The following is a 103,369-nucleotide window of genomic DNA, read 5'->3' as shown; positions in this document are numbered from 1 at the left end:
TGTCTGAGGCTCATGGTGTCTCTTGCGTTCCAGGGCATGGTCGGGACCGGGCGTTTTCGTACCCGGAAGTGTCAACCATGTCCTCGCACACCTGTCAGCTATGTCCCCGGTCTGTACACAGCGCCACAAGACAGGGGCAGGCAAGGCAGGCGGCGGTGCGGTTCGAGCGCGGCCGCCGCATCGGGTCAGCGATTGATGGTGATGCAGTCGGAGATCATGGGCGGCGCGTTCTCGCCGTCCATCGCGTCGTACAGGTCCGCGCGCGGACCCTTGGTCCACCAGGTGTAGCTGCCGGCCTGATACTTCGCGCCGGAAGCCGATAACGTGTTGACGAAAAGCAGTTGCTGGCCCTTCACGGGGACCAGCGCGAAACTCTGGCCGTTCGCCGTGTTCCAGTACGTGACTTGCAGAATCTTGCCGGTGGCGCAGGTGTATTTATGCGTCTGTCGGTTCTTGGTCCGAGTCTCGGCGAGAGGCAACGGCGCCGCCCATGCATTGCCGCACAGCGCCGCGAGAACCGCTGCCGTGCTTACCGCAACCAGCCATTTCTTCATTGGGTACCTCGATTGGTTTTTTGCTTATCGTGCCAGGCGGCACGCCGTCTGTCGCGGCGCGAGGCGCGGGCCTGACGATTGCCAATGAACCGCTTATGGATCGATCACCTCGGCGCACGCGTCGGTCGGCACCGCGGCGACATGCCCGACGAGCGGCACGATCTTCAAGCCGGCCGATGCCACGCGGCACGGCGCAGCCGCGAGACCGCACCCCGTCATGCCGAAGGACAACGCGAGCAGCACGCCGAATGCGCCGACCCGGCCGACGATGCCGCGTCGTGCGTCGTTACCCGGAATGCGGGGAATGCGGGGAATGCGGGGAATGCGGGGAATGCGGGGAATGCGGGATTCCGGGGTCATACTTGCCTCTGCTCCATGAACTGCGCTGGGCTGCAATGATTCAGGTTGCGCGGCGAGCCGGCCATGACGGCATGCACGCCGCGGCCTACTTCGCCGACACCGGCCGCACCGCCGCCGCGGCCTGCTTCGCGCGCGAGCGCGCTTCGTCCGTGTTCTCGCCGGTGGCGAGCGCCACGCCCATGCGGCGCTTGACGAAGCTCTCCGGCTTGCCGAAGAGCCGCAGATCGGCATTCGGCACGGCCAACGCCGCGGCGACGCCTTCGAAGGCGATGCCCGCTTCGTCGAGACCGCCGTAAATCACCGCCGACGCACCCGGCGCCCGCAGCGACGTATCCACCGGCAAACCGAGGATCGCACGCGCGTGCAGCTCGAACTCCGAGAAGCGCTGCGAGCACAGCGTGACGAGCCCCGTGTCGTGCGGACGCGGGCTCACTTCCGAGAACCATACGTCGTCGCCGCGCACGAAAAGTTCCACGCCGAACAGGCCCCGCCCGCCCAACGCGGCCGTCACCTTGTGCGCCACTTCGCGCGAACGTTCGAGCGCGAGCGCGCTCATCGGCTGCGGCTGCCACGATTCGACGTAATCGCCCGCGACCTGCACGTGGCCGATCGGGTCGCAGAAATACGTGCTGACTTCGCCGCTCGCCGGATCGATCGCGCGCACAGTGAGTTGCGTGATTTCATAGTCGAAGTCGATGAAGCCCTCGACGATCACGCGGCCATGATTCACGCGGCCGCCCGCCAGCGCGTATTGCCATGCGGGTTCGACGTCGGCGTCGCTTCTCAGCACCGACTGCCCCTTGCCCGACGACGACATCACCGGCTTTACCACGCACGGATAGCCGACCTTGGCGATGCCCGCGCGCAGTTCGTCGAGCGAATCGGCGAATGCGTAGGGCGAGGTCGGCAGGCCGAGTTCCTCGGCGGCGAGACGGCGGATGCCTTCGCGGTTCATCGTGAGCTGCGTGGCGCGCGCGGTCGGGATCACTTCGGCGAGACCGTCGGCTTCGATCGCGGCGAGCGCGTCGGTGGCGATCGCCTCGATCTCGGGGACGATCAGGTGCGGGCGCTCCTGCTCGACCAGCGCGCGCAGCGCGGCGCGATCGGTCATGTCGATCACGTGCGAGCGGTGCGCGACCTGGTGACCCGGCGCATTCGGATAACGGTCGACGGCGATCACCTCGACGCCCAGCCGTTGCAGCGCGATGATCACTTCCTTGCCGAGCTCGCCGGCGCCGAGCAGCATCACGCGCGTGGCGGAACCAGAAAGGGGCGTGCCGATCCGTTGGCCGATCTGCATGGGGTCTCCAGATAAAAGTCGGATGAGGGTGGGAATGGGGAGAACACGATGTTAACATGCGCACCCCGATGCACACCCCGATGCGCACCCCGATGCACACCCCCATGCGCGACCCCGCCCCGAACGCCCGAACACACGCGGCTCGCCCGCGCGTTCGTTCGCGCAGGGGTCGAGCAAACGCATCGGATGCGCTCGATCAGCATTGCGCACGCCGGCGCGCTCGCGCGCGGCGAGCCGAGTGCGTTACCCTTACGCCTTCGCCAGTTTGAAGAGGAACGACGCCATGCTCCAAAGCTCCTCCGCGCGACGTGCCGCGCGCTTCGCGCCGTATGCGCGCACCGCCATCGCCGCGTTGAGCGTCGCCGCGCTATTGAGCGCCTGTGCGATCCCGAAACACCCCGACTCGGAAGCGCCGGCGCCCGATCCGTTCAACCCCGCCGCCACGCAGCTACTCGACGACACGAGCTGGGTGCTAGCCGGCTGGAAACAGGCCGACGGCACGGCGCGCGCGGTGCCGTCCGCGGATCGGGGCGGGCCGATCACGCTCGCGCTCTCGACCGCCACCGGTCAGCGCCACGTCAGCGGCTTTTCCGGCTGCAACCGCTACATGGGCTCGTATGCGCTGAAGGATGGCAAGCTGAGCTTCGGCACGCTGGGCGGCACGCGCATGGCATGCGCGACGCCGGGCGGCCAGATCGAAAGCGCGTATCTGAACGCGCTCACGCACATCGAGCGCACTGGCGTTCAAATGCGCGCGCCGCAGCAGATGCAACTCGTGCTCGACAACGGCGACACGCTGACGTTCGAGCGCGCAGCCAAATGACCGGCCGCGCGCGAAGCGCGGTGGTCCGGCAGATGGCTGCCAGGGTGGCTCGATGGTCAAACTGTTAAGCGCATGGGACCGCGCCGGCAAGGCTGTAATCGGAGCGGTCCGCCAAAGTCGCGCGGGCTGCCGCGGCAGCCGTTATTTTTCACCGACGGCGGGCCGCTCGGCGGCCCGCTTTCCCACTGGACGCAAACATAGTTGCGTCTGCCTTCGAAGCATCGTGCTTCGCCGGTTTAAACTCGACGGATTGCGTTTTCGCGCGTCCGTCATTCGTTGATGTCTAGCATGCACACGGTAGTTTTCGGCTGGTTCGGCGGGTCGGCCGTCTGGTTCATTCCTCTTTTGTGGCGGCTCGTGAAGTCGATGCTGCCGGGCGGCGCGGGTTTGCGCGGCCCCGGCACGATCCGCCTGTGGCTCGGCTTCGTCTGCGTGATCGTGGCGAGCTGCACGCTGGAGGCCTCGCTGATCGCCGCGACCGGCATGAATGGCTTCGGCCATGCGCTGGCGGCGGGCATCGGCCGTCTGCTCGGGCAGATCGGCACGCCGCTCGCGGCGCTTGCGCTGCTCGCGATCAGCCTGCCCTGGCTGATCGATTTCCGCTGGCGCGACGTGGCGGTGTGGGCCGACGGCGCATTCGGCCTCGGCCTGTCGCGCGGCCTCGCCAAACGCGACGAGGAGGCGCGCCGGCATCGCAGCGTCGTCGACGATGGTTTGACGTCGCATGTCTCGCCGGCCACCAATACGATGGCGCCCAAAAGCAATGGACGTTATGCGCGCCCGACGGTGTGGCGGCCGCCGGCGAGCGGACGCGGCGCGGGGCCTGGCTCGGCTGGCGCGATCGCATCGCCCGGCTCGGCGGCGGGCAAGGATGCGGCGACGCGTGGCGCCGGTGCGAATTGGCGCGCGGGTGCGAGCACGAGCACGCGCGCAGGTAGGCAAGCCGAGCCGGTCTTGCGCACGGGCACCGCCACGCCGCCGCGGCATGTGCAGACGCAGACGCAACCGCTAAACGCGGACAAGGCTGCATGGATGCCGACGGAACCTGTCGCGCCGGCTGGATGGTTGCGCGAGCAGACGTCGCGCGCGGTCGGGGCTGCGGCGGGGGGAGTTGGGTCGGTTGGCCAAAGTAGCTCACTTGGCGTCAATGGGTCGGCTGGCTCGCTTAGCTCGGCTAACTCGACTGGCTCGGCTGGCTCGGCTGGCTCGGCTGGCTCGACTAACTCGGCTGGCTCGGCTGGCTCGGCGGCTCGCGACAGCGCATCACAGCCTGGCCGCCGCCTGGCCGACGAGCAACGGCCAGCGGGATCGCCGGGTGCGGGCACGGGACTAGCCGGTGTGGCAGCGGGCTTGGCGGGTTCATCAGTCGCTGCCGCCGCGCTAGCTAAGACGGCGCAGGCGGCAACGGGCACGGCTGCGAACCTGGCTGGGAATTCGATCGCCCATTCCGCCACCCGCGTTGGCCATCAGTCGGCGACGCAGGGCGCCACAAGCGCCGACGCTCCAACAAACCGCTCGACTATCTCCAGGCAACCGTTCCCGCCTGGCGAGCGCGCAAACGACAGCGCGTCGACGCCGGCCACGCATCGCTCGGCCTCGACGGCGCCCAGCTACACGCGGCCGATGCCGACAGCGCAGAAGGTCACGCCGCCCGCCAGCGTCCAGGAAACGCTGCGCAGCATCGCGGAAAACGCCGCGCGCTGGACGGACATCGCCGGCGTGAGCCTCGCGCGCAACAGCGGTGCCGACAGCGCGAAAACTGCGACGGCTTCGGCGAACGCCGTGCCGTCTATTGAAGAAGCCGGGCAATCGAGCGTGGGCTCGCCGCTTGACGGTGAGGTCGCCACAAGTCCGGCATCGGCGCCCCGCGCGCACGCAACTTCGCTGAACCTGGCCGACGACGCCGCCCCGGACTATCCGTCGATGCCAGAGCCGGCCGCCACGCCGCGAGCCGAAGCCGGGGCCGAGGCGTCGTCCGCGACGAGCCACGAGCCGGTCGTGCAATGGCCGATCGAAGCGCCGGCGATTCGGCCGCCGCTGTCGAGCGAACCCATCGCCGCGCACGCATCGGTGCAAACATCGCAGCAAGCGGCGCGGACCATCACGCCTACGCCGTTCCAGGTCTTCGCAGCGCAGTCGCACGCGAGCGGCGCGTCAACCGACGCGGCAACGTTCGAGAACGACTCGACGCCAATTGCCGCTACCGCCGGCAGCCATTCGAATCCGCACGCCGAACCGGCGCAGCCCGTCGACCAACCGGCAAACCCTTCGCAAGTCACAGCGCCGAAGCTTGCTGCCGCCGCCACGGCGACGGCGGATGAAGAGAACCTCAGCGAATTGCATCGGGAAGGCGCGCGGCAATTCGCTGCGCCGGCTGTGCCTTTGGACGCCCCAACACCGCAAGTCGCAGTCGACGCGACACGGCCGTTCGGTCCATCCTCAGCCCTTTCGCAGACTTCGACGCCAGATGCTCTCGCCGTCGGCGATTCGGCAGGAACCGCCACGGCCGGGACGCAACCAGCCGACTCTCCTGCCCTCCCCGATGGAGCAGCCCGCAACGGAGCGATTCTTGCCGCCGCGCGCCAGCCGGAGAGCGTCGCGTCGCAGCCGTCAAACGTGGTTCGCTTCCCCGGCTTCGCTGTTCGGGCGGAGCCGTCGGCGTCCGCGACAATGGAAGACGAACCCGCCGTTGAGCCGGTTGACGCGCTGGCCGCTTCGGCAACTCCGGCTGTCACGGCAGCGCCGGCAGCATTGGCCGCTTCGAGTGCATTTAGCGTGCGTGAGACGCCTGCCCAGCATGAAGCACCAGAAACCCCGACCCTGCCATCACGAGCCCACCTCGCAGCCGAGCCATCCACGGAAACGGCCGAACCCGCGGAACCCGCCGAGGTCACCATCCCGCGCGTTCCGCTGCGCGGCCACGTCCCGGCCAACGGCTTCGAATTCCGCGCGCCCGCGGCGTCGATGGTCGAGTTGCCGACGCTCGATCTGCTCGCGCGCGCGGATACCGACGTCGAACCCGTCTCCGAGGAAAAGCTCATCGAAACCGGCCTGCTGATCGAGCAGCGGCTACAGGAATTCAAGGTGCCGGTCACCGTGGTCGGCCATTCGGCCGGTCCGGTCATCACGCGCTTCGAGGTCGAACCGGCGCTCGGCGTGCGCGGCAGCCAGATCGTCGGGCTCATGAAGGACCTGTCGCGCGGCCTCGGCCTCACCTCGATCCGCGTGGTCGAGACGATTCCCGGCAAGACCTGCATGGGCCTCGAACTGCCGAACGCCAAGCGTCAAACGATCCGCCTGTCGGAAATTCTCGAAGCCAGCGTCTATCAGAACTCGCATTCGCAGTTGACGCTGGCGATGGGCAAGGACATCACCGGCCATCCGGTGGTCGCCGATCTGGCGAAGGCGCCGCACATGCTCGTCGCGGGCACCACGGGTTCGGGCAAGTCGGTGGCGATCAACGCGATGATCTGCTCGCTGCTCTACAAGGCGACGCCCGAGGAAGTGCGCCTCATCATGATCGATCCGAAGATGCTCGAACTCTCGGTGTATGAAGGCATTCCGCATCTGCTCGCGCCGGTCGTCACCGATATGAAGCTCGCGGCCAACGCGCTGAACTGGTGTGTGGGCGAAATGGAAAAGCGCTACCGGTTGATGTCGGCGGTCGGCGTGCGCAATCTGCCCGGTTTCAATCAGAAAATCCGCGATACGGAAGCGAAAGGCAAGAAGCTCGGCAACCCGTTCTCGCTGACGCCGGAAGCGCCCGAGCCGCTCGCGCCGCTGCCGCTGATCGTGGTGGTGATCGACGAACTGGCCGACCTGATGATGGTCGCCGGCAAGAAGATCGAAGAGCTGATCGCGCGGCTCGCGCAGAAGGCGCGCGCCGCCGGCATCCACCTGATTCTGGCGACGCAGCGGCCCTCGGTGGATGTGATCACCGGGCTCATCAAGGCGAACATTCCGACGCGCGTGGCGTTCCAGGTGTCGTCGAAGATCGACTCGCGCACGATTCTCGATCAGATGGGCGCGGAATCGCTGCTCGGCCAGGGCGACATGCTGTTCCTGCCGCCGGGCACCGGCTACCCGCAGCGCGTGCATGGCGCGTTCGTCGCCGACGAGGAAGTGCATCGGATCGTCGAGTATCTGAAGCAGTTCGGCGAGCCGCAATACGAGGAAGGCATTCTCGACGGCCCGGCCACCGAAGGCGGCGCGGCGCAGGACCTGTTCGGCGATTCGCCGGATGCGGAAGCCGATCCGCTCTACGACGAAGCCGTCGCTTTCGTGGTGCGCACGCGGCGCGCGTCGATCTCGTCGGTGCAGCGGCAGTTGCGCATCGGCTATAACCGAGCGGCGCGTCTCGTCGAGCAGATGGAAACCGCGGGGCTGGTGTCGGCGATGGGCATCAACGGCAGCCGCGAGGTGCTCGCGCCGGGGCCGGCGGAATGATCCCGCGAGGCGGGCGATCGTGACCGGCGACGGTTAGCCGTCACCTTCGCCGCTAGAACAACGGGCCGCTTGCAAAGCGGCCCGTTGTTCATTCGACGCGTGTTCCAGACACACGCGTCATCAACACTCACGACGGCGAAACCAGCTTGAAGTCCACCGGCGAGCCGACGTCGAAGCGCTTCGGATTCGCTTCGAGCAAACCGCTCTGCTGATTGCGCCTGAACACGTACACGGTGTCGCTGTTCTGATTGCCGACGATCAGCCACTTGCCGGTCGGGTCGATCGCGAACTCGCGCGGCGACTTGCCGAGACTCGATTGATGTCCGACCTTCTTCAGATGACCGTTGGCGGGATCGACCGAGAAGATCACGATCTCGTTCGCGTCGCCGCGATTCGTGGCGTACAGAAAGCGCCCGTCCGGCGAGAGGTGGATCGCCGCGGCGCCCACCGCGCCCTTGAAGCCCGGCTCGGTCAGCGAAAGCGTCTGCACTTGCGTGAGCTTGCCGTCGTCATGATTGAAGACGCTGACCGTGGCGTTCAGTTCGCTCGTCAGATACGCTTGCTTGCCGTCCGCGCCGAACACTAGATGACGCGGACCCGTGCCCGCCTTCGCCTGGGTGTAGCGCCAGTCGGTCGGGCCGAGCAGGCCGCGGCTGCCGTCGGGCGTGTAGCGGTACGAGTAGAGCTTGTCCGCGCCCAGGTCCTGAGCGAGCAGATAGCGGCCGTCCGGCGAGAACACGGTGGAGTGCACATGCGAGTTGTCCTGGCGTCCCTTCACCGGACCGCTGCCCTCGTGGTGCACCGTGAGCACCGACGCGCCGACCTGGCCGTCGGCCTGTACAGGGAACACCGCGAAACTGCCGCCGGGGTCGGCCGCTACCGAGTAGTTCGCGCTCAGCAAGTACTTGCCGTCCGGCGACAGGCTCAGATAACACGGGTCGTTGCCGTCCGCCGAGACCTTGTTGAGGAACGTGAGCTGACCGCTCGCGGCGTCGAAGCGAAACGCGCTGATGCCGCCGCGCTGCGTGGCGGGGCCGTTGTCGCCAGGCAATTCGTTGACCGCGTAGACGAAGCGGCGATCGCGGCTCACCACCAGGTAAGAGGGGTTGACCGTCTGCGCGACCGACACGCGGGTCGCCTCGCCCGTCTTCGTGTCGAAGCGGTAGACGTACAAGCCCTCGCTCTTGCCGCCGGTATAGGTGCCGATCAGCATGTTGTAGACGCCGTCCGCGGGAGCCGCGCCGGACTCTTGTGCAAACGCATGCGAAGCGGCGATCGAGACCATGAGCACGAAACCTTTTATGATCGAGCGGGCGGACAGGCGAGACGCGGATTCAGCAGCACGAGGCGGGCGGGGACCGGCGACGGCGGGCGCCGCGGCCCGGTGACGACGAAGCATATGAGACCTCCTCAACATGGGTTATTCGGTTGTAATGGTGTCCATGGTCTGCCGCGCGTACAGTCGAGCGTTGTTTTTATCGAGGCAAGTATAAAAGCGTTGCGCCGGATCATGCAGCGAATCCGGCTATCGCTAAGCGGCTGCACGGTACTTGGTTGCATGTGCAGCAATTGTCCCGCCTCGCGGGGTGTTTTTTCCAATCGCCTTTCACGCGTTCACACCATCACGCGTTCACACCAGGGAGTCTTCATGAACGTCACACTCAGCCTCGGCCCGCTCGTTTCGCTGATCGCCGGTATTTTGATTCTCGTCATGCCGCGGCTCTTGAACTACATCGTCGCGCTTTATCTGATCATCATCGGGATCATTGGAATCTTCGGCGTGGGGGCGTCGCACTTCTGAGCGGCGGCGGACGGTCACCGCGTTCAGTTGTTCAAGGCAACGCGGCAAGAGGCGCTAAACCGGGCGGCGGCGCCGGCCGGTTTAGCGTCCGAGTGGCATGGCTGACGCGCGCAAGCGCACGCGCGGCGGCGAGGCTTGGCGCGAGTTGGTGAAAGCGGACGAGAACGGCAAAACTGAAGAGGAAACCAGGCAACAAGGCGAGGCGGCGTGGCGGCGGGTGCGGCCGGACCGGCGCGTCTCGCCCGCGCGAGCGTGCGCTGAGCGCCGCCCGCTCATCGGGTGAGCCAGCACGGGTTCAGCCCGATCTCAACCGATACTTAGCCGTTGCACAGTTGTTCGAGCCGCAAGCGACCCTGCAACGACAGCGCGCCGACGGCATAATGACCGTCACCTTCCTGATAGCGCCGGAAGCAGGCCCGCTCGGTCAGAAAGGCGGCGGCGGTCAGCATGCCGTTGCGGCTCAAACCGAGACGGCTGGGATCGAGCGGCAACATGGAATCGTCGGCAAGTTCGCTGGCGGCCGAGAGAATTGTGATGCAATCGGATTTCGACGGATTCAGCATAGCTTTGGTCCCCGGAAACAGTGTTGCACGCTCCATGAGCCAGGACGACGAGCGCTTTGACAAGCCCCCGCGCACCGGTTTGAAATCAGATTGTAGGCAGGGATTTGACAGTTTACCAAGCCGCGTTTTGCCGCATTGCGTGCTGAACCCAACGCGCATGACTCGGGTCCCACACCACAATGACTGACAACGAACCCAAGCGACGCGCCCGTCGCGCGCGCATTACGGACACGCCCTCCATGCCCGCACCCATCGAAGACTATGCGCTCATCGGCGACGGCCATACCGCCGCGCTCGTCTCCCGCGAAGGTTCCGTCGACTGGCTCTGCTGGCCGCGCTTCGATTCGGGCGCCTGCTTCGCCGCCTTGCTCGGCACGCCCGACAACGGCCGCTGGCAGATCTGCCCCGCTTCCGACACGCCGTTCACGGTCACGCGCCGCTATCGCGGCGAGACCCTGGTCCTCGAGACGGATTTCGAAACGCCCGAGGGCGCGGTCACGCTGATCGACTTCATGCCGCCCGGCAACGGCTGGTCGGAAATGGTGCGCATCGTGGTCGGCAAACGCGGCACGGTCCGTATGAAGATGGAACTGGTGCTGCGCTTCGACTACGGCTTTTCGATTCCATGGGTCGACCGCCTGAAATGCGACAACGGCATCAAGGCGATCGTCGGTCCCGATACCGCCGTGCTGCGCACGTCGGCGGACCTGCGCGGCGAGAACATGAAAACGCTCGCCGAATTCACGGTGAGCGAAGGCGAGCGCGTGCCGTTTTCGCTCGCGTATGCGGCGTCGCATCTGCGGATTCCGCCGGCCCGCGATCCGCATTCGTCGCTCGCGCGCACCGAGAATCACTGGCTCGAATGGTCGGCGCGCTGCACCATCGAAGGTCGATGGGCCGAGCCGATCCGCCGTTCGCTGATCACGCTGAAAGCGTTGGCATACGAACCGACCGGCGGCATCGTCGCGGCACCCACGACCTCGCTGCCGGAACAGCTCGGCGGCACGCGCAACTGGGACTACCGCTATTGCTGGCTGCGCGACGCGACCATCACGCTGCTCGCCATGATGCGCGGCGGCTATTACGACGAAGCACGCGCGTGGCGCAGCTGGCTCGGCCGCGTGATGGCGGGCGCGCCGGACCAGTTGCAGATCATGTACGGGCTCGCCGGCGAACGGCGCCTGCCCGAGTTCGAGATCGACTGGCTCCCCGGCTATCAGGGTGCGAAGCCGGTGCGGATCGGCAACAACGCGGTCGGCCAGCGCCAGCTCGACGTCTACGGCGAAGTGATGAACGCGCTGCATCTGGCGCGCGTTGGCGGCCTGCAGGCGGACGACACCGCGTGGAACGTGCAGCGCGCGTTGCTGCGCCACCTGGAGACCATCTGGGAAGAGCCGGACGAGGGTATCTGGGAAACGCGCGGCGGCCGTCAGCATTTCACTTTCTCGAAGGTGATGGCGTGGGTCGCTTTCGACCGCGCGATCCAGTCGGCTGAAATGTTCAAGCTCGACGGCCCGCTCGACGAATGGCGCGCCACCCGCGCCAAAATCCACGCGCAAGTTTGCGAAAAGGCGTGGAATCCCGCGCTCAACGCGTTTTCCCAGTACTACGGCAGCGATCAGCTCGATGCGAGCGTGCTGCTGCTGCCGCTGCTCGGCTTCCTGCCGCCGCACGACCCGCGCGTCAAGGGCACGGTGGCGGCGATCGAGCGGGACCTGATGCGCGACGGCTTCGTGATGCGCTACCGCACCACCGAATACGACGACGGCCTGCCGCCCGGCGAAGGCACGTTTCTCGCTTGCTCGTTCTGGATGGTGGACAATCTCGCGTTGCAAGGCCGCATGACTGAAGCGGTCGCGATGTACGAAAGACTGCTCGGGCTGTGCAACGACGTCGGCTTGCTGGCGGAAGAGTATGATCCGATCGCTGGGCGGCTGGTGGGCAACTTCCCGCAGGCGTTTTCCCACGTGGCGCTGGTGCATACCGGCCTGAACCTGACGAAGCACGAACAGGAGATGGCGCGGGCCACCGGGCAACCGTCCCATAACGGCACAGGTGGGGAGGAACTTAAGTCTGCGGCAAGCCCCGATAGCGGCGCGGCAACATCGCCAGTAGCATGATTTAATGGCAATTTGCGGGTCGCCGCACGTAAATTGCTGCTTTGCACAAGCACGCTTTGTTCGATATGATCAAACAGACTGTCGGCCAAAAAACAAAGTGCCTTCAACCTAATGGCCCGCTGCAACGCCACACGCGTGTTTGCGAAGCCCCCATGCGAACCGCTTAGAAACCGGAGCACCCATGCTCTACCAATTTCACGAATTCCAGCGGGCGATGTTGAGCCCCCTTACCGCCTGGGCTCAGGCTGCGTCGAAATCGTTCGCGAATCCGGCCAGTCCATTGGCCTATGTGCCTGGCGCCACGCGCCTCTCGGCCGGTTACGAACTGCTCTACCGGCTCGGCAAGGACTACGAGAAGCCCGAGTTCAACCTCCATCAGATCGTCAAGGACGGGCATAACATCCCGATCATCGAACAGACGATCATCGAGAAGCCGTTTTGCCGGCTGATGCGCTTCAAGCGTTTCGCGGACGACAGCGACGCCGTCACCCAACTAAAGGACGAGCCGGTCGTGCTGGTCTGCGCGCCACTGTCGGGGCACCACGCCACGTTGCTGCGCGACACCGTGCGCACGTTGCTGCAAGACCACAAGGTCTACCTGACCGACTGGATCGACGCCCGCATGGTGCCGCTCGAAGCCGGCGAGTTTCATCTGGACGACTACGTCGCCTATATTCAGGAGTTCATCCGCCACATCGGCGCGAAGAACCTGCACGTCATCTCGGTGTGTCAGCCTACCGTGCCGGTGCTCGCCGCCATTTCGCTGCTCGCGAGCCGCGGTGAGGACACGCCGCGCACCATGACGATGATGGGCGGCCCGATCGACGCGCGCAAGAGTCCGACCTCGGTCAACTCGCTCGCCACCCAGCACTCGTATGAATGGTTCGAGAACAACGTGATCTTCACCGTGCCGCCGAACTATCCGGGCGTGGGGCGCAAGGTCTACCCAGGCTTCCTGCAGCACACCGGCTTCGTCGCGATGAATCCGGAACGTCACGCGGCCTCGCATTGGGACTTCTATCAGAGCCTCTTGCGCGGTGACGAGGACGACGCGGAAGCGCATCGCCGCTTCTACGACGAATACAACGCCGTGCTCGACATGGACGCGAACTATTACCTCGACACGATCCGCGTGGTGTTCCAGGAGTTCCGTCTTGCCGAGGGCACGTGGGACGTGGCCGGGCAACGGGTGCGTCCGCAAGACATCACCAGGACCGCGCTCTTCACGATCGAGGGCGAGCTGGACGACATTTCCGGCGACGGTCAAACCTATGCCGCGCACCATCTGTGCACCGGCATTCCGGAGAAGAACAAGCAGCACTTCACCGCGGAAAAGTGCGGACACTACGGCATTTTCTCGGGCCGCCGCTGGCGCACCATCATCTATCCGCAGTTGCGCGACTTCATTCTCGAGCACAACAAGGCGCCGAACGTAGCGAAGGAAAAAGTCGAAGCCTGAGCACCGCAGGCATGATGCAGAACAACGGCCCCTCTCACGGGGCCGTTGTCGTTTCTGACGCTGGGGCTGGGCTCGACAGCTTGGTCCCTGACGTTCTTACGCGGTCCGCGGGTAACCGGCGGCCTATTTCCGCAACAGATACGCGAGCAGCAACTCGGTGTTCATCTGCACGACTTCGCTGCGTTCGCTCGCGCTGCTGAAATCGCGGCCGAGCGTTGCCTCGAGCGTGAAGCGGTTCGACACGATGTAGTAGCCCATGCCCGAGAGCGTCACGTAAAAGCGCAGCGGGTCGACGTTGCTGCGAAACAGCCCCGCGCGCTGGCCCCGTTCCAGAATGGCGCCGAGCGTGGCGACGATCGGCGAGATCATTTCGCAGATGCGCGTGGACTTCTGCATATACCGCGCCTCATGCAAATTCTCGTTGTTCACGAGACGCAGCAACTCGGGATGGTCACGGTAGTAATCCCAAACGAAATGCGCGAGACGCGTGATGGCCTCGACCGGCGCCACGCCGTTCAGTTCGAGCGTTCGTTCGGCTTCATTGAGCGCGCTGAACGCGTGCTCCAGTACCGCGGTGAATAGCTGCTCCTTGCTACCGAAGTAGTAGTACAGCATGCGTTCATTCGTTTCCGCCCGGCGGGCGATCTGATCGACGCGTGCGCCGAACAACCCACCATTTGCAAACTCTTCGGCCGCCGCAAGCAGAATGCGGCGCCGCGTGCCTTCAGGATCTCTTTTGATTTTCGGCTGATTCATGGTGGCATCGTCTTCGTGAGCCGCGTTATCCGGATCGCGCCGCCGGCCTCTCTCGGGCCTTGCACCGACAGCGTTGAACGGGCGCGCCATGGTTGGGGGTCACCCTCGTGCGGTCTTTCGAAAAAGCGCTTCGATTATGGCACATCGATTGCGGATGGCAATTGGGGAAATCGGCGATAATGTGCTATTTAGTTCAAGCTGTGCGGCCGCAAGGCAAGCCCCAACGTCGTGACCGTGACAGAGATCAAAACACTCGCAGATCGCATCGAAGATCTGCTGCCCCAAACGCAATGCACGAAGTGCGGCTACCCCGCGTGCCGTCCTTATGCCGAAGCCGTTGCGAGCGGCGAGGCCAATTACAACCAGTGTCCTCCCGGCGGCGCCGAGGGCGTCGCGCGCCTCGCCGCACTGCTCGGCAAACCGGTGATCCCGCTCAATTCCGCCAATGGCGTCGAACGGCCGCGTCCGCTGGCGGTTATCGACGAACAGGTTTGCATCGGCTGCACGCTGTGCATGCAGGCCTGTCCGGTGGACGCGATAGTTGGCGCACCGAAGCAGATGCATACGGTGATCGCGGAACTCTGCACCGGTTGCGACCTGTGTGTGCCGCCCTGTCCGGTCGATTGCATTTCGATGCTGCCGGTCACCGCTGAGGCAACCGGCTGGAACGCATGGAGCCAGGCTCAGGCCGACGCCGCGCGCGAGCGCCACACCCGGCGCGAAGCCCGCCTTGCGCACGAACGCGAAGCGGCCGAAGCACGTGCGGCGGCGCGGCGCGCCGGCAGCGGCGCCAGCGCCCAAGCGCCGCAAGCCGGCGCCGAACAAGCATCCACCGCGCCCGCCACACCCGCCGCGGACGACGCCGAAGCGAAAAAACGCGCGATCATCCAGGCCGCGCTCGAACGCGCGCGCAAGAAGAAGGAAGAACTGGCCGCCAAAGGCCAGGGCCCGCAGAACACCGAACGCGTCAGCGCCGACGTGCAGGCGCAGATCGACGCCGCCGAAGCACGCCGCCGCCGTCTAGGACTCGCCGCGGGCGACAGCGACACGCCGTCCACGAAGCGCTAACCTCACCTCCACGCACCTGCCCGCTCCGCATGAACGCGAACAAACGCCGCGCCATCTACGAGACGTTTCAGAGTCTCAATCCGCATCCCACGACCGAACTCGAGTACACCACGCCGTTCGAATTGCTGATTGCGGTGCTGCTGTCGGCGCAGGCCACCGATGTCTCGGTCAACAAGGCAATGCGCAAGATGTTCCCGGTCGCGAATACGCCGCAAAAGATTCTCGATCTCGGCGAGGAAGGCGTGGCCGACTACATCAAGACCATCGGTCTTTATCGGACCAAGGCCAAGAACGTCATTGCGACCTGCCGCATTCTGCTCGACCGGTATGGCGGCGAGGTGCCGGAGAATCGCGAAGCGCTCGAAAGCCTGCCGGGGGTTGGCCGGAAGACGGCCAACGTGATCCTGAACACGGCGTTCGGCCATCCGACCATGGCGGTCGACACGCACATCTTTCGGGTTGCCAATCGAACCGGGCTCGCGCCCGGCAAGGACGTGCGCGCGGTGGAAACGGCGCTGGAGAAATTCACGCCCGCGGAATTCAAGCAGGATGCGCACCACTGGTTGATCCTGCATGGCCGCTACGTCTGCAAGGCGCGCCGGCCCGAGTGCTGGCATTGCGTGATCGAGCCGCTGTGCGAATTCCGGCCGAAGACGCCGCCGCCGGATCTCTGAGGGCGGGAATGCCACGGCGCCAGGCATCGCCAGCAGGCCGCCTGGCCCCGGCGTAAAATGGCGCCCTGCACTCGCGCTTCATGCACGTCGCAAGCTTCACGCGCCGTGCACGCGTCAAACCAACCGCACCGGTCCCACGATGTTCAATCCCAGCCGTGACGAAGTCCGCCTCTTTTTCACCGACACCTGGCGCAAACAGCGTCAAGGCGAGATCCTGACGCCGCTCGAAGCGATCGCCGCCGACTGGATCGTCGAACATCCCGAATACCACGCCGATCTGACCGACGGCGAAGCCGCACAGGCCCAGGACTACTCGCCCGAACGCGGCCAGACCAATCCGTTCCTGCATCTGTCGATGCACCTGGCGATTACGGAGCAGTTGTCGATCGACCAGCCGCCCGGCATCCGCGCGGCGCACGAGCGGCTCGCCGCACGCCTCGGTTCGACGCACGAGGCGCAGCACGCGATCATGGATTGCCTCGGCGAAACCATCTGGGAAGCGCAGCGCACCGGCACGCCGCCGGACACCGACGCGTATTTGCAGCGCATCGAGCAGCGCGCCACGCGCGACTGAGGCCGGCGCGCGAATCACGAGCCCCAAAGCACGACACCCCGCAAAAGCGGGGTGTCGTTCAATCTGGAACCAGCGCGCGAGCAGCGCGCACGCCGTTACTTCTTCTGCACCAGATCGCCGTCCAGCGATTCGACATACGCGGCGATGTCCTTCATGTCGCTCAACGAGAGACTTTGCACCTGGGCCTGCATGATCGCGTTATTGCGGCCGAGATGCGGGTTGCCGTTGCCCATCTGGTATTGACGCAGCGCCCAGTAGACGTAGTCGGCGTGCTGACCGGCGAGCTTCGGATACTCCGGGCTCACCGGCTTGTTCAGGTTGACGCCGTGGCAAGCCGCGCAGTTGTGGCTGTCGGACAGCACCTTGCCGTTGCCTGCGTCAGCGGCATGGGCGACGTTCGCTGCAATCAGACCGATCACTGCCGCCGACGCGCATGCAGCCTTGAACACCGTGTGGAGTGCCTGTTGGGGCTTATTCATGAATTCTCCTATCCCGCGAATATAAATAACCGAGTGACTGGACGGATGACCGACGCCGATCACTTGTCGGGATTGTTCTTCGAAGAGGAATTTTGCGCCGCGTAGTAGGCGGCGATGTCGGCGATGTCCTGATCCGATAGCGACGCGGTGATCGCGCGCATCGTTTCGAAATGGCGATCGCCCTTCTTGTAGCCGTGCAGCGCGTTCGCGAGGTACGCCTGATTCTGGCCGCCGAGCATGGGCACGCGGTAGACCTCAGGGTAAGCCGTGCGGTATTCAGGGATGCCGTGGCAGCCAATACACATCGCGACCTTGCCTTGGCCCGCCTTCGCGTTGCCGACGACATCCGCTGCCTGCGCACTGGCCGCATAGCCCGCGAGCACCGACAGCGCTGCGATCACGACGTGTTTGCCGACGAATTTATTCATAGCATGTAACCTGGCTTGAGGGGAAACGGGCGCCCAAAAAGGCAACGGCCCGCGCCGTTCTTCTTGTAGGGTAGCCACGCAGGCCAAAAAAATCGGGCTAATTGTACCGCGACGCCGCGCCGAACGTCCACCGCGCGGGGCCGCGGCGGGTCCGGCTGCCGCAAAGCCACGGCTAGCGCCATTTTGCCGCGCCGCGCCGGGCTTGCACCGGGCTCGCGCGCGGCGCCCGTCGGCATCGTATTGGCGTTGCATCGGCCTTGCATGACTTCGCGCCCGCCATCGGCTGCCGCCGCTCTTGCTCGCGAGCCCGGAACACCCGCCCATCGGCGCCACGGACACGCCTCCGGTCCGTTCGGCAACGCCGCCCGGACGCCCGCATCGCGTACAACAACGCGTACGACATCGCGGCTGCCACCCTACGCGAGCCGCTTCCAAGCCAACAGGCCTTCTGACTTATACTGGGTTTTTTCACCGAAAAGAGCATCTCGCCATGCGTTTCGAAGGCTCATCGCAGTACGTCGCCACCGACGATCTCAAGCTCGCGGTCAACGCCGCGATGACGCTCAAGCGTCCGTTGCTGATCAAGGGCGAACCCGGCACCGGCAAAACCATGCTCGCCGAGGAGGTCGCCGCCGCGCTCGGCATGCCGCTCCTGCAATGGCACATCAAGTCCACCACCAAGGCCCAGCAAGGTCTGTACGAATACGATGCGGTGTCGCGCCTGCGTGATTCGCAACTGGGCGACGAGCGCGTCAAGGACATCGCCAACTACATCGTCAAGGGCGTGCTGTGGCAGGCGTTCGAGTCGGAGCAGCAAACCGTGTTGCTGATCGACGAAGTCGACAAGGCCGACATCGAATTCCCGAACGATCTGCTGCGCGAGCTCGACCGCATGGAGTTCTACGTGTACGAGACGCGTGAGCTGATCCGCGCGAAGCAGCGCCCGCTCGTGATCATCACGTCCAACAACGAGAAAGAGCTGCCCGACGCGTTTTTGCGCCGCTGCTTTTTCCACTACATCAAGTTCCCCGATCCGGCCACGATGCAGCAGATCGTCGAGGTGCATTACCCCGGCATCAAGCAGGAACTGCTTGCCGCCGCGATGCAGAGCTTCTTCGAGTTGCGCAACGTCTCGGGGCTGAAGAAAAAGCCGTCCACGTCGGAACTGCTCGACTGGCTGAAGCTGCTGCTCGCGGAAGACATTCCGCCCGAAGCGCTGCGCTCGTCCGACCAGAAGCAGATCATCCCGCCGCTGCACGGCGCGCTGCTGAAGAACGAGCAGGACGTGAGCCTGTTCGAGCGGCTGATTTTCATGAACCGCAACAATCGTTGAACCACCGTTGAACCGTTGATCGGGCGCCAGCGCCGCGTCGAAGAGCGCATCGCGCCATACACACGCAGCAACCGCCGCCGCACAGGACCCAGCATGCTGATCGACTTTTTCTACTCGCTGCGCGCCGCCAAACTGCCGGTGTCGGTGAAGGAATATCTGACGCTGCTCGAGGCGCTCAAAGCCAACGTGATCGCGCCGTCGATCGACGAGTTCTACTATCTCGCGCGCATCACGCTGGTCAAGGACGAACAGTATTTCGACAAGTTCGACCAGGCGTTCGGCGCGTATTTCAACGGCGTCGCGCTGGCCTCCGAACTCGCCTTCGACATTCCGCTCGACTGGCTGAAGAAGAAGCTGCAACGCGATCTGTCGCCGGAGGAAAAGGCGCAGATCGAGGCAATGGGCGGCCTCGACAAGCTGATGGAGCGTCTCAAGCAACTGTTCGACGAACAGAAAGAGCGTCATGAAGGCGGCAGCAAATGGATCGGCACCGGCGGCACGTCGCCGTTCGGCAATGGCGGCTACAACCCCGAAGGCGTGCGCATCGGCGGCGACGCGGCGGGCAACCGCACGGCCGTCAAGGTGTGGGAAGCGCGCGCCTATCGCGATTACGACGACCAGGTCGAAATCGGCACGCGCAACATCAAGATCGCGCTGCGCCGCTTGCGCCGGTTCGCCCGCGAAGGCGCCGCCGACGAGCTCGATCTGCCCGACACGATCCGCAGCACGGCCGCGAACGCCGGCTGGCTCGACCTGAAGATGGTGCCCGAGCGGCACAACAAGGTGAAGGTGCTGATGCTGCTCGACGTGGGCGGCTCGATGGACGATCACATCAAGCGCACGGAAGAGCTTTTCTCCGCCGCCAAGGCCGAGTTCAAGCACCTCGAGTTCTATTACTTCCACAACTGCGTGTACGACTTCCTGTGGAAGAACAACCGCCGCCGCCACGCCGAGCGCATGCCGACGTGGGACGTGCTGCACAAGTTCACGCCCGACTACAAGCTGATCTTCGTCGGCGACGCGACCATGAGCCCGTACGAAGTGCTGCAACCGGGCGGCTCGGTGGAGTACAACAACGCCGAAGCCGGCGCGGTGTGGCTGCGCCGCCTCGCGGACCATTTCCCGCAGCACGCGTGGCTCAATCCCGAGCCGGAAGGCTTGTGGGCGTACCGGCAGTCCGTCGGCGCGATTCGCGAGGTGCTCGGTCACCGCATGTATCCGCTCACGCTCGCCGGCCTCGAAACCGCGATGCGGATGTTGAGCAAATAGCAGACGCTGAACGGATCGTCCGTGGCAAGTGTCAACACTGCATCAGCCGATCCGCCATAAAATAGAAGCATCCGGCGGCGTTTCCCGGCAACATGGGGCGAACGCCGCAGCGTGACTCGCGGCCACCGGAACCCGTTCGTTTTGATCCGGTGGCGACCTCATTTCTCCTGAACCACGGCGCGCCTGCGCCCTGAAGGCCCGAACATGACAACCGCACTCGACCAACTCAAGCAATACACCACCGTCGTCGCCGATACGGGCGACTTCCAGCAGCTTGCCCAGTACAAGCCGCAAGACGCGACCACCAATCCGTCGCTGATTCTGAAGGCGGTGCAGAAAGACGACTACCGGCCGCTGCTCGAAAAGACCGTGAAAGATCACGCGTCGAAGCCGGTCGGCGCGATCATCGACCAGTTGCTGATCGCGTTCGGCACCGAAATCCTCAAGATCATTCCGGGCCGCGTCTCGACCGAAGTGGACGCGCGCCTGTCGTTCGACGTCGAAGGCTCGATCGCCAAGGGCCGTGAACTCATCGCGCTGTACAAGGACCACGGCATCGAACGCGAACGCGTGCTGATCAAACTGGCTTCCACGTGGGAAGGCATCCGCGCGGCCGAAGTGCTGCAGAAGGAAGGCATCCGCTGCAACATGACGCTGCTGTTCTCGCTCGCGCAGGCCGCGGCCTGTGCCGAAGCCGGCGCGCAACTGATCTCGCCGTTCGTCGGCCGCATTTACGACTGGTACAAGAAGAACGCCGGCAGCGCGTGGGACGAAGCGAAAGACGGCGGCGCGAACGATCCGGGCGTGAAGTCGGTGCAGCGCATCTACGCGTACTACAAGAAGTTCGGCTACAAGACCGAGGTGATGGGCGCGAGCTTCCGCACCACCAGCCAGATTCTGGAACTGGCCGGCTGCGATCTGCTGACCATCAGCCCGGACCTGCTGCAAAAGTTGCACGAGAGCACCGACAAGGTGGAGCGCAAGCTGTCGGCGGACATCGCCAGGGACACGGACATCGAACGCGTGCCGGTCGACGAATCGTCGTTCCGTTTCCTCGTCAACGACGAAGCGATGGCGACCGAAAAGCTCGCCGAAGGCATCCGCGCGTTCGCGGCGGACGCCGTGAAACTGGAAAAGCTGATCGAAGCGCTGCGTTAAAAATCACTGCGTTAAGGTCGTCCGAAGCATGCGGCCCTGAGCCTTGCGGTTCAGGGCCGCATGCCGTTTACGAACGACTTTTCGCACGCGCCGGGGAACCCCGCTTCCTACGACTTAAAGTCACAACTGCCCCCGCAACGGGCGACTACAATCGTCTGCACGCCCGCTCGCTCGCCGCTCGTGGGCGGGGAACGCGGCGCCGCTCATTTCACGTTCACGGAGACGATCATGCAAGTTCAACCCTATGTGTTTTTCAACGGCCGCTGCGAGGAAGCGCTCACCTATTACGGCAAGCATCTCGGCGCGGAAGTGACGTTCATGATGCGCTTCAAGGACGCGCCGCCCGACCCGCAGAATCCGCCGCGCGCTGGTCTCGAAGACAAGATCATGCACGCCAACGTCAAGCTCGGCGCGAGCCAGTGGATGGCGTCGGACGGTCATTGCGATCCCGATGCGCCCCCCATGAGCGGCTTCAGCCTGTCGCTGACCGTCGAGGATCCCGCATCCGCCCAGCAATATTTCAATGCGCTCGCCGACGGCGGCCAGGTGCTGATGCCCTGGGGCGCGACGTTCTGGAGCAAGGGCTTCGGGATGACGGTGGACCGCTTCGGTTTGACGTGGATGGTGACGCTGCCGCCGCAGGTTTGAGCGCCGTGCCGGTTACCCCGGCAAGTCAAGCGTTCAGCAACGCCCGCGGTTGCCGCTCGATATTCCAGTTCGGCTCGGTTTCCAGCAATAGCGCGCGCAACCGGTCCACCTGCTCGGCGAGCCGCTGCCCGAGCCAGTAGGGCCCCTGCAAATCGGGCGGCAACCCGAGCGCCGCGCCGCCGTGCGTCTGCGCGAGCGGCGACGCGGCCGGAATGCCGGGGCGCGTCGCGCGGCCAAAGCGCAAGCCGCGCGCCGTTGCCAGCAGAATCGTCCGCACGGCGCGCACCTCCGCGCCGGATTGCCCGGCATACGCGGCACGCGCCACCGCATCGGCGTGCATCAGCGGACCGGTCGCGAGCAACTCCAGCGAACTGAGCACCGAGCGGTGCAGCCGCTGAATCTCCTCGAGCCGCGCCTGCGGCACGTCGACCTCCTTCGCCACCGAAGGCATCAACGAGCGCAACTGCACGAGCCGCCGATTGATTTGCAGAAAGCGCTTGACCTGCTCCTCCTCGCCGATCGGCGCGCCCTCAAGCAAACGCGTGTAGATGCGCGCGCATTCGCGCAGATTGGTGGCGATCCCGTAACGCCACGAATACGTCGCATACAGCGGCAGCGCGAACGAAAACGCCAATGCGATCACGATGCCGATCAGCACGTTCAGCGTGCGCCACAGCCCGACGTCGATCTGGTTGTCGCCGTGGCCCGCGACGATGCACATCGTGATCGCCGTCAATAGCCCGATATAGCCGGACGAACCGACCGCGAACCACGCGCAGATCGCCGCGAAGACCGACATCAACAGGTACGTGAGCGGCAGCGAGCCGAGCAGATTCTGCTGCACGATCAGCAGGAGCCCGATCGACGCTCCGAGCAACGTCCCCGCGGCCCGCTCGGCCGCCTTCTTGCGGATGTTGCCGTGATGCTGCAAGCCGCCGATCACCACCAGCAGCGTCACCGACGCCCAGACGCCGTGCGGGATATCGATCCCCGTGGTGGCGAGAATCGACACGATCATCGCGAGGCCGACGCGCAGACTGTGCAGCACCTTGGCATGGCGATAGCGGTAGTACGGGGACGTGATCGCGCGCAGCGCGCGGCTGATAGCCGAGCGGCGTCGAATCGCGGTAGGGGAATCGGCAGAAGCCATGAGCCCGGCGGAGTGTGTTGAAGGACGGTCCCGCTATCGTGCCCTGGAGTGCGCCCAGAAGACAAACGCCCGCAAACTTTCGTCCGCGGGCGTTGCGCCTTCCACTTGCCGGACAGGCGCGCGGCTTAGTTTTCCACCACGTCCAGATAATCCTCGGGACGCGTGCGATCTTCGGCGCGCTGCATGCCCAATGCGCGCACCAGCAGGCTCACCAGCACCGACACCACCAGATTCACGACCAGCGACCACACCGCCGCATAGCCCGGAATCGCCATGCCGAACAGGTGGATCGTGAAGATCGAACTCGCCAGCTTCAGCGAAATCGCCATCCACGTACCGGTTGCGATGCCGGCCGCCCAACCGGCCAGCAGGCCGCGATAGTCGAGCACGCGCGTGTACAGACCCAGCACGATCGCCGGCAGCGTCTGGATGATCCAGATGCCGCCCAGCAGTTGCAACTGGATCGCGTAGGTGAGCGGCAGGCCGAGAATGAACGCCACCGCGCCGACCTTGACGATCAGCGAGACCAGCTTCGCGACATTGGTCTCCTGGTCGTGCGTCATGTTGCGGTTGACGAACTCCTTATGGATGTTGCGCGTGTACAGGTTGGCTGCCGCGATCGACATGATCGCCGCCGGCACCAGCGCGCCGATGCCGATCGCCGCGAACGCCACGCCGACGAACCACGACGGGAAGAAGTGCAGGAACAACGCCGGCACCGCGAAGTTCGGGCCGAACGCCTTGAAGTACGGCGCGAATTCCGGCGTGTCCTTCACGCCCGAGGCGAGCGCCATGAAGCCGAGCAGCGCGAGCAGGCCGAGCACCAGCGAGTAGGCCGGCAGCATCGCCATGTTGCGGCGGATCGTGTTGCCCGAATTCGACGACAGCACCGCGGTGATCGAGTGCGGGTACAGGAACAGCGCGAGCGCCGAGCCCACCGCGAGCGTCGCGTAGGCGCTGTAGCCGTTCAGGCTCGATACGTCCGGCGCCTTCAGCAGCAGCTTGGCCGGCGGCACCGTGCTGAAGATATGGCCGAAGCCGCCCAGTTGCGGCGGAATCACGATGACCGCGGCAAAGATCGTGACGTAGATCAGGATGTCCTTGACCACCGCGATCATGGCGGGCGCGCGCAAGCCCGAGGTGTACGTGTACGCCGCGAGGATCGCGAATGCGATGATGAGCGGCAGATCGCCGACGAAGCCCTGCGTGTCGAAGCCGAGCGCGCCGATCACCACTTCGATACCGACCAGTTGCAGCGCGATGTACGGCATGGTCGCGAGAATGCCCGTGACCGCGACCGCCAGCGCGAGCATGCGGCTGCCGTAGCGCGCCGAGACGAAGTCCGCCGATGTCACATAGCCCTGGCGCTTGGCGATGCTCCACAGTTTCGGGAACACGACGAACGCGAACGGATAGATCAGGATCGTGTAGGGCAGCGCGAAGAAGCCGGTCGCGCCCGCGCCGAACACCAGTGCCGGCACCGCGATGAAGGTGTAGGCCGTGTACAGGTCGCCACCCAGCAGAAACCACGTGACGATGGTGCCGAAGCGCCGCCCGCCGAGGCCCCACTCTTCCAGATGGGCGAGATCGCCGCGCCGCCAGTGAGCCGCGACAAAACCGAGGATCGTGACGCCGATGAAAAACAGCACGAAGACGAAAGTTGCAATCGCGTTCATTAGCGTGCGCCTCCTTGCGAGCCGCCCGTCGAACGGGTCTTGGTCTTGAAGTACACGAGCGCCGTGATGACCGCGCTGATCAGCACCCACAGGAGCTGATACCAGTAGAAGAACGGAAACTCGAACAGTTGCGGTTCGACCTTGTTGTATGACGGCACCCAGATCATCGCGAGCCAGGGCAACAGCAGCAACCAGAGCCAGTGCTTGCTGGCCTTGTTCGCGTCGGCGTCGTGAGCCATGACGTCTCCTCTTCCCTATTATTGAAATGTTGGTCCGTGTTTGACGGGTGGCGGTTCTCCCGCGGAGGGTCGCCCCGCGGATGGCCACGGGCACCCCGAAAGCCTCGAAAGAGTATAGGAGCCGCAAAGGTGTGGTCAAGCAGGGGCGACCCGAGGCGGGATCGGGGTTTCGGCGAGGGTGAAAAGCGTTGATGCGCCGAGGGCGCAGACGGTTGATGCGTGCAGGGCGGCCGTCTCAGGCGACCGCCGTAACGAGGACCGCGGGTGCAGCGAGGGCCGCGATGGCCCCGATAGGCCCGACAGCGAGCGCCGCCGACGACCCGCCGTGCGGCACGCCGGTTGCTCGATGCGCGCCACCGGATGGCGGCGACCGTCGCGCGGGCGCAACGGGCGGATTGCGATTCGCCGCTGCCGCTGCGCCTGCCGATCAGATCGAGAACGAGGCGCCTGTCTGCCCGGACGATTCCTGTAGACCCTTGATCCACTTGCGCGCCGGCAAACCGAGTTCCGCTTCGATCAGTCTCGCGCGCGCCTGCAGCGCCGCGAACGGCACCTCCAGCGCCGGGCCCGAAAACGCGATCGCGATGCGATTGCCGTCATGCACTTCCGGCAGCGCGACCACGCGGCCGTCGAAGGCTTCGTTCAGGCGCTTCATGTTGCGCACGAAGCTCGGGTGGTCGCCGAACAGGTTCACCGTCACCACGCCGGCCTCGGTCAGACACGCGCGCACCGCACGATAGAAGCCGACGCTATCCAGCACCGGACCCCGCGCGGTCGCATCGTAGACGTCGATTTGCAACGCGCCGATCGTGCCGTGATTGGCGCCGTCGTTGACGAAGTCCCACGCGTCCGCTTCGTGCACGGTGAGGCGCGCATCGTCGTGCGGCAACTCGAACATCGTGCGCGCGGCCACCACCACAGCGGGGTTCAATTCGACTGCCTCGACCTTCGCGCGCTTCAGAAAGCGGTACGCGAACTTGGTCAGCGCCGCGGCGCCGAGCCCGAGCTGGACGATGCGCTTCGGCGTTTCGATGAACAGCAGCCAGGCCATCATCTGCTGCGCGTATTCGAGTTCGATGTGATCCGGCTTGCGCAGACGCATCGCGCCTTGCACCCATTCCGTGCCGAAATGCAGGAAGCGCACGCCGCCTTCTTCCGAGAACGTGACCGGCGCGAAACGCGGCTTGCGCGGCGCTTCGATTTGCGGCGCGTCGCGTAGGTCGTCGTCGCGTGACGCGCGTTTTCTGTTGTTGCGCACTGCGTGGTGTTGATGGTGTTTATCGCCGGCGGCGTCCGCGTCCCGATTGCGGAAGGCACGCGCTTCAGCGGAAGCGCGCTTGATCAATTTCGTCATGTAAGGATGTCGCGCCAAAGACGCAATTTTTGGTCGAACGAGAGCATAGCATTCGCCGGACTCGACGAAGGCAACATCACAGTGGCATAGCCCGCCGCGCCGATCACCGGCGCAAAGCGGCCCGCCGTCTTGCCGTTGAAGCACACCTTCTTCAACAGCGGCGCGTGCTCGCGCAGCGAAGCGAAGTCGTTCGGTAGCGCGTTGCGAATCGCCGCATCCAGACTGCCCTCGCGATGGCACGCGGCCAGCACGTCCCACACGCCGATGCCGTGGGCGAGCACGCGTCGCAGCCGCTCTTCGTAGGCGAGTTCGGCGAGCGGTTCCTCGAGTACGGTGCCAAGGAGCCGCCAGAACTGATTGCGCGGATGCGCGTAATACTGCGTCGCCGCGAGCGACGCTTCACCGGGAAAGCTGCCGAGAATCAGCGTATGCGTGTCCGCCGCGACGACGGGAGGAAAGCCTTGCAGCATCAGCGGCTCCGTTCGTCGGACGCGCGCGCCGCCGGATGCGCGAGCGAAGCGGTGTGTTCGAGCGAACGGCCATGTTCGCGCACGCGCGGATGCGCCGCGCGCGGAACGGCTGCGGACCGCTCGCCCACCTCGGCAGAATCGGACAACGCAGACGACGCGGCCAACGCGGCCAGATGCGCCCACAGCGCGGGCAACATGCATTCGGTCACCATCAGCGGCGCGCCCTGACGCTCGAACACCGAGCGGCGCGCGACCAGCGCATGCGGCGGGCGGCCTGCAACTTCACGCACCGCCAACCGGTACAACGGATGACGCGCGGTCAATCTGCGGCTCACCAGCGACGAACGCGCGACGCTGCTATCGCTATAGAGCAACTCCGCGAGCGGCCGCGTGCGCAAGCGCCGCGTCGCCTGCCACACGCCGACGCTCGCGGCGAGCGGCGCGACGCTATGCGCCGCGACGAACGGCACGCCGTCGACCGACAGCGCCACTTCCCGCACCCACACCGGCGCACGCGGCGCGAGACCGAGCGCGGCATGCTCGTCGGCCCACGGCAAGGCGACGCCTTCGCGCGTGACGCGCACCGCGACCGCGCCGAGCGCGCGCAGATGCGCGGTCAGTGAACCGCCACGGGTCAGCCAGTCTTTCTGATCGGCACTCAGGCCGGCTAAGGGAGCGACGCGCCAGTGGGCGTCGGCGGCATCGAAACGGATGGACATGGTGTCGGATTATAGCGGCGCGACTGTACGGGGATTGCTTGGCCTCGCCGATCTTCCTGCAGCAAGTTTCATCGACGACTACGCGTGCGGTGACGCGCCTCGACGAGATCGCCGGTTTCGGACAGTTCCGATTCTCGGTCAGCAACGACGCGCGATAAAACCGTCGTGCTTGACAAGCTCGGCGGTTCGCCCGAGATCGAAGGGCACGCCATGTGACCGGATCATGAAGAGGAGATGAGATGAAAAAGATGAAACCATTCCTGAGCGCAACGGCTTGCGCGATGTCGGTTCTGCTCGTAACGGGTTGCGCATCCCGGTTGGACCGCGATCACGAAACCTCGCTGAACAAGGCGGTCGGCATCGAGGTGGCGCCGGTCGCGAGCGGCGTCGCGGTCAAGCTGCCCGAAACCGCGCTGTTCGAGTTCGGCAAGTCGGAAGTGCGCGGCGATGCCCAGGCGGTCGTCGATCGCTCGGCTGTTCTGCTCAAGCGCAGCAAGAAGCCGATCATCGTCGAGGGATACACCGATAACGTCGGCACCCTCGAATACAACCAGCGGCTTTCCGAAGCGCGGGCGACCGCCGTGGGTCATGAACTGGTGGAGCGCGGCGTGCCGATCGACCGCATCCGTACCAAGGGCAACGCCTACAACGATCCGGTGGCGAGCAACGATACGGTCGAAGGACGCGCGCTGAACCGTCGCACCGAGATCATCGTGCGGGGCGAGACGATGGATACGTTGATGGGCAAGAAGTAAATCGCGGCCGCGGTCGCGGCCAAAAATCGCGGCCAAAAAAAATGCGCTGCCGCGGCAGCGCATTTCTTCAACCCATTTTCAACCACGAAGCGTCAAATACGACGCCCCCGGCGCACCCTCAACTCGCGCGCGCCAGCAACAACGCATTGGTGCGCTTCACGAAGCTCGCCGGATCTTCCAGCGCACCGCCTTCGGCCAGCAAGGCCTGGTCGAACAGCAGATGACACCAGTCGTCGAAATTCGCGCCGTCCGCCTGCAAGCCCTTCACCAGCGCATGCTCCGGATTCACTTCGAGAATCGGATGGAACGACGGCGCTTGCTGCCCCGCGGCCTTCAGCATGCGTTGCAGGTAACCGCTCATTTCGCCGTCGTCGGCGACGAGGCATGAGGGCGAATCGGTCAGGCGGAACGTCAGGCGCACGTCCTTGGCCTTGTCCTTGAGCGCTTCCTTCATCTTCTCGACGAGCGGCTTGAACTCCTCGCCGACTTTCTCCTGCGCCTGCTTTTCCTCGTCGTTCAACGCGCCCAGATCGAGATCGCCGCGCGCGACGCTTTGCAGCGGCTTGCCGTCGAATTCGTTGAGGAACGACAGCATCCACTCGTCCACGCGATCGGTCAGCAGCAAGACTTCCACGCCCTTCTTGCGGAACACTTCGAGATGCGGGCTATGGGTCGCGGCCTGCCAGGTGTCGGCGGTCACGTAGTAGATCTTCGTTTGCTCGGGCTTCATGCGCGCGACGTAATCGGCGAGCGACACGGTCTGCTCCGGCGATTCGGTATGCGTCGACGCGAAGCGCAGGAGCTTCGCAACGCGCTCGCGGTTGGCGAAGTCCTCGCCGACGCCTTCCTTCAGCACCTGGCCGAATTCCTTCCAGAAGCCGGCGTATTTTTCCTTATCGGCGTCGTTATCCGAATGGGCCAGATCCTCGAGCATCGACAGCGCGCGCTTGGTCACGCCCTCGCGGATCGCCTTCACGTCACGGCTTTCCTGCAGGATTTCGCGCGACACGTTGAGCGGCAGATCGCTCGAATCGACCACGCCCTTCACGAACCGCAGATAGGCGGGCAGCAGTTGCTCCGCGTCGTCCATGATGAACACGCGCTTCACGTACAGCTTCAGACCGCCGCGATGATCGCGGTTCCACATGTCGAACGGCGCGTGGCTCGGCACGTACAGCAATTGCGTGTACTCGCTGCGGCCCTCGACGCGGTTATGCGTCCACGTGAGCGGGTCCTGATGATCGTGCGAGAGGTGCTGATAGAACAGCTTGTACTGCTCGTCGGTGATGTCGTTCTTCGAACGGGTCCAGAGCGCGCTCGCCTGATTGACGGTCTCGTCCTCGTCCTTCGTGACCATCTCGCTCTTTTCCGCGTCCCATTCTTCCTTCTTCATCAGGATCGGCAGCGCGACGTGGTCCGAATACCGCTGAATGATCGACTTCAGACGATGCGACGACAGCAGTTCATCTTCATCGGCACGCAGATGCAGCGTGATGGTCGTGCCGCGCGCCGCCCGTTCGATCTGCTCGACGGCGAAATCGCCCTCGCCCGCGCTTTGCCAGCGCACGCCCTCGGCGGCCGGCAAACCGGCGCGGCGCGTTTCCACCGTGATCTTGTCCGCGACGATGAAGCCCGAATAGAAGCCCACGCCGAACTGGCCGATCAGCGCCGCGTCTTTCTGCTGGTCGCCGGAGAGCTTGCCGAAGAATTCCTTGGTGCCCGAGCGCGCGATCGTGCCGAGGTGCGCGATCGCTTCATCGCGGCTCATGCCGACGCCGTTGTCGTCGATCGTGACGGTGCGCGCGGCCTTGTCGTACGAGACGCGAATGCGCAGATTCGGATCGTTCTCGTACAGCGCGTTGTTTTCGATCGCTTCGAAGCGCAGCTTGTCGGCCGCGTCGGACGCGTTCGAAATCAGCTCGCGCAGAAAGATCTCCTTGTTGCTGTACAGCGAATGGATCATCAGGTGCAGAAGCTGTTTCACTTCTGCCTGAAAGCTCATGGTTTCTTGTGCCATGGTCGGACTTCCTCTCTGTTGCGAATGGGGTTCGGGTCGGGCGTGGCGCGAAACCAGGGACGCCTGGGGGCGCCGGCCGCCGGATCGTCCGTCTAGCTGGGGGCGCCCCGGCGCGGTTTCAAGAGGCGCGGCGCGCGACGCCGTCGAGATAGCGGCACAGGAAGGTCGCCAGTTCGGGATCGCCGCAGTTGGCGATATTGAAGCGCATCCAAGTGGTGGGCGACTGCTGCGGCGAAAAAAGGCTCCCCGGCGTCAGCAGAAAGCCGGCTTCGTGGCCGGCGGCGGCCAGCGCGCCGGCGTCCACGCCGGTGTCGGCCCACAAAAACATGCCCGCGGTGGGCGTGAGGAATAGCTTCAGGCCGGTCTTCTCCAGCATCCGCACCGACTTTTCGCGCACCCCGTCGAGCCGCGCGCGCAAGCGCTCCACATGCCGGCGGTAATGGCCTTCGGTGAGGATCTTGTAGAGCACACGCTCGTTCAGCTCGGGGCTCGTCATGCCGACCAGCATCTTCTGATCGCTGACCGCCCGTGCCACCTCCGGCGCGCACGCGATGAAACCGACGCGCAGATTCGGCGCGAGCGTCTTCGAAAAGCTGCCGAGATAGATCACGCGCTTGAGCTGATCGAGGCTCGCGAGGCGCGTGCCCGGATAGCTCGGCGGGCAGAGATCGCCGTAAATATCGTCCTCGACGACGATGAAGTCATAGGCTTCGGCGAGGCGCAGGATGCGAAACGCCTGCGCCGCCGTGAGCGACGTGCCGGTCGGGTTCTGCAGCACCGAATTGATCACCAGCATCTTCGGCCGCCAGGTTTGCACCAGCGATTCGAGCGCGTCGAGGTCGGGGCCGTCCGGCGTATACGGCATGCCGACGAGCCGCGCGCCCTGCGACGCGAAGCGCCCGAACATCTGGAACCAGGCCGGATCGCCGACGATCACCGCATCGCCCGCCTTCACGTAGATGCGCGAAATCAGGTCGATCGCCTGCGTGATGCCGGACACCATCACGATCTGGTCGGGCGACGCGCCGATCTCCAGCTCCTCCAGCCGCGTCTGCAACTGCTGGCGCAACGGCAAAAACCCCTGCGGCGTGCCGATGCCGAGCATCTGCGCGCCGCTCTGCCGGCCCAGCGTGCGCAGCGCGTTGGTGATCAGGTCGCCGTCGAGCCAGCGTGCCGGCAGATAGCCCAGCCCCGGACTGCGCTCGGGGCGCGCGCCGGTATGCAGCATATTGCGCAGCAGCCACACGACGTCGATCGTGGCCGGCGCGGGCGCGGCTTCGGCGATCCGGTGAATCTCGGCGGATGCCGCGCCGGCGAGCCGCTCGCGCACGTAGAAGCCCGAACCGCGCCGCGACTCCAGAAACCCTTGCGCCACCAGCCGCTCGTAGGCCTCCACCACGGTGAAGCGCGACACGCCTTTGTCGAGCGCGAGCTTGCGGATCGACGGCATGCGCATGCCGGGGCGGAACACGCGCTCCTCGATGCGGCGGCGGGCCCACTGCACGAGCTGCTCGACCAGCGTCAGCGAGGCGGTGTCGTGCGGGGCGGGAATCTGGGCAAGCGGGACGGACATGACGAGCTCCAACTGTACCGAATAGTATCGAAGCGATTGTACCGTTACTGTGCAGGTCAGCGCCGCTACATTCGAGATGAAAGAAGGATGACCGGAGCGGCTGCAACGACACTTCGCGGCACACCACCGCTCGCGGGCCGATCAGGTCCGGGCGGCTCCGAACCCCATCCGCATGGCCCGCCGATCCGGCAAACGGTTATGCTTACGACCCCGGCAGCGCCACCGCCACACCCGGCCCGCTCCGGCTCACCGCAGAAAACCGTTGCTCGATCCGTCATGACTGCTCATCCGCTCCAGCTCGACCATCTCGTGATTTCCGCCCGTACCCTCGACGAGGGCACGCAGTACGTCGCCGACACGCTCGGCATCGCACCGTCCGGCGGCGGCGCGCATCCGCTGATGCGCACGCACAACCGCCTGTTGAACCTGTGGGGCGGCGTGTACCTGGAGGTGATCGCAGCCGATCCGCAGGCCGCCGAACCCGCCGACGGCGCCGCGCCGCGCGCCCGTCTGTTCGCCCTCGACGACCCGGCGACGCACGCGCGGCTCGAAAAAGGGCCGTACCTGTCGCACTGGGTCGCTCGGGTCGATCGGCCGAAACGCCTTTCGACGTGGCAAGCGCAGTATCCGCAGCGCATTCCGCCGATCGTGCCGATGACGCGCGGCGATTTCACATGGGGCCTGTCCGTGCCCGACGACGGTGCGTTTCCCGGCTGGCAAGGCGCGGGCGACGGCGTGCTGCCCTCGCTGATCCAATGGGATACGCCGCGGCATCCGTCGGCGGTCTTGCCGGAAACCGGCATTGCGTTGAAGGCCCTGAAAGCCGCGCATCCCCAGGCCGACACGGTGGCGGCGCAGTTGCGTTGGCTGGGCGCGGCGCATCTGATCGAACTGCGGCCGACCGACGGCGCGCCCGCGTTGAGCGCGGAATTCGAAACGCCCGACGGTCCGCGGACCCTTGCATAAGCAGCGCGCGCGGGTCGTCGACTCGCGCGATAATCGAAGTTTTTGAACGGTTCCAGAGACACCAGCAGAGGAAACCATGGACCAAAGCGACTTGAAAGCCCCCACGTGGCAACTGTCCGAGCGCGCACGCAAGCTCACGAGCTCGGCGATCCGCGAGATCCTGAAGGTCACGGAACGGCCCGAAGTCATTTCGTTCGCGGGCGGCCTGCCCTCGCCAGCCACCTTCCCGGCCGAACGCATGCGCGAAGCGTCCGACCGCATTCTGCGCGACGCGCCCGCCGCGGCGCTGCAATACAGCGCGACGGAGGGCTATCTGCCGTTGCGTGAATGGGTCGCGCGGCGCTATTCGGTGAACGGCGCGCAGATTCGTCCCACGCAGGTGCTGATCACGACCGGCTCGCAGCAAGCGCTCGATCTGCTCGGCAAAGTGCTGGTGTGCCCGGACAGCCCGGTGCTGGTCGAAACGCCGACCTACCTCGGCGCGCTGCAATCGTTCTCGATGTACGAGCCGCGCTACGTGCAGGTGCCGACGGACGAACAAGGCCTGATCCCCGAAACGCTCACGCCCGAACTGACCGCCGGAGCGCGCCTGTTGTACGCGCAGCCGAACTTCCAGAATCCGACGGGCCGCCGCCTGCCGGTGGAACGCCGCCGCGCGCTCGCCGAGTTCGCGAAGACCGCGCCGTTCCCGGTGATCGAAGACGATCCCTACGGCGCGCTCGACTACGCGGGCGAGCCGCTGCCCACCATGCTGTCGATGGCGCCCGACCATATCGTCCACCTCGGTTCGTTCTCGAAGGTGCTGGCGCCGGGTCTGCGGGTCGGCTACATCATCGCGCCCGAAGAGTTGATCTTCAAACTCGTGCAGGCCAAGCAGGCCACCGATCTTCACACGCCGAGCTTCACGCAGCGCATCGTGTACGAAGTGATCAAGGACGGCTTCCTCGACACGCATGTGCCCACCATTCGCGAGCTGTATCGCGCTCAATGCGCGGCCATGCTCGCGTCGCTCGAACGCTATATGCCCGAGGGCGTGAGCTGGAACCGTCCGGAAGGCGGCATGTTCATCTGGGTGAATCTGCCCGCGCAAATCGACAGCATGAAGCTGCTGGCGGAAGCCGTCGCGCAGAACGTCGCGTTCGTGCCGGGTGGTCCGTTCTTTGCAAACGAGGCGCAGCACAATACGCTACGTCTGTCCTTCGTCACGGTGCCGCCGGCACGAATCGACGAAGGCGTGTCGCGTCTCGCCGCGCTGATCCGCGCGAAGATCTAAGCAACCTAGGCGGCCTCGTCCGCCGGGTTACCCGATTCCACTACCGAACAAGGACACGACATGGCTCAAACGAATGTGTACGACAAGCTCAAGGAACTGGGCATTGAATTGCCGAGCGCGGGCGCGCCGGCAGCGGCCTATGTGATGAGCGCGCAAAGCGGCAACACGGTGTACCTGTCCGGGCACATCGCGAAGAAAGACGGCAAGGTATGGGCCGGCAAGCTCGGCGCCACGCTCACCACCGAGGAAGGCAAGGCCGCGGCACGCTCGATCGCCGTCGACCTGCTCGCCACCCTGCACGCGCACGTCGGCGATCTGAATCGCGTCACGCGCATCGTCAAGCTAATGAGCCTCGTCAACTCGACGCTGGAATTCACCGAGCAGCATCTCGTCACCAACGGCGCGTCCGAATTGATCGCCGACGTGTTCGGCGAGCGCGGCAAGCATGCGCGCTCGGCATTCGGCGTGGCGCAGATTCCGCTTGGCGCATGCGTCGAGATCGAGATGATCGCTGAAGTCGAATAAACGCTCGACCGGCCGGACGGCATAAGAAAACCGGCTCAGGCCGGTAGCCGGCCCATCAGGCAAGCTGTAAAAAACGCGTCGTGAGGTGGTGGCCACCCGCGGCGCGTTCCGCATTTGTGGCGAGGTGGATCGTTCCTTCATCAACGGATAGAATCCGCGAACCATAGCCATCTGCCGGCTTCGCCGGATCGCGCCCGATGCTCCTCAACACCGTTCGCTTCAAACAGGTCGACGTGTTCACGTCGGTGCCGTTCAAAGGCAATCCGCTCGCCGTCGTGTTCGATGCCGATGCGCTCGACGCGGACCAGATGCAAGCCATCGCGCACTGGACCAACCTCTCCGAAACGACGTTCCTGTTGAAACCGACAGACCCGGCCGCCGACTATCGCGTGCGGATCTTCACCACGCAGGGCGAACTGCCGTTCGCCGGCCATCCCACGCTCGGCACCGCGCATGCGCTGCTCGAAAGCGGCTATCAGCCGAAGCAGGCCGGCAAGCTGGTGCAGCAATGCGGCGTGGGGCTCGTCGAATTGAAGGCGCTAGCCGGATCGGGCGGCGAGGACAACAGCGCCTGGGCCTTCGCCGCGCCGCCCGCGCGCGTCACGCCGCTTGCCGAGGCGCGCTACGCCGCGTTGTCCGCGGCCTTGCGTAGCAATGCGATCGACTTCAGCGCACCGCCCTGCGCGGTCGACAATGGTGCGCCGTGGCTCGTGGTGCGCCTCAAATCGGCGCGCGATTGCCTCGCGCTCGAACCCGACGCCGCCGCGCTCGCCGAGATCGTGCATTCGGTCGATACCCACGGCGTCGCCGTCTACGGCCCGCACGAGGTAGGCGATCCGGCCACCTTCGAGGTGCGCTGCCTGATGGCAGGCGGCAGCTTCGGCGTCGGCGAGGATCCGGTGACAGGCAGCGCCAATGCCGCGCTCGCCGGCTTGCTGAGCGCCCAGCAGTTGCGCCCTGGCACGCGCTATACCGCTCGCCAGGGCACCGTGCTGGGCCGCGCGGGCAAGGTGTCGGTGCACTACGACGACGCAAACGGCAAGACATGGATCGGCGGCTCCTCCGCCACGATCGTCGATGGCACGTGCCGCCTGGGATGAACGGCGCGGGCCGCGACGCTCCTGGACTGCGCGCAAGGCGCGAGGCTTCCACCACCCAGGTTCGGCGCGCCGCCGCCGCGCCCTGACCACAAACGCCACATCGTTTGCACGACTAATGCGCTTCGCATCATGAAAGGCTTGCCAGATGCGTGCCAATACCCTGAATATCTGAAACGCCGGAACACCCGATCCGATGAAATGCTCGAACATGACCGCTGGGCGGCTGCCCTTGAGCCGAGCAAGCCGGCCAGGCGTCCAGCCGGGGAAAACGACCTGCCCGGCGCGCGTATACCCGATGCGAGGAAGCTTCCTTAATCCAGTGGCATTAAGTAATATCGAAACGTTCCCGACGACCTGCGGATGGTCCGGCACGACGCCACGCCCCTTCTTCCTGCGCAGCAGTCCCGGCGCCTTGGTGACCATGCAGCCAACCATGAAATCAGCGCAGTCGATGTCCGCGCGTTCGCAAACGGCCGGCAGCCTTGCACGGGCCGCGCAATGAGCAAATCCCGCTTCTCCGACCACACCGAAACCAAACCTCGGCGCGACCCCGCGGTGTCGCGCCGCCGCGCGCTGCTCGCCATTCCCGCGCTAGGCGTGCTGGTGCTGATTTTGCTGTGGACCGTGATCTTCGCGCGCCTGTCGGTCGAAAAAGAAGCCACGTATCGCGAGGCGATGGCCTCCGCCGCGATTCTCTCGGCGGCGCTCGAACAGCACACCGTGAAGGCGATTCACCAGGTCGATCAGATCACCCGCTTCGTCAAATACGAGTTCGAGAAAACCCCACATAGCTTCGATCTCGCGAGCACGGTCGAAAAAGGCGTGGTGCAAAGCGAGACCCTGGTGCAGGTGTCGCTGATCGATGAACACGGCACGTTGATTGCAAACACGGCCGAGCTCAACCCCAAGCGCATCGACCTGTCGGACCGCGAACACTTCAAGGTCCACGAACACGAAAACGACGACCAGTTGTTCATCAGCAAACCGGTGCTCGGCCGCGTGTCCGGCCATTGGACCTTGCAGATGACCCGGCGTCTGAATCACCCGGATGGCTCGTTCGCGGGCGTGGTGGTGGTGTCGGAGGACCCGAGCTATTTCACCAGCGACTTCTACAATAACGCGGCCATTGGGCGCGAAGGCGTGATCGCCGTGATCTCGGACAACGGCGCGGTGCTCGCGCGGCGCACCGGCAGCGTCGTCTCCGCCAACGGCGCGTTCTCGGCGAGCGGCTCGTATCCGACCTCGGAGCATGTGTCGGGCACCTACGTCGACTCGATCGACAACGTCACGCGCATCGTGTCGTACCGGCATATCGACGGCTATCCGCTCGGCGTGCTGGTCGGCCTTTCGCAAGCCGAGGAATTCGCCGACTACAACCACACGCGCAACGTCTATCTGTTGATGGCGGGCTTCATCTCGCTCGCCATGCTGAGCTTCTTCGCGGTGGCCACGGGTCTGATCGGCAAGCTGCTCGGCCGCGAGCGCGAGATGACGCATCTGGTCGAATACGATCTGCTGACCGGCTTGCGCAACCGCTATGCCACGCTGCAAACGCTGCGGCACGACGTGGCGCAGCCCGCCAATCTCGGCCGCCTCGCGATTCTCTTCATCGACCTCGACAACTTCAAGACCGTCAACGACACGCTCGGCCACAACGCCGGCGACATCGTGCTGCAAATGACAGCCTCGCGCCTCGCCACCGCGGTCGGCGACGGCGGCGCTTCGGGCGGCGCGTTGAGCCGCATCGGCGGCGACGAGTTCGTCGTCGTGATCAAGGGCGACGATGTCGAGAAGCGCGCGGTGGCGCTCGCCGAGGCCGCCGCCGAAGCGTTCGCCAAGCCGTTCGAGGTGCGCGGCAGTTCGTTCGTGCTGCATGCGAGCATCGGCATCGCGCTTTATTCGGTCGCCAATGAAAGCGAGATCGACCTGCTGAAAAAGGCCGACCTCGCGATGTACAGCGCGAAGGACGCAGGCAAGAACTGCTACCAGTTCTATTCGCCGCAACTGTCGCACCGCGCGGACCATCTGATGAAGTGGGAACAGCAACTGCGCGTCGCGCTCGCCGAAGGGCAACTGTTTCTCGCCTATCAGCCGAAGATCGATCTCACGCGCCGCTGTATCACGGGCTTCGAGGCGCTGGTGCGCTGGAATCATCCGCAGCATGGTTTGATTCCGGCCAACGAGTTCATTCCGGTTGCCGAATCGACCGGCCTGATCGTGCCGATCGGCGACTTCGTGATCGAGACCGCGTGCCGTCAACTCGCGCAGTGGCAGCAACAGGGCTACGACACGCTGTCGCTCGCGGTGAACATTTCGGCGGTGCAATTCTGGCGCGGCGATCTGTACGAGACCATCTCGCATGCCATCGAGGAAAGCGGCATCTCCGCGCGCCGCCTCGAACTCGAGATCACCGAAACGGCGATGATGGAATACCCCGAACTCGTCTCCGAGAAAATCTTCGCGTTGAAGCGCCTCGGCGTGCGAATCGCGCTCGACGATTTCGGCACCGGCTATTCGTCGCTCTCGTACCTGAACCGCTTCTCCGTGGACACGCTGAAAGTGGATCGCTCGTTTATCCAGGCCATTCCGGGCGACCGCAGCGTCTGCGTGATGGTGACCGCGATCGTCAATCTGGCGCGCTCGCTCGGGCTGACGGTGGTGGTCGAAGGCACGGAGACCGAAGAGCAGATTGCATGGCTCGCCGCGCTCGGCCATATCGAGGCGCAGGGCTTCCTGTTCTCGCGCCCGGTGCCGGTGGACGCCATTGCGGCGCTGCTCGAACGCTTCGGCGTATGCGGCCAGACGGTACGCCGCCCCGCGCATGCAACCGACAGCGCGAGCAGCGTGCCGAGCACCAGCAACTGAGCCGTAACGCAGTAGAACCGCTACATGCACGGCGTAGCGCGTCACCGCGCGTAGCCGGCCGCATCAATACAACAACGATTCAACAGGGCGGGGGTCCTTGACCAAGGCCCCCGCGGCACCATGCAGACGATAACGAGCCAAGATGCCGCGAGACGAGGAAACCGGGAACCGCTATGGACGCTATTTCGGGTCGTGTTCGGCCTGTCGGCGTTGTCATGGGGCGGACTCGCGCTCATGGCGCAACTCGAAAACCACTATGTCGAACGGGAAGGCAGGCTCTCGCGCGTCGCCTTCTCCGACCTGATCGCGCTCGCCTGGATGGTGCCGGGGCCGGTGGGCTGCAACGTCGCCGTGCAGCTAGGGCACGCGCTGCGCGGACGCGCCGGCGCGTGGGTGGCGGGCATCGCGAGCGTGCTGCCTTTTTTCACGCTGATGACGCTGTTCGCGATCTTCTATCGCACGCCGCTCGTGCGCGCCGCCTCGTCGCAAATCTTGCTGAATCACTTCAGCGTGGTGCTGGCCACGTTGATCGCGATCACCTGGTTCAAACAGATGCGCGCGCTGGTGCGCGGCAAGCTCGAATGGAGCGCGGCGGTGCTGGGTTGCATGGCGCTTTTCTATGCGCGCAGTCCCGCCGCTTACGTCTTGATGCTCGGCGCGGCGTTCGGTACGGGCTGGATCGCGAGCCCGGTTCGCGATAGCCACATTGTCGTGTCGCTCGCACGCGGCGACTGGCAAGTGCTGGCGTCGCTCTCCGTGTTCCTGGTGCTGTTCGCGCTGCCGCTGCCGCATCGCTATGAACTGGCGCTGCTGTGGCCGCGGCTGGCCGGCGCCGGCATGACCTTGTTCGGCGGCGGCTTTTCGGCGTTGCCCGTGCTCAAGACCTTGTTCGTCACGCCGGCGATCGGCATATCGGATAACGACTTCACCCTGGCGTTTTCGCTGTCGCCGCTTTCGCCTGGCCCGCTTCTGAACGTGGTGCCGTTCTTCGGCTATCTGGTGGACGGCTGGGCGGGCGCCCTGATTGCAACGCTGGCGCTATTCGTGCCGTCGGGATGCCTCGTGGTGGTGGCGCAACGGCATCTGCATCAGTTGAAGGCCAATCCGCGTTTCGAGCATGGCATGCGGATCTTGCGCGCGGTCACGACGGCGTTCCTCGCGGTGGCCGTGTTGCGCATCGCGGTACGTGTACCGCTCGAACCGGTTTATCTGCTGACCGCGCTCTTCTCCGGCATCTGCTTCGCGAAGCTCAAGCTGCCGGTGTACGCGGTGTACGGCACGGTGGCCGCGGCGTGCGGCTTGTGGCTTGCCCACGGCGCGCTGCACTGAGGCAAGCGGCGGCCGCGGCGGCCGCGCCGCTCAGAATCCGCGCGAGAGCACCGCGACGCCGATCGTCACCACGCCCAGCACGATATTGATCAGCACGAGGCGCCGGATCGTGCCGACCGCCTGCGCGCCGTCCGGCCATTTTTGCGCCTGCACCGCGCGACGAATGCGCGGGAACACAGCGAAGCGGATGTGGCCGAAGATCAGCATCATCACGATGCCGATGCCGGCCATTGCATGCAGCGGCCAGGTTGCGCGACCGCCGCCGAATTGCATCAGCAGGAAACCGCCCGTGAGGAGAATCACCAGCACCGACGCGGCGACCCAGTTGAAGAAGCGGCCGAACACCGATTCCCACAGAGGCAGGCGCAATTGCGGCGATAGATCGGCAATGGCCGGACGCAAACAGAAATGTGCGAACACCATTCCGCCGACCCACACTGCAACCGCGAGCAGATGCAGAAAGAGCGCGAGTTCGATAGCCTTGTTCATGTTGTTTTCCTCTGCCGACGACGCCATACCGCTGATGCCGAATGCTATTAGCAGCGGCTACTGAGCGCGTTCGACCGCACGCTATGTGTGCAGTTCCTGCGCCGATGGCGTTCTGACATTCTTTCTAGTTTTAATTGCAGCGCGCCGCGATACGGCGACGCGTTGCCCCCGAAATTCCACTGCGCACGGCGCGCGCTCGATGTGTCTGCGTTTTGCGCTGCGTTTTACGTTACGTCATGCGCTTATGTCACGCGGCCAGCACCGGACGCATTCCTTCGAGCTTCAGCTTGCTCTCGGGCGTGCGCCCCTTGCGCGCCCGCTTGCCGATATGCGGCGCGAGCGCCGCCCCGCTCAGCTTCTCTTCGTCGAGACGGCCGCCGCGGCGCGTACCAATCAGCATGACACCCGCATGGTTGATCGCCAGCGCCTGCGACAGCGTTTCGTTGTCGTCGAGCCCCATCAGCGTGACGCCGCGTCCGCCGCCCGAGAGCGTCTTCATTTCGTCGAGACCGAACACCAGCACACGCCCGCCCGACGATAGACACGCGACATGCGTGGCGTCCGGCAGCATCGGCATCGGTGCGAGCGGCGCGGCGCCGGCGTCGATCGTCATGAACGACTTGCCGGCCTTCACGCGGCTCACCATATCGCCGACCCTGGCGATAAAGCCAAAGCCATTGCTCGACGCGAGCAGCAGCGCCTGATCCGCGGCAGCCGCGTAGTAATGCATCAGATGGCTGCCGGACTCGAGTTCGATCAACGACGTGACCGGCACGCCGTCACCCCGGCCGCCCGGCAGCAGCGCCACCGCCACCGAATAGACGCGGCCATTGCTGCCCCACGCGACCAGCGTATCCGGCGTGCGGCACTGGAACGCCGCATAAAGGCCGTCGCCGGCCTTGAACGTGAAGCCGGCCGTGTCCAGGCCGTGGCCCTTCAGCGCGCGCACCCAACCCTTCTGCGACACCACCACGGTAACCGGTTCGTCGACCACGCGCGCCTCGAACGTCGCGCGCTTTTCCTGCTGGATCAGCGTGCGGCGCTCGTCGCCGTATTGCTTCGCGTCGGCTTCGATTTCCCTGATGAGCAGGCGCTTCATTGCCGATTCACTGCCGAGCAGTTCCTCGAGCCTGGCCTTCTCGTCGCGCAACTCGGACAGTTCCTTTTCGATCTTGATCTTCTCGAGCCGCGCCAATTGACGCAAGCGGATTTCGAGAATGTCCTCGGCCTGGCGATCGGACAAGCCGAACGCGGCCATCAACGCGACCTTCGGTTCGTCGGATTCACGAATGATGCGGATGACTTCGTCGATGTTCAAAAAGACGATCATCCGGCCTTCGAGGATGTGAATCCGGTCGTCGACCTTTTGCAAACGATGACGCGTGCGGCGCGTGACCGTCGCGAAGCGGAACGCGATCCACTCGTGCAGGACTTCGCTCAAGCCCTTCTGACGCGGCCGGCCGTCGCCGCCCACCATCACCATGTTGAGCGACGCATTCGATTCGAGGCTGGTATGCGCGAGCAGCGAATTGACGAACTCCGTCTGATCGATGCGGCTCGACTTCGGCTCGAAGACGAGGCGTACCGGCGCATCGCGGCCCGACTCGTCGCGCACCGCGTCGAGCAAGCCGAGCATGGTCTGCCTGGTCTGAAGTTGCTCGGGCGTGAGCGCCTTCTTGCCGAGCTTGATTTTCGGGTTGGTCTGTTCTTCGATTTCCTCGAGCACCTTCTGCGTGGCCGTATTCGGCGGCAGTTCGGTGATCACGAGTTGCCACTGCCCGCGCGCGAGTTCTTCGATCTTCCAGCGCGCGCGCACCTTCAGGCTGCCGCGGCCGGTTTCATAGGCGGCGGAAATTTCGGCTTCGCTCGAAATGATCTGGCCGCCGCCGGGGAAGTCGGGCCCGGCGATGTGCTGCATCAACTCGGCGTGCTGGATCTTCGGATTGCGGATCATCGCAACCGCCGCCGCCGCGACTTCGCGCAGATTGTGCGACGGGATTTCCGTCGCGAGTCCCACCGCAATGCCGGAGGCGCCGTTCAGCAACACGAACGGCAGGCGGCCGGGCAACAGCCTCGGTTCCTGCGACGAGCCGTCGTAGTTCGGCATGAAATCGACCGTGCCCTGGTCGATCTCGTCGAGCAGCAGTTTGGCGATCGGCGTGAGACGCGCCTCGGTGTAGCGCATCGCCGCCGCGCCGTCGCCGTCGCGCGAACCGAAGTTGCCCTGGCCGTCGATCAGCGGATAGCGCATCGAAAAGTCTTGCGCGAGACGCACCAGCGCGTCGTATGCCGACTGGTCGCCGTGCGGGTGATACTTGCCGAGCACGTCGCCGACCACGCGCGCCGACTTGACCGGCTTCGCGTTGTCGCCGAGGCCCATCTCGTTCATCGCGTACAGGATGCGGCGCTGCACCGGCTTCTGGCCGTCGCATACATCCGGCAGCGCGCGGCCCTTGACCACGCTCACCGCGTAGTCGAGGTACGCGCGTTCCGCGTAATTGCCGAGCGTCAGGAAGTCGCCTTCCGGAGGCGGCGGCTCGGTGAAAAGATCAAGCGTGTTGTCGTCGTCCATCTAGATTCCGTATCCGTGTTTGGCGTGAAGTTTTCGTGCGAAGGTGGAGCGCTGCGACAACGCTCAGATGTCCGCTTCCACTTCGTTGCCTTTTTCTTCCAGCCAACTGCGCCGCGACGACGCTTCGCCCTTGCCCATCAGCATGGTCATGCGCGCGACCGTGGCGTCGTAGTCGAGCTCGCCGAGCGCCACCGGCGTGAGGCGGCGCGTGTCGGGGTTCATCGTGGTGTCCCACAACTGTTCCGCGCTCATTTCGCCGAGGCCCTTGAAGCGGCTGATCGACCACTGCGTATCGCGCACGCCGTCCTTGCGCAGCTTGTCGAGGATTGCCTCGAGTTCGCCCTCGTCGAGCGCGTAGAGCTTCTGGGCCGGCTTCTTGCCGCGCGCCGGCGCGTCGACGCGAAACAGCGGTGGACGCGCGACACACACATGCCCGCGCTCGATCAACTGCGGGAAATGCTTGAAGAACAGCGTGAGCAGGAGCACCTGAATGTGCGAACCGTCGACGTCGGCGTCCGAGAGAATGCAGATCTTGCCGTAGCGCAGATTCGACAGATCGACCTTGTCGTCCGGGCTATGCGGATCGACGCCGATCGCCACCGAAATGTCGTGCACCTCGTTGTTCGCGAACAGCCGGTCGCGCTCGGTTTCCCATGTGTTCAGCACCTTGCCGCGCAGCGGCAGGATGGCCTGGTATTCCTTGTCGCGGCCCATCTTCGCGGAGCCGCCCGCCGAGTCGCCCTCGACCAGAAACAGTTCGTTGCGGCCGATTTCCGTCGACTCGCAATCGGTCAGCTTGCCCGGCAACACGGCGACGCCCGAACTCTTGCGCTTCTCGACTTTCTGCCCGGCGCGCGTGCGGGCTTGCGCCTGCTTGATGACGAGGTCCGCGAGTTTCTTGCCGTGCTCGACGTGCTGGTTCAACCACAGTTCGAGCGCCGGACGCGCAAACGACGACACGAGCTTCACCGCGTCGCGGCTATTCAGCCGCTCCTTGATCTGCCCTTGGAACTGCGGATCGAGCACCTTCGCGGACAGCACGAACGACACGCGCGCGAACACGTCTTCGGCAAGCAGCTTCACGCCCTTCGGCTGCAGGTTGTGCAACTCGACGAAGCTCTTCACCGCCTGGTAAAGACCGTCGCGCAAGCCCGCTTCGTGCGTGCCGCCCGCGGGCGTCGGAATCAGGTTGACGTAGGACTCGCGCATGAGCGTGCCTTCCTCGCTCCACGCAACGACCCAGGCGGCGCCCTCGCCTTCCGCGAACGTCTCTTCGTTCGCGCGCGAGTTTTCCGCGTAGCGTTCGCCCTGGAACAGCGGAATCAGCAGATCGCTGCCGTTCATGCCTTCGAGCAGATAGCCGCGCAGACCGTCTTCGTATTTCCACGTCTGCTGCTCGCCGGTTTTCTCGTTGATCAACGTGACTTCCACGCCCGGCAGCAGCACCGCTTTCGAGCGCAGCAGACGTTGCAATTCGCCGAGCGGCAGGTTCGGCGAATCGAAGTATTTCGGATTCGCCCACGCGGTGACGCGCGTGCCGGATTTCTTCTCGCCCTTCGCGACGGGCCGCACCGTGAGTTCCTTGGCGACGTCGCCATTGGCGAAACTCAGGTCGGCGACCTTGCCGTCGCGCCACACGGTGACGTCGAGGCGCGTGGACAGCGCGTTGGTGACCGACACGCCGACGCCGTGCAGGCCGCCCGAAAACGTGTACGCGCCGCCGGCGGCTTTATCGAACTTGCCGCCCGCGTGCAGGCGCGTGTAGACGATTTCGACGACCGGCACGCCTTCTTCGGGATGCAGGCCGAACGGAATGCCGCGGCCGTCGTCCTCGACCGAGACCGAATGGTCCGCGTGCAGCGTGACCGTGATTTGCCGGCCGTAGCCGCCCAGGGCTTCGTCCGACGCGTTGTCGATGACTTCCTGAATGATGTGCAGCGGATTTTCAGTGCGGGTGTACATGCCGGGCCGTTGCTTGACCGGCTCGAGACCCTTCAACACCTTGATCGACGCTTCGCTATATGCGGCGTTTGGCTTTTTCGTAGACATGATTGCTCGGGTGCGTCGGTTCATCGTTGTCCACAGCGCCTGTGGACAGGTCCGTGGACAATGCGTTGAGTTTTCTAAAAAAGCGAAACGAAACAACGGGGTTAGGTGGGGTGCCCGCGATGCGGGCAAGCTGTTTTGTCGCGTGGCTTCCGGCTGGCGCGCTCGACGGCGGCGCACAGCCGGCCTCACGGCCGGCCAACGTCAATGCCGGTGCGAACGCCGGGGGAAGCCTGTTCGCGGGGTATTTTACTGATTTCGAAACAGGCGGCAATTCGCTAGACGTGGGATTGGCCGTCTGGATAAGGGGCGGCGCGCCCCCCGCGCGTTACTTGCGCTTCTTTTCCAGCTCGTCCCAGCGTTCCAGCGCGATCAGCAGTTCCTCGTCGATCGCGGCATACCGTTCGGTCAGACGGGTGCCTTCCTGCGGGTCTTTCGCGAAGACCGAACCGTCTTCGAGCTGCGCGCCGATGGTTTTCTGCTCCGCTTCGAGCGCGGCGATTTTTTCCGGCAGCGCGTCGAGTTCGCGCTGATCCTTGAACGACAGCTTGGCGGCGCGCTGCGTATTGCGGCCCGCCGCGCTGTCTTTCGGCGCCGCCTTGACGGCTTCCTTCTGCGTGTCCTGCGCCGCCAGTTGCTGCGAGCGGTCGCGCTGAATCTGCCAATCCGTAAAGCCGCCGACATATTCGCGCCACTTGCCGCCGCCTTCGGACGCAATCACGGAGGTCGCGACGTTGTCGAGAAACGCGCGGTCGTGGCTGACCAGCAGCACCGTGCCGTCGTATTCGGTGAGCAGTTCCTCGAGCAGTTCGAGCGTGGGAATGTCGAGGTCGTTGGTCGGTTCGTCGAGCACCAGCACGTTGGCCGGCCGCGCGAACAGACGCGCGAGCAGCAGACGGTTGCGCTCGCCGCCCGACAGCGACTTGACCGGCGAACGCGCGCGCTCCGGCGCGAACAGGAAGTCGCCGAGATAGCTCATGACGTGCTTTTTCTGGCCGTTCACCTCGACCCATTCGCTGCCGGGGCTGATGGTGTCGGCGAGGCTTTTGTCCAGATCGAGTTGCGCGCGCATCTGGTCGAAATACGCGACCTGCAGATTGGTGCCGACGCGCACCGTGCCTTCGTCCGGCGGCAATTCGCCGAGGATCATCTTGAGCAGCGTGGTCTTGCCCGCGCCGTTCGGACCGACGAAGCCGATCTTGTCGCCGCGCATCACCGTGGCCGTGAAGGTGTCGACCACCGTGCGGGAACCATAGCGCTTGGTGACGTCCGTCAATTCGGCGACGATCTTGCCGGATTTCTCGCCCTGGCCCACGTCGAGCTTGACGTTGCCTTGCACGTTGCGGCGCTCGGCGCGTTCGTTGCGCATCTGCACGAGCCGCGCGATCCGGCCGACGCTGCGCGTGCGACGCGCCTCGACGCCCTTGCGAATCCACACTTCTTCCTGCGCGAGCAGCTTATCGGCCTTGTCGTTTTCGACGCGCTCGATTTCCAGTTGCTGCGCCTTGCGCGTCTGGTACGCCGAGAAATTGCCGGGATACGACAGTAGCCGCCCGCGGTCCAGTTCGACGATGCGCGTGGCGACGCGGTCGAGAAACGCGCGGTCGTGGGTGATGAAAAGCAGACCCGCGCGCTGCGAGACCAGCAGATCCTCGAGCCAGCGGATGCCGTCGAAGTCGAGGTGGTTGGTCGGCTCGTCGAGCAGCAGCACGTCCGGCTGCACCACCAGCGCACGCGCCAACGCGACGCGTTTTTGCATGCCGCCCGACAGCGCGCCCACCCGCGCCTCGCCGTTCAGACCGATCTGCTGCAGCGTGGTGGCCACGCGCGTGCTCCAGTTCCAGGCGTCCGCCGTATCCAGCGACGATTGCAGCGTGTTCATGCGCGCCATCAGCGCGTCGTGTTGCGGGCCTTCGGGCTCGTCGGCGAGCTGATTGGCGACCGCGTCGTATTCGTCGAGCAGCGCGCGGGCGTGGGTGAGACCGGCGGCGACCGCTTCGAACACCGTGTCGTCCGTATCGAACTCCGGCTCCTGCGGGACGTAGACCGTGGTCTGATTCTGCTGGCGCGTGACGAGGCCGTCATCGGGTTTCATCAGATCGGCGACGATTTTCAGCAGCGACGATTTGCCCGCGCCGTTGCGGCCGATCAAGCCGACGCGCTCGCCCGCTTCGAGAGAGAAATCCGCGTGATCGAGCAACGCGACGTGACCGAACGCCAGTTGGGCCCCGGTAATGGTGTAAAGCGACATGGAGAATTGGAGAAGACAGCGATGAGTCGGAACTGCTCATTGTACCGGGCGCACGCTCTGGTGCCTGTATGCCGGAAGAGATAGGCCGAACGGCCGGCTTGCGGGGCGGATGCGGACCGGTGCAACCGGACGCATGCCGATGACGCGGATGGGAGCGCGCGGCCGGACGGCGCTTGCTCGCGCGCCGGCCGCGTCCCGCGGCGGCTTACTTGACGTGCACCGTGATGGTCTTGCTCATGCCGGGGCCGTAAGAACGATGCGCGCCGTCGCCGAATTGCAGCGTCAGCGTGTGGTCGCCCGGCGGCAGCGTCACGTCGGTCTCGGTTTGGCCCTTGCCGAAGTGCAGCGATTTGTCGTTGGCGGGAATGACCTCGCCCTTGGGCAGCGCCTTGCCGTCGATCAGCAGATGATGATGGCCGGTGCCTTCCGTCATCGTGCCGGCCGGCGCGATCTTCATGCCGTCGACGCCGAACACCACGTGTACGGGATTCGTGACGCTCGCGCCGTCCGCCGGTTGGACGAAAGACACGCCCTCCGCCTGCGCCACGCCCGATACGGCAAGCAACCCGGCCAACGCGAAACCGGCCAACCATTTGTTCTTCAACATCGTTTTTCTCCTTTTTTGCCAAACGAAATCATGCGCGGGCCATGCCGGCGACGATTGCTGGACCGCTCGCCCGGAGGTCGATCGTCGCAGTGCAGGCTGGGCGCCCGGCGCGCGCCGGCCGAAAGCTCGGCTGCGAGTCAGAGCATACACGGTGTGTGTGACCAGGGCCTTTCAGCGGGCTTGGGCGCATTGCCGCAATGCCGCATGGGCAAACAACGGCCCGCTTGACGAATTCCGGTAATATTGCGGGTCGCCGCCATGCCCAAAAAAGGGGCAGACTTGGCGGATCATTGCATTGAACCAAAGAAGAGTGCGTCGTGAGCGAAGTAATAGAAGTGACTGAATACAAAAGCTGGGTCTGCCTGATTTGCGGCTGGATCTACAACGAGGAAGAGGGTCTGCCCGAAGAAGGCATCGCGCCGGGTACGCGCTTCGCCGCGATTCCCGAGGATTGGCGCTGCCCGCTGTGCGACGTCGGAAAAGCGGAGTTCGCGGTGGTGGAATTCTGAGCCGGCTTGATTGAGGCGGCCGGACGCTGTGTTGTGTAGGCGTCGGCGTGGTTTGCACGGCCCGGCGGGCGATGCCCGCTGGGCCGTTTGTTTTGCGGGGCTGGCGTTCTTGCAGCCAGCCTCCTCGAATTTAGGTGCTTGACATAGTCTGCGCTCGCTGGCGACTTTGAGTCGCCGATCACTGCGGACCTTGTCCGACAACCGGATTGCGATGATTGTTTTGGTTTGGTCCTTCTCCCTGTAGTTCAGGGAGTGGAATGACAGGTGCGAAGCCCTGTCAGATAGAGATTGCTACCACTGCTGTGTAGCAAATCAAATCTGTAGCACGTAAAACTCCCTCCTTTCCGAGTGCCGGGGTCGACTATTCCGCGGTCATGGCTTTGGCGCTCGTCTGATGAGAATCGGCCAATTCTGGCCGCTCATCCATTCACTCTCGCAGAGGTTTGGACGTCGGCTTTGTCGCCGACGACTGCCGTTCGTTCAGCCATGATAATTCGGGATGCGTCGTCCTTGCGGCCCCTCGGTTTTCGGAATAGCCGTACGCCGGCGATCAGAGACTGCATCGTCCCCGCCTTGTGCGTTTGCGTCGCGTTTCTAGGTTGACGTCGCGTTATGGCTTTCTCCCAAATCCGCTCAAGTGATAACGTATCGGTTTTCTTAGAAATTACCGGGCTTGCCGGTTCTATGCGCAAATGAAAGTGTCGTCATATTCGGGGGATTTGCCTTTCGCATATAGGATGGCCAAGCACATTCCAAGGCAGAAAATTGGGATTGAGGAAGCCTATCGCTCCATTAGAAACCGATTACGCAAATACAGCGCGTCGTCAATTATCGATGCGGCGTTGCTCATCCTCTGGAACCCTCCGACAGATCGCCTCAAAGAGATAAGGAGTGCGCCCTGGCTGACGCTGCTTATCGTCAAGTGGGCGCTGCAGGATGGCCTCGTCAACTTGCGCCTCGGTCCGCCCATACCCATGGACGAGATGAACCGGATCAGGCAGGAACTGTGGGACATGCCGGAGACGGTGCGGGATGATACTGCGCCGAAGAACATCTTCTTGATGCTGCGCAAGCTGATGCACGCACAGGTCGAGTTTCAGCGTCCGGAAAGCCGTGGTTTCATGCGGTGGCCAGCGCTTTATGCGCGGATACCGGAGAACCGGAAGGAGCGCGGACAATTCCGAAACGCTTTCGGCATGGAACCAGACGTGTTTATGGTTCTCTCCTTCGCGCTTTACGCCGCTGTTCTTGACGGCAACCTGCCGTTGAGGCGCGACTGGATGCTGCCCTTGCGCGAGACGTATGGCGCATGTGTCGACGGGATCTACGAAATTTTTTCCCGTAACATCGCCAGTCTGCGCGACGAATTGCGGAAAGACGCGGCACAGAAGATCCATGGTATGGCAGAGCTTTACGAGTTTCCGTACGTGAAGAGGTTTCCGCTAGTACAACTGCGCGATGGGAGCGTGCACTGCTGGCACCGACTCGTTTTCGCCCGGGGTATCGAGGAGATCGTGCATCTTCGGCTTTCCGACCTGTACGGCGAGGAATACACGCGATCTTTCAGCCGAGTGTTTGAGGACTACGTTACCGAGCTAGCCATCGAGTCTGGCGTGTCTCTGATGACCGAGGCTGCCTACAAGGAAATTGCTGGTGGCCACGCACCAGCCGTCGAGGCCGTAATCGATGGCGACGGCGACTGCAATATCCTCGTCGAAGCCAAGATGAGTCTGTTCGCTGACGACGTGCTCTTGCAAGACAGCTCGATCGTCGCGCATCGGAAGACCAAGCGAGTGCGAGACGCGATCACGCAGGGGTGGAAGGTCGGTGGGCTCATCCGGGACAATCCGGTGTTCGGCGAGCGGTTTCAAAAGCAACAGGATTTCTTGCTGGTCGTGACCAGTCGTGAGTTATATGTTGGGGGTGGTGAAATGCTACAACGACTCTATCCAGCAGACGAGTTTGGCTACCCGGACCACGATGCAGCGCGCCGCTTGCCTTTGTCCAACGTGTTCGTAATGGGAATCGAGGAATTCGAGCGAGTGATGGGGTGCGTGCGGATAGGCGAAGTCAAACTGCCTGACCTGCTTCGTGAAGCTGCGCTGGCCAACCAGGACGGCCGCACATCCCGCATGTTCTTTAGCGACTTCCTGAAGGGATACGTGAAGGAGTGGACGCTTCCTTCCATACTGGAGAAGGCACAAGATCAGGTGCAAGAAAAAATCAGGGCGGCGTTGAGCGGGCGAGAGTAGGCGCGAACAGCAGCATTGAGTCTATGTAACGAAAGCGGAAGTCGCGGAACTGCATTCGGGCTGTCGTCAAGACGCCGCGGTCGTTAGCCAAGATGCTTTTTAACGGTAATGTCGCTGACCTTGCGATCATCTCCGTTGATCTAAGACCAAGGCGGCACTGAACGGACATCGCCCGTCGTCTTCTGCCATCGAGTCGTGAGCGGCAGAGCCGGACATATAAGACATGTAATGTCCCTTCCGTCCGATATCATGGCTGCCATGTGACTCATGTGCTTCCTTTGAATTTCGACGACGGAGAAGCAAAGCGTTTTATCGTCCGAGCAGCGATCGCTGTCGATGGGGCCACAAACAGAGCCATCCGTCGTATCGTCTTGGCGCATGGCGAGGGGAAATCTGTCCCGCCTACGATGAATCAGCTTTAACGCGCCATCGCGCTATAGCGCCTCAAAAAATATGATTTCGGTCAGACGGGAGACAGACGGTGAGGAGTGGCCAACCGCGCTCAGCAACGCCGGAGAGAGTCGCGGTCATCCGGCTCCCTTATCGAACTGTCGGTGCCCCGCTCTGCATCGCGCGCTCCCGTGTGATATTAGCTCTCTACAAGAATAGCTTTGTCAACCTTACCGGCTAATAAACTGGCCAATACCATATGCTCGGCCGCTTCTTTTTGCGTGAAGCCATTGATGGTGCTATGTGCTAAAGGATTGCGAACCCCAACATACGCGCCGGTGAATATGTTAATAAAACCCTTTTGTTCGCTTCTGCCGGACTCGGTATCAAGCGTGCTCAAAATGAGCTTCGCTCCTTCGAGCTTGAAAACTTCGGTCACAAGTGCCTGGCCGTCCAACTGGCTCTGTGTCCGCGCCCTAATGTAATCAAATACGGCCGTCACCGACGTTTCCACTGCCTGTCTGAAATGATTCGTTACATAGAAATCCCAAGCGCGGTTAGCGATGATCGGATGAAGAAGGTCGTAGAGCGCTATGTTTGGGTCGTGTTGCTCCACGCGCGCTGCGCTTAATTTTATTCGTGCTGCTTCGCGAAGCGGCATGAGGTCGATCGTTATAAAATCCAAGTAGTCACTTTGATCCGAAAAATCGATCCGCCGCATTGTTTCTCGTGACCATCTGTAGGGAGGCATCTGTTCGTGCCACACGTCCAAGAAGTCGTCAAACATCTTGCGTACGTCTGGATAAGCTTTCACGGCGCGAAGAAAGTGCCCGCGGCCGGGCTTGTCAAGTCCCGCTTCGCGGCCCCACACAAAGCACGCCCGCTCAATCGCATCGAGTTTGTCGGATGTTCTTGTGTACCAGTCGAGTGCTGCACTGTCCATTTGTAGAGTCGGCATTGGCAAAACGCTTAGTTTATCAATGACTCGACGCGTAAGGTTTCTGTGACACTACACCGAACTCGAACGGCCGGCCGCTCGTCTGCGGAACGGCGGTGCAATGGACATAGGCGGGTTCAGCGACGATGCGAACGGCAATCAAGTGTCAAAGTTACAGCCCGCGTGGACCAGAGCAGGTGCTTGTCTCCGGCGCGAGTTGGTCGTTCTGTCGGGTAGAGCAGGTTAACAGTGGCAACCCTCTCGGGGATAAGGTATCTGCGGGCGTCGCAAGAGTGATGGACTTCCGTCTGGTGCGCGGTGGGTTGACGCTTGAGTCTGTGCTTGTTGCCAGCGATCTTGAATGCGGATAAGCAACTATGTCCGCTACGAAGATTCGGATTCGTCGCGCGTGGCCGTCGGCTACGGTTGCCACATCGGACGTTCACTTTCGATGACAGCGTAGGTCCGCTTAGGGTCGAACCGAGCCGTTGAAAGTCACCTTGCCGGTTTTTCCCCGGCGGCGACAGTTCAATAGGGAGGAGTTGACGCACAAATTCATTAATTTGGTGTCGGTCCAGTGACGGAATAGGAGAGATGCCTACAGTCCGCATGCGCGCATATAAATTTTCACGCATTTAATCTTCATGTCAGCCCTCCTCTTTGTCATTGAACTTACCCTGCCGAAATCGCCGCGTCGCCAGATCCAGACCTGGCGCGGCTATCGCAGGATGGAGTTCGCACCACTGACATCGAGGCTGAACCTGTGCGTGTTATTACGAAAGAACTAACAGTTCCAGCGCAGCCGGGGTATTCGCGAGAGTCCCCGTCCACGAGAATTGCGTGCTGTTCCCTGAGCAATGGTATATCACCGTCGAATCCGCACCCTGTTGAGATGTCCGCAACACAAATCCTTGCTTTTCCGTCAGAGACTCCTGCACGTGGTCCGATATTAGTTTAATAACCAATGAGAATTCGCTTTTATCCTTAATTTGCGTAAACTCGTTGCAAATTTGATTGAATTTTGTTTGGTCCATTTCGTCCAATCCAAGAAATTTAGTTTGATCGCCAGCTTAAATCCGAAGAAGGCTCTTTTAAAATAATCCGGCTGATTTTCTGAATTTAAAAGGGTCCGCCGTGCAACTTCTGTGGCGCCAGGAATGAACCCCTTCGATTGCCGAGACTAGCGTATTCGCACAACAATATGAGCCTATTCGAGTTGATAACTTGCAAGTTGATGACAAGAGGTCTAGGAACTTTTGGCAAGGATTCCCGCGCGGTTCACACCGTCGTCGAGCCTGATTTGTCTGGCCGCCAGCAGGAACTCGAGACGAATCACCGCGAAGCGCGCGACCGTGTAGATATAGGCCAGGTTGCACGCCGTATGGTCGCGCTCCGGCGCCGCGAAGTTGCGTGCGCTCGCACGATCATCGGCCGCGACCCTGTCGGTCTGCACCTGAATGGCCGGATGTCGGCTCGCCAGAAAGCAGTCTAGCGGTGCTACAGGGACCGCGATCGAGCCTGCGCCGCTCGATCGCCTGCGGCCGCGCAGCAATGGAAATGATTGCTCTATTGAAGGTCGCGGGTGTCGTCGACCTTTGTGATTTTCCAGGCATCCCCCTGTTTGCGGAGAAACACCAACACACTGACCTTGTCCGTCGATCCAAAGGTAACGGGCACGACCGCAACATCGTCGAGCATCACAGCGGGGCGCGTTGCGATATTGGCAGCCCAATCGTGCTCGTCGTAGTCCTGCACCTTGGTGAAATAGTCGCTATCGCCCGGCAGCCGATTATGGTGATAGGCGTTGCGCAGCTTGTCGGCCGTCGCTTTGGCTACGTACGTATAAATCCCTTTGTCCATCAACGGATAGACATCATTCGATTGCCGCTTGATGTACCAGGCGTAGAACGCTTTCGTGCTTGCATCAGGCGTGACGCTATCCGCGAGCGCGGCCTGCTGCAAAAACATTCCGCACACGAGCAGCCATACCGACACAGAGAATGTGAATATCTTCTTCATGGTGGGCCCTAGTTGTACCGGTAGGTCTTGTGTGAGGGCTGTGCCTGTCGATAGGCAGGCCCCGGATAGAAGCCTTGCGCGCCGGAATGCGTTTGTTTGAAATCAGATACCCAGATCGAGCCGTCAAAAATCGCCATGTGCCCGGCGGGGTGTCCGGGCGCCGGTTGTATCACGACCACGTCGCCTTTCTGCGGCGATCCGGTTGTTTCCCGAAAGCCAACCGCTTGCAAAAGCGGGCCGTAGTCCTTGGCGAAGTGCGCGTGGTGCAGCGAGAGGCCGCCGGCTTCTATCGCCTTGCGCACGTACCTTGCACAGTTGCCGGTGCTGTGGGATTGCGCGTGATCGTCTGCGTAGCTAGCGGCGACGGATTTATCGAATGGCATTCTGTCTCCTGTGAGGAAAGGAAGCGCGGTGGAACGCTACCACACGAGAGGCGCTGAAATCGTCAGAAATGATTCGAAATCGGTCCGCGCCCGCGAAGTTATGCGGGCTGGATTACAGCAACGACAGCCGCCGCTTCGACCTTGATAATCAGGCCGCTTTCACTAGCTTCAACCGTCCTTTCTTCGCGACCTGAGCCGGGTCGAGATTGGTGTATCGCTTCAGATTGCGCCAGCCCTTGTGCGCGGTCACGGCGGCCACTTCTGGTCGATGCCGCTGCAGTATGTAGTGCTCGTTCGATTTCGGCACCACTGCGCGCTTTGAATCGGCGCGCGCCTGTCGGTATTTTCCTGACGAGCTCCCCCACGGTCACGGTGGCCGCGTCGACCGCGTTGTGCCCCTTGTCGATCTCGGCTTCCCTCTCCCGCGCCCAAGCCTCCGCAGCGGATTCAGTTTTGAACGTTTTTGCTATACTCTGCCCTCGCTTGCGTACCTGGGCACGCCAGCGACTGCCCACCGGCAGGATCGAAGCCATGTGCTTAACCCGTCTGGAAACTGACGCAGTGCCAGATCATTTTCCGGTGCTACAGGATCGACCTGTAGCAAAAAGTGCAGCGAAGACTGCTATAAACTGGGGTTCACAGGCTGTCACGGCGCTTCATTTAGGAAGAAGCAGAAAAGTCGGAAACGCCCGCGGGATAAGGCTGAAGCCAGTAGCAGCAAGGCTGCGGTCTTCCCATTGCCAATATCCATCTCCCTGTAGTTCAATGGATAGAACAAGTGCCTCCTAAGCGCTAGATACAGGTTCGATTCCTGTCAGGGGGACCAAGTAGCTTCCCAGCCTCACCCAAGTTTGCCCAGAAAAGCCCCGTACGCCTTGCGCTGCGGGGCTTTTTTCTACCCACAATTGCCCAACACAACCCAGATTCCCTAGGAATGCATCACTGCCGCTTCGGAATCTCCAATCCCCTCACCACCGCCGGACGGGCGACGAACGCGGCCAGCACGCGCCTCACGTTCGCAAAATCCTGGATGCCGACGAGTTCACCCGCCTCATAGAAACCGATCAGATTGCGCACCCAAGGAAACGTCGCGATATCGGCAATCGAATAGGTGTCGCCGAGAAGCCACTCACGTCCTTCGAGCCGCTGGTCCAGCACGCCGAGCAGGCGCCTCGACTCGGCGACATAGCGATCGCGCGGACGTTTGTCCTCGTACTCCTTGCCGGCGAACTTATGGAAGAAACCGAGCTGGCCGAACATCGGGCCAATGCCGCCCATCTGGAACATCACCCACTGAATCGCTTCATAACGGCCGGCGGCGTCGCGCGGAATCAACTGGCCCGACTTGTCCGCGAGATACAGCAGAATCGCGCCGGATTCGAACAGCGGCAGCGGCTTATCGTCAGGACCGTTCGGATCGATGATCGCGGGAATCTTGTTGTTCGGATTGACCGACAGAAATTCCGGCGTCATCTGATCGTTGGTGTCGAAGCGCACGAGGTGGGGCTCGTACGGCAGACCGGTCTCCTCGAGCATGATCGACACCTTCACGCCGTTAGGCGTGGGCAGCGAATAGAGCTGAATCCGCTCGGGATGCGCGGCAGGCCATTTCTTCGTGATCGGGAAGGCGGATAGATCGCTCATGTGCTGACGTAACCTTTGTGCGAGAGTGGCGACGGGTAATTGGACTCGGGGTCGTCGGTCGACCGACCGAAATCAAGGCCCCGAACGCGCGAGCGCCAAATATAAACCGACTCCGCGCAACGCGTGCGCAAACGCGCATCAGCGAACGTGGGACTTCGGAGTTCGATCCGCAGCCGGTTCCCTCACCAAACCCACCGACGCCAGCCGTCACCACAAGTCTTTCGTCGCCGTACCGGCGCGCAGGTTATATCCTTCGCGCCACAATGCCGCGCCGATGGTCAGCATCAGCATCTTCTGCTCGCCGTCGAACTGATCCCAGGCCGAAGCAAGCCAGGTCGCAAAGCTCGCGCAAGCGGGTTCGAGGTCGACGGGCACCTTGCCCTCCAGGTACTGCCGCTCGAACATCGAGAGTATTTTTTCGGGTGTCATGGGCGTCTCCTGCTTATTGTTGGATGCGCCAAGTCTAAAGGCGACGCGCGGCGCGCGAAACGTCCGCGGCGCGGACACCGGGTTACTCCCAGGCGAGATCGACCGCGCCGCCGAAGTCCCGCCTCCAAGGCCCGGCCTCGAAAAAAGAAAGGCGCCGAAGCGCCTTCCCGTCGAGCTGCATGCCAACGTGAATTACGGCCTATTGCGTTTTGCGTCGTCCTTGGCGTCTTCCTTTGCATCGCCGTACGCCTTCTGGACCTTGCCGGCGCCTTGCTGCATACCGCCCTTCAGTTCCTTGCCGGGATTGTCCGTGGCCTTGCCCACGGCTTCGTTAACCTTGCCCTTGACCTGCTGGCCCGCACCCTTCACTTGATCCTTGTTCATGTTCGGCTCCCTATCCGCATGTCGGCGCGACATTACGCCAGTAGCCATTTTCAGCAACGGGCGTACCAGGCTGCGTTCGCGTCGATTCCTTCAGCGAAAGGCCCGCACAAAAAAACCGCTAAAGTCCCGCAGCGGCCGGCCGTAAACCCGTCAAGGAGGAGCCATGAACCGCACACTCATCACGCTTTCGGGGTCATCGCAGGCCGCGCTGGCCGATCGGGACATCGCGCACATCACGCGAATCATGCGGCCGGCCCTGCATGGCGACCTGGGCGGACCGATCTTCCCCGCCGCCTACTGGCGCCAGCGTCTGTTCCAGTTGCTCGACACCGGCAGCTTGTCCCACGCGCAACTGTGCGCGGTCGACAGCCTCCTGCTCCAACTCGATCAGTTCGAAAGCGGTCCGCCGCTCGCATGGGACAGGCTGGCCCCCGCGGCCGCCGCATTGTTTCCCCCGCCCTACTCGACCGACGCCGGCCAGTTCGCCTGACGCGCGGCAGCCGTGCGCAGCCCAACCCAACAACGCAGGTCACGCCCCCGCCTCCCGCTTAAAAAAATGGCCGCGAACGACGCCGCGGCCTCAACACGTCGCAACGCGGGGACTTCGCGTCACGCCGCAAGCGTACACGACCCAATGTGACAAAGACGTTTAGCCGATCTCCGCCCGGTAGCGTTCGAAATTTCCTGCCCATCCAGCCCAAAACCGAGAAAAATGGGACGACCTTAGGTCATAATGTCCGCAAAAATTCCCAGCAAGGACACCCGTGACCCTCGCCGCACCGCTCGACCTGCTCAGGCAGGCGCGCGCCCGCTTCACTCAACGCGAAATCGCCGCACACGTCGGCAAGGACATCAAGACGGTGCGTCGCTGGGAAAAAGGCGAAACGCCTTGTCCGGCCATGCTGGAGCCGGCGTTGCGCGACCTGCTGCACACCGGCGCGCGCACGAGTGGCCCGAACGGTACGGCCGGCGACGCCCGATTCCGCTTCATCGACCTGTTCGCCGGCATCGGCGGCATTCGCATGGGGTTCGAGGCGCATGGCGGCGAGTGCGTCTTCACCAGCGAATGGAACGATTTTTCCACCAGGACGTACCGCGAGAACTACCCCGCCGGCGACGCGCACGCGCTGATCGGCGATATCGTGTCGTTCCCCGCCGAGGACGTGCCGAGCCACGACGTCCTGCTCGGCGGCTTCCCCTGCCAGCCGTTTTCGATCGCCGGGGTCAGCAAGAAAAACGCCTTGGGCCGGCCCCACGGTTTCGAATGCACGACGCAAGGCACGCTCTTTTTCGACGTCGCGCGAATCATCGCGGCCAAGCGCCCCGCCGCGTTCCTGCTGGAGAACGTGAAGAATCTGCTCTCGCACGACAAGGGCCGCACCTTCGACGTGATCCTGCAAACCTTGCGCGACGAACTCGGCTACGAAGTGCATTACCGCGTGGTCGACGGCCGGCATTTCACGCCGCAGCACCGCGAGCGCATCATCATCGTCGGCTTTCGCGGCAAGACCGGCTTTTGCTGGGACGACCTGAAGCTGCCGACAACCGGCCCGCGCCTCGGTTCGATCCTGCACCGCACCGACGGCGGCGAGCCGGTGCTGCCGTGGGATCACGACCGCTTCTTCGATCACGCCGGCCAACGCGTGCAGCCCAAGTACACGCTCACACCGAACCTCTGGACCTACCTGCAAAACTACGCGGACAAGCACCGCGCGGCGGGCAACGGTTTCGGCTTCGGCATGGCCTACCCGGACAGCGTCACGCGCACGCTGTCGGCGCGCTATCACAAGGACGGCTCGGAAATCCTCGTTTATCAAGGCGAGGCGCTGCGCCCTCGCCGCCTCACGCCGCGCGAGTGCGCGCGGCTGATGGGCTTTCCCGATACCTTCAGGATTGCGGTCAGCGACACTCAGGCGTATCGGCAATTCGGCAACAGCGTCGTCATGCCCGTGATGCACGAAGTGGCGCGCATCATGCTGCCGCACGTGCAGGCGCTGCTCGCCGGGACGACGCACGATGGCTCGCGGCAGGCTCTATCGCTCCATGCGTGAAACCTCCAATGCGCGCGCCGGTGCGTCGCCACAACCCTGACCATGGTCGATATCGTCGATAGCGCGACGCGCAGCCGGATGATGTCCGGCATTCGCGGCCGCAACACCAAGCCGGAAATCCTGATCCGCAGCCTGCTGCATCGGCAAGGCTTTCGCTTTCGCCTCGACGCGCGCGATCTGCCCGGACGCCCCGACATCGTGCTGCCGCGCTACCGCGCCGTCGTGCTGGTGCACGGCTGTTTCTGGCACGGCCACGACTGCCATCTGTTCAAGTGGCCGCAAACGCGGCCCGAGTTCTGGCGCGAGAAAATCGGCCGCAATCGCAGCAACGACGACAAGGTGCGTGAAACGTTGCTGGCGAACGGCTGGCGCGTCGCCGTCGTGTGGGAATGCGCTTTGCGTGGCGCCAATCGTGATATCGAAGGTGTATTGCGACGGCTTGTCGAGTGGCTGAAAAGCGACGCGCCGGGCTTCGAGGAGCGAGGCTGAAAGCCGCTTGCGGCATGCCGTGCTCACGCGAATGCCGAGGCCGCTGGTGCTACACTCAATTGGCTAACGCAAGGCGCTTTCGCGCGCCGCCATGTCAATGAGCCGGCAGCAAAATCTCGCGCCCCGAGCATCCCAGAACCAACCAGGAAGGGAGGCACACAATGGCTGATTTCCGTCTCTGGTCCGACGATTTCCCCACCAACGGCTTCATGTCGAAAGCCCAGGAATACCACGACAAGTCGTTCGGCGGGGACGGCGAGAACATCTCGCCCGCCCTGCAGTGGGACGCGCCGCCGGCCGACACCCAAAGCTTCGCACTCACCGTTCACGACCCCGACGCGCCCACGGGCAGCGGCTTCTGGCATTGGATCGTGGTCAACATTCCGGCCGACGCGCGCTCGCTGCCGCGCAATGCCGGCAAGGCCGACGGTTCGCTGCTTCCTCAAGGCGCGCTGCAATTGCGCAACGACTACGGCACGGTCGGCTTCGGCGGGGCCGCGCCGCCGCGAGGCGACAGAACGCATCGCTACATTTTCCGGCTGCATGCGCTGAAGGTGCCGCATCTGCCGGTCAATGCGGAGACCACCAACGCGGTCGCGCGCTTCATGACGCACCTGAACGAAATCGACTCCGCCACCCACACCGGCCTGTACGAACTCAAGTAACGCGGAACACGCGACGCCGATGCGCGACAACGGGCACCGGCATCGCCGCTGCCGCGGTCGAGCTTCCGAATGCGGCAAGCAACGCGGGCGGCTCGACGTGCCGCAGCCGAGCCGCTCCACTACAAATCCAATAATCGATGCACGCACGACCATCGCGCCAGAACGATCCCACACCAGCCGAGGCCGCCGACACGCTTCCCGAGGCCACGCACGCGGACAGCGCCGAATCGGGCTTGCCGATCCCGCAACGCTACTGGGCGATGCTCGTCATCGCGCTCGCCCTCACGCTCGCTGTGCTCGACAGCGCGATCGCCAACGTCGCGCTGCCCACCATCGCGCGAAATCTGCGCGCGAGCGCAGCCGGCTCGATCTGGATCGTCAACGCTTACCAGCTCGCCATCACCATTTCGCTGCTGCCGCTCGCCTCGCTCGGCGACCGCATCGGCTATCGGCGCATCTATCTGGGCGGGCTGATGCTGTTTACGATCGCGTCGCTCGGTTGCGCGTTGTCCACCTCGCTGCCGATGCTCGCGCTCGCTCGCGTGGTTCAGGGCTTCGGCGCGGCGGGCATCATGAGCGTGAACACCGCGCTCGTGCGCATGATCTATCCGCGCACGCAGCTCGGGCGCGGCATCGCGATCAACGCGATGGTGGTGGCGGTGTCGTCGGCGGTCGGGCCGACGGTCGCCTCCGGCGTGCTCGCCGTCGCTGCGTGGCCGTGGCTGTTCGCGATCAACGTGCCGATCGGCATCGCGGCGATCGTCGGCGGCTTCAAGGCTTTGCCGTTGAATCCCGGCCATGAGTCGCCCTACGACTACCTGAGCGCGGTGATGAACGCGTTCGTGTTCGGCTTGCTGATTTTCGCGCTCGACGGCCTCGGCCACGGCGAACAGCGCGGCTATGTGGTGCTCGAAGTGCTCGCGGCCGTGGTGATCGGTTACTTCTTCGTGCGCCGTCAGTTGACTCAGGCGGCGCCCCTGCTGCCGATCGACTTGCTGAGGATTCCGGTGTTCGCGCTGTCGATCGGCACCTCGGTCTGTTCGTTCTGCGCGCAGATGCTCGCCTTCGTGTCGCTGCCGTTTTTGTTGCAGGACACGCTGGGTCTGTCGCAAGTGGAAACCGGCTTGCTGATGACGCCGTGGCCGGCGGTGATCATCGTCGCGGCGCCGATTGCCGGCGTGCTGGCGGACAAGGTGTCGTCAGGCTGGCTGGGCGGCGTCGGGCTCGCCACGCTGACAGCCGGCCTGTTGCTGCTCGCCACGCTGGGCGCGCATCCCGAGCCCATGCAGATCGCGTGGCGCATGGCGCTGTGCGGCGTGGGCTTCGGCATCTTCCAGTCGCCGAACAACCGCACCATCCTCGCGTCCGCGCCGCGCGAGCGCAGCGGCGGCGCGAGCGGCATGCTCGGCACCGCGCGGCTGACCGGGCAGACGCTCGGAGCGGCGCTGGTCGCGCTGATCTTCGGCGTCGCGCCTCACCACGGACCAACCGTCGCGCTGTACGTGGCCGCGGGCTTTTCGGCGCTCGCCGCGGTGGTCAGCATGATGCGGATCACGCAGCGAGCCAATCCGCAAGCCGCCTGACTTCGTCGTACATCCGCTCGTCGTGCATCCGCGATAGGCACGAATCACGGGGACACGAAAAGGGCGCGCATCGCACACGGCGATCCGCGCCCTGCTTTTCTCTTCGCGTTTCCCTACATCGCGGTTCAGACGTGACCAGCATGCGCATTCCCGGCGATACCCGCGCAGCCGCTGATCCAGCTACGACGAAGCCGTCACGTCAGCGAGCTTTACCGCGTTGGCCGTCACCGAGGATGCCGTCGCGACGTTGCGCAGATCGGCGAGGAACGTATCGCGCCAGACGGACAGGTTGTTCTCGCGCATCGGCGCCATCATGTCCGCGTGACGCGCCTGACGCTCGGCGAGCGGCATCGACAGCGCACGCTCCAGCGCCTCGGCCATCTGCGACAGATCGAACGGATTGACGACCAGCGCGCCCGGCAGTTGCTCGGCGGCGCCGGCGAATTGCGACAGCACCAGCACGCCCGGATCGGCCGGGTCCTGCGACGCGACGTATTCCTTCGCCACCAGATTCATGCCGTCGCGCAGCGGCGTCACATAGCCGACCTGCGATTGACGGAACAGCGCCATCAGCAGATTGCGTTCGTACTTGCGGTTCAGGTATTGAATCGGCGTCCAGTCGAGTTGCGCGAAGCGGCCATTGATGCGGCCCGCTTCGCCCTCCAGCGTTTGACGAATCCGCTGATAGGTCTGCACGTCCGAGCGCGTCGGCGGCGCGATCTGCACCAGCGACACGCGGCCGTGCCAGCCCGGCGCATTCAGCAGCAGCCGTTCGAACGCCTGGAAGCGCTCCACCAGGCCCTTCGAATAGTCGAGACGGTCGACGCTCATGATCAGCTTGCGTCCGCGCATGCCGTCGCGCAGGCTGCGCACCGGCTTGCGGTCGGTGAACTGCTCGGCGGCCTTGGCGATCGCGTCCGGATAGATGCCGATCGGGTACGCGGCGACCTTGAGAAAGCGGTTGTACGCGTGCACCATGCCGTCCTCGCTCGAGGTGCCGTGCAGGCCGCGCTCGATGAAGTCGACGAACGACTGGCGATCCGCCTCGGTCTGGAAGCCGACCACGTCGTAACTGCACATCGCCTTGACGAGTTCGTCGTGCGGCGGAATCGTGCGCAGCACCTCGGGCACCGGAAACGGAATATGCAGGAAGAAGCCGATCGGGTTCTTCACGCCGAGATCGCGCAGGCAGCGCGCGAACGGCAGCAGGTGATAGTCGTGGACCCAGATGATGTCGTCGGGCCTGAGCAGTTCTTTCAGTTGCCTCGCGAGCGTCGCGTTGACGCGCTGATAACCCGCGTACTCCTGGCGGTCATAGCGCGACAGGTCATTGCGATAGTGGAACGTCGGCCACAGCGTCGCGTTCGAGAAACCGCGGTAGTACTGGTCGTAGTCTCGCTTGGTGAGGCCCACGGTCGCGTAGGTCACGTTGCCCTGCTTTTCGATCACCGGAGGGGACGGCTCGCTCACCGTCTCGCCGCTCCAGCCGAACCAGACGCCGCCGGTTTCCTTCAACGCGTCCAGCACACCGATCGCAAGACCTCCCGCTGCGGGACGGCCTTCCTGCGTCGGCGCGACACGATTCGATACCACGATCAGTCTGCTCATTGGCGCTCCACCTAGTTCAGTTGTTTCGTTGCATACGGATATGTGCCGCAACGTGCATGCAAGCCGCGTGCCGTTTTCGCAAGGAATCGAAATAAAAATGTATGCAAATGTGACGGGCGAGCAGGAACACGCGACTTGTTCGAGCCGCGAAGAAATTTTTTCTGCTTATACGATCGACGTTAGGACGGTTTTCGCCTGCGGGGGCGCGAATTCAGGCGTCCTGCTCGGAGCCCAGATCGCGCTGGTATTCGAGGCCTTCCGGGCGCACGCCGCCCTGATTGTGCTCGCCGTCCGGGGGGGCGTCGGGCACGACGCGGTTCTGCGCGGCGGGATCGGGCGACGTCGGCGGACCGCTTTTGGCCGCGTCGGGCCGGGAATCGCGCTTTGCGTGGCGCGCGGAACGTCGCAGTGCTGGGTGTCTCATGATCGCTGCCTCCAAGGAAGCCCGCCGCGATGAGCGGCATCAATTGAAGTCTAGGGCTTCATGGCGCCGGATTGCCGGTAAAAGATGCGTCGGCTTTGTAACAAGTACATAAATTCGCCTCGCCAGTATGGGGCACGGCGCGCCGGGCGTGTCAGAGTTGCATGCCTCGCGGCGGACGCTGACAGGCTTGTGGCGCTTGGGTGGGCTGCGGCGGTGGATCGCCTATCGGCGGCGGCACCGGTTCGGCTGGTTCGGGAGTCGGATTCGGAATGATGTCCGGCTCGCCCGGCGTGTTGGGCGGCGATGGCGGCTCGATCGGCTCGGGGCGGTGCGCATGCAGGGGCGGCGCGGACGCGGCGGCGTGGTGTGGCATGTCGGTTTCCTCGTCTTTTTGTGGTCTGTATTCGAGGGGAGCAAGGGGTGTGCCGGTTGGGTTTTGGTTGCGCCGGTTTTTTTGCCTGCTCGGCGGCTTGGGGTTGTTGGCCGGTATCGTTGGCCTTTCCTTGATTTGTTAGTGGTCTATTAGGGTCGCCCCTGTGCGGGGCGGCACCTACTTTCTTTGCCGGCCGCAAAGAAAGTAGGCAAAGAAAGCGGCTCACACCGCCAGCTTTCAAGCGGGTCCCCTGGCTTGGAGGGGGCAGTGGTGCATCTGGAATCGGTGTTCTCGCGCATTCGGCGTTCGTGACAAGGCAGTCATACTTCCCGCCTCGCGCTGCGCGCTCGCCGGAAGCGGCGCGCACGGAAACCAGCGGTTTCATTGCGCGTGTTGGGGGCCATCGGCTTCGCCTCGGCGAGACGCCGCAACCGGGCGGCGTTCTCAGCGTGGCGCTGGACGGAGCGAGCTAACGATGGGACGGCGCACCGACGCGCGCAGCAACTCAACGGCGTTCGGCGAAACGACGGCTGCGGCGAGCAGCGCGAACGGTTTGGAAAAGTAGTGTGAACGCAGAAACTGCCTGCGGTTTGATGAAGTACCGCAAACGCCGAAGCTACCCGCGGTTTGATGAAGTACCGCAAACACCGAAGCTACCCGCGGTTTGATGAAGTACCGCAAACACCGAAGCTACCCGCGGTTTGATGAAGTACCGCGACGGCGCGCGCAGCGCCGCCGGAAGAATGACTGCCTTGTCACGAGCGCGGAGTGCGCGAGGGCACGGATTCCAGATGCACCACTGCGCCCTCCAAGCCAGGAGACCCACTTCAAAGCTGGCGGTGTGAGCCGCTTTCTTTGCCTACTTTCTTTGCGGCGGCAAAGAAAGTAGGTGCCGCCCCGCACAGGGGCAACCCCAATAGACCACTAACAAATCAAGGAAAGGCCAAAAACAACAAAACCACAACCCAAGCCGCCGAGCAGGCAAAAACCTTCAAACATCCGCCCCACCCAAAGCCCGCGACTCATCCGCCGAATCCCCTTCCTCCCGCGCATCATTCCCATACTCGACAAGCCGGTTATACAGCGTCTTCAGACTGATCCCGAGAATCTCCGCGGCACGCGTCTTCACCCCACCGCATTGCTCGAGCGTCGCGAGAATCAGTTGACGATCCGCCTCGGCGAGCGACGTGCCAAACGGTATCGTGATCGCCGTGCCGGCGGTAGGCTTCGACAACGTGATCTGCAACGGCACGGTCGCCGTGCTGTCGGAGTCGGTCCCCGACATGATGTGCGCGCGCTGCACGTAGTTCTTCAGTTCACGCACATTGCCCGGCCACGGGTACGACAGCAGCATTTCCTTCACCGCCGCCGGGAAATGCTTCTTCGTGCCGTGGCGTTCGTTCAGTTCGTCGAGGAACGCCTGCGCCAACAGTTCCACGTCCTTGCCACGCTCGCGCAGCGGCGGCAGGCTGATCGGAAACACATTCAGACGGTGGTACAGGTCGAGCCGCAGTTTGCCTTCGAGCACGGCCTGCTCGGGATCGCGATTCGTGGCCGCGATGAGGCGCACGTCGGTTTCGATTTCCTTCGTCGTGCCGACCCGCATGAACATGCCGGTTTCGAGCACGCGCAGCAACTTCACCTGCAACTCGATCGGCATCTCGGTGATTTCGTCGAGGAACAGCGTGCCGCCGTTCGCGCGCTCGAAATAGCCCTTGTGCTGACGGTCAGCGCCGGTAAACGAGCCGCGCTCATGACCGAACATCTCCGATTCGATCAAGTTCGGCGAAATCGCGCCGCAGTTCACCGCCAGAAACGCATGCTTGCGGCGCAAGCTCAGTTCGTGCAGCGTCTGCGCGGCGACTTCCTTGCCGGTGCCCGATTCGCCCACCAGCATCACGGAGGCCGCCGTCGGCGCAACGCGGCCGATCTGGTCGTACACCTCCTGCATGGCCGGCGAGTTGCCGAGCATCAAACCGAAGCGGCCCATGCGCCGCAACTCGCCGCGCAACGTGCCGATTTCCGCCTTGAGGTCGCCCGCGCGCGGCAGGCGCGACAGAATCGCCTTCACGCGCTGCATGTTGATGGGCTTCACGAGGTAATCGGTGGCGCCCATTTTCAGCGCGCTCACCGCCGACTCCACCGTGGCGTGACCGGTAATCACGATCACTTCCACGCCCGAGCGCGGATCCAGATCTTCGAACAGATCGACCCCGCTGCCGTCGGGCAGCTTCAGGTCGGTAAAGACGACGTCCGGCATTTGCCGGACCAGTTGAATGCGCGCTTCGCGCAGATCGCCCGCGGTGGCGGTGGTCAAGCCGTCTTCCCCGATGATGGCGGAAAGCGCCTCGCGGGTACCGGCATCGTCATCGACAATCAGTACATGTGGCATCGCGTCTCGAGAGCCTGAAAGCGTGAGTGAAGAAACATGCTAACGCGCATGCCGGAAAAACGGGTCGCGGTCCGTTGCCTCGCGACGCTGCACCAGCACCGGACGCCAGCGTGTCGCAAAAACGCAGAACCTTCGACTTAGTGCAATAACGCAACAATGGCCAGATAAATTCGCATGCGCGATGGGTCATTGTTGTTTATTTGCCTATTATACGGCTTTATCGAGACAAACCGGCAGTGCGTGCCCGAGCGCGCTCGACGCTCGGTACGCCGGCCGAGCACCGCGTGAAGGCGTGGTCAGCCATGTGGAAACGGCCACGCACCGCCGTTGCCGTTCGGATGCGCCGAGCCGTTGCCGCCATGCGTGGCCGGCGCGGTCGCCGCCGCCGTGCCACCGGCGGGCGTGGCAGGCGTTTCCGCCACCGCGCCGCCCTCGCCCTCCCAGCGGCTCAGTTCACGCGCCGCCGGAATCTGCGCGGCGCGGCTACGCTGCACGTAGCGGACCGCGAGAAAGCCGCCGAGCGCCATCAACGCGCCGAAGATGCCGATTTTGGGTCGTGTCATCGCGAACTCCTTTGTCGTCGTGAAGCGGATACGTGCCGAACCGGGCGTTAGCGCGCGCTCAGCACGCCGAGCAGGAAGCCGACGCCCGCGGCAATACCAATCGCGCGCCACGGGTTGTGCCGCACATACTGTTTCGTGTTGACCGCGGCAACCCGATAGCGCCGCTGCGCGCCTTGTTGCGCATCGCCGAGCGCGGATTGCAGCGTCTCCACATGCGTGCCCAGCTTGTCGCGCAACACGCCGACGCCCTCGCCCGGCACGTTGGCCGCAAGCCGCAGCATTTCCTCCGAATCCTTCAGCAGCACTCGCAGGTCCTCGACAATCTTCTGCCCGCCGAGCGCAAGCTGTTGCGTGGTGTCAGTCATCATTCACTCCTCGTCTGAGTTCAGCGGCCGCGGGTGGTTCCGGGTCCGTCATCGCCGATGACGACGCGCATTCGTCGCACACCAAGCCGCGACAGGTCATCGCGCGGGAAACACATGCCTATCGGCTGCATCGCGCAAGGCGCGTGCCCGGTAAAACTATCGCGCGCTCGCGGCGCGGCCGCGCTTCAGGCAGTTTCGACCGACTTCGCACGAATGTCGCGGCTCGTCGTTACACGGATTGCCGTAAGCGGCCTGCAAGTGGTTAAATCGACCTTTGTGAGAGACGGCTTCGGCCCATCTCGTTCCCAGGCCTGCGCGCCGCAACAACGAACCCCCTGGCACAGGACTCCCCGTTTATGACGTCAATCGATGTGGACTCGCCCAGCGTCTCCGCCGGCGGCGGCGCTTCGGCAAACGCGAAGCAACGCGTCGCGGACGTCCCGGGACTGAAATCGTATGGGCTGCTCTACGGCTCGTCGCCGGTGATGCTCGATCTGTACGAGCAGATCGAGCGCGTTGCCGGCACCGACGCGACCGCTCTCATCATCGGCGAATCCGGCACGGGCAAGGAATTGATCGCCCGCACGATTCACGATCAAAGCGGCCGCAAGAACGCACCGTTCGTCGCCGTGAACTGCGGCGCGATCCCCGACGAACTGATCGAAGCCGAACTGTTCGGCCACGAGAAAGGCAGCTTCACGGGCGCGGTTCAAGGCCGCATCGGCTACTTCGAACACGCGAACGGCGGCACGCTGTTCCTCGACGAAGTCACGGAAATGGCGCCGGTGCGCCAGGTCAAGCTGTTGCGCGCGCTCGAGACAGGCACCTTCTATCGGGTCGGCGGCAACCAGTTGATCAGCGGCGACGTGCGCGTGATCGCCGCCACCAATCGCGACCCCGCGGTGGCCGTCAAGGAAAACGGCCTGCGTGAAGATCTCATGTATCGACTCGCGGTGTTTCCATTGCGCGCGCCGCCGTTGCGCGAGCGCGAAAACGATCGCGAACTGCTCGCGCAGCATTTCCTCGCGCAGTTGAACCACCAGGAGGGTGCGAACAAGAGCTTCAGCAAGCGCTCGATCGAAACGCTGCGCACCTGGTCGTGGCCGGGCAACGTGCGCGAGTTGAAGAACGCGGTTTATCGCGCGTTCATTCTCGCGGAGAAGACGGTCGAGCTGCCGCACCCGCACCTCGCGTCGCGTGTGAAGAAGCCCGTGACCCAGGGCGACGCGATGAGCGTGTGGATCGGCACGCCGCTCGCCGACGCGCAAAAGCAGATCATTCTCGGCACGCTCAAATATTGCGGCGGCGACAAGCGGCGCGCGGCCAAGGCACTCGGCGTGAGTCTGAAGACGCTGTACAACCGCCTGAGCGCTTACGGCGGCGAAGACGGCCCCGAGGAAGAAATCGAGCCGTAAGCCTCGGCTGCAACGCTCACGTGATTCAATCGCGTGAGCGCGCCTTTGGTTGGCCGGTGCCGGAAGTTCGCACGCTAGATGCAAAGGAACGTGCAACGAGCGCGTTCAGCGCGTCACGCAATCTCTTATCGATCCCTTCGCATCGCCAATCAAATCGGCGGTCACCGCAAGCAGAAACCGATTTGCCTCGCATCATCTTTTGCAATTCCTTGCACTTTCCCTCTGCCAATTACAAATGGCATCCTGCAAAATGCGGCAGCGCATATTGCAACGATGGAAAGGCGTGCCGCTCGTTCACACATCGGTTTCGAGTATGAGCGCGCGACACTTGCAGGAGCACGGACAGGGACATGCAAAAAAGTATCGTGTGGGCGGCGGGCGTGAAACAAACGACGAGGCGCGGACGCATCAATACAACAGCGCTCGTTGCGTTGGCAGTGGCGGTGACGTCGGCGCTGAGCGGCTGTAGTTCGCTCTATTCCGAGGGCGCCACCACAAGCGCCGGTATCGCGGGCGCCGCGCTCGCGGCGAAGGTCACCAGCAATGCGGCCGTCGCCACCGGCATCGGTCTCGGCGCGGTGGCCGCGGCCCGCGCCGGCGTCCAGTACTCCGAGCGCGTGGTTCACAAGAACACGCAGGACGGCATCGCAAGAATCGCCGGGCCGCTCGAGGTCGGCGCGGTCGCGCCGTGGAGCGTCACTCACTCGGTGCCGATCGAGGACGACGAACATGGCCGCGTCACGGTCAGCCGCACGATCAGCACGGGCGCACTCGACTGCAAGGAAATCGTTTTCTCGGTCGATCAAACCGCCACCAAGAATGTGCCGGCAAGCAGCGCGTTCTACGTCGCGTCGATCTGCCGCGACGGCGACAACTGGAAATGGGCATCGGCTGAACCCGCCACCGAACGCTGGGGCGCGCTGCAATGACGGCGCGCTTGCATCTGCGTTTGCTGGCGGATCGGCGCCAGCGTCCGCTTTTCCGCACGGCTTCGCTTTCCGGCAACCGGCTGCGGCTTCTGCTGGCCGGCGCGGTCTGTGTCGGGGCGAGCCTGTTGACGAGCGGCTGTTCGTCGGTCGGCGCGGCGAGCGGCGCGGCGGCCGGCGTCGCGTCCGGTCTCATCACATCGAATCCGGCGGTGGGCATTGGCGTCGGCATTGCCGTGCAGGCCGCGACCGACGAAGCGATCGGCCGCTACATGCGCACCATGCACACCGACCAGCAGAATATGATCGCCGCATTGGCGGGCGCGATGCCGGTCGGCGAGACGCGGCCGTGGGCGGTCAAGCATGCGCTGCCGATCGAGAACGGCCACGGCCAGGTGCGCGTGACGCGCGCGTTCGGCTCGGCCCTCGCGCTGTGCAAGGAGTTCGTGTTCTCGGTGCAGGACGGCGACGGCCCGAACGCACATGAAGACTGGTACACCGCGAGCGCCTGCCGGCAGGACAAAGGCTGGAAGTGGGCGTCCGCGGAACCGGCGGTCGCGCGCTGGGGCGCGCTGCAATAAGCGCGCTGCAAAACTCTCGGGCGGCAATGAAAAAACGGCAGGGTCTTCCTGCCGTTTTTACTTGAAACGCGTCAATCGGCCGGAACGCGCTTAAGACTCCACGTCTTCCAGGCTGAAGATTTCCGTCTGGTCGTTGTACGAGAAGATCTCGCCATAACGGCCCCAGTTGATGACCGCGTCGAGCGTCTCTTCCGCGGCGCTGTCCGACAGGAAATCCTCCAGCTCCTGCTCGAAGCGCACGCGCGGCGCGCGATGCCCCGGCCGCTCATTCAGCACCTTCTTGATCCGCGCGGCGAGCGGCACGTGCCGCAGCAGATGCTCGGCGAACATCATCTTGCGTTCCTGGGTGCCGAACTCGGCGAACACACGCGCCGGCGGCGTCAGGAAAATATCGCCCTCGCGCACGTCCGCGAAGCCCAGGTGTTGCAGCACTTCGGCCACCGGGAACAGATCGTCCACTTCCAGATGCAGCGAGCGCGCGATCTCCGGCATGTCGGCGCGGCCATGATACGGCGCGGCGGCGAGCGTCTCGATCAGACCGGCCATCAGGTTGGTCGACACGTGCGGCAGCCAACTGTGCAGCTCCAGCCCCTTCTTGGTCTTTTCGTCGGTCTGACGCGCGGTCATCTTCGCGTAGATCTCGTCGACCAGCCGCCGGAACGCCGGATCCAGCCGGTTGCGCGGATGCTTGAACGGCACCTTGATCTCGGCGATCACGCGGCCCGGATTGGACGACAGCACGAGAATCCGGTCGCACATGAACACCGCTTCCTCGATGTTGTGCGTGACGATCAGCACCGCCTTGATCGGCATGCGGCCTTGCGTCCACAGATCGAGCAAGTCGGTGCGCAGCGTTTCGGCCGTGAGCACGTCGAGCGCGGAGAACGGCTCGTCCATCAGCAGCAGCGTGGGATCGACCACCAGCGCGCGCGCGAAACCGACGCGCTGACGCATGCCGCCCGACAACTCGCGCGGATAAGCATTCTCGAAGCCGTCGAGACCGATCAGGTCGATCGCGGCAAGCGCGCGTTCGCGGCGCTCGCGCGCGGCCACGCCCTGCGCCTCGAGACCGGCTTCGACGTTCTGCAGCACGGTCAGCCACGGGAACAGCGCGAAGGTCTGAAACACCATTGCGACGCCTTTCGCGGGACCGTCGAGCGGCTTGCCCATATACGTCACTTCGCCGTCGGTCGGTTCGATCAGACCGGCGATGATGCGCAACAGCGTCGACTTGCCCGAGCCTGAGCGGCCCAGCAAACCGACGATCTCGCCTTCGCGCAGCGACAGGTTCGCGTCGTCGAGGACGAGCAGTTCGCCCTGCGACTTGTTGAACCCGCGGCACACGTCCTTGACGCGCAGGATCTCTTCGCCGAGGCGCGGCGGCTTCGGCGGCGTCTGGATCGGCGCGGCGGTCATAGCAGCTTTAGAATTTTGCATCGCGTTTTGCCTTATTACTCAATCGAGCCGGAGCTTGGCTTCGGCATAGGCGTACATCGGACGCCACAGCAGGCGGTTGAACAGAGTCACGAACAGGGACATCACGGCGATGCCCACGATGATCTTCGGGTAGTCGCCCGCCTCGGTGGACTGCGCGATGTAGGCGCCGAGTCCGTGCGCCATCACCCTGGTGTCGCCCCACTGAACGAATTCGGCGACGATGCTCGCGTTCCACGCACCGCCCGAGGCCGTGATCGCGCCCGTCACGTAGTACGGGAAAATGCCCGGCAGAATGGCCTGGCGCCACCATTGCCAGCCGCGAATGTGGAAGTTCTTGGCCGCCTCGCGATAGTCGTTCGGATAGGAGGTCGCGCCGGCAATCACGTTGAACAGGATATACCACTGGGTGCCAAGCACGATCAGCGGCGACAGCCAGATATCCGGGTTCAGATGGAAGCGCACGATCGCGATGACGAACACCGGGAACAGCAGGTTGGCCGGAAACGCGGCCAGAAACTGCGCGAGCGGCTGGATCTTTTCGGCAAGCGCCGGACGCAGCCCGATCAGCACACCCACCGGCACCCACACCACCGACGCCAGCGCGATCAGCAACACCACGCGCAACAGCGTGATGAGACCCAGCACGAGCACATGGCCGACTTCGTCGAGCGAGACGCCGGTGCGCACGTAGATGAACACCCGATACACCACGTACACGGTGCCGGCCAGCACCAGCGCCGCCCACGCGATGTCGCCAACGCGCGAGCGCTTCTGGATCCGCGGCATCTGAAAGCGCCGCCCCTGGATCGCCGGCAAGCGGAACGGCACGCGCGCGGCCTTCGCGAACATCCAGCCGAGCGGCACGAGCAGGCGGTGAATCAGACGCGTGCGGCGAATCAGGTCGAGCAGCCACGATTCGGGCGCGTCGCCCGAACTGGTGGTTTCCATGCGGAACTTGTCGGCCCATGCGACGAGCGGACGGAACAGCAACTGGTCGTAGGCGAGAATCACGACCGTCATCGCGAGGATCACCCAGCCGATCGCGTGCAGGTTCTGCTCGACGATCGCCTGCGCCAGATAGGCGCCGATCCCCGGCAGCGTGATCGAACGATTGCCGACCGTGATCGCCTCGGAGGCGACCACGAAGAACCAGCCGCCCGACATCGACATCATCATGTTCCAGATGAGGCCGGGCATCGAGAACGGCACTTCCAGCTTCCAGAAGCGCTGCCACGAGGTCAGGTGAAAGCCGCGCGAGACCTCGTCGAGATCGCGCGGCACGGTGCGCAGCGACTGATAGAAGCTGAACGTCATGTTCCACGCCTGGCTCGTGAAGATCGCGAAGATCGCCGCGAGTTCGGCGCCGAGCACGCGGCCCGGAAACAGCGCGAGAAAGAACGTGACCGTAAACGAGATGTAGCCGAGCACCGGCACCGACTGCAGGATGTCGAGAATCGGCACCAGCACGAGACCCGCGCGGCGGCTCTTGGCGGCCAGCGTGCCGTAGGCCAGCGTGAAGATCAGCGAGGCGACCATGGCCGCCAGCATGCGCAGAGTGGTGCGCATCGCATATTCAGGCAGGTTCGAGGGATCGAGCGAGATCGCCTGGGTCTTGAGCGTCGACATCGGCGCGAGCGTCTCGTGAAAGCCGATCGCCGCCATCGCGATGATGCAGATGATCAACGGAAAGGCGACGAAGTCCCAGCGATTGGGCAACACCCGCCATGCCGACGCATTGGCGGTGCGCTTCAGGTTGAAGTTGAAATCCATCAGGCGCGCTCCCCGTTCATGCAGGCGTTCGAACGCGGGAAGGCGGCCGCGGCTTCGCCGCGGCGGTCTGAAGATCGGTCCGGAAAGCGGAAATCAGGCATGGCAAAACGCGTGTGCGCGGTAAATCGTTAGCGTGGGTGACACGTGGACCGGTGACGGACGTGTCCGTGGACGAGTCGCCCAGGACCGTAACCATCAACCCGGACTCCCGTCGCCGCAGGCGCCGCCCGTGGGCTGGCGAGCTTTCCTTCTTTTGGACGGCACGACACTACACCATCCTATGTTTCAGGCACAACCTTTCATGGCAAATCGCGGCGAATAACAGCAGCGCTCCGCCGCCGGTCCTTTCACTAACGCCGCCCATGCCTTGCCGCGAGCCGTTGCTCACGGTGCGAACACCAACATGTCCGATAAGAGCCAAGGCGCGGCGGCCGAAGCGATCTGGAAAACCCGCATAGCCATTCAGAAACCGGTGGCCTGGCCGTTAAGAACCTGATCGGTGCGCCGCGCGCACTTCGCATTCCCGGAATAAGGGTGGCGTCTGTCCCCACGACGGTTAAAATCAGGAGGCGAGGCGCCACATCGCGGTTTATCCCGGACCACGGCGGCGGCCTATCGCCAACCGCTTCAACAGCAGCGAAACGGCGCGGGCGCGCTGCCACGAATGAGCTAGTTGCATGTCACAGCCAGACGGATCAGAGGGTCGATGAACAGGACAACCTTGCGCCAGGCAACCGGGCCGATCAGTTTCGCGCTGGTCATACTGGTTTGCTGGTTCGTGGCCGGCATGGTCGCGGACCGGATGGTACAGCAAGAGCTGGGCGCGGCCTTGCGCGCGCAGCGGCAAATGTCCACCTCGATCGTCGACAACATGGCCGAGGTGATCGCCAGCGACCTCGCCATGTCTCGGGCCATTCCCGCGACCATGGCCGAAATGGACCTGATCCAGCACGCGCTGGTGCAATCGCAGAATTATGCCGCGAACGGCGAAGCGACGGAACCCGCCCGCCGCGCCGCGTTGTTGAAAGACGCGCGGATCACCGCCGTGAGCGGCTTCCTGCACGACGCGCAAGGCTTCTCCGGACTCGACCAGATCTGGCTCGTCAACGCCAACGGCATTTGCGTCGCATCGAGCGACTCGATCAATAACGCGTCAGCGGCGGAGCGTTCGTTCGTCGGCGTCGACATGCGCTCGCGCAGCTATTTGACGAGCGCGCTGGTCGGCGCGTTTTCGGAAGCCTACGGCGTCGGCCGCACGAGCGGCGAGCCGGGCATCTTCATTGCCGCGCCGGTGTACGCGGACGGTGTGCTGGTCGGCGTGGTGTCGGCGAAGGTCGGGATCGCGCGGCTGCGCCACTGGGTCGCGCATGCCGGGACCTTCGTCGCCGACGAGAACGGCGTCATCATCATGGCGCACAACAGCGAGCTCGAAGGCCACGCGCTGCCGAATTCGCGCGTCACGCAGATGAGCGTGTCAGAGCGCAGGCTCATCTATCGCCGCGAAACCTTTCCGGACATGCGCATCAAGGTTGATGCCCAGGTGCGCGAGCAGGCGCCCTGGGTGCCCACGGCCGTCGCCGGGCAACTGTTCGGCATGACCGAGCAGCCCACGCCGTCGCTCTATCAGGCTCGCGGCGGACTAAACTCGGGGCTGTCGGCGCATCTGGTTGACCCGCTCGCGGCGTGGCCCGAACTGCTGCGCAATCATAAGCGCGACCATCTGCTGGTGTTCCTGACGCTGGCCGGCACGGTTGCGCTCGCGTGGGTGATCACGGTCTCGTATGTGCGCGAGCGGCGCCACCACCGCGCGACGCGCGATCTGGCCGAGCAACTGCAATCGGCCAATACCTTGCTCTCGGCCGAGGCGCGTCACGATGCGCTGACGGGCGCGCTGTCGCGGCGCTATTTCCTCGATCTGCTGCGCCACGAGATCGAACGCGCGCGTGCGAACAACGAGCCGCTGTGCATGGCGATCGCCGACCTCGACCACTTCAAGCAGATCAACGACCGCTTCGGCCATGCCGCCGGCGACCGCGCGCTCGAGCATTTCGTCGAGACGTGCCGCACCGAGTTGCGCGGCGCCGATGCGATCGGCCGGCTCGGCGGCGAGGAGTTCGGCCTGCTGCTGCCGGCCACGGATCTGGCCGGCGGGCGCGAGGTGGTCGAGCGACTGCGCCTGCGTCTGAAAGCGGTGCCTTCACCCAAGCTGCCGCCCTCCGTGGGCTTGAGCGTGAGCATCGGCATCACGGAACTCTCGCCCGACGATCTGCCCGAGCGGATCATGAGCCGCGCCGACACGGCGCTGTACGCGGCGAAAACAGGCGGCCGCGACCGCACCGAAGCGCTCCCGCCCGACGACACCGCGCCGCCCGCGCGCACGGTGGCCAGCGTCTGGTAAAGCCGTCTTGCCGAGCCGGCGTCGGATCGAGCGCGTTCGCTGATGCAACGCAAGTCCCGGCCTCGGGGTCCCGTGGCGAAGCAGGTATCATCGACCTGAATATCGAGGTTGCCGCTACCGCTTTAACGGGAGATTTGCATGAAGGGAAATCTGGTCATTGTCTGTCGCGATCAGGATGCTGACGCGTTCGACCATCTGCTGGCCGAATACGGCGCGTTCCAGACGCGCCTGTCATCCACGACGTGGTATCTGAAACTGGATGTCGCGCCGGAACTGATTCAGGAAGAGATACTCGCGAGGTTGGGCAAATACACCACGCACTACATCTTCGAAGCCGAAACGGTGACGTGGAATACGGTGGACAGCGAAGCGGCGACCGCGCTGAACACGCTGTTCTCCGACTAACGCGCACGCAGCGCAAGCGCGCCTGCGATACCGCCACAGCGGAGCGGGCGCCAGCCGAATCTACCAGGCGCTTTCCGAGGCGGCCGCGGCACGCGGCACCGCCTGAAACGGAAAGCTCATCGACACCCGCAAGCCACGCCCGCCGTGGTTGCCGATTTCCCACTCCCCGCCCGCACGCCGCACCAGCCGCTCGACGATGGCAAGGCCGAGGCCGCTATGGCCGTTGCCGCCGCGCGCCGGATCGAGCCGCACGAACGGCCGGCTGGCATTGACGACATCTTGCGCGGCGATGCCGCCGCCGTTGTCGCTCACCGACAGCGTGAAGCCTTGCGGCGTACGCGCCGTGGCGACGACGATCGGCGGCGCGCCGTAGGCGTGCGCGTTATCCAGCAGGTTCGAGAGGATGCGGTCGAGCGTGGCGGCGGGCAGCACGAATCCCGGCCCCGCGTGCAGTTCGGTCTGCACGGTGGGCGCACCCGCGGCCACCGCGCGATAACTGCGCACGACCCGCTCGCATTGCGCGTCCACTTCGACCGCTTCGCTGCGATCGGCACCGTCGTGCGCGAACACCAGGAACTGCTCGACGATGTGCGTCATCGAATCGACGTCGCGCACCACGCCATCGCGCATCTTCGGCTCATCCATCATTTCGGCGCGCAGGCGCAAACGCGCCAGCGGCGTTTTCAGGTCGTGCGCGACGCCCGCGAGCATCACCGCGCGGTCGTTCTCGGTTCGCTCCACTTCACGCACCATCTGGTTGAAGCCATGCGTGAGCTGACGCAATTCGCGCGGACCGCGCTCGGGCACCGGCGGCACCGGCAAGCCGCGACCGAAGCGCGCCACCGCCTGGGCGAGCGAGCGCAACGGCTGCTGCAACGCCCACGCGGCGAACAGCGCCGCCATCACGGCGAACGAGAAAATGATGGCGAGCCACAGCACCATGCGGTCGATCGAGCGCGGCGGGCGCAATGGCTGCAGCGGCACGACGATCCAGCTGCGGTCCGTGGGGGCGCGCACCCACAGCGTAGGCGGGTGGCCCGGCCGGTCGATCCGCACCTGGGTGCCGGAGGGCATGCGATCGCGGACGTCATCGAGAAAACGGCTGGGCGACGGCGGCAGATCCGGGTTATCCGCGGGCACGTCGGGGCTTGCCGGATCGACCAGCTTGACGCGTGACGGCAAGGGCTGATCCGGCGAACGGGCGACGTGCTGGCGCACCGCGTCGACGAGAAAAACGGCTTCCTCGACGGCATAGCGCGTTTGCGACTGGCTACGCTCCAGACGCATCAACGCGTACCAGGCGAAATGCGACAGCAGCAGCACCGCGACGACTAGCAGCGCCAGCCGCCCGAACAGCGAATCAATGGGCCGGCGCATGCTGGTCGCCGTCGGGGACGAACACGTAGCCGCGGCCGCGCACCGTCTGAATGAAGCGCGGCGTGGACGGATCGGTTTCGAGGATGCGGCGCAGACGCCACACCTGCACGTCGATACCGCGGTCGGTGCCGTCGTATTCCGGACCGTGCAGCAGTTCGAGCAGGCGCTCGCGGGTGAGCGTGCGCATGGGGTGATTGACGAAAATCTTCAGCAGCGCGAATTCGCTGCCCGACAGCGTGAGCGGCTTGTTTTCCATATGCAGCGTGCGCGACTGGAAATCCAGCGTGAAGCGGCCGAAGCTGAACGGCTCGCGCTGCTCCGGCGCCGCCGACGACGGCAGCGTGCGGCGCCGCCGCAGCACCGCCTGCACGCGCGCCAGCAACTCGCGCGGGTTGAACGGCTTGCCGAGGTAGTCGTCGGCGCCGAGCTCGAGCCCGACGATACGGTCGACGTCGTCCGCACGCGCGGTGAGCATGATCACGGGAATGTCGTCGCCCGAGGCGCGCAGCTTGCGCAGCGCGGTCAGCCCGTCGACGCCCGGCATCATCAGGTCGAGCACGATCAGGTCGGGACGCTCGCGTTCGAGCCTGCGCTCGAGCGAGGCGGCGTCATGCAGCACCGACACCTCGATGCCCTGACGGGCCAGATAGTCGCGCAGCAGGTCGCGCAATTCGACGTCGTCGTCGACAACAAGTATTTGAGTAGCCATGGAATGAAGTTTAACGCGCAGCAGGAAGGGTTTCTGTTTCGATAAGGCCCGCAAGGGTTACCGGGTGTTACCGTGAAAGCCGCACGTAATGGCCCGTAATAGCGGCATCGAGCCGCGTAACACAGCCCGAGGCGCAGTTCTCTACGCTGTGTCTTACCGAATGCAGGCCGCCTACTTTACCGGTTGCATCGTCGGCTATTCCATTACAAGGAGCCTCATATGTCCACCAAAAAGATCTCGCGCGTTCTCGCCGTTGCCGCCACCGCTCTCGCCATCGGCGCCGGCGCCGCCTATGCCGCGCAACCCGCTCACGAGGCCCGCGGCGGCCCCGGCGGCTGGCATGGCCACTTCATGAAGGAACTCACGCAACTGCACGATCAGTTGAAGCTGAACGCCGATCAGGAACGGCAGTGGCAAGCCGCGCTCGACACCATGAAGCAGAACCACGAGGCGATGCGCGCCGATCACGAGCAGATCAAGAGCCAGTTCAAGGCCGCGCAGCAACAGCCGATCCTGGATCTGAACGCGATGGCCGCCGCGCACCAGCAGATCGAGCAGAAAGACGCGCAACTGCGCCAGCAAACCACGGATACCTGGCTCAAGTTCTATAACGGCCTGAACGACCAGCAGAAGACCACCGTCAGCACGGCGCTGAAGCAGCGCTTCGCGAAGATGGAAGCGCGTCACGAGAAGATGCGCGAGCGCTGGGAGCATCGCAAGGGCGCGGCGTCGGCGCCGGCCGCCAGCCAGTAAGCGCACTGGGCGGGAAGACCGGCGGCCCGCGCGGCCGTCTCGCGAATGCAGAAACGCCACGGAGGTATTCCGTGGCGTTTCTGTTTGGCCTCGCGGCTGCGCGTCCGGCCATTCCGTCGATGAATGCCTTGCGAGCGATCCGCGTCGATCCTTGCCCGCGCGCCCCGTTGGGCGTTTAGCCGTCGAGCGGGCCGAGATCGAACAGCAGTACTTCCGCGTCCTCGCCCTTCTCCAGCGTCACGGTATCGACGCCGGTCAGCTTGGCCGCGTCGCCGGCCTGAAGCGCTTCGCCGTTCACGGTCAGCGCGCCGCGCGCCACATGCACATAGGCCTGGCGACCCCGCGGCAACGCGAAGCGGGCCTCTTCCGCGCCGTCGATCAACGCCGCGTGGATCGACGCATCCGCATGAATCGTCACCGAGCCGTCGCGGCCGTCGGGCGAAGCGATCACACGCAGACGGCCGCGCTTGTCGGCGGCGTCGAAATGTTTTTCCTCGTAGCCGGGCGGGTCGCCCGCGCGTTGCGGGATCACCCAGATCTGCAGCAGGTGCACCGGCTCATCCGGCGACGCGTTGAACTCGCTATGCATGACGCCCGTGCCGGCGCTCATGCGCTGCACGTCGCCGTAACGGATGGTCGAACCGTTGCCCATGCTGTCACGGTGAGCAAGCGCGCCGTCGAGCACATAGGTGACGATCTCCATGTCGCGATGCCCGTGCGCGCCGAAACCCTGGCCGCCCGCGACGCGGTCTTCATTGATGACCCGCAGCGGGCCGAAATGCATGTTCCGCGGATCGGCATAGTCGGCAAACGAGAAGCTGTGATACGAGTCGAGCCAGCCGTGGTTGGCATGGCCGCGTTCGGCGGAACGGCGAATCTCGATCATGGTGTACTCCGATGAGTCAATAGCGATGCACGGAATGTATGGGCACGGCCGCCGCTAAACAATCGGCGTGGGCGCACTGGAGCGTTCCATAAATCGGCGCAATCGGGCGCCGACGCGGCGCGTGGCGCTTGCGGTCCCGCTGCCGCGGCCTACCCCACGGCCGGCTGAGGACCGGCGGGCGACAGAACCTCGTTCCGATGTCCGGCCGCCACGGCGGACCACGGTCTGCGAAACCGAAACGGCGTCGCGCTCGCACAACGCCCGCGCCGGCCTGGTTGCCGCTGTCGCGCTGCGGACTGGCGTCGCGTGTCTGTTCGGGTAAAATACCGCGCTTTTCAAGCCGTGTGGGCACGCGGAAGACGCAAGCGGGCGGCGCCTGCATCCCGGCCGCGCCGGGGATCGCAGCGGTGCCCTCGTGACGTCAAAAGGCCGCCGGCGCGATGCAGGCCGGATTTCCCCAGCGCGGCGCGACAATTTTGACCGCCTAGAATAGCGACGGCCAGCCACGAGCCGGCGGGTCGCCGGGATCGGCGCATCACGACGATCAGTTTGATCCAGGAGAAACATGAAGAAGCTCGCACTGCGCGTGGCGCTTGCCGTCACGGCCGGGAGCGCCGTGGCAACAGAATGGAAAACCGTGCGCATCGGGGTGGACGCCAGCTATCCGCCGTTCGAATCGAAGGCGGCGGGCGGCGAGCCGCAGGGGCTGTCCGCCGGCTGCGGAATACAGTCGACATAGCTTCAGGACCAGTTTCAAAACGAGAGTCGAAAAGCGCGCACGGCCGGCAACGGCCATGCAGTCATGATTTGCACAGCGGTGCGCTGTGCGCCGCAGGTCACGGCGAGCCCTAGCTCGCGGCAAACGCGGCGCAGAGCCGGCCGCGTCTTTCGCCGGTGCGTCGCAACGCATCGTCAAGGACCCTCATATGTTCCTTCAAGGCTACGGCCCGCTGCTTCTCAACGGCACCTGGCAAACCGTCAAACTGGCGGTGTTGTCGCTGGCGTTCGCTTTCGTGCTGGGCCTGCTCGGCGCGGCGGCGAAACTGTCGAAGAACCGCTTGTCATACGGCGCCGGCACGGTCTATACGACGCTCGTGCGCGGCGTGCCCGATCTGGTGCTGATGCTGCTGTTGTTCTATAGCATCCAGATCTGGCTGAATAACCTGACCGATCTGCTCGGCTGGGAGCAGATCGACATCGACCCGTTCGTGGCCGGCGTCGCGGTGCTTGGCTTCATCTACGGCGCGTACTTCACCGAGACCTTCCGCGGCGCGTTTCTCGCGGTGCCGCGCGGCCAGCTCGAAGCGGGCGCGGCCTACGGCATGACCGGCTGGCAGGTGTTCTCGCGCGTGATGTTCCCGCAGATGATGCGCTTCGCGCTGCCCGGCATCGGCAATAACTGGCAGGTGATGGTGAAGGCCACGGCGCTGGTGTCGATCATCGGTCTCGCCGATGTCGTCAAGGCCTCGCAGGACGCCGGCAAGGGCACGCTGCGGTTCTTCTTCTTCACCCTGTTCGCGGGGGCGATCTATCTCGTCATCACCACAGTGTCCAACTTCGTGCTGATGTACCTCGAAAAGCGTTACTCGACCGGCGTGCGAAAGGCGGATCTATGATCGAGATCATTCAGGAATACTGGCGCAACTATCTCTATACCGACGGCTATCGCTTCACCGGCCTCGCGATCACGCTGTGGCTGCTGGTGGTGTCGATCGGACTCGGCTTCTGCCTGTCGATTCCGCTGGCGGTGGCGCGCGTGTCGAAGAAGAAGTGGCTTGCCGGCCTCGTGTGGCTCTACACGTATATCTTTCGCGGCACGCCGCTCTACGTGCAGTTGCTGCTCTGCTACACCGGCTTGTACAGCCTGGAGATCATTCGCAATCACGAGCTGACCAACGCGTTCTTCCGCGACGGCATGAATTGCACGCTGCTCGCGTTCACGCTGAACACCTGCGCGTACACCACGGAAATTTTCGCGGGCGCGATCAAGGCCACGCCGTACGGCGAAATCGAAGCGGCGCGCGCCTATGGCATGTCGTCGTTCACGCTGTACCGGCGCGTGATTCTGCCCTCGGCGCTGCGCCGCGCGCTGCCCTACTACAGCAACGAAGTGATCCTGATGCTGCATGCCACCACGGTCGCCTTCACCGCGACCGTGCCGGACATCCTCAAGATCGCCCGCGACGTGAACTCCGCGACGTACCAGTCGTTCAATGCGTTCGGCCTCGCCGCCGTTCTCTATCTGCTGATTTCCTTCGCGCTCGTGTGGCTGTTCCGCCGCGCCGAGCGCCGCTGGCTCGCCTACCTGCGGCCGCAAGGCAAGTAACCCCGGAGCGTGATCCGCTCCCAAGCAAAGAAGCCCGCCAAGGACTCCGATGAACACCAGGAAGCAAAAGCTCTTCGTCGACGAGCTTCACAAACAGTACGGCGACAACGAAGTCCTCAAGGGCGTGTCGCTGAAGGCCAACGCCGGCGACGTGATCAGCGTGATCGGCTCGTCCGGCTCGGGCAAGAGCACGATGCTTCGCTGCATCAACTTTCTCGAGCAGCCGAACTCGGGGCGCATTTTCGTCGACGGTGAGGAAGTGCGTACGCAGATCGCGAAAAACGGCGCGTTGCGCGTGTCCGACCCGAAGCAGTTGCAGCGCGTGCGCACCAGGCTGTCGATGGTGTTTCAGCACTTCAACCTGTGGTCGCACATGAACGTGCTCGAGAACATCATCGAGGCGCCGGTCAACGTGCTGGGCATGAAGCGGAAAGACGCCGAAGAGCGCGCGCGTGAATACCTGGAGAAAGTGGACCTCGCGCCGCGTCTCGAGAAGCAGTATCCGTCGCATCTGTCGGGCGGCCAGCAGCAGCGCGTGGCGATCGCGCGCGCGCTCGCCATGCATCCGGACGTCATGCTGTTCGACGAGCCCACTTCCGCGCTCGACCCCGAACTGGTCGGCGAAGTGCTCAAGGTCATGCAGACGCTCGCCGAGGAAGGCCGCACGATGATCGTCGTCACGCACGAAATGGCGTTCGCGCGCAACGTGTCGAATCACGTGATGTTCCTGCATCAAGGCCGCGTGGAAGAAGAAGGCCATCCCGAAGAGGTCTTCAAGAATACGAAGAGCGAACGCCTGAAACAGTTCCTCTCCGGCAGCCTCAAATGAACGCTGCCCGGCTCACACGCAACCCGGTATTTGGGTTGTAGTGAATGTAGTATTACAAGGCGCTTACGAGCGCCTTTTTTGTTTCGCTCACCTTTGCATTCAGGCGTTTTTCGTCGCGAAAACGGCCTTTGAGCCGCTCCTCAGCTACAACTCCCCGCCTACCCCGCCACGTTTGCAGCGTCAATAGTGGCAATCCTTAAGGTTGCTCCCGCCGAACCGTGGTTCCCTTGTCGCATAAGGGTTTTCGGTGGTTTTGTGGGCCCCCGAACCCTTTATTGCGCACATTCCTATTGCAATTTGGAGACATCGAACAATGGAGGTACTAATTTCTTCTCCCACAGAAGTGTATTTTTGATAAATTAGTAACCAAAGTAGCAAAACAAAGTCCAGTAAAAGTAGTTTCACTTCAAAGCACAGAGGAGAACCGGTCGGCGAGGGATCGGCATGACGACCAGATAGCCCCAAGGCTACACGTCACGGCAGGAGACCCAATCCACCCGCTAATCTCCCTGGTACCGATTTCTGTTCGGCGCTGCTGGCGTCCGAACACCACTCGCAGTACTGGGTTTCACTTTTTGACAGGGTATGGAGGAGAAGATGAAGAAAGCTTTGCTCGCCGCTGCGCTGATGACAGCCGGTGTTGTTGCGCACGCCCAAAGCAGCGTCACGCTGTACGGACGTCTTGACGCTGGCCTGGAGTACATGTCGGGCGTTCCGCAAGGCACTGGCGCAGCCGGCCAGGCAACTGGCAGCACGAACCGTTGGCGCGCGGAAAGCGGCGACTGGGGTACCAGCCTGTGGGGCTTGAAGGGTGTTGAAGACATCGGTGGCGGCAACAAGGTCCTCTTCCAGTTGGAAGGCTCCTTCAACACGATGACGGGTTCGGGCCCTGGCGGCGGCGGTCTCTTCAATCGTTGGGCAACCATCGGCTTGGCGAACGACCAGTTCGGTACGTTCACGATGGGCCGCATGCTCTTCATCTCGAACGGCGTGTGGGACTTCGACCCGTTCGGTCAATCGAACTGGTCGTCGGCATCGCTGGTGCGTGGCCGCAACTGGCCGCAATCGAGCAACAACTTCGCGTACCAGTCGCCGAAGATCGCGGGCTTTGACTTCTACGGTCAATACGCGCTGTCGAACGCAACGAGCTGGAACGGCAACGGCACGACTGCTCAAGGTCGCGAAGCCGGCGCGCAGATCACGTACACGAACTCGTTGTTCCAGATTCGCGGTCTGTATGACGAAATCCGCAATCCGGCTAACGGCAACCTGTACGGCGCGAACCTCGACACCATCAATACGGCCAACGCAGGCGGCGGCGTGTTCTCGGCATCGCGTGAATACTCGGCGCTCGTGAACGTGTTCCTCGGCCAGTTCAAGATCCAGGCCGCTTACCAGGCTATCCGCTCGGCGGGTGCCCGGGGCGTTCTGCCGGGTCAACCGACCACGCTCGACCACGAGTGGGGCGGCGTGACGTGGCAAGCAACGCCGGCTGCCGCGCTGATCGCAGCGGTCTACCACGTGAACGGCAACAACGGCGCGGGCAATGCGACGATCTACACGGTTGGCGGCACGTACAACCTGTCGAAGCGCACGCTGCTGGATATGCAGGTTGCACAGGTGCGAAACAGCAAATCGGCCAACTATGGCCTGAATGCGAACAACGCAGGTCTGGCAAGCAGCACGGACAACCCGCTGCAAGGTCATAACCAAACCGGCGTCTACGCAGGTATTCAACACTCGTTCTAAGCGAACGGTGTGCCCCGAGGGGAGTTCCTTCGGGGCGAGTCAGAAGTTCTTCGAGAGAATCTTTTTCACGCTGCTGCGAGAGGCGCGTATCGGTGCGATGTCCGCAAGGGTATCGCACCGTTTTTTATTCTGAAGAGCGGTATGGCGACTGCCGCAACTGCCCACGATGCACCGCCTCGGTGCGAAGCCGGCCCGCTCAAACCGCCGCTTCGTTTTCCTCGCCGGTGCGAATGCGGATCACACGCTCCACTTCCGCGACGAAAATCTTGCCGTCGCCGATCTTGCCGGTGCGCGCCGCGCCGATGATCGCGTCGATCACCTGGTCGCATTGGCTGTCGGCCACCACCACTTCGATCTTCACTTTCGGCAGAAAGTCGACGACATACTCTGCACCACGATAGAGCTCGGTGTGGCCTTTCTGCCGGCCGAAACCCTTGACTTCGGTAACGGTCAGCCCCGTCAGGCCGACTTCAGCGAGCGCCTCGCGCACTTCGTCGAGTTTGAACGGTTTGATGACTGCGGTGATGCGCTTCATGGCGAACCTCGTCTCGTGTCTGGAAGAGTGAAAGGAAATTGGGTGATTTTTATTCTACGCCGCGCCGGATGCGTTGCGGCAATCCGGCTCGCTTCAGTCTCTTTCGGGTAATCGGCAGCCGTTCTGCCCGAAGCTCACTCCACGGGCTCGGTGTAGCGCGACGTGATCGGATAGCGCCAGTCGCGGCCGAACGCGCGATGCGTGACGCGAATGCCGATCGGCGCCTGACGGCGCTTGTACTCGTTGATCTTGATGAGGCGCGTGACGCGCTTCACGTCGTCGACCGCATAGCCCGCGGCGATGATTTCGGCGAGCGAGCGATCCTCTTCCATGTACATGCGCATGATCGCGTCGAGTACTTCGTACGGCGGCAGACTGTCCTGGTCGGTCTGATTCTCGCGCAGTTCCGCCGACGGCGCGCGCGTCAGGATCCGCTCGGGAATCACGTTCTGCTTGCCGAACCCGGTGGCCTGGTTGCGGTAGTGGCACAACCTGTAGACGAGCGTCTTGGCGATGTCCTTGATCACCGCAAAGCCGCCGGCCATGTCGCCGTACAACGTGCAGTAGCCCACCGCCATCTCGCTCTTGTTGCCGGTGGTCAGCACGATCGAGCCGAACTTGTTCGACAGCGCCATCAGCAAGGTGCCGCGAATGCGGGCCTGGATATTCTCTTCGGTGGCGTCTTCGGCGCGGCCCGCGAATTCATCCGCCAGCGCGTTGCGGAACGCGTCGAACATCGGCGCGATCGCGATCTCGTCGTAACGCACGCCGACGCGGCGCGCCATGTCGGCGGCGTCGGTGGTCGAGATGTCCGCGGTATAGCGCGACGGCATCATCACCGCGCGCACCCGCTCCGCGCCGAGCGCGTCGCATGCGACCGCCAGCACCAGCGCCGAATCCACGCCGCCCGACAGGCCGATCAGCGCGCCCGGAAAGCCGTTCTTCTCGATGTAGTCGCGCACGCCCATCACGAGCGCGGCGTACACCTGCGCTTCGAGCGACAGCTCGGGCGCGATCGCGGCCGGCAGCGGCTTGCCGCCTTCGAACTCGACGATCGCGGTGGCTTCCTCGAACTGCGCCATCTTCGCGACCAGTTCGCCCTTGTCGTCGAGCACGAACGAGCCGCCGTCGAACACCAGTTCGTCCTGCGCGCCGACCATGTTGACGTAGACCATCGGCAAACCGGTTTCGCGAATCCGCCCGCGCAGGATGTCGAAGCGCACCGCTTCCTTGTTCAGGTGGTACGGCGAGCCGTTGGGAATCAGCAGCACTTGCGCGCCCGCCGCCTTCGCCATTTGCGCGGCCGACGCATGCCATGCGTCCTCGCAGATCACCACGCCGTACTTCACGCCGTCCAGTTCGAACACGAAGGGCTGCGGGTCGGACGCGAAGTAGCGCTTCTCGTCGAACACTTCGGTATTGGGCAAATCCTGCTTGCGATAGGTGCCCGCCACTTCCCCGCCGACGATCAGCGAGGCCGCGTTGAACGTGTCGACCGGCGGCACGCCGCGCTCGATCGGCGCGTTTGCATTACCATGACCGTGCCCCGCGATGTGCGACCCAGCGTGCGTTACCTCGCGCAGCGGATGGCCGACGATCACATGCAAGCCGGCGAACGGTTTGAGTTGCGTGGCGAGGTCGGCCAACGCCGCCGCGCTCGCGGTATAGAACGCGGGGCGCAGCAGCAGATCTTCGGGCGGGTAACCGGACAGCGCGAGTTCAGGTGCGATCAGCAGCTTCGCGCCGCCTTCGTGCGCGACACGCGCGGCGGCGACGATCTTCGCGACGTTGCCGGCGAAGTCGCCGACGGTGACATTGATTTGAGCAAGAGCGATTCGGGTCTTCATGGCAGGATCGGCAGGCAAGCCACGAGCGGCTTGCGAGTACCGCGGCCTTGCGGCTCGACGGAACGGACAAATCGAATAAACGAACGACGCGCCGCCTGAAGCGCCGCGTCGCTCATTGGGAACAGTCACACAGATTGAATCAGGAACGCTTTGATTATCGCACGGGCATTCTGGCGTCGCCCTCCGAGGTGGACGCCGCGGAATGGAATGCCCTCCTCGCGCGGCAGCAGCAGCCCACGCCGTTTCTGCGGCATGAGTTCCTGAGCGCCTTGCATGCGGCCCAATGCGCGGTCGCCGATACCGGCTGGGCGCCGCAATTCGTCACGCTCACCGATCCGCGCACGGGCAAGCTCGCGGCGGCCGCGCCCGTCTATCTGAAAGGACACTCGTACGGCGAGTACGTGTTCGACTGGGCCTGGGCCGACGCCTACAAGCGCAACGGCCTGCCCTATTACCCGAAGCTGCTGTGCGCGGTGCCCTTCACGCCGGTGCAAGGCAACCGTCTGCTCGCCGCCGATACGCACGCGTTGCGGCATCTGGCGGCGACCTTGATGGCGTTCGCCGAGCAAAGCGACGTCTCGTCGCTGCACGTGCTGTTTCCCACCGAAACGGAAGCGAACGCGCTCACCGAGATGGGCATGATGCAGCGCGAGGGCGTGCAGTTCCACTGGCTGAACGACGGCTATCGCGACTTCGACGATTTCCTCTCGACGCTCGAACAGAAGAAGCGCAAGAACATTCGCGCCGAGCGCCGCAAAGTCCACGAGGCCGGCGTGACGATGCGCCGGATTCGCGGCGAGGACATCCAGGACGCCGACTGGCGCTTCTTCAGCAAGTGCTATCGGCAAACCTATCGCGAGCACTTTTCGAGTCCGTATCTGAATCTGGATTTCTTTCGCATGATCGGCGCGTCGATGCCGGAGAACCTGCTGCTCGTGATCGCCGAATACGAAGGCAGGCCGATCGCCAGTTCGCTCGTGGTCTACCAGCGCGACGCGCAAACCGGCGGCACGCTGTACGGCCGCTACTGGGGCGCGCTGGAACACGTGCCGTGCCTGCACTTCGAAACGGCGTACTACCAACCGCTCGAATTCTGCATCGAGGAAAAACTCGGCGCATTCGAGGGCGGCGCCCAGGGCGAGCACAAGATGGCGCGCGGCTTTCTGCCCACGGTGACGCGCTCGGCGCACTGGCTCGCGCATCCGGCCTTCGCGGATGCGGTCGGCCACTTTCTCGCCAACGAAAAGAACAGCATCCACGCGTATGTGGACGAGTTGCGCGAACACAATCCGTTCAAAGGCTGAAGCGCGTTTATGCCGTGGTTTCTCTATCTGCTCGAATGCTCGGACGGCAGCGTTTATACGGGCATCGCCGTCGACGTGGAGGCGCGTTTCGATAAACACATGAGCGGCATGGGCGCGCGATATACACGCTCGCGCAAGCCGGTGCGCGTGCTGGCGTCGTTCGAATTGGCGGACCGCTCGAGCGCTTCGCGCGCCGAGTATTGGGTCAAGCGTTTGTCCGCTGTTGAAAAGCGTGCGCTGGCCGCGGGGCTGCGCACGCTGGAATCGGCGTTGCCGTTGCCCGAGCCGGAGCCGCTCGCCGATGACGAAACGGAGCAGGAAACCGGCGCTTCGTGACGGCGCTTTGCCTTGGCTGCGTGATGCGTACCCGCGCTTCGTGCTTCTTGCGAATCACGCATCAGATCGCCCCGCCTACCCGCTCGCGACGGCTCGCTACCCTCTCGCCTCACGCATCCGCTCAGTCAACAGCCGCTGCATCAGCGCGAGTTCACCCACCGCATCGGCCTCGAGCGACGTCAGCTTGTCCCGCGCCGGAAGCTCGTGGCGGATCGGCCGTAGCGTCCGCTCCAACGCGGCGTCGATGTCGGCGCTCACGGCGGCGATCCACACGCCGAGTTCATCGTGCATGTCGCGCCGCGTCGTACTCAGGCGCAACTGCGTCGCGGTGCCCGCCATTCTTCGCAACAGACTCAGCACCGTTAGCGTCACAGTGTCGATCATCGAGTCCTCGAGTTTTTCGAGGCGAACGCGGCCGATCGCTTCCTCCGCGTTATTGCTGCCGAGGCCTGCGGCTCTGCGCAAGCGCTCCATGTCCTTTTCGCTGCGGCGCGGCGACTCCAGCGCCGCGCTCAGATACTCGACGTTGGCTCGCACCGCCCCGCTCAGATAAGCGCGGTAGTCGGCCTTTTCACGCGTCGGCCACAGATAGAAGGTTGCGACAAGCGCCAGCACGCAGCCGAGCACGTTGTTGCCGAGCCGCGTGAGCGCGAAGGCAAGCTCGCTCGCGCCCGGCGTCGCGAAGTCGGCGACGAGCACGAAGGTCGGCGTGAGAAACAGCACGAAGAGGCTGTAGCTGACGGGGCGCAGCGCCATCGTCGCCACCACCAGCGGAAAGACCGCGAGCGAAATGCCGAGCGGCGAATGGATCGCATAGCCGATGCCGGCCGCCAGCACGCCGCCGACGATGCTCCCCGCCGCGCGCTCGATACTGCGCGGCCAGGTCGCGGCAATCGACGGTTGCAGTATCAGCAGCGTCGCCATCGTGGCCCAGTAGCCGAACGGCAGCCCCAGCGCGCGGATGACGAGAAAGCCCGTCGTCGTCGTCACGCCGACGCGCGCCGCATGGCGCAAGCCGACGGACTCGGTCGTGAGATTGGCCTTGAGCGTCGACCCGGTGCGCGTCAGCAGTCTGATGGCGCTGTCGGTCCAACGCTCGGGCGGCGCATACGCCGGCGCGAAATCGACCAGTTCGAAGTCGGACTTCAGCTTCACCGGCTCGATCAGCGCGGTTTCGAGACGCCGCGCGAGGCGCCGCAAGCGTTGTTGCATATCGGCGAGACGCTGCCACTGCCCTTCATTCGCGTCGGCGCCGATTCTGCGCAGCACGTTACCCATGCCCGTGAGCAATCGCGCCGCGCGTTGCGCGCGCCGGGCGTCGCCGGGGACTTTTTCGCTCGCGCCCGACACGGCGATCAGATAGGCGAACAGCGCCTCGCCTTCGGTGAGCAAGCTGAGAAGCGTGTCGTAGGTTTCGCGCCCGCCCGTTCTCGACGCGGGCACGTTCGCCACCGCCTTGCGCGCGCGCTCGAGCGCGGCGCGGGCATCGGCGCGAAATTTCGCGGCATGCGTGGCCCACTCGCCGGGCGCCGCGCGCTGTTCGAGCAAACGGGCGCTGTCCAGGGCGATGTCGGCCAGCCGCAGATAAACAGCGCGCAACGACGCCCGGCTCATGGCGAACGGATGAATCCGCCAGATGGTGAGGCTGAGCACGACCGCGAACAGGCAGCCGATCAGATAGACGCCGAGAAACGCCAGGCCTTCGCGCACGTCGCGCATCGGCCTGTCGACCATCACGACGCAAGCGGTCGCGGCGAGGATCGTCACCTGCGAGGTGGCCGCGCCCCAGATGCGGCCGAATCCGCCGAGGCTCGTGAAGATCAGCACCGCGAGCGCCGCCCATATCGCCCCGGCGCCGGAAGCAAAGGCCGTCAGGCCGCCGCATACGGTGGAGAGAAGCGCGAAGCCCATCATCGACGCCAAACGCGCGCGATTCGAGCCGGCCGCGTCGGCGAGACAGGTCCAGAAGGCGCCGATCGCGGCCCACGCAAAGGTCGGATCGTGCAGCACATTGCCGACGGCCAGCATGGCCGTGGACGCGCAGGCCGCTCTCAACCCTTCCGACAGATTGGCCTCGCTCGCGGAAAACGACACCATCCATACCGGACGCTTGCGGTAGATCGCGGTGACGATGGCATACAGCCGGCTCGACCCGCGTGGCGACGATGCGGTGGACTTGCGATTCAGCATCCGGACAGTGGGCTCCTAAAACACGCATTGGCGCGGCGTCTGCGCGGGGTGATGCCGCGCGATTAACGAAGCTGCGACAGGCGACAGATCATAAGGGTTTACACCTAACTATAAAAATGGCTTCGGTTCATGCGGGCGATGCAATACGTCTATGTGCGTCGCGCAAGGCCAGGCGGGCGGCACGCGCATGCCTGGCAAGCCCATTAAAAAACCGCGCGGCCCTTTCGGGCCCGCGCGGTTTTCGTCATGCCAGCAGCGTGGCGACGCAGCTTACTTCTTGTAGTTCGCCACGCCTTCGCTGATTTCCTTATGCGCGGCTTCGACGTCCGCCCAGCCCTCGACCTTCACCCACTTGCCCTTTTCCAGCGCCTTGTATTGCTCGAAGAAATGCTTGATCTGATCTTTCAGGTACGCGGGCACGTCGTCGATCGACTTGAGGCTCGCGGTCATCGGGCAGACCTTGTCGTGCGGCACGGCGATCAGCTTTGCGTCCACGCCCGATTCGTCGGTCATTTGCAGCATGCCCAGCGCGCGTGCGCGCACCACGGAGCCGGCCAGCAGCGGGAACGGCGTGATCACCAGCACGTCGACCGGGTCGCCGTCGCCCGACAGGGTTTGCGGAATGAAGCCGTAGTTGGCCGGATAGCGCATGCCGGTGCTGATGAAGCGGTCGACGACGAGCAGGCCCAGGTCCTTGTCGGCTTCGTACTTCACCGGGTCGCTCTGCGCCGGGATTTCGATGATGACGTTGAAATCTTGCGGAAGGTCTTTGCCTGCGGGGACGTGATTGAAGCTCATGGGCGCTCTCTGATCAGGATGGAATTCGGAACACGGCGTGCGGTGCGTGAGCCCGGGCGGCATGCATCGTGTGAAGCTCGCCTGGAGCCGCGGCCCCGCGGCCGGACAGTGCGGAATGCGCCATTATAGCCAATCGGCCGGTGGCACCCGTCGCCGGATCGGCGCGATAATCGTCCCGCGTCTCTCGATTGTGCCTCTCGTTTGTGAACACTGCGTATCCGGCCCCTCGTCAGTGCCGGCTGCGCGATCTCAAGGAGCATGCATGGAAGAAGCCCGACACTTCATCGGCGGCGAATGGTCCGCGGGATCAGGCGGCGAGACGATCGCCGTGCTCGATCCCTCGGACGGCCAGCCGTTCACCCAGCTCGCGCGCGGCACCGCCGCGGACATCGACCAGGCGGTGCAGGCCGCCCGCCGCGCGTTCGAAGGCGCATGGGGCGAGGCGAGCGCCGCCGAACGCGGCCGCGTGCTGTACCGGCTCTCGATGCTGGTCGCCGCCCGCCAGGAGGAACTTGCGCAACTCGAAGCCCGCGACACCGGCAAGCCGCTCAAACAGGCGCGCGCCGATGCGGCCGCGCTCGTGCGCTACTTCGAGTTCTACGCGGGCGCGGCGGACAAGCTGCACGGCGAAACGCTGCCTTATCAGGCCGGCTACACGGTGCTGACGATCCGCGAGCCGCACGGCGTGACCGGCCACATCGTGCCGTGGAACTATCCGATGCAGATTTTCGGCCGCAGCGTGGGCGCGGCGCTCGCCGCCGGCAATGCGTGCGTCGTCAAGCCGGCCGAGGATGCGTGTCTGTCCGTTCTGCGTGTCGCCGAACTGGCGGCCGAGGCCGGTTTGCCGGCGGGCGCGCTGAACGTCGTCACAGGTTATGGGCACGAGGCGGGAGCGGCTTTGGCATCCCATCCGGGCATCGATCACATCTCGTTCACCGGCTCGCCCGAAACCGGCAAGCTGGTCACGCAAATGGCCGCCGAAAACCACGTGCCCGTCACGCTGGAACTGGGCGGCAAGTCGCCGCAAATCGTGTTCGCCGACGCGGATCTCGACGCGGCGCTCCCCGTGCTCGTCGCGGCGATCGTGCAAAACGCCGGGCAAACCTGCTCGGCGGGCAGTCGCGTGCTGATCGACCGGGCCATTTACGAACCCTTGCTCGACCGTCTGAGCGACGCGTTTCACGCGTTGCGCGTCGGTCCTTCGCATGCCGATCTCGACTGCGGGCCGCTCATCAACGCGAAACAGCAACGGCGCGTGTGGGACTTCCTCTCCGACGCGCAGCACGACGGCATTCCGATGGCGGCGCACGGCGAAGTGATCCCCGAAGCGCCGGAAAGCGGCTTCTATCAGGCGCCCACGCTGCTGCGCGACGTGCCCGCCGGCCACCGACTCGCGCGCGACGAAGTGTTCGGCCCGGTGCTCGCCGCGATGTCGTTCAGCGACGAGGACGAAGCGCTCGCGCTCGCCAACGGCACGCAGTTCGGCCTCGTGGCCGGCATCTGGACACGCGACGGCGCGCGGCAGATGCGTCTCGCGCGGCGCTTGCGCTCAGGCCAGGTGTTCATCAACAACTATGGCGCGGGCGGCGGCGTCGAGTTGCCGTTCGGCGGCGTCAAGCATTCGGGCCACGGGCGCGAAAAAGGTTTCGAAGCGCTGTATGGCTTCACGGTGCTGAAAACCATCGCCATTCGTCACGGCTAGGGGTGGTTGATTGGGCCACTGGGTTCATCGCAAACGCATCACCATTCACAACAAACAGCGGAGACATCATGCGGTTGACAGGTAAGACAGCCATCGTCACAGGTGGCGGATCGGGTTTCGGCGAAGGCATCGCGAAGACCTACGCGCGCGAAGGCGCGAACGTCGTGGTCAACGATCTGAACGGCGCGGCCGCCGAGCGCGTGGCGAGCGAAATCGCGCTGGCGGGCGGCAAGGCGATCGCGGTGCCGGGCAACGTCGCGCAACAGGACGACTGGCGCAAGCTGCGCGAAGCCGCGCTCGAAGACTCCGGCAGCGTGCAGATCGTCGTCAACAATGCGGGCACGACGCATCGCAACAAGCCGGTGATGGAAGTGACCGAAGCCGAGTTCGACCGCGTGTATGCGGTGAACGTCAAAAGCATCTACTGGAGCGTGCAGGAATTCGTGCCGTACTTTCGCGAGCAAGGCGGCGGCTGTTTCATCAACATCGCGTCGACGGCCGGCGTGCGGCCGCGGCCGGGCCTCGTCTGGTACAACGGCAGCAAGGGCGCGGTGATCATCGCGAGCAAATCGCTTGCCGTCGAACTGGGCCCTGACCGCATTCGCGTGAACTGCGTGAACCCGGTGATCGGCGAAACGGCGCTGCTCTCCGAATTCATGGGCGTCGAGGATACGCCGGAAAATCGCCAGCGCTTTCTCGCGGGCATTCCGCTCGGGCGGTTCTCCACGCCGCAAGATATCGCCAACGCCGCGCTGTATCTGGCATCGGACGAAGCGGAGTTCATCACGGGCGTGTGTCTCGAAGTCGACGGCGGGCGCTGCGTGTAGGTGGCGCGCAGGTGACGCGCAGGTGACTTGTAGGCGGCGTCCAGCTTGCCGCCGCGGGCCGTCGCACGCGCGGCCCGCTTGCAATGTCAGTGTTTTCCCCCGGTATCTATTCGTCATGCAAGCCATTCCGCGCGGATAGAATCGGGCGACAGCGGCACTTCATTTCCGCAAGAAAAGAGGAGACATCATGGCCAGTCCCGCAGATCCGCTTCACCATCCCGGCGCGGGTGCGCCGCCTTCCAGCTTCGAAGAGGCCACCTACCGCAAAGTCGGCTGGCGGCTGACGCCGTTCTTGATGCTCTGCTACGTGGTCGCGTATCTGGACCGCGTCAACGTCGGTTTCGCCAAGCTGCAAATGAGCGCGGACCTCGGTCTGAGCGACGCCGTGTACGGCTTCGGCGCGGGGATTTTCTTCCTCGGCTATTTCATCTTCGAAATTCCGAGCAATGTGATCCTGCACAAAGTGGGCGCGCGCGTGTGGATCGCGCGGATCATGGTGTCGTGGGGCGTGATCTCGATGCTGACGATGTTCGTCACCACGCCCACCATGTTCTACGTCATGCGCTTCCTGCTCGGCATCGCCGAAGCGGGCTTCTTCCCCGGCATCATCCTGTACCTCACCTACTGGTATCCGTCGCACCGGCGCGGCCGCATGACCACCTGGTTCATGACGGCGATTGCGCTCTCCGGCGTGATCGGCGGTCCGATCTCGGGCTACATCATGAAGAGCTTCAACGGCGCGAACGGCTGGCACGGCTGGCAGTGGCTGTTTCTGCTCGAAGGTATTCCGTCGGTGCTGGTCGGCATTCTGGTGTTCTTCATCCTCGACGACCGCATCGCGAAGGCCAAGTGGCTTACCGCCGAAGAGAAAGAGTTGCTCGAGCGCCATGTGTCCGCGGAGGAAGCCACCAAGCACGACATGCCGATCCGCCAGGTGCTCACGAGCGGGCGCGTGCTGATGCTGAGCCTCACGTACTTCTCGTTCGTGATGGGTCTTTATGGCGTGAGCTTCTGGCTGCCGACCATCATCAAGACGACCGGCGTGACCGACGCGTTCGCGATCGGCTTGTTGTCCGCGATTCCGTTCGCGGCGGCCGTGGTGGCGATGGTGCTCGTGTCGCGTAGCGCGGACCGCCACCGCGAGCGGCGCTGGCATATCGCGTTGCCGGCGTTCGCGGGCGCGATCGGGTTGATTCTTTCTGTTGTGTGGACGCACAACACGGTATTGGCGATGGCTTCGCTCACGCTCGCCACGATGGGGATTCTCACCACGTTGCCGCTGTTCTGGAGTTTGCCGACCGCGATTCTTGCGGGTACGGGCGCGGCGGCCGGGATTGCGATGATTAATTCGATTGGGAATCTGGCGGGCTTTCTCAGTCCGTATGCGGTGGGGTGGCTCAAGCAGGCAACCTCGGCGAACGATTCGGGGATGTATATGCTGGCCGGGTTTCTCGTGCTTGGCGGGTTGCTGGCGATTAGTGTGCCGGCGAAGATGGTTAATAAGTGAGTGGCGGCGGTTTTTGCTGGCGCTTCGCTGGTCCAGATACCGGTTGCGGTTCTGGACCAGCAAGCTAGACGCGCTTGCCATCTTCATGAGGAGCGAGGAGGCTCGCTCCTCGATGGACCTACTTCCCGCTTAACAGATCCTTGGTCCGCAGCGTAATCGCCGACAGGCCTTTTTCCACGATCTCCTGCCAGTCGCTGGCAACCACGACTTGCTTGGATTCGCTAACGCGCGTCTTGACGGTCTGCTCACCATGAAGCGCGCCGACATCGCCTGACAACTGCAGTTCCGACTTCTGGTTGGTTGAGATGGACCAGAAGCCGGGCTGGAACCATGCCCAGAAATCGATGATGTGTGCCGTCACCGGAGTGGCGGCGGCAAAGTTGGGGTCGTCCTGCTTCACGACGATGTAGCCGGCCTCCTGAAAGCCGGTAGCCAATGCGCTTTCAACGAGGCCGGAGACCGTCTTGCCTTCGGGAAGCACCACGTCGCCGAGCGCCTTGCCATAACTGTTTCTCTTCCGACCGATCGCGCGAGCTTTCGACGCATCGCCAGAATCTTCAGCCGGATCCAGTGACGCCATGTCGGCGCTGGGAGGGGCGACGGTGAACGTGCGTTTGTCCTGTACGGAATCAATGCGTACGTATTTCCCCGTTGCAGGATTTTTGCCTTGAGGCGCGGAGACCTCGACAGTTGTCCGGCCTGCCGCGCATCCGGCGAGAATGGACACGGCGAGACCATAGATAGCGATTCGACCCAATAGCATGATTGTTTTACCCCTAGTTGAAGATTGATTGTTTTAATTGCCAAACCAAACGTTCGACGGTGCGGCGCGAGAAGATGGATGCGCTTGAGCTGATTCCGCCGGATCGGAAGAATATCGTGATTCTTGTTCGGTAATCCAATGGTTCGGCATTATTCCAACTTCTGGAGGTCTTTTTGAAAAGAAGTGTCGAGGAGAAGCTTCTTGCTCAAAATCTCTCTGGAGCATTGATATGCGTCGGCTGTTTATGCTTGCGCTGTTTCTGATGTGTTTCCCAGCTTGCTCTCGCGGAGCCGCCGCATTTTAATGCGGGACTAACTTATGTAATGGTTGCCGACACGACCGCGCCAATCGAGTTCTGACAGATCGTCCGCGGCTTCGGCCCAGGCGACTCATGGCCGCAGTTCCTCCGGCATCAATGACCGTCAGGTGCAGTCGTGACTGACACGGTGCAATCCTGTTTCCGCGAGGCCGGCGCCATGCAACGTGCGAGTGCGGCGTGACCGCACTCGCCTTACCCTATACATCAACAACGACTTAGCGCGTCAATCAAACCATACATGTCGCGCCGACCAGCATAATCGCTAGGTCTGTTGGACCGGCCAGCTAAGAAAGACGATAGCGGCGTTGTAGTCGTTGTCGTTACGAGTGCCATCGTCCGACCCAACAAACCCGAAGGAGATTGTTTTGCCGCCAGAAGGCTGGATATCGACCTGGCTCGATACTATTTTCGACGGTTTGCCGTTTGCCGACACAGTGATGCGGACTATCCCCGTACTGTCTGCATCAAGGATCGTTGTTCCTATGCTGCGAATACCGTCCGCTCCCGGACCTGACAGCGGACGCGGCTTTTCGGATTGGCCGACATATATTTCAACCGTCTGTTCGGAGGTGGATTCGGCCAGCGCCGTTACGCTAAACCTCGTGCCCGGCGGAAGCTTGAACGTGCCATCCCCGACTTGGGTATGAGGCTGAGGTGTCGAAACAGGCCCAGGCCCTACGTTCGTTTTGGGGGCCAGCAGCGCCTGGAGAGCCGAAAGGTCTACCGACAACGTACCGTCGGCTGAGATCTCCAGGCCTTGACCTACCTTGATGCCACCAAGCACCGTTGCGGAAGCATGGGGCAGCACATAAGGCTTGGTGGTCTGATCCGGATTCGCGCCGCCCGGAACAGCGAACATCGATTGAGCGGTTTCATCATTCGTGTTGATCGCGTAGGCATCGACGATGGTACCTGCCTTTACAACCAGGTACGTACCGCTCTTTTGTGTTGCATTGCGGCACCGGATGTCCATATTGGACTTGTTAATGATGAGCCACTTGCCTGTAAGGACCGGGATCGTACAGAGCGGACTACCCGAATCATGACCGGTCCAGTACAGCACGCGGCAATTGTACTCAGCCTCCGACAAGGTCCAGTCATAGTGCATCCAGTCACGAGTACCAAAGTCCTGCATCGTGCCAGGCCAGCCGCTTGCCAATTCTTCTGGCTGGGACATCAGTGAAACACCGCCGAATACTCCTGCGGCCTGACTGCCGATCGCAGCAGGCGTTTCTTGTTGCTTTTGACCATTCTCTGACTGTTGCGTCATTTTTCCACTCCGAAGTTAACATTGGGTACTTCTACCCGGCAACTTCACGCGCTGGGCACGTCACTCCTGCTTGACCTTATGCGCCTTCTGACAAGTTCGCCCCGGCTGGATGAAGGAGATCTCCCCCAGCAACCGGACTGGCGTCTAGCCAAGAGGCCAGTTGAGAATCGCAAGACAGTCGTTGTAGTCGTTATCGGTGCCATCCTCCGATCCGAGGAGGCCGAAGTAGATTGTCTGATTCAGGTCGACTTGACGCGACATCACCTTCGACTGCTTGCCGTTTGCCGTCACGGTAAGGCGAACAACGCCGGTACTGTCGGATTCGAGGATCACGGTGCCCATCTGACCATCCTGAGTCCCCGGCTTGCCAGTCAGGGTGTAGGGCTTCGGATTGTCGCCGATGAAGACGGCGATTTCCTGGGGTGTGGCCGAGTTCACAAGCCCAGTCACGCCAAACCTCGTATTCGGCGGAAGTTTGAAGGTACCGTCCCGGACGTTGGAACTGGGAATCGATCCAATCAACTGGAAGTAGCAAGATGGGTCGATGTCCTTCTTTCCCGGAATGAGAGCGTTATCAACGTCCTGATTTGATCCAACGGAGACATAGAGTCCGTTATCCGCCTGCAGCACTAAAGAGGGAGAGGCGGGGGCGTACTGATATGAGAACACGCAAAACTCATCGACGGTCTTTTTCGTGGCCAGAATGCAGTCGTTGCTTGAATGTGGAAATAGGCCGCTGATCCTCGAGAGATAAAGCCCATTATCCGCAAGCAAGGTGATCTTGCCCGGCGCTACGACTTGCACCGTGAACTTGCCAAAAGAATCCACGCCTGGCTTTGTGGCCAGTATCAGGTTCGTGGGCTCCTCCCTGCCAACAAATAACCCGTTACTTGCCTTGAAAGAAATAGTGCTCGAATCCATGTCCGTCTCCTGATTTGGAATGCGCGCGGACGTTGACTTATTGCGTTGAAAATAGCCCGCCGCGCGATTGCTGTGACGCGATGAACGAAGTTGCAGCCCCGTCAATAGCGGAGACTACCGTACGCAATCAACAAAAAGAGCCTATCTAAATTGATGGCTTGTAATTGCCAGGAAGCGGTATGCGGAACCCTCGACAGGTCCCGATATCACCGCGGACTTTGGAAAGGTCCAGCCGGCAAAGCCATTATTGAGGTCGAATCGAAGATGCGCTGCGTCGCATCAAAGACGAGATATTCGTCAACGAGCGGCTGCTATCGGGAAGACTGACGGTCCCTTGGGGGTCGGGCACAGCGGCTCGGCGACGGACAAAGCGGCAGTTCACCAGGTTTGCTCGACTACGGTCGGTTAGGAGCCGAAACTGCGCCGCTAATCCGACTCCCTACGCCCGATATTTGAGCGCAACCCACGTTTGGATGTTCGTTCCATCTCGGCCGAACCCGGCCGAGGCCGTGTGAAAACGCGAGAGTACTCGGTTTTCGGGTGTCGCTTTACCCTTCGCGAGCGGCTACCAAGCCAATACAGCGGGATTTGAAGGGTCGATTTTTCGGGAGGCTGCATTCAGCGCGCGTTTTCACACGGCCTCGGCCGTCTGCCGATTCCCCTATCCGGCCAGTTCACGATGCAAGGCCCGATATTCCTGCGAAAGTTTGTGTCCCGGATCGAGGTGAATGACGGGGGTCGCCTGCTGATGCGATTCGCGGATCTTCACGGACGAAGACAGCCGCGAAGCCAGCACCGGCAAGCCTTCACTGACGAGTTCGTCGACCAGCTTTTGAGGCAGGCTCGCACGAGGCTGAAACTGGTTGATGACAATCCCCTCCACCTCCAGCGCGACGTTGTGATCCTGCTGGATCTCCTTCACGTTTTCCAGCAACGTGTAAAGCGCGCGACGGGAAAAGTCATCACAGTCGAACGGGATCAGACACCGCTCGACGGCGATCAGCGCGGAGCGGGTGTAGAAGTTCAACGCTGGGGGTGTGTCGATATAAATCGCGTCATACGTGTCGAGTTCGTTGAGCGCATCACGCAACTTGTAGATCTTGTAGCGGGATTCCAGTTTGCCGTGCAACGCGTCCAGGTCAGGATGAGCGGGCATGATGTCCAGATTCTCAAACGGCGTCGGATGAATGAACGACGTTATTTCTACGGGCCTGAAGCTGAACGTTAGCGCGGTTTCAAAGAAGCCAGCGACGGTGGGATGGGCCTCGCTGGCCTGCGGGCCGAGCAGGTATTGAGTTGAATTCGCCTGGGCATCCAGGTCGATAACCAGAGTGCGCAGACCTTCGCTGGCGCTGATAGCCGCAAGGTTGCAGACGATGGTCGATTTGCCTACGCCACCTTTCTGATTGAATACGACGCGCCGCATATTCTCCCCTTGAACGGAAGCTGTCCCGAAGGCGCCAGCATACCTGAGTCAGTCGACCGGGATGGATGTGAGCGGCTATTTTCCGGCATGGGTCGTTGTGTCGTTGAAGGGGAAAGCGCGTCAGCGCGGTCGATGGGGTAGGCATATGCCGATCGTGAAGAACAGCGACCCGGCACGAGCAAACACTAGCCATACGCTATGGCCCCTCAGCGTGAAACTCCGATACTGCGGCCCCGATAATCTGCACTAGTAGTGACAAGTCATAGCCAGCAATCCCTTTCTCCGCTGACGAATGATAGAGTCTCGTCGACTTGGTCTCCGCGAGGAAACGATGCCGAATGAATCATCGCGTCTCAGCCCTGCCGGCTGGGCGGATTTGCGCCGTCGGGAAGGTGCCGTGATGAGCTACTACAACGATGTGGCGAACAACTGCACCTATGGAGTCGGCACACTTGCTCACCTTGGTTTCTGCACGCCGGAAGAACTCCAACGTCCGGTGTCGGTCGCGCAGGTCAATGCGCAACTTGCCACTAAGGTCCGACTCACGGAGCAGATCGTTCGCCGCAATGTGCGAGACCGTCAACTCACGCAGGCGCAGTTCGACGCATTGGTGAGCTTTGTCTATAACTCAGGGGAAGCCGGATCGCGTGACACGTTTGTTGCCGCCAATAGTGGCAACGATAGGCTGGTTGCAAGCAACATGGCGCTCTGCGTCTATGTGCATCCGCGCGATACACAGGGACGCCGCCTGCCGCCGCGCCGCGTAAATGGGCTTGTCAACCGCCGCCGTGAAGAGGCTGCGCCATTCGCTCAGGGGGCGCGATGAGAGTCGCTTTCGTGGCTCTCGCGCTCGCGTGCTCTTCCGCATTTGCTGGCACGCCGCCTGAACCCGCTGATGTTATTTCGCGGCAGAGCGGTCTGCCGGCGAGCGAGGTGCAAGGCATGCTGGCGAACTGTGACGCAAACCAGACGAGCCTGAACTTTTGTGCATGGCGCGACAAGGTGGTCGCTGAACAGAAACTGCAAGACGTTGCTGACGAGAAATCCGCGAAATCGCCAAGCTGCAAAGCGCGTCTGGAGAAGAAGATCGCCGCGTGGAAGAAACGACGCGATGCGAGTTGCAAGAAGTCCGCCGAGGCGGAAAACGGAGGCGGCTCCATCGTGCCTATGGAAATTGCCGCTTGCCAAGCTGCGGAGACCGATCGGATGGCAAAGATTGTTGGGGCTAGTCGGCGATGCAACTGACCGATGCGCTGATGCGTAGTTGGTAGTGGTTGTTTCTGGGGACTGGGGCTTGGTCGTCACTTCGACAGTCCTTCAGAGGTCGTTCGGTTGTCGGAGACTGCCGCCATTTGTCTCGATTCGGCTATAAATGGACTTTCGACAATGCCGCCCAGCTCGACAATTTGGCTTGCATTCCTTCGCCACAACGGCAGTCTCCGGTATCAAAGATTGTTGCCGTGCTCAGCGTCCGGCGCAGGTGCATTGACTGGAGGAGCCTCGCTCGTGAAGTATGGGATCGGTGCTACCAAATCCACGAGTGTGCGAGTAATGGCATTGGATTCGATGTAGTAGGTTACACCAGGCGCTCCGGGGTGCAGGCTCAGAAAGACCTTTGCGAATGGATCGCCGCCTTGCTCGAAAGGATTTGTCGTGCCGAGATAAAGCACCGTTGTGCCTTCGGTTAGCCAGCCTTCGATCGGAGTTTTGTGCGAAGCAACCCGCCGATACGAAACGCTTCTTGCAATCCGCGTCTCGTACCGTTTTCCCGGTGGTCCGAAATCAAAGCTGAGCGAGTCAGCGTGCGATTGCTTCTTGTAAACGAACGACACTGTGCGGTCGATGCAATATTCCGCTTTCTCGCGGTCGGGCTCATAAGGCGCGAACATGTCGATCAGACCTACGCGCCAGTCGCCACTTGTGAGTTCCACCGCGACTGGCGTGCGGCTACGCACGTTGTAAAACTCCTGCACGCTGATCCCAAGCTCAAGGAGGTCAAAGCGTAATCGCTCATAGTCGATTATCAGAAGCTCTAGAGGGTCGGTTTTCGAAAGCGCCCATTCCTGATTACGCGCGTAGAGCGGGGCCTTGTACCCACGTGAGGTAGCTACGACAGTCCCAATAGGCGCGCGATAGTCACCTACGAAGTAGTCACTTTCGAACTCAACGAAGAGGGCCTGCCTGACTTGCACAAGCGCCTTGCCAAAGTCACCTAGGTCGAAGGCTTCCTGCGCTGCCAGAAGGTATGACTTCCCTACACCGTCTTTTAAAAGAGATGCTGAAAATATGCCGGAAAGCGATATTGAAAATACCTGCCTAACAGCGGTTTCTACAGCGGCACGCGCTGCCTCAAGATAGCCCGCTGCGGCACTTGGCGCGCAAGGCTGCCCATAATGCTTGCCGACCACGCGTGCCTTGTTCATCGCGTTCAACGTCCCGCTTCGCGGAATTTTGATTCCACGCGCCCTTAACGCTCCCATGAGTTCGGGGAAGCCCGCCTTTTCCAATTTCAGGTCCTCACCGTCACTGGCGTGTTCAAGCACGCACGCGAGAAAGAACAGTTCCACAGCGTCTTGAAGCATCACAACGCCAGCGGTGGTGACATGCTCGTTCGTGGAGCGGCAAAACCGTTCAGCAGACTCGAAAAGTGTCTTGGCCGTTAACAAGCCATTAAACGCTTCCGGCTTCATCGTTTTACTGACGGGTGCACCAAATAGTGCCTTGCGCGTTATACGGGTATGAAGACGAAAACTGATGCCCGAAAACTGGACCAGGCGACGCAGGCGCACCTGAGGAAGATGGTGGTGCAGGCGG

At 63.5% G+C, this 103,369-nt stretch carries 92 protein-coding genes, 1 tRNA gene and 1 pseudogene; 45 read left to right on the top strand and 49 right to left on the bottom strand.

The genetic code is table 11. The annotated features are described in order from the left end of the window. Positions 1 to 185 precede the first annotated feature (185 nt). The 3 genes from ACTJLC_RS22370 to purT all read right to left on the bottom strand — a co-directional run bounded on the left by ACTJLC_RS22370 (position 186) and on the right by purT (position 2,214). Positions 186 to 554: an MliC family protein gene (locus tag ACTJLC_RS22370; RefSeq protein WP_073429506.1), complete on the bottom strand. Its 369-nt coding sequence runs from the start codon at positions 552 to 554 to the stop codon at positions 186 to 188. 93 nt (positions 555 to 647) lie between these two features. Further along, entirely contained in the window at positions 648 to 824 is a 177-nt protein-coding gene (locus tag ACTJLC_RS22365) for a DUF6726 family protein (RefSeq protein WP_374709816.1), read from the bottom strand. Between the two features lie 175 nt (positions 825 to 999). Next, positions 1,000 to 2,214, bottom strand: coding sequence for a formate-dependent phosphoribosylglycinamide formyltransferase (gene purT, locus ACTJLC_RS22360; RefSeq protein WP_310131917.1), 1,215 nt, complete (start codon positions 2,212 to 2,214; stop codon positions 1,000 to 1,002). A 283-nt stretch (positions 2,215 to 2,497) separates the two neighbouring features. Here purT and ACTJLC_RS22355 point away from each other — a divergent pair, with 283 nt between their 5' ends. Both ACTJLC_RS22355 and ACTJLC_RS22350 read left to right on the top strand, forming a co-directional pair. After that, positions 2,498 to 3,037 carry an META domain-containing protein gene (locus ACTJLC_RS22355; RefSeq protein ID WP_073429587.1) on the top strand — a complete coding sequence of 180 codons (540 nt, stop codon included), beginning with the start codon at positions 2,498 to 2,500 and terminating at the stop codon, positions 3,035 to 3,037. Between the two features lie 288 nt (positions 3,038 to 3,325). Further along, entirely contained in the window at positions 3,326 to 7,483 is a 4,158-nt protein-coding gene (locus tag ACTJLC_RS22350; protein WP_073429504.1) for an FtsK/SpoIIIE family DNA translocase, read from the top strand. 127 nt (positions 7,484 to 7,610) lie between these two features. Here ACTJLC_RS22350 and ACTJLC_RS22345 read toward each other — a convergent pair whose 3' ends face one another. After that, the gene (locus ACTJLC_RS22345; RefSeq protein ID WP_073429503.1) at positions 7,611 to 8,882 is read right to left on the bottom strand and encodes a lactonase family protein; all 1,272 of its coding nucleotides are present in this window, start codon (positions 8,880 to 8,882) and stop codon (positions 7,611 to 7,613) included. A 249-nt stretch (positions 8,883 to 9,131) separates the two neighbouring features. Here ACTJLC_RS22345 and ACTJLC_RS22340 point away from each other — a divergent pair, with 249 nt between their 5' ends. Then, positions 9,132 to 9,284 (top strand): DUF3096 domain-containing protein, encoded by a 153-nt coding sequence (locus tag ACTJLC_RS22340; protein ID WP_073429502.1) that lies wholly within the window; start codon positions 9,132 to 9,134, stop codon positions 9,282 to 9,284. Positions 9,285 to 9,601: 317 nt separating this feature from the next. Here the strand turns inward: ACTJLC_RS22340 and ACTJLC_RS22335 are convergent, their stop codons facing one another. Beyond that, positions 9,602 to 9,847: a hypothetical protein gene (locus ACTJLC_RS22335; protein WP_073429500.1), complete on the bottom strand. Its 246-nt coding sequence runs from the start codon at positions 9,845 to 9,847 to the stop codon at positions 9,602 to 9,604. Positions 9,848 to 10,086: 239 nt separating this feature from the next. Between ACTJLC_RS22335 and ACTJLC_RS22330 the strand changes: the two genes are divergently transcribed. Together ACTJLC_RS22330 and ACTJLC_RS22325 are read left to right on the top strand one after the other, a co-directional pair. Continuing rightward, entirely contained in the window at positions 10,087 to 11,967 is a 1,881-nt protein-coding gene (locus ACTJLC_RS22330) for a glycoside hydrolase family 15 protein (protein WP_073429586.1), read from the top strand. A gap of 181 nt (positions 11,968 to 12,148) precedes the next feature. Next, positions 12,149 to 13,426 (top strand): polyhydroxyalkanoate depolymerase, encoded by a 1,278-nt coding sequence (locus ACTJLC_RS22325; RefSeq protein WP_073429499.1) that lies wholly within the window; start codon positions 12,149 to 12,151, stop codon positions 13,424 to 13,426. A gap of 123 nt (positions 13,427 to 13,549) precedes the next feature. Here the strand turns inward: ACTJLC_RS22325 and ACTJLC_RS22320 are convergent, their stop codons facing one another. Next, a complete protein-coding gene (locus ACTJLC_RS22320) occupies positions 13,550 to 14,182 on the bottom strand; it encodes a TetR family transcriptional regulator (RefSeq protein ID WP_440845145.1) in 633 nt (210 codons plus the stop codon). Between the two features lie 234 nt (positions 14,183 to 14,416). Here ACTJLC_RS22320 and rsxB point away from each other — a divergent pair, with 234 nt between their 5' ends. The 3 genes from rsxB to ACTJLC_RS22305 all read left to right on the top strand — a co-directional run bounded on the left by rsxB (position 14,417) and on the right by ACTJLC_RS22305 (position 16,498). Beyond that, a complete protein-coding gene (gene rsxB / locus ACTJLC_RS22315; protein ID WP_073429584.1) occupies positions 14,417 to 15,250 on the top strand; it encodes an electron transport complex subunit RsxB in 834 nt (277 codons plus the stop codon). A 29-nt stretch (positions 15,251 to 15,279) separates the two neighbouring features. After that, positions 15,280 to 15,924, top strand: a complete 645-nt coding sequence (nth, locus tag ACTJLC_RS22310) for an endonuclease III (protein WP_073429498.1) — start codon at positions 15,280 to 15,282, stop codon at positions 15,922 to 15,924. 139 nt (positions 15,925 to 16,063) lie between these two features. Then, positions 16,064 to 16,498, top strand: coding sequence for a DUF1841 family protein (locus ACTJLC_RS22305; protein WP_073429497.1), 435 nt, complete (start codon positions 16,064 to 16,066; stop codon positions 16,496 to 16,498). A gap of 95 nt (positions 16,499 to 16,593) precedes the next feature. On the opposite strand, the gene ACTJLC_RS22300 is transcribed toward ACTJLC_RS22305, so the two are convergent. Beyond that, the gene (locus tag ACTJLC_RS22300; RefSeq protein ID WP_073429496.1) at positions 16,594 to 16,977 is read right to left on the bottom strand and encodes a c-type cytochrome; all 384 of its coding nucleotides are present in this window, start codon (positions 16,975 to 16,977) and stop codon (positions 16,594 to 16,596) included. A 59-nt stretch (positions 16,978 to 17,036) separates the two neighbouring features. Then, positions 17,037 to 17,405 (bottom strand): c-type cytochrome, encoded by a 369-nt coding sequence (locus tag ACTJLC_RS22295; protein ID WP_073429495.1) that lies wholly within the window; start codon positions 17,403 to 17,405, stop codon positions 17,037 to 17,039. 490 nt (positions 17,406 to 17,895) lie between these two features. On the opposite strand from ACTJLC_RS22295, the gene ACTJLC_RS22290 reads away from it, so the two are divergent. The 4 genes from ACTJLC_RS22290 (at position 17,896) to ACTJLC_RS22275 (ending at position 21,813) form a co-directional block, all read left to right on the top strand. Beyond that, the gene (locus ACTJLC_RS22290; protein ID WP_073429494.1) at positions 17,896 to 18,738 is read left to right on the top strand and encodes an AAA family ATPase; all 843 of its coding nucleotides are present in this window, start codon (positions 17,896 to 17,898) and stop codon (positions 18,736 to 18,738) included. Between the two features lie 93 nt (positions 18,739 to 18,831). Further along, positions 18,832 to 20,007: a vWA domain-containing protein gene (locus ACTJLC_RS22285; protein ID WP_310131929.1), complete on the top strand. Its 1,176-nt coding sequence runs from the start codon at positions 18,832 to 18,834 to the stop codon at positions 20,005 to 20,007. A 204-nt stretch (positions 20,008 to 20,211) separates the two neighbouring features. Beyond that, positions 20,212 to 21,165: a transaldolase gene (gene tal / locus ACTJLC_RS22280; RefSeq protein WP_073429493.1), complete on the top strand. Its 954-nt coding sequence runs from the start codon at positions 20,212 to 20,214 to the stop codon at positions 21,163 to 21,165. A 228-nt stretch (positions 21,166 to 21,393) separates the two neighbouring features. After that, the gene (locus ACTJLC_RS22275) at positions 21,394 to 21,813 is read left to right on the top strand and encodes a VOC family protein (protein ID WP_073429582.1); all 420 of its coding nucleotides are present in this window, start codon (positions 21,394 to 21,396) and stop codon (positions 21,811 to 21,813) included. 25 nt (positions 21,814 to 21,838) lie between these two features. On the opposite strand, the gene ACTJLC_RS22270 is transcribed toward ACTJLC_RS22275, so the two are convergent. The 6 genes from ACTJLC_RS22270 to ACTJLC_RS22245 all read right to left on the bottom strand — a co-directional run bounded on the left by ACTJLC_RS22270 (position 21,839) and on the right by ACTJLC_RS22245 (position 27,421). Beyond that, on the bottom strand, positions 21,839 to 22,963 hold the full coding sequence (locus ACTJLC_RS22270; protein ID WP_073429492.1) for an FUSC family protein: 1,125 nt from the start codon (positions 22,961 to 22,963) through the stop codon (positions 21,839 to 21,841). Between the two features lie 125 nt (positions 22,964 to 23,088). Beyond that, positions 23,089 to 24,639 (bottom strand): monocarboxylate uptake permease MctP, encoded by a 1,551-nt coding sequence (gene mctP, locus ACTJLC_RS22265; protein ID WP_440845140.1) that lies wholly within the window; start codon positions 24,637 to 24,639, stop codon positions 23,089 to 23,091. Then, positions 24,639 to 24,878 carry a DUF3311 domain-containing protein gene (locus ACTJLC_RS22260; RefSeq protein ID WP_440845138.1) on the bottom strand — a complete coding sequence of 80 codons (240 nt, stop codon included), beginning with the start codon at positions 24,876 to 24,878 and terminating at the stop codon, positions 24,639 to 24,641. Before ACTJLC_RS22260 ends, mctP begins: the two co-directional genes overlap by 1 nt. Before the next feature lie 427 nt (positions 24,879 to 25,305). Continuing rightward, complete coding sequence (locus tag ACTJLC_RS22255) at positions 25,306 to 26,232, bottom strand: spermidine synthase (RefSeq protein ID WP_073429489.1); 927 nt, start codon at positions 26,230 to 26,232, stop codon at positions 25,306 to 25,308. Further along, entirely contained in the window at positions 26,229 to 26,702 is a 474-nt protein-coding gene (locus ACTJLC_RS22250) for a DNA-deoxyinosine glycosylase (protein ID WP_073429488.1), read from the bottom strand. The genes ACTJLC_RS22255 and ACTJLC_RS22250 overlap by 4 nt, the downstream gene beginning before the upstream one ends. After that, positions 26,702 to 27,421, bottom strand: a complete 720-nt coding sequence (locus tag ACTJLC_RS22245) for a chorismate--pyruvate lyase family protein (protein WP_073429487.1) — start codon at positions 27,419 to 27,421, stop codon at positions 26,702 to 26,704. The genes ACTJLC_RS22250 and ACTJLC_RS22245 overlap by 1 nt, the downstream gene beginning before the upstream one ends. Positions 27,422 to 27,669: 248 nt before the next feature. On the opposite strand from ACTJLC_RS22245, the gene ACTJLC_RS22240 reads away from it, so the two are divergent. Then, positions 27,670 to 28,176, top strand: coding sequence for an OmpA family protein (locus tag ACTJLC_RS22240; RefSeq protein ID WP_073429581.1), 507 nt, complete (start codon positions 27,670 to 27,672; stop codon positions 28,174 to 28,176). 118 nt (positions 28,177 to 28,294) lie between these two features. Here ACTJLC_RS22240 and htpG read toward each other — a convergent pair whose 3' ends face one another. Beyond that, entirely contained in the window at positions 28,295 to 30,193 is a 1,899-nt protein-coding gene (htpG, locus tag ACTJLC_RS22235) for a molecular chaperone HtpG (RefSeq protein WP_440845135.1), read from the bottom strand. A gap of 118 nt (positions 30,194 to 30,311) precedes the next feature. After that, positions 30,312 to 31,766: an aminotransferase-like domain-containing protein gene (locus ACTJLC_RS22230; protein ID WP_073429485.1), complete on the bottom strand. Its 1,455-nt coding sequence runs from the start codon at positions 31,764 to 31,766 to the stop codon at positions 30,312 to 30,314. 276 nt (positions 31,767 to 32,042) lie between these two features. Between ACTJLC_RS22230 and ACTJLC_RS22225 the strand changes: the two genes are divergently transcribed. The 6 genes from ACTJLC_RS22225 (at position 32,043) to ACTJLC_RS22200 (ending at position 39,824) form a co-directional block, all read left to right on the top strand. After that, positions 32,043 to 32,732 (top strand): VOC family protein, encoded by a 690-nt coding sequence (locus ACTJLC_RS22225; protein ID WP_073429484.1) that lies wholly within the window; start codon positions 32,043 to 32,045, stop codon positions 32,730 to 32,732. 76 nt (positions 32,733 to 32,808) lie between these two features. Then, complete coding sequence (locus tag ACTJLC_RS22220) at positions 32,809 to 34,005, top strand: aminotransferase-like domain-containing protein (RefSeq protein ID WP_073429483.1); 1,197 nt, start codon at positions 32,809 to 32,811, stop codon at positions 34,003 to 34,005. Positions 34,006 to 34,065: 60 nt separating this feature from the next. Beyond that, positions 34,066 to 34,530 carry a RidA family protein gene (locus ACTJLC_RS22215; RefSeq protein WP_083085278.1) on the top strand — a complete coding sequence of 155 codons (465 nt, stop codon included), beginning with the start codon at positions 34,066 to 34,068 and terminating at the stop codon, positions 34,528 to 34,530. A gap of 197 nt (positions 34,531 to 34,727) precedes the next feature. After that, on the top strand, positions 34,728 to 35,630 hold the full coding sequence (locus ACTJLC_RS22210) for a PhzF family phenazine biosynthesis protein (protein ID WP_073429481.1): 903 nt from the start codon (positions 34,728 to 34,730) through the stop codon (positions 35,628 to 35,630). A 498-nt stretch (positions 35,631 to 36,128) separates the two neighbouring features. Further along, the gene (locus tag ACTJLC_RS22205; RefSeq protein WP_073429480.1) at positions 36,129 to 38,495 is read left to right on the top strand and encodes a bifunctional diguanylate cyclase/phosphodiesterase; all 2,367 of its coding nucleotides are present in this window, start codon (positions 36,129 to 36,131) and stop codon (positions 38,493 to 38,495) included. A 120-nt stretch (positions 38,496 to 38,615) separates the two neighbouring features. Then, entirely contained in the window at positions 38,616 to 39,824 is a 1,209-nt protein-coding gene (locus tag ACTJLC_RS22200; RefSeq protein WP_073429479.1) for a chromate transporter, read from the top strand. Positions 39,825 to 39,854: 30 nt separating this feature from the next. Here ACTJLC_RS22200 and ACTJLC_RS22195 read toward each other — a convergent pair whose 3' ends face one another. The 5 genes from ACTJLC_RS22195 to ACTJLC_RS22175 form a co-directional block, all read right to left on the bottom strand. After that, positions 39,855 to 40,313 carry a CopD family protein gene (locus ACTJLC_RS22195; protein ID WP_073429580.1) on the bottom strand — a complete coding sequence of 153 codons (459 nt, stop codon included), beginning with the start codon at positions 40,311 to 40,313 and terminating at the stop codon, positions 39,855 to 39,857. A gap of 247 nt (positions 40,314 to 40,560) precedes the next feature. Further along, positions 40,561 to 42,885, bottom strand: a complete 2,325-nt coding sequence (parC, locus tag ACTJLC_RS22190; RefSeq protein WP_073429478.1) for a DNA topoisomerase IV subunit A — start codon at positions 42,883 to 42,885, stop codon at positions 40,561 to 40,563. A gap of 63 nt (positions 42,886 to 42,948) precedes the next feature. Further along, on the bottom strand, positions 42,949 to 44,934 hold the full coding sequence (locus ACTJLC_RS22185; RefSeq protein WP_073429477.1) for a DNA topoisomerase IV subunit B: 1,986 nt from the start codon (positions 44,932 to 44,934) through the stop codon (positions 42,949 to 42,951). A 325-nt stretch (positions 44,935 to 45,259) separates the two neighbouring features. After that, positions 45,260 to 47,182 carry an ATP-binding cassette domain-containing protein gene (locus ACTJLC_RS22180; protein ID WP_073429476.1) on the bottom strand — a complete coding sequence of 641 codons (1,923 nt, stop codon included), beginning with the start codon at positions 47,180 to 47,182 and terminating at the stop codon, positions 45,260 to 45,262. Between the two features lie 205 nt (positions 47,183 to 47,387). After that, positions 47,388 to 47,789, bottom strand: coding sequence for a DUF4399 domain-containing protein (locus ACTJLC_RS22175; protein ID WP_073429475.1), 402 nt, complete (start codon positions 47,787 to 47,789; stop codon positions 47,388 to 47,390). Between the two features lie 317 nt (positions 47,790 to 48,106). Between ACTJLC_RS22175 and ACTJLC_RS22170 the strand changes: the two genes are divergently transcribed. Further along, positions 48,107 to 48,298 carry a rubredoxin gene (locus ACTJLC_RS22170; RefSeq protein WP_007175738.1) on the top strand — a complete coding sequence of 64 codons (192 nt, stop codon included), beginning with the start codon at positions 48,107 to 48,109 and terminating at the stop codon, positions 48,296 to 48,298. A 737-nt stretch (positions 48,299 to 49,035) separates the two neighbouring features. Then, positions 49,036 to 50,550, top strand: coding sequence for a GapS1 family protein (gene gapS1, locus ACTJLC_RS22165; RefSeq protein WP_310131944.1), 1,515 nt, complete (start codon positions 49,036 to 49,038; stop codon positions 50,548 to 50,550). A gap of 589 nt (positions 50,551 to 51,139) precedes the next feature. Here gapS1 and ACTJLC_RS22160 read toward each other — a convergent pair. The 5 genes from ACTJLC_RS22160 to ACTJLC_RS22140 form a co-directional block, all read right to left on the bottom strand. Further along, entirely contained in the window at positions 51,140 to 51,883 is a 744-nt protein-coding gene (locus ACTJLC_RS22160) for a TIGR02391 family protein (RefSeq protein WP_073429473.1), read from the bottom strand. A 1,240-nt stretch (positions 51,884 to 53,123) separates the two neighbouring features. Beyond that, on the bottom strand, positions 53,124 to 53,429 hold the full coding sequence (locus ACTJLC_RS22155) for a hypothetical protein (RefSeq protein ID WP_310131946.1): 306 nt from the start codon (positions 53,427 to 53,429) through the stop codon (positions 53,124 to 53,126). Between the two features lie 14 nt (positions 53,430 to 53,443). Beyond that, positions 53,444 to 53,896, bottom strand: coding sequence for a DUF3828 domain-containing protein (locus ACTJLC_RS22150; RefSeq protein ID WP_073429470.1), 453 nt, complete (start codon positions 53,894 to 53,896; stop codon positions 53,444 to 53,446). Between the two features lie 8 nt (positions 53,897 to 53,904). Beyond that, a complete protein-coding gene (locus ACTJLC_RS22145; RefSeq protein WP_073429469.1) occupies positions 53,905 to 54,279 on the bottom strand; it encodes a CHAP domain-containing protein in 375 nt (124 codons plus the stop codon). 98 nt (positions 54,280 to 54,377) lie between these two features. Beyond that, on the bottom strand, positions 54,378 to 54,812 hold the full coding sequence (locus ACTJLC_RS22140) for a hypothetical protein (protein ID WP_235004880.1): 435 nt from the start codon (positions 54,810 to 54,812) through the stop codon (positions 54,378 to 54,380). A 218-nt stretch (positions 54,813 to 55,030) separates the two neighbouring features. On the opposite strand from ACTJLC_RS22140, the gene ACTJLC_RS22135 reads away from it, so the two are divergent. After that, positions 55,031 to 55,105, top strand: a tRNA-Arg gene (locus tag ACTJLC_RS22135). A gap of 113 nt (positions 55,106 to 55,218) precedes the next feature. Here ACTJLC_RS22135 and ACTJLC_RS22130 read toward each other — a convergent pair. The 3 genes from ACTJLC_RS22130 to ACTJLC_RS22120 all read right to left on the bottom strand — a co-directional run bounded on the left by ACTJLC_RS22130 (position 55,219) and on the right by ACTJLC_RS22120 (position 56,736). After that, complete coding sequence (locus tag ACTJLC_RS22130; protein ID WP_083085404.1) at positions 55,219 to 55,923, bottom strand: glutathione S-transferase N-terminal domain-containing protein; 705 nt, start codon at positions 55,921 to 55,923, stop codon at positions 55,219 to 55,221. 207 nt (positions 55,924 to 56,130) lie between these two features. After that, positions 56,131 to 56,352: a hypothetical protein gene (locus ACTJLC_RS22125; protein ID WP_083085406.1), complete on the bottom strand. Its 222-nt coding sequence runs from the start codon at positions 56,350 to 56,352 to the stop codon at positions 56,131 to 56,133. A gap of 192 nt (positions 56,353 to 56,544) precedes the next feature. Then, a complete protein-coding gene (locus ACTJLC_RS22120) occupies positions 56,545 to 56,736 on the bottom strand; it encodes a CsbD family protein (RefSeq protein WP_073432721.1) in 192 nt (63 codons plus the stop codon). Positions 56,737 to 56,899: 163 nt separating this feature from the next. On the opposite strand from ACTJLC_RS22120, the gene ACTJLC_RS22115 reads away from it, so the two are divergent. From ACTJLC_RS22115 to ACTJLC_RS22095, 5 genes are all read left to right on the top strand, one after another. Continuing rightward, positions 56,900 to 57,226, top strand: coding sequence for a hypothetical protein (locus ACTJLC_RS22115; protein ID WP_073432719.1), 327 nt, complete (start codon positions 56,900 to 56,902; stop codon positions 57,224 to 57,226). A gap of 274 nt (positions 57,227 to 57,500) precedes the next feature. Next, positions 57,501 to 58,787, top strand: coding sequence for a DNA (cytosine-5-)-methyltransferase (gene dcm, locus ACTJLC_RS22110; protein ID WP_310132081.1), 1,287 nt, complete (start codon positions 57,501 to 57,503; stop codon positions 58,785 to 58,787). Positions 58,788 to 58,829: 42 nt separating this feature from the next. Continuing rightward, positions 58,830 to 59,276 carry a very short patch repair endonuclease gene (locus tag ACTJLC_RS22105; protein WP_310132082.1) on the top strand — a complete coding sequence of 149 codons (447 nt, stop codon included), beginning with the start codon at positions 58,830 to 58,832 and terminating at the stop codon, positions 59,274 to 59,276. 161 nt (positions 59,277 to 59,437) lie between these two features. Then, positions 59,438 to 59,941 carry a YbhB/YbcL family Raf kinase inhibitor-like protein gene (locus ACTJLC_RS22100; protein ID WP_073432713.1) on the top strand — a complete coding sequence of 168 codons (504 nt, stop codon included), beginning with the start codon at positions 59,438 to 59,440 and terminating at the stop codon, positions 59,939 to 59,941. Between the two features lie 137 nt (positions 59,942 to 60,078). Then, complete coding sequence (locus ACTJLC_RS22095; protein ID WP_310132084.1) at positions 60,079 to 61,524, top strand: MFS transporter; 1,446 nt, start codon at positions 60,079 to 60,081, stop codon at positions 61,522 to 61,524. 180 nt (positions 61,525 to 61,704) lie between these two features. Here the strand turns inward: ACTJLC_RS22095 and otsA are convergent, their stop codons facing one another. The 6 genes from otsA to ACTJLC_RS22065 form a co-directional block, all read right to left on the bottom strand. Continuing rightward, positions 61,705 to 63,132 carry an alpha,alpha-trehalose-phosphate synthase (UDP-forming) gene (gene otsA, locus ACTJLC_RS22090; RefSeq protein WP_440845124.1) on the bottom strand — a complete coding sequence of 476 codons (1,428 nt, stop codon included), beginning with the start codon at positions 63,130 to 63,132 and terminating at the stop codon, positions 61,705 to 61,707. Positions 63,133 to 63,343: 211 nt separating this feature from the next. Further along, complete coding sequence (locus tag ACTJLC_RS22085) at positions 63,344 to 63,556, bottom strand: hypothetical protein (RefSeq protein ID WP_310132087.1); 213 nt, start codon at positions 63,554 to 63,556, stop codon at positions 63,344 to 63,346. Between the two features lie 151 nt (positions 63,557 to 63,707). After that, positions 63,708 to 63,929 (bottom strand): hypothetical protein, encoded by a 222-nt coding sequence (locus ACTJLC_RS22080; protein WP_310124539.1) that lies wholly within the window; start codon positions 63,927 to 63,929, stop codon positions 63,708 to 63,710. Positions 63,930 to 64,920: 991 nt separating this feature from the next. Continuing rightward, a complete protein-coding gene (locus ACTJLC_RS22075; protein WP_073430729.1) occupies positions 64,921 to 66,321 on the bottom strand; it encodes a sigma-54-dependent transcriptional regulator in 1,401 nt (466 codons plus the stop codon). A 296-nt stretch (positions 66,322 to 66,617) separates the two neighbouring features. Further along, the gene (locus tag ACTJLC_RS22070; RefSeq protein ID WP_310132090.1) at positions 66,618 to 66,884 is read right to left on the bottom strand and encodes a hypothetical protein; all 267 of its coding nucleotides are present in this window, start codon (positions 66,882 to 66,884) and stop codon (positions 66,618 to 66,620) included. A gap of 47 nt (positions 66,885 to 66,931) precedes the next feature. Beyond that, entirely contained in the window at positions 66,932 to 67,249 is a 318-nt protein-coding gene (locus tag ACTJLC_RS22065; RefSeq protein WP_073430731.1) for a DUF883 family protein, read from the bottom strand. 356 nt (positions 67,250 to 67,605) lie between these two features. Between ACTJLC_RS22065 and ACTJLC_RS22060 the strand changes: the two genes are divergently transcribed. From ACTJLC_RS22060 to ACTJLC_RS22050, 3 genes are all read left to right on the top strand, one after another. Beyond that, positions 67,606 to 68,664, top strand: a complete 1,059-nt coding sequence (locus ACTJLC_RS22060; protein WP_073430732.1) for a sigma-54 interaction domain-containing protein — start codon at positions 67,606 to 67,608, stop codon at positions 68,662 to 68,664. A gap of 350 nt (positions 68,665 to 69,014) precedes the next feature. Further along, entirely contained in the window at positions 69,015 to 69,593 is a 579-nt protein-coding gene (locus tag ACTJLC_RS22055; protein ID WP_440845121.1) for a hypothetical protein, read from the top strand. Continuing rightward, complete coding sequence (locus ACTJLC_RS22050) at positions 69,590 to 70,171, top strand: hypothetical protein (protein ID WP_310132093.1); 582 nt, start codon at positions 69,590 to 69,592, stop codon at positions 70,169 to 70,171. The genes ACTJLC_RS22055 and ACTJLC_RS22050 overlap by 4 nt, the downstream gene beginning before the upstream one ends. A 90-nt stretch (positions 70,172 to 70,261) precedes the next feature. On the opposite strand, the gene ACTJLC_RS22045 is transcribed toward ACTJLC_RS22050, so the two are convergent. Both ACTJLC_RS22045 and ACTJLC_RS22040 read right to left on the bottom strand, forming a co-directional pair. Continuing rightward, the gene (locus tag ACTJLC_RS22045; protein WP_310132096.1) at positions 70,262 to 71,608 is read right to left on the bottom strand and encodes an ABC transporter ATP-binding protein; all 1,347 of its coding nucleotides are present in this window, start codon (positions 71,606 to 71,608) and stop codon (positions 70,262 to 70,264) included. 18 nt (positions 71,609 to 71,626) lie between these two features. Beyond that, on the bottom strand, positions 71,627 to 73,378 hold the full coding sequence (locus ACTJLC_RS22040) for an ABC transporter permease (RefSeq protein WP_310118617.1): 1,752 nt from the start codon (positions 73,376 to 73,378) through the stop codon (positions 71,627 to 71,629). 706 nt (positions 73,379 to 74,084) lie between these two features. Here ACTJLC_RS22040 and ACTJLC_RS22035 point away from each other — a divergent pair. Both ACTJLC_RS22035 and ACTJLC_RS22030 read left to right on the top strand, forming a co-directional pair. After that, on the top strand, positions 74,085 to 75,776 hold the full coding sequence (locus tag ACTJLC_RS22035) for a sensor domain-containing diguanylate cyclase (protein WP_073430737.1): 1,692 nt from the start codon (positions 74,085 to 74,087) through the stop codon (positions 75,774 to 75,776). Positions 75,777 to 75,914: 138 nt separating this feature from the next. Further along, positions 75,915 to 76,181: a hypothetical protein gene (locus ACTJLC_RS22030; RefSeq protein ID WP_073430738.1), complete on the top strand. Its 267-nt coding sequence runs from the start codon at positions 75,915 to 75,917 to the stop codon at positions 76,179 to 76,181. 60 nt (positions 76,182 to 76,241) lie between these two features. Here ACTJLC_RS22030 and ACTJLC_RS22025 read toward each other — a convergent pair whose 3' ends face one another. Both ACTJLC_RS22025 and ACTJLC_RS22020 read right to left on the bottom strand, forming a co-directional pair. Continuing rightward, on the bottom strand, positions 76,242 to 77,558 hold the full coding sequence (locus tag ACTJLC_RS22025) for an ATP-binding protein (protein ID WP_310132100.1): 1,317 nt from the start codon (positions 77,556 to 77,558) through the stop codon (positions 76,242 to 76,244). Then, positions 77,542 to 78,267, bottom strand: coding sequence for a response regulator (locus ACTJLC_RS22020; protein WP_073430740.1), 726 nt, complete (start codon positions 78,265 to 78,267; stop codon positions 77,542 to 77,544). Before ACTJLC_RS22020 ends, ACTJLC_RS22025 begins: the two co-directional genes overlap by 17 nt. Positions 78,268 to 78,486: 219 nt before the next feature. Between ACTJLC_RS22020 and ACTJLC_RS22015 the strand changes: the two genes are divergently transcribed. Beyond that, on the top strand, positions 78,487 to 79,020 hold the full coding sequence (locus ACTJLC_RS22015; RefSeq protein WP_073430741.1) for a periplasmic heavy metal sensor: 534 nt from the start codon (positions 78,487 to 78,489) through the stop codon (positions 79,018 to 79,020). 175 nt (positions 79,021 to 79,195) lie between these two features. Here the strand turns inward: ACTJLC_RS22015 and ACTJLC_RS22010 are convergent, their stop codons facing one another. Then, the gene (locus tag ACTJLC_RS22010; RefSeq protein WP_310132103.1) at positions 79,196 to 79,906 is read right to left on the bottom strand and encodes a pirin family protein; all 711 of its coding nucleotides are present in this window, start codon (positions 79,904 to 79,906) and stop codon (positions 79,196 to 79,198) included. A gap of 565 nt (positions 79,907 to 80,471) precedes the next feature. Here ACTJLC_RS22010 and ACTJLC_RS22005 point away from each other — a divergent pair. From ACTJLC_RS22005 to ACTJLC_RS21985, 5 genes and pseudogenes are all read left to right on the top strand, one after another. Then, positions 80,472 to 80,612, top strand: a pseudogene (locus tag ACTJLC_RS22005) (ABC transporter substrate-binding protein); the annotation flags it as partial. Between the two features lie 220 nt (positions 80,613 to 80,832). Further along, a complete protein-coding gene (locus ACTJLC_RS22000) occupies positions 80,833 to 81,522 on the top strand; it encodes an ABC transporter permease (protein WP_073430743.1) in 690 nt (229 codons plus the stop codon). Next, on the top strand, positions 81,519 to 82,232 hold the full coding sequence (locus tag ACTJLC_RS21995) for an ABC transporter permease (RefSeq protein WP_073430744.1): 714 nt from the start codon (positions 81,519 to 81,521) through the stop codon (positions 82,230 to 82,232). Before ACTJLC_RS22000 ends, ACTJLC_RS21995 begins: the two co-directional genes overlap by 4 nt. A gap of 49 nt (positions 82,233 to 82,281) precedes the next feature. Then, positions 82,282 to 83,061 carry an ABC transporter ATP-binding protein gene (locus ACTJLC_RS21990; RefSeq protein WP_440845115.1) on the top strand — a complete coding sequence of 260 codons (780 nt, stop codon included), beginning with the start codon at positions 82,282 to 82,284 and terminating at the stop codon, positions 83,059 to 83,061. A 597-nt stretch (positions 83,062 to 83,658) separates the two neighbouring features. Beyond that, a complete protein-coding gene (locus ACTJLC_RS21985) occupies positions 83,659 to 84,810 on the top strand; it encodes a porin (protein ID WP_073430746.1) in 1,152 nt (383 codons plus the stop codon). Between the two features lie 196 nt (positions 84,811 to 85,006). Here the strand turns inward: ACTJLC_RS21985 and glnK are convergent, their stop codons facing one another. Together glnK and ACTJLC_RS21975 are read right to left on the bottom strand one after the other, a co-directional pair. Continuing rightward, a complete protein-coding gene (gene glnK / locus ACTJLC_RS21980) occupies positions 85,007 to 85,345 on the bottom strand; it encodes a P-II family nitrogen regulator (protein WP_062126765.1) in 339 nt (112 codons plus the stop codon). A 134-nt stretch (positions 85,346 to 85,479) separates the two neighbouring features. Continuing rightward, positions 85,480 to 87,192, bottom strand: a complete 1,713-nt coding sequence (locus tag ACTJLC_RS21975; RefSeq protein WP_310132111.1) for an NAD+ synthase — start codon at positions 87,190 to 87,192, stop codon at positions 85,480 to 85,482. A gap of 134 nt (positions 87,193 to 87,326) precedes the next feature. Here ACTJLC_RS21975 and ACTJLC_RS21970 point away from each other — a divergent pair, with 134 nt between their 5' ends. After that, a complete protein-coding gene (locus ACTJLC_RS21970) occupies positions 87,327 to 88,496 on the top strand; it encodes a GNAT family N-acetyltransferase (RefSeq protein WP_114163429.1) in 1,170 nt (389 codons plus the stop codon). Between the two features lie 9 nt (positions 88,497 to 88,505). Beyond that, on the top strand, positions 88,506 to 88,832 hold the full coding sequence (locus tag ACTJLC_RS21965; RefSeq protein WP_073430748.1) for a GIY-YIG nuclease family protein: 327 nt from the start codon (positions 88,506 to 88,508) through the stop codon (positions 88,830 to 88,832). Between the two features lie 96 nt (positions 88,833 to 88,928). On the opposite strand, the gene ACTJLC_RS21960 is transcribed toward ACTJLC_RS21965, so the two are convergent. Both ACTJLC_RS21960 and ppa read right to left on the bottom strand, forming a co-directional pair. After that, a complete protein-coding gene (locus ACTJLC_RS21960; protein WP_310132116.1) occupies positions 88,929 to 91,022 on the bottom strand; it encodes an FUSC family protein in 2,094 nt (697 codons plus the stop codon). Between the two features lie 270 nt (positions 91,023 to 91,292). Continuing rightward, positions 91,293 to 91,820, bottom strand: coding sequence for an inorganic diphosphatase (gene ppa / locus ACTJLC_RS21955; RefSeq protein ID WP_083085425.1), 528 nt, complete (start codon positions 91,818 to 91,820; stop codon positions 91,293 to 91,295). 262 nt (positions 91,821 to 92,082) lie between these two features. Between ppa and ACTJLC_RS21950 the strand changes: the two genes are divergently transcribed. The 3 genes from ACTJLC_RS21950 (at position 92,083) to ACTJLC_RS21940 (ending at position 95,856) form a co-directional block, all read left to right on the top strand. Further along, positions 92,083 to 93,522, top strand: coding sequence for an aldehyde dehydrogenase family protein (locus tag ACTJLC_RS21950; RefSeq protein ID WP_310132118.1), 1,440 nt, complete (start codon positions 92,083 to 92,085; stop codon positions 93,520 to 93,522). Positions 93,523 to 93,590: 68 nt separating this feature from the next. Beyond that, positions 93,591 to 94,349: an SDR family oxidoreductase gene (locus ACTJLC_RS21945; protein ID WP_310132120.1), complete on the top strand. Its 759-nt coding sequence runs from the start codon at positions 93,591 to 93,593 to the stop codon at positions 94,347 to 94,349. 187 nt (positions 94,350 to 94,536) lie between these two features. Next, positions 94,537 to 95,856 carry an MFS transporter gene (locus ACTJLC_RS21940; protein WP_073430753.1) on the top strand — a complete coding sequence of 440 codons (1,320 nt, stop codon included), beginning with the start codon at positions 94,537 to 94,539 and terminating at the stop codon, positions 95,854 to 95,856. Between the two features lie 118 nt (positions 95,857 to 95,974). Here the strand turns inward: ACTJLC_RS21940 and ACTJLC_RS21935 are convergent, their stop codons facing one another. From ACTJLC_RS21935 to ACTJLC_RS21920, 4 genes are all read right to left on the bottom strand, one after another. Further along, a complete protein-coding gene (locus ACTJLC_RS21935) occupies positions 95,975 to 96,619 on the bottom strand; it encodes a flagellar biosynthesis protein (RefSeq protein ID WP_310132123.1) in 645 nt (214 codons plus the stop codon). A gap of 581 nt (positions 96,620 to 97,200) precedes the next feature. Continuing rightward, positions 97,201 to 98,208: a fucose-binding lectin II gene (locus ACTJLC_RS21930; RefSeq protein ID WP_083085438.1), complete on the bottom strand. Its 1,008-nt coding sequence runs from the start codon at positions 98,206 to 98,208 to the stop codon at positions 97,201 to 97,203. Between the two features lie 144 nt (positions 98,209 to 98,352). Next, a complete protein-coding gene (locus ACTJLC_RS21925) occupies positions 98,353 to 99,129 on the bottom strand; it encodes a fucose-binding lectin II (protein ID WP_114162041.1) in 777 nt (258 codons plus the stop codon). A 661-nt stretch (positions 99,130 to 99,790) separates the two neighbouring features. Next, positions 99,791 to 100,555, bottom strand: a complete 765-nt coding sequence (locus ACTJLC_RS21920) for a ParA family protein (RefSeq protein WP_310132128.1) — start codon at positions 100,553 to 100,555, stop codon at positions 99,791 to 99,793. 331 nt (positions 100,556 to 100,886) lie between these two features. Here ACTJLC_RS21920 and ACTJLC_RS21915 point away from each other — a divergent pair, with 331 nt between their 5' ends. Beyond that, a complete protein-coding gene (locus ACTJLC_RS21915; protein WP_244744507.1) occupies positions 100,887 to 101,381 on the top strand; it encodes a lysozyme in 495 nt (164 codons plus the stop codon). Further along, positions 101,378 to 101,800: a lysozyme inhibitor LprI family protein gene (locus tag ACTJLC_RS21910; RefSeq protein WP_310132134.1), complete on the top strand. Its 423-nt coding sequence runs from the start codon at positions 101,378 to 101,380 to the stop codon at positions 101,798 to 101,800. The genes ACTJLC_RS21915 and ACTJLC_RS21910 overlap by 4 nt, the downstream gene beginning before the upstream one ends. Positions 101,801 to 102,000: 200 nt before the next feature. Here ACTJLC_RS21910 and ACTJLC_RS21905 read toward each other — a convergent pair. Then, positions 102,001 to 103,369, bottom strand: a 1,369-nt coding sequence (locus ACTJLC_RS21905) for a hypothetical protein (protein WP_440845107.1), incomplete at its 5' end; no start/stop codon positions are given.

The sequence above is a fragment of the Paraburkholderia sp. 22099 genome (genome assembly GCF_052045835.1).
In the GTDB taxonomy this organism is placed as follows: Bacteria; Pseudomonadota; Gammaproteobacteria; order Burkholderiales; family Burkholderiaceae; genus Paraburkholderia; species Paraburkholderia terricola.
This window is presented reverse-complemented; position numbering and strand designations above follow the sequence as displayed.

Coding starts and splice junctions, on each gene's coding strand:
- ACTJLC_RS22370 (WP_073429506.1), bottom strand. CDS start 554: ATGAAGAAATGGCTGGTTGCGGTAAGCACGGCAGCGGTTCTCGCGGCG.
- purT (WP_310131917.1), bottom strand. CDS start 2,214: ATGCAGATCGGCCAACGGATCGGCACGCCCCTTTCTGGTTCCGCCACG.
- ACTJLC_RS22355 (WP_073429587.1), top strand. CDS start 2,498: ATGCTCCAAAGCTCCTCCGCGCGACGTGCCGCGCGCTTCGCGCCGTAT.
- ACTJLC_RS22350 (WP_073429504.1), top strand. CDS start 3,326: ATGCACACGGTAGTTTTCGGCTGGTTCGGCGGGTCGGCCGTCTGGTTC.
- ACTJLC_RS22345 (WP_073429503.1), bottom strand. CDS start 8,882: ATGCTTCGTCGTCACCGGGCCGCGGCGCCCGCCGTCGCCGGTCCCCGC.
- ACTJLC_RS22340 (WP_073429502.1), top strand. CDS start 9,132: ATGAACGTCACACTCAGCCTCGGCCCGCTCGTTTCGCTGATCGCCGGT.
- ACTJLC_RS22335 (WP_073429500.1), bottom strand. CDS start 9,847: ATGCTGAATCCGTCGAAATCCGATTGCATCACAATTCTCTCGGCCGCC.
- ACTJLC_RS22330 (WP_073429586.1), top strand. CDS start 10,087: ATGCCCGCACCCATCGAAGACTATGCGCTCATCGGCGACGGCCATACC.
- ACTJLC_RS22325 (WP_073429499.1), top strand. CDS start 12,149: ATGCTCTACCAATTTCACGAATTCCAGCGGGCGATGTTGAGCCCCCTT.
- ACTJLC_RS22320 (WP_440845145.1), bottom strand. CDS start 14,182: ATGAATCAGCCGAAAATCAAAAGAGATCCTGAAGGCACGCGGCGCCGC.
- nth (WP_073429498.1), top strand. CDS start 15,280: ATGAACGCGAACAAACGCCGCGCCATCTACGAGACGTTTCAGAGTCTC.
- ACTJLC_RS22305 (WP_073429497.1), top strand. CDS start 16,064: ATGTTCAATCCCAGCCGTGACGAAGTCCGCCTCTTTTTCACCGACACC.
- ACTJLC_RS22300 (WP_073429496.1), bottom strand. CDS start 16,977: ATGAATAAGCCCCAACAGGCACTCCACACGGTGTTCAAGGCTGCATGC.
- ACTJLC_RS22295 (WP_073429495.1), bottom strand. CDS start 17,405: ATGAATAAATTCGTCGGCAAACACGTCGTGATCGCAGCGCTGTCGGTG.
- ACTJLC_RS22290 (WP_073429494.1), top strand. CDS start 17,896: ATGCGTTTCGAAGGCTCATCGCAGTACGTCGCCACCGACGATCTCAAG.
- ACTJLC_RS22285 (WP_310131929.1), top strand. CDS start 18,832: ATGCTGATCGACTTTTTCTACTCGCTGCGCGCCGCCAAACTGCCGGTG.
- tal (WP_073429493.1), top strand. CDS start 20,212: ATGACAACCGCACTCGACCAACTCAAGCAATACACCACCGTCGTCGCC.
- ACTJLC_RS22275 (WP_073429582.1), top strand. CDS start 21,394: ATGCAAGTTCAACCCTATGTGTTTTTCAACGGCCGCTGCGAGGAAGCG.
- ACTJLC_RS22270 (WP_073429492.1), bottom strand. CDS start 22,963: ATGGCTTCTGCCGATTCCCCTACCGCGATTCGACGCCGCTCGGCTATC.
- mctP (WP_440845140.1), bottom strand. CDS start 24,639: ATGAACGCGATTGCAACTTTCGTCTTCGTGCTGTTTTTCATCGGCGTC.
- ACTJLC_RS22260 (WP_440845138.1), bottom strand. CDS start 24,878: ATGGCTCACGACGCCGACGCGAACAAGGCCAGCAAGCACTGGCTCTGG.
- ACTJLC_RS22255 (WP_073429489.1), bottom strand. CDS start 26,232: ATGACGAAATTGATCAAGCGCGCTTCCGCTGAAGCGCGTGCCTTCCGC.
- ACTJLC_RS22250 (WP_073429488.1), bottom strand. CDS start 26,702: ATGCTGCAAGGCTTTCCTCCCGTCGTCGCGGCGGACACGCATACGCTG.
- ACTJLC_RS22245 (WP_073429487.1), bottom strand. CDS start 27,421: ATGTCCATCCGTTTCGATGCCGCCGACGCCCACTGGCGCGTCGCTCCC.
- ACTJLC_RS22240 (WP_073429581.1), top strand. CDS start 27,670: ATGAAACCATTCCTGAGCGCAACGGCTTGCGCGATGTCGGTTCTGCTC.
- htpG (WP_440845135.1), bottom strand. CDS start 30,193: ATGGCACAAGAAACCATGAGCTTTCAGGCAGAAGTGAAACAGCTTCTG.
- ACTJLC_RS22230 (WP_073429485.1), bottom strand. CDS start 31,766: ATGTCCGTCCCGCTTGCCCAGATTCCCGCCCCGCACGACACCGCCTCG.
- ACTJLC_RS22225 (WP_073429484.1), top strand. CDS start 32,043: ATGACTGCTCATCCGCTCCAGCTCGACCATCTCGTGATTTCCGCCCGT.
- ACTJLC_RS22220 (WP_073429483.1), top strand. CDS start 32,809: ATGGACCAAAGCGACTTGAAAGCCCCCACGTGGCAACTGTCCGAGCGC.
- ACTJLC_RS22215 (WP_083085278.1), top strand. CDS start 34,066: ATGGCTCAAACGAATGTGTACGACAAGCTCAAGGAACTGGGCATTGAA.
- ACTJLC_RS22210 (WP_073429481.1), top strand. CDS start 34,728: ATGCTCCTCAACACCGTTCGCTTCAAACAGGTCGACGTGTTCACGTCG.
- ACTJLC_RS22205 (WP_073429480.1), top strand. CDS start 36,129: ATGAGCAAATCCCGCTTCTCCGACCACACCGAAACCAAACCTCGGCGC.
- ACTJLC_RS22200 (WP_073429479.1), top strand. CDS start 38,616: ATGCAGACGATAACGAGCCAAGATGCCGCGAGACGAGGAAACCGGGAA.
- ACTJLC_RS22195 (WP_073429580.1), bottom strand. CDS start 40,313: ATGAACAAGGCTATCGAACTCGCGCTCTTTCTGCATCTGCTCGCGGTT.
- parC (WP_073429478.1), bottom strand. CDS start 42,885: ATGGACGACGACAACACGCTTGATCTTTTCACCGAGCCGCCGCCTCCG.
- ACTJLC_RS22185 (WP_073429477.1), bottom strand. CDS start 44,934: ATGTCTACGAAAAAGCCAAACGCCGCATATAGCGAAGCGTCGATCAAG.
- ACTJLC_RS22180 (WP_073429476.1), bottom strand. CDS start 47,182: ATGTCGCTTTACACCATTACCGGGGCCCAACTGGCGTTCGGTCACGTC.
- ACTJLC_RS22175 (WP_073429475.1), bottom strand. CDS start 47,789: ATGTTGAAGAACAAATGGTTGGCCGGTTTCGCGTTGGCCGGGTTGCTT.
- gapS1 (WP_310131944.1), top strand. CDS start 49,036: ATGGCCAAGCACATTCCAAGGCAGAAAATTGGGATTGAGGAAGCCTAT.
- ACTJLC_RS22160 (WP_073429473.1), bottom strand. CDS start 51,883: ATGGACAGTGCAGCACTCGACTGGTACACAAGAACATCCGACAAACTC.
- ACTJLC_RS22150 (WP_073429470.1), bottom strand. CDS start 53,896: ATGAAGAAGATATTCACATTCTCTGTGTCGGTATGGCTGCTCGTGTGC.
- ACTJLC_RS22145 (WP_073429469.1), bottom strand. CDS start 54,279: ATGCCATTCGATAAATCCGTCGCCGCTAGCTACGCAGACGATCACGCG.
- ACTJLC_RS22140 (WP_235004880.1), bottom strand. CDS start 54,812: ATGGCTTCGATCCTGCCGGTGGGCAGTCGCTGGCGTGCCCAGGTACGC.
- ACTJLC_RS22130 (WP_083085404.1), bottom strand. CDS start 55,923: ATGAGCGATCTATCCGCCTTCCCGATCACGAAGAAATGGCCTGCCGCG.
- ACTJLC_RS22125 (WP_083085406.1), bottom strand. CDS start 56,352: ATGACACCCGAAAAAATACTCTCGATGTTCGAGCGGCAGTACCTGGAG.
- ACTJLC_RS22120 (WP_073432721.1), bottom strand. CDS start 56,736: ATGAACAAGGATCAAGTGAAGGGTGCGGGCCAGCAGGTCAAGGGCAAG.
- ACTJLC_RS22115 (WP_073432719.1), top strand. CDS start 56,900: ATGAACCGCACACTCATCACGCTTTCGGGGTCATCGCAGGCCGCGCTG.
- ACTJLC_RS22105 (WP_310132082.1), top strand. CDS start 58,830: ATGGTCGATATCGTCGATAGCGCGACGCGCAGCCGGATGATGTCCGGC.
- ACTJLC_RS22100 (WP_073432713.1), top strand. CDS start 59,438: ATGGCTGATTTCCGTCTCTGGTCCGACGATTTCCCCACCAACGGCTTC.
- ACTJLC_RS22095 (WP_310132084.1), top strand. CDS start 60,079: ATGCACGCACGACCATCGCGCCAGAACGATCCCACACCAGCCGAGGCC.
- otsA (WP_440845124.1), bottom strand. CDS start 63,132: ATGAGCAGACTGATCGTGGTATCGAATCGTGTCGCGCCGACGCAGGAA.
- ACTJLC_RS22085 (WP_310132087.1), bottom strand. CDS start 63,556: ATGAGACACCCAGCACTGCGACGTTCCGCGCGCCACGCAAAGCGCGAT.
- ACTJLC_RS22080 (WP_310124539.1), bottom strand. CDS start 63,929: ATGCCACACCACGCCGCCGCGTCCGCGCCGCCCCTGCATGCGCACCGC.
- ACTJLC_RS22075 (WP_073430729.1), bottom strand. CDS start 66,321: ATGCCACATGTACTGATTGTCGATGACGATGCCGGTACCCGCGAGGCG.
- ACTJLC_RS22070 (WP_310132090.1), bottom strand. CDS start 66,884: ATGACACGACCCAAAATCGGCATCTTCGGCGCGTTGATGGCGCTCGGC.
- ACTJLC_RS22065 (WP_073430731.1), bottom strand. CDS start 67,249: ATGACTGACACCACGCAACAGCTTGCGCTCGGCGGGCAGAAGATTGTC.
- ACTJLC_RS22060 (WP_073430732.1), top strand. CDS start 67,606: ATGACGTCAATCGATGTGGACTCGCCCAGCGTCTCCGCCGGCGGCGGC.
- ACTJLC_RS22055 (WP_440845121.1), top strand. CDS start 69,015: ATGCAAAAAAGTATCGTGTGGGCGGCGGGCGTGAAACAAACGACGAGG.
- ACTJLC_RS22050 (WP_310132093.1), top strand. CDS start 69,590: ATGACGGCGCGCTTGCATCTGCGTTTGCTGGCGGATCGGCGCCAGCGT.
- ACTJLC_RS22045 (WP_310132096.1), bottom strand. CDS start 71,608: ATGCAAAATTCTAAAGCTGCTATGACCGCCGCGCCGATCCAGACGCCG.
- ACTJLC_RS22040 (WP_310118617.1), bottom strand. CDS start 73,378: ATGGATTTCAACTTCAACCTGAAGCGCACCGCCAATGCGTCGGCATGG.
- ACTJLC_RS22035 (WP_073430737.1), top strand. CDS start 74,085: ATGAACAGGACAACCTTGCGCCAGGCAACCGGGCCGATCAGTTTCGCG.
- ACTJLC_RS22030 (WP_073430738.1), top strand. CDS start 75,915: ATGAAGGGAAATCTGGTCATTGTCTGTCGCGATCAGGATGCTGACGCG.
- ACTJLC_RS22025 (WP_310132100.1), bottom strand. CDS start 77,558: ATGCGCCGGCCCATTGATTCGCTGTTCGGGCGGCTGGCGCTGCTAGTC.
- ACTJLC_RS22020 (WP_073430740.1), bottom strand. CDS start 78,267: ATGGCTACTCAAATACTTGTTGTCGACGACGACGTCGAATTGCGCGAC.
- ACTJLC_RS22015 (WP_073430741.1), top strand. CDS start 78,487: ATGTCCACCAAAAAGATCTCGCGCGTTCTCGCCGTTGCCGCCACCGCT.
- ACTJLC_RS22010 (WP_310132103.1), bottom strand. CDS start 79,906: ATGATCGAGATTCGCCGTTCCGCCGAACGCGGCCATGCCAACCACGGC.
- ACTJLC_RS22000 (WP_073430743.1), top strand. CDS start 80,833: ATGTTCCTTCAAGGCTACGGCCCGCTGCTTCTCAACGGCACCTGGCAA.
- ACTJLC_RS21995 (WP_073430744.1), top strand. CDS start 81,519: ATGATCGAGATCATTCAGGAATACTGGCGCAACTATCTCTATACCGAC.
- ACTJLC_RS21990 (WP_440845115.1), top strand. CDS start 82,282: ATGAACACCAGGAAGCAAAAGCTCTTCGTCGACGAGCTTCACAAACAG.
- ACTJLC_RS21985 (WP_073430746.1), top strand. CDS start 83,659: ATGAAGAAAGCTTTGCTCGCCGCTGCGCTGATGACAGCCGGTGTTGTT.
- glnK (WP_062126765.1), bottom strand. CDS start 85,345: ATGAAGCGCATCACCGCAGTCATCAAACCGTTCAAACTCGACGAAGTG.
- ACTJLC_RS21975 (WP_310132111.1), bottom strand. CDS start 87,192: ATGAAGACCCGAATCGCTCTTGCTCAAATCAATGTCACCGTCGGCGAC.
- ACTJLC_RS21965 (WP_073430748.1), top strand. CDS start 88,506: ATGCCGTGGTTTCTCTATCTGCTCGAATGCTCGGACGGCAGCGTTTAT.
- ACTJLC_RS21960 (WP_310132116.1), bottom strand. CDS start 91,022: ATGCTGAATCGCAAGTCCACCGCATCGTCGCCACGCGGGTCGAGCCGG.
- ppa (WP_083085425.1), bottom strand. CDS start 91,820: ATGAGCTTCAATCACGTCCCCGCAGGCAAAGACCTTCCGCAAGATTTC.
- ACTJLC_RS21950 (WP_310132118.1), top strand. CDS start 92,083: ATGGAAGAAGCCCGACACTTCATCGGCGGCGAATGGTCCGCGGGATCA.
- ACTJLC_RS21945 (WP_310132120.1), top strand. CDS start 93,591: ATGCGGTTGACAGGTAAGACAGCCATCGTCACAGGTGGCGGATCGGGT.
- ACTJLC_RS21940 (WP_073430753.1), top strand. CDS start 94,537: ATGGCCAGTCCCGCAGATCCGCTTCACCATCCCGGCGCGGGTGCGCCG.
- ACTJLC_RS21935 (WP_310132123.1), bottom strand. CDS start 96,619: ATGCTATTGGGTCGAATCGCTATCTATGGTCTCGCCGTGTCCATTCTC.
- ACTJLC_RS21930 (WP_083085438.1), bottom strand. CDS start 98,208: ATGACGCAACAGTCAGAGAATGGTCAAAAGCAACAAGAAACGCCTGCT.
- ACTJLC_RS21925 (WP_114162041.1), bottom strand. CDS start 99,129: ATGGATTCGAGCACTATTTCTTTCAAGGCAAGTAACGGGTTATTTGTT.
- ACTJLC_RS21920 (WP_310132128.1), bottom strand. CDS start 100,555: ATGCGGCGCGTCGTATTCAATCAGAAAGGTGGCGTAGGCAAATCGACC.
- ACTJLC_RS21915 (WP_244744507.1), top strand. CDS start 100,887: ATGCCGAATGAATCATCGCGTCTCAGCCCTGCCGGCTGGGCGGATTTG.
- ACTJLC_RS21910 (WP_310132134.1), top strand. CDS start 101,378: ATGAGAGTCGCTTTCGTGGCTCTCGCGCTCGCGTGCTCTTCCGCATTT.